This is a genomic window from Neomelitea salexigens DSM 19753 (assembly GCF_000422345.1).
GTDB classification, from domain to species: domain Bacteria; phylum Pseudomonadota; class Gammaproteobacteria; order Pseudomonadales; family Spongiibacteraceae; genus Spongiibacter; species Spongiibacter marinus_A.
In genome coordinates this window covers 57672-172355 of record NZ_AULP01000002.1, presented here as the reverse complement: position 1 = coordinate 172355, position 114684 = coordinate 57672, and the positions used below count along the sequence as shown (strand labels likewise).

Sequence of the window (114684 nt, the reverse complement as noted above, 5' to 3'; positions counted from 1 at the left end):
CACGGCCAATACGACTTCATGAACGATCCTGCACTGCGCGGCGCGACGTATGAATGGGATATCGTCGGTACGTCAGACAACTGGCGCGAGAGCCACAATTACAAGCATCACAGTTACACCAACATCAAGGGGCTTGATGATGACGTGGGCTACGGGCTGTTGCGGCTCTTCCCTGAGCAGCGTTGGCATTTTTCCTACCTGTTTCAGTCGGTATTCGCGGTATTGCTGGCGCTGTTGTTTCAGTGGGGCGTGGCAATTCAGGAGCTGCAGCTGGGTAAGGTCGCCAAGGGGCGAAAGTCCTGGCCGCAATTAAAGGATGAGCTGCGACCGCTGTGGAAGAAGACCCGGCGCCAACTACTTAAAGACTATGTGTTTTTTCCGCTGCTCGCCGGGCCGTTTTTCCTAACGGTATTCAGCGGCAACTTGGTTGCCAACCTGATCCGTAACCTCTGGACATTTATGATCATTTTTTGCGGCCACTTTACCGCCGATGCTGAGGTTTTCGAGCGTTCGGTGTTGGATAATGAAACTCGCGGACAGTGGTACTTGCGACAATTGCGCGGCTCGTCAAATCTCGGCGGTGGTAAGCTGTTTCATATTCTGTCGGGCAATTTGAGTCATCAAATTGAGCACCACATGTTCCCTACGGTTCCGGCCCACCGTTACGCAGAGATGTCGGTAGAGCTGCGGGCGATTTGTCAGAAATATGATCAGCACTACAACACCGGCTCGCTGCCGCGACAGTTTGGTCAAGTAGTGTGGCGAATCCTGCGGCATTCCTTCCCCTCTGCGGCGCCAATGCCGCGGCCGCTGGTGCAATAATTACCAAATGGAAATCTATATCAAAATATTTTGATATAGGCCTTAAGGCTGCTACACTGCGTCGCCATGGAAGCACACTCTTGCAATGTGGCGGCGGCAGATTCCCCTGAGTCTCCCCCCGCAACACCGGACGAGCCGGCTATCGGCGCAATGGTCCTCCAGCTCTGTAAGGCGGGAGCCGATAACTTGCGTCTGCAAGTGCTGCGCGTGTTAAGTTGCGATGCCTACAGCGTTCAGGAGCTGTGCCAGATTTTAGATGTTCGCCAGTCAGGCATGAGTCACCATTTAAAAATACTCGCTGCTGCGGGTTTGGTTGTTCGTCGCCGCGAGGGCAATAGCCTGTTTTACCGCCGCAATTGGCAAGCCGAACATGCCAGTGTGGCCGAGCTGCACACCGCGGTGCTCAATGCTGCCGAGCAGTTGGTATTGGATGCGGGGCAGCAGCGGCAGCTAGAAAAAGTGGTCGCCGAACGGGCGGAACGCTCGCGAGCGTTTTTTGCTGAACACGCCGGTGAGTTTGGCGAGCAGCAAGAGCAAATGGTGGCCTACAGCGTATACGGCCCAAGTTGCGCCGAGCTGTTGCGGGCCAGTCAGCCCGAGGGAGGGCGCCTGGCGGTCGAGATCGGGCCAGGAGAGGGCGATTTTCTGGCTGAGCTGGCCGGCCGTTACACGAGAGTGATCGCGCTTGATAACAGTGAGCCAATGCTGGACAAAGCGCGCACCGCCGCTGCTGACAAAGGGCTCGACGGCATAGAGTTTGTACTGGGCGACAGCCGCAGCCGGCATTTGCCGGAGGGTGAAGCCGATTGTGTGGTGGCCAATATGGTGCTGCACCACGTGCCGTCACCGTCAGATATTTTTAACGACGTACAGCGCATGTTGAGTCCGGGCGGGGTGTTTTGCCTGGCTGAGCTCTGCCCTCACGATCAAAACTGGGCCAGAGAGGCCTGCGGTGATTTGTGGCTGGGTATCGCGCAGGAAGAATTAAGCGAGTGGGCGTTGGCCTGCGGCTTGGAAGAGGGGCCGTCAGTTTACCTGGCCCAGTTAAACGGTTTTCGCGTGCAAGTTCGGCAGTTTATAAAGCCGGGCAAGAAATAACGAGCTGGCCACAGGGCCATTACAATGAGGAAGACTATCAATGTCTGAATACAGCCTGTTCACCTCCGAATCGGTATCGGAAGGACACCCAGACAAACTCGCCGATCAAATCTCCGATGCGGTGCTCGACGCGATTATCGCGCGTGACAAGCATGCCCGGGTTGCCGTGGAGACCCTGGTTAAAACGGGTATGGCAGTCGTTGCAGGAGAAGTCACCACCTCGTGCTACGTGGATCTGGAAGATATTATTCGCGACGTGATTACCGGCATTGGCTACAACAGTTCCGATGTGGGTTTTGATGGTGCCAGTTGTGCCGTACTAAATGCCATTGGCAAGCAGTCGGTGGACATTAATCAGGGGGTGGATCGCGCCAAGCCAGAAGATCAGGGTGCGGGCGACCAAGGGTTGATGTTCGGCTACGCCACTAACGAAACCGAGCACCTGATGCCCGCCCCGCTGTTTTATTCCCACCGTTTGGTTGAGCGCCAGGCTTACCTACGCAAAAACGGTGTGCTGCCGTGGTTGCGCCCCGATGCAAAGAGCCAGGTGACCTTGCGTTACGAGAACGGCGTGCCGGTAGCCGTTGATGCGGTTGTGTTATCGACTCAGCACAATCCTGATATCAGCCAAGCTGATCTTCAGGAAGCCGTGCGTGAAGAGGTTATCAAGCATGTGCTGCCCGCCAATTTGTTGCACGCGGGTACGCAATTCCACATCAACCCCACCGGCAATTTTGTGATCGGTGGCCCAGTGGGTGACTGCGGGCTGACGGGGCGTAAAATCATTGTTGATACCTACGGCGGTATGGCGCGTCACGGCGGCGGCGCCTTCTCGGGTAAGGATCCATCCAAAGTTGACCGCAGTGCGGCCTATGCTGGTCGTTACGTGGCGAAGAATATCGTCGCCGCTGGTCTGGCTGACCGCTGCGAGATTCAGGTGAGCTATGCGATTGGTGTCGCGGAGCCAACTTCGATTTCGGTGAATACCTTCGGCACTGGCAAAGTCAGTGATGAAAAATTGGTGGCCGCAGTGCGTCAGGTATTCGATCTGCGCCCCTACGGCATTACCAATATGCTGGACTTGGCTCACCCGATGTATCAGCCCACCGCGGCCTACGGCCATTTTGGTCGGGAGCCATACGAGCACACGTATCAATGGACAGAAAACGGTGAAGCCCGCAGCGAAACCAGCACGGCCTTCAGCTGGGAAAAAACCGATCGCGCCGAGGCGCTGAAAGCGGCGGTGTAAGAAGCAAAGCCACTCGCGAAATTAATTTGAGGATAGCAATATGACTGCCACAGTAACTGCAGTAGAAAATTTCAGCGACTATAAAGTTGCCGATATTAGTCTGGCCGAATGGGGTCGCAAAGAACTGAGCATCGCAGAGGGCGAAATGCCTGCGCTGATGTCTCTGCGCGAAAAATATGGCGATAGCAAGCCCTTGGCGGGTGCCAAAATTCTCGGTTGTATTCATATGACCATTCAAACCGGGGTGTTGATCGAAACGCTGACCGCTCTCGGCGCTGAAGTGCGTTGGTCGTCGTGCAATATTTTCTCTACCCAGGATCACGCTGCAGCGGCGATCGCCGCGGCCGGCATTCCTGTTTTCGCATGGAAGGGTGAAACCGAGGAAGAGTACGAGTGGTGCATTGAGCAGACAATTTTGAAAGACGGCGAGCCCTGGGATGCCAACATGGTACTCGACGATGGTGGGGACCTGACCGGCATTCTCCACGAGAAGTACCCCGAGATGCTCGACAAGATCCACGGTATCACTGAAGAAACCACCACAGGGGTTCACCGCCTGCAAGATATGTTGAAGAAGGGCGAGCTGAAAGTACCCGCGATCAACGTCAATGACTCGGTGACCAAGTCGAAAAACGACAACAAATACGGTTGTCGTCACAGCTTAAATGATGCGATTAAGCGCGCTACCGACCATCTGTTGTCGGGCAAAAAAGCACTGGTTATTGGCTATGGTGATGTTGGTAAGGGCTCTGCTCAGTCACTGCGTCAGGAAGGCATGATCGTAAAGGTGACAGAAATCGACCCCATCTGCGCCATGCAGGCCTGTATGGACGGTTTTGAAGTGGTGTCGCCTTACGTCAATGGTGTGAACACGGGTGAGGCAAGCAGCATCAATAGCGCACTGCTGGGCACTACCGATCTGCTGGTAACGACAACTGGTAACGTCAACGTTTGTGATGCGAATATGCTGGCGGCGCTGAAGAATGGCTGCGTAGTGTGCAACATTGGTCACTTCGACAATGAAATCGACACGGCCTACATGCGTGAAAATTGGCAGTGGGACGAGATCAAACCACAGGTGCACGTTGTGTATCGCGACCGCGCTAGCAACGATCACTTGATCCTGCTTTCAGAGGGTCGCCTGGTTAACTTGGGTAACGCCACCGGTCACCCCAGTCGCATTATGGACGGTTCGTTTGCCAACCAAGTACTGGCGCAAATTTACCTGTACGAGCGCCGCTTTGCCGACCTGGAAAAAGAGCTGCGCGAAGGTGCTATCACCGTTGAAGTGCTGCCCAAGAAGCTGGACGAAGAAGTTGCTGCGCACATGGTGGCGGGCTTTGGTGGCGTGATCACCAAGCTCAAAGCGGATCAGGCCGACTACATCGGCGTGAGCGTTGATGGCCCCTTCAAGCCAGATAGCTACAAGTACTAAGCCCGAGGTAGCGGTTTCGCCGCTGCCGTTCACCCCGCGCCGTCTATTGGGCGCGGGGCGTTAATACGCGTGACAGATAATAAGCGGATGTGTGCATGGCCAATCGCTACAGTTTTGAATTTTTCCCACCCAAGACCGAAGCCGGTCGTGAAAAGCTCGTTGCCACCCGCAATGAGTTGAATAGTCTGGCACCAGACTTCTTTTCCGTCACCTATGGTGCGGGCGGGTCTACCCGAGACAACACCCGGGGCATCGTTCTCGATGCCAAGGCAGCGGGTATTGATGTTGCCCCTCACTTGTCCTTTGGTGGTGACGAGGAAGAGGAGGTTCTGGCGCTGGTTGAGCAGTATCGCCAGGCGGGTGTGCGTCGCATCGTCGCGTTGCGCGGTGATATTCCCTCTGGAATGGGGGCGACGCGCTTAGTGTATGCCCGAGAACTCGTCGAGTTTATCCGCAAGCACACCGGCGACCACTTCGAGTTAGAAGTTGCTGCCTACCCGGAGGTTCACCCCGACGCGCCGAGTTACGAGCAGGATGTGGTGTACTTAAAAGAAAAGCTGGATGCCGGCGCAAACAGTGCCATTACCCAGTACTTCTTTAATGCCGATGCGTATTTCTACTTTTTGGATGCCTGCGAAAAGGCCGGTATCGATAAGCCGATCTACCCGGGCATCATGCCGATCACCAACTATGCGAATTTGGCGCGCTTCTCACGCAATTGCGGCGCTGAAATTCCCCGTTGGCTGGCGCGCAAGCTCGATGGCTATGGTCAAGACTTAGAGAGCATTGCTGCCTTCGGTGAAGAGTATGTGACGGAAATGTGTCAAATTCTGATGGAGGGGGGCGCACCGGGTATCCATTTTTATACAATGAACCAAGTGCAGCCCGTTAAGCGCATGTTGGAAAGCGTTAAGGCCTCACACCCCTAGCGCGATACGCTACAAATACTTCAGCCAGTCGTCTGTGAATTGGTCTAGCAGTTTATAGACGTGCTCAAAGGCTTCCCGGCTCTTGCGATAAGGGTCGGGCACTTCTTGGTTTTCCGACCACTTGCCCAATAAAAACGTCTTGCCGCCAACTTGTGGGGCAATTTTGTTGATGCCGCGAATATGGCGCGATTCCATGGTGAGGATCAGGTCGGCCTGAGTCAGCATGTCGCGGTCGACTTGGCGAGCGCAGTGGCCGCTAGGGTCGATGCCGTGTTCGCTGAGTAGTGCCGCCGCGGTGTCGTCGATGCCTTTGTCCACCAGCGCGCCAAGGCCAGCCGAGTGAATAGTGATATTGGGTTTCACCTCGGCCAACTTCTGACGCAGCATGTATTCCGCGCTTGGGCTGCGGCAAATATTACCGATACAGATAACCAGAATATTGTTAAACATCGTTGCCCCTAGCCCTCGCGCTGTAGCGTTTTAACGCCGCCGGCGGTGCCAAGTAGCAGTACGTCGGCGGGCCGCAGGGCAAACAGGCCATTGGTGACAACGCCAGTGATGCCGTTGATGGTTTCTTCCGTTTTTTGTGGGGTGGCGATCATAAAGTCGTAGAGGTCGATGATCACATTGCCGTTGTCGGTGACAACGCCCTCGCGATACACCGGGTTGCCACCCATCTTGAGCAGCTCGCGAGCCACATAGCTGCGCGCCATCGGAATGACTTCGATCGGCAGCGGGAAGGCGCCCAGTTGGTCGACTAATTTACTTTCGTCAGCGATGCAGATGAATTGCTTGCTCGCTGCTGCGACGATTTTCTCTCGGGTGAGTGCGGCGCCGCCGCCTTTGATCAATTCAAGGCGCTGGTTGCTCTCATCCGCGCCGTCTACGTAAACCGCTATTTGGCCGCAGCTATTTAACTCAACCACTTCAATGCCGTGGCTGCGCAGCCGCTGTGCGGACGCTTCAGAGCTGGCGACGGTCGCTTTTATGTCATCTTTTAAGGCGGCGAGCTGGTCGATGAAGCAGTTGGCGGTTGAGCCGGTACCAATACCGATGATTTCGCCGTCGAGGATGGCGGGTTTAACGCGCTCAATGGCCGCTGCGGCCACGGCTTCTTTCAATTGCTGCTGATTCATGGTGGATTCGCTGCGCTGAGAACTGAGAGCGGCAAGTATAAAACTGCGCTGTGGCGAATGCGAGCCGCAAGGCGGTTTCCGCGTGCCTAGACATTTTGGTGATGAGCTTTTATCCTCGACGCTCGCCAACCTATTACACATCATAAAAACGGCGACTCTAGCAAGGCTATAGAAACAACAAAATCGGTCGTTAGAGTAGTACTGGCTGGCTAAGCCGGTACTTCCGGGATTCCCGGGAGAAGGGTTGCTTTAGGAGACGGCATGAGCCGAATAAGAAAAATAAAAGAAGGAGCGGTTCAAGGGTCGACAACATCAGCAGTGAGCCAACTGGGTATCCAGCGCGTCTTTGCGCCGCTGGCTATTTTGCTGGCATTTACCGTGCTGGGCTATTTGTTGTGGGTTACCTTGAGAACACCGCTGGAAACCGGGCTGCATGTGGTACGCATGGAGCAGTTAGAAGCCGTAAACACCGCAGATCGACAGCTCAACCGGGCCATCGTGCGTGCACCGTTGCAGTTAGAAAGTGAGCCGCTGGCCATGCTGGCCGCCGCGGAGCGCTTCGATGAGCAGTCGCGCCAGATTGGTTTTGGCCAGGCGGGCCTCAAGGGGCAAGCGCCACTTGTGGACCGCGCGTTAAACGACTTCCTGCGTAGCACGAAAGCCAAGTTGGATGCATTGGAACCCTACCAGGAAACGCTGCGTCGCTTGCGCCTACTATTCGCGGCAATGCGCAGCGGGGGTGTTTCGGTGCTCAGCGCACCGGCGATAGAGTCGGAGGCCGCTCTCGGACGCGACATCAAGCGGCTGATTCGCGAGGCGACGCAGTACAGTATTATTTCAACCGCAGAAAACGCCGAGCTGCTAGACCAGTTGAGCGCAAGTATTGCGATTCAGGCCAGTGCTCTGGAGGATACCGAGGCATTGGCTGCGCTATCGCAATTGCTCGATACGGTGGACGGTCTGCGCTTCACTCGAGATGAATTGAATCAGCAACTGGACGAGATCGCAGAAGCCGGCGCTGCCGGTGCACTGGCGACGCTCAAGACGCGCTATGAGAACCACTTTTCTCAGTTGCAGGCGGCGGCAGATCGCAACCGCCAAACCCTGGCTGTCTACGCGGCAGCGCTGCTGCTGGCCTTTGGTTTGATCGCCTGGCGTTTGCGGGGCTCATTCCAAGAGCTGGACCAAGTGAACATGGAGCTGCAGGATGCCAATATCAATCTTGAAGGCATCGTCGCCGAGCGCACCCGCGATTTAAGCTCCGCCTTGGAAGACTTACGCCTGCAGCAGGCGCAACTTATCCAGTCTGAAAAAATGGCCTCCTTGGGGCAAATGGTGGCGGGTGTCGCCCACGAAATTAATACGCCTCTCGGTTACGCCAACAGCAACGTATCAATTGTGCGGGAGCTGGTGTCCTCCATGGAGGATGTTATCGATGAGGAAAGCCGCGGCGAGTTCGACATGCTATTGGGTGATGCCCAATACGGCTTAGAGCAAATTGCCGAATTGGTTATGAGCCTGAAAAACTTCAGTCGGGTAGATCGCTCGCAAACCGAGCTTTTCGACCTGAACGAGGGTATCGAAACCTCCTTGAAGATTTGCCAAAACCAAATCAAAGACCTGGACATTCAGCGCGACTTTGGTGAGCTACCCAATATCAGTTGCGCTCCGTCTCAGTTGAACCAAGTATTTCTGAACTTAATTAACAATGCCGCTCAGGCTATGGATGGAAAGGGAACCCTGACACTTAGCACCGCTGTTGACGGCGACAATGCCGTGGTGCGTGTGCGCGATAGTGGCTGCGGTATGGATGCTGAAACCGCCGCGCATATCTTTGAGCCCTTCTTTACTACCAAGCCTGTTGGTGAAGGCACGGGCCTTGGCTTGTCCATTGTGTTTCGCATTATCGAAGATCACGGTGGCCGCATCTCTGTGGAATCGGAGCCGGGTGTCGGGACCGAGTTTGTAGTCAGCCTGCCGATAGCGGGCAAGGCCGTTCCAGAACAAGTCGTTGTGACCGAAGACAGCATAATTCTCAGTGACAGCGCGGTTTGAGGGGTAGGTGATGACTGAAGGCATTGAAAGTAAGGCAAAGATTTTATTCGTGGATGACGAGCCGAGAATTCTCGTTGCCCTAAAGGCTTTGTTTCGCAGCCGCTATCAAGTGTTTACCGCCAATTGTGGCGCGGACGCGGTAGCACTGTTAGAGCAAGAAGATGTCGATGTTATCGTCTCTGATCAGCGTATGCCGGAAATGACGGGTGTTGAGGTTCTGCGCACAGCGCGCGAGCTCCGGCCGAGAGCGATCCGCGTGTTGCTGACCGGCTACTCGGATTTAAGCGCCATATTGGGCGCGATAAATGACGGCGAAATTTTTCGTTTCATCAACAAACCTTGGTCGAATAACGAATTGCGCGACACCATCGCTGCGGCGGTAAAAGCCTCTGAGGTGGATGTGGCTGAGGATGTCAGCGCTGAGCTTAATCGCAGTGAGGCTGAAGAAGCCTCCGATGAGGTCCAGACAAGTGCTGCGGCCGCTGCGCCGCGCGAAGCTGCCGAGGCGCCTGAGCCGTCCGCTCCGACGGCGAAAACGGTGGTTGATATCGCCGCTGGGCCGGAGGCACTTCGCAATGAAACGGGCATCTTGGTGTTGGACGAAGACAGCACCACCCGCGACGTTTTACAGCGTGTGTTGCACAAAGACCGACCGGTATTTACCGCGGTTGACCTGGACGGCGCACTTGAAGCGCTGGAGTCAGAAAATATCGGCGTGATCATCACCGAGCTGTCTATTGGTGGCGAGAGTGTGACGCACCTGCTGACCGCTCTGCGCCAGCATCACCCTTCGCTGGTGGCGATAGTACTAACCTCGCGAGCTGATGCTGGCTTGGGCATTGAATTGATCAATCGCGGGCAAATCTACCGCTTTCTTAGCAAGCCTATTAGCGAGGGGATGCTGCGCGGCAGTGTTAATTTGGCGGTACGGCGCTTTGATATTTTGCAAAAGAATCCGGAGCAGACACTGCGTCTGGCAGCTGAAAAGGCGCCAGAGCCATCCAGTGACCGCCGTGGGGTATTCAAGCGTATTGGTCGCTTGTTTGGTTTGACCGCCTGATGCTGCAGAGATAACGACAATAATGAATACAATGATGAATAGTGACGTATCGGCCAGTAGTGCTCCAAAGAAAAGTTTGGTGCAGTCGGCGGAAATGTTTATTGCTGTGGTGCTGTTTGCCGTGTGCGCAGCGGCGGGTCTGGCAGCGTGGTTAATGAGCTTAGGGGATGGCGCTGCCGATGAGTCGGCAACCGTTGAAACGGTGCAGGTATTTGCCTCGCTGGCAGATGCTGAGCTGGCGGATGATGAGCAGGATGTGCTGCTTGCATGGGAGCAGCGCTTAGAGCAAACCTTCAACCAGCGCGAACAGGCTTTGCGACAGCAGGAGCAGAGTGCGGTACTGGAGGAGCAAGCGACGGCGCTCGCTCAGGCGCAAGCGGCAGCAGAGGCAGCCAAGGAAGCGGCAGAGGCGGCTGAGCAGCGCGCCCGGCAAGCTGAATTGGCTCGTAAAAAAGCCTTGGCGGCTCAGGTTAAGCCCGCGGCACCCGCCGCTCCGAAAGTGGCTGCGAAACCCAAGCCCAAGGCAAATGCCGAGCGCATCCCCGCGAGCGTGGATTGGAGTAGTTGCCGCAAGCCGCGTTATCCCCGTGCGTCGATCCGCTTGAAGCAGGAAGGCACGGTGACGATGGCGTTTGCCATCGATGCGCAGGGGCAAGTTGTCAGTGGAGAGGTGCAGCAGAGCAGTGGCGTAGAGCGACTGGATAATGCCGCGCTAGAGGCCATTATGAAGTGTAGCTTTACTCCGGAGACTCTCGGCGGCGAGCCGCAGGCGTCTTCGGCGCTGGTGCGGTTTGGTTGGCGCTTGGGCGGCTAACAGAAACCGAGTGAATTAAAGCCCGCTACGGCGGGCTTTTTTGTGCCTCTGAATTACTCGCAGCATGGTGGAGTACGCGGCGACGCGTTAGACTTGCCGTTTGGTATACGATCATCCCGCCAGCAGGCCGTAATTGGAGTCTCCGACAACATGCCACAGAGTTACATCAAGAAAATTCTCGATGCCCGGGTCTACGATGTTGCTATCGAATCACCTGTGGACGAGGCGCGTCTGCTGTCGAAACGGCTGAATAACACGGTGCTGCTCAAGCGCGAGGATTTGCAGCCGGTATTCTCGTTCAAGTTGCGCGGTGCCTACAACAAAATGATCCACCTCAGTGAGGCCGAGCGTCGCCAGGGCGTGGTGGCCGCGTCGGCGGGAAACCACGCTCAGGGCTTGGCCCTGTCAGCGCTAAAACTGGGGGTGAAGGCGACAATTGTGATGCCTAAAACCACGCCGCAGATCAAAGTGGATGCGGTGCGTTCGCGCGGTGGCAAGGTGGTGTTGCACGGTGACACATACGATGAGGCTTCGGCCTATGCCCAAAAGCTCGTGCAAGAAAAAGGCATGGTTTATGTCCACCCCTATGACGACCCCGATGTTATTGCCGGGCAGGGCACCGTCGGCATGGAAATCTTGCGGCAAGTTACTGGGCCACTCGACGCGGTATTTGTGCCGGTAGGTGGCGGCGGTCTCGCTGCTGGTGTGGCGGCCTACATTAAATATGTACGCCCCGATGTCCGCGTTATTGCGGTGGAGCCTGAAGATGCCGCCTGCTTGAAAGTCGCTTTGGAAAAGCAGCGTCGAGTGCGCTTGAAAGAGGTTGGGATTTTCGCCGACGGCGTTGCCGTGGCACAAATTGGCAAGGAAACCTTCCGGGTGTTGCGCAAAACCGTCGATGAGGTCGTCACGGCAAATACCGATGAAATTTGCGCAGCAATCAAGGATATCTTTGACGATACTCGCTCGATTGCCGAGCCCGCAGGGGCGCTGGCGCTCGCTGGTCTCAAGAAATATGTTGAACAGCACGGCTGTGAAGGCAAAACACTGTTGGCGATCGACAGTGGCGCGAACACCAACTTTGATCGCCTGCGCTATATCTCGGAGCGCACAGAGATTGGTGAACAGCGCGAGGCGATCTTGAGTGTCACCATTCCCGAGCAGCCCGGAAGCTTCAAAAAATTCTGTGCCGCCCTGGGTAAGCGCAATATCACTGAGTTCAACTACCGCTATGGCGACGATCGCGACGCACAAATTTTTGTCGGTGTGGCTGTTGCGGCTGGTGGCCAAGGGCGGACGGAGGTCGTTGAATCCTTGCGCAAGTTGGACTACCGAGTCGAGGACATGACCGACAACGAGATGGCCAAGCTGCATATCCGCCATATGGTGGGTGGTCATCGCCCCAACGCGGTCGCCAATGAATTACTGTATCGTTTTGAATTCCCGGAGCGCCCCGGCGCCTTGATGAATTTTCTGACGCGTTTGGGTAATCGCTGGAATATTTCGCTCTTCCACTACCGTAATCACGGTGCGGCCTACGGCCGGGTGTTGGTGGGCTTGCAAGCGGATAAGTCTGAGCGCAAAGCAGTAGAGGCTTTTCTCGGTAAGCTGGCTTACCCCTTCCATGAAGAGACCGACAACCTCGCGTACCAGCAGTTTCTCAGTTAACCCGCGGCAAAAATTTCGCGGTCGGTGGCGACCCAGTCGAGGGGGATATCCCAGTGCTGTGTTGGCAGGCGCTCCACTTCTTGCAGGTGGTGGGCCAGGCCGATCAGCAGGGGCTTACTCGCCGCATTGCGGCGCTGCTTAAAGGCCAGCGCTCGGTCGTAGTAGCCGCCTCCCATACCCAGGCGATTGCCCCGGCGATCAAAGCCAACCAGTGGCAGAAGCATCATGTCGAGGCGGATAGGGTCTATCTGTCGGCGGCGCAGGGCATTGGGTTCCGGGATGTTAAAGGCGTTGTTGTGCAGGGTTTGCCCTGGGGCGTGGCGATGAAAACGCATTTGCGCGTGTTTGGTATCTCGGTGGATCACTGGTAAGTAGCACACCTTGCCGCGTCGCTGGCAGTAGCGAAGCACGTCGGTGGTGGAGATTTCACCGTCACTGGCACTGTATAGAGCAATATGTCGAGCGCGCCGGAATTCGGGTAGTTTCCTCAGCTGTTGTAGCAGGCGCTTGGCGGCGCGCCGTTGAATGGCGGCCGGCAGGGCGCGCCGTTGTTGCCGAAGGCGTTGGCGGAGGCGTTGGCGGAGCTGGTTTTTGCTCGATGCATCCATAGTGAAGGTGGGTAGTGGTTGACGGCGCTGCCTGAAAAGGTAGGACCCAGGATACCGCCGGCCGCGTGGCCCTTGAACCCAGCGGTTCAAGGTGGAGCTTACCGCAGCATTTTTAGGCTTTCCGTCACGCGGACATGCACACAAATACTGGCTGGTTCGCTCCGGGTTTTAAAGCATCGGCTCAGGGGTCTGACGGCCTAGCGCATATCCCAGGAATTCACAGTATACCGATAGGCCCGCGCGCTTAACAGGGTGGTTAGCCGATATCGAGTTGGCGGCAGCAGTTGAGGGTGTCGTCAATTTTATCGGTAATGCGCTTGCTTACCGTGGCTTCTTGCTCTGTGCTAACGCCGCTTTTACTGGCCTCACGCAGCTCGTAGGCAATGTTTAGCGCGGCCATCACGGCGATGCGTTCCAGGCCAATAATTTTTCCGGAGTTGCGTATTTGGCGCATCTGTTGGTCGAGGTAGCGGGCCGCTTCCAGCAAGCCTGTTTGCTCGTCACTCGGGCAGGCAACCTGATATTCCTTGTCGAGAATTTTAACGATGACCGTTTCTTTACTCACCTTGTCGTCTCCATGTGGCTGGGGCGGGTCATCAGCACTCTTTTTCCAATGCGCGCAGGCGTTGGATCATCGCGTCGACTTTTGCCCGGGCCGTGTCGGTTTTTTCGATCAGCGCTTCGCGCTCAATCTTCCAGTTTTGCGTTTCGGATTTGAGAGTACGGTTCTCTGCATCCAATTGTTCGCACAGTTGGATGAGCTCATCGACTTTTCGTTCCAAAACCTGCAGCTGTCGGTCGTCCATTATTGCGTAGCTCCACGGCCGGGAATGATGTCGCCATAGTAGAGTGGGTGCCAGCGCTCGGTCAACGGTTATGCGCGGCGGTATGAACAGCGGCGGGTATTCGATTTTGCGGCGGATCAGCGCTACCATGCGCCTCCAGTCTTTGATGCCCTTGGGATGTGCAATGTCTAACGAGTTTGACCACGATGATCTCGCTAATTTATTCCTTAATTTAGGTGCTTTGCAGCCCCCGGCGGAGCTCCACGGTTATGCCGTTGGCTTTTTGTCTGTCGGCGGGCGAGTCGAGCGCCAGGCGTGGTTAAAGCATTGCACGGAGCTGCTGGATATCGATATGCCCAACCCTGACGATGCCGATGCCTTATTCGGCGTTTATAAAGGCGCGCTGGAAGCGCTGGGTAGTGAGGACTTGGCTCTGCAGTTAATGCTGCCGGGAGACGAACTTGATTTGGGGCAGCGCATTGTCAGCCTCGGTCAGTGGGTGCAGGGCTTTCTCACTGGTTTTGCGATGGCAGGCAAGCAGCGGCAGAGCGAGGGTGATGTCTTGGATGCGCTGTCTAAAGAGAGCCGTGAGGCGTTGAGCGACTTGGCGGCCATTGCGCAAATTTCTGCTGATCAGGCTGACGATGAAGATGGCGAGCAGGATTACGTGGAAATCTGCGAGTATGTGCGCGTCGTGGCGATGACCATCTTTCTTGAGTGTAACGCCGCCACCCCGGCGACGAAGAAGCCCAAGGGCGAGCGATTGCACTGACAACCGAGCAGATCAATTTCCCGTAAAAATAGCTGTGATAAGCTCCTCAAGATCATACATATCAGGGACACTATGAGCATCAGTAAGCAGGAATTTGCGCGGCGCCGTAAGAATTTAATGGCCCTGCTCGAGCCGGGTAGCATTGCCATTGTGCCGTCGGCATCGTTGCGCACGCGAAGTCGAGACTCCGACTACCCCTTTCGGCAGGACAGTGACTTCTTTTATCTGAGCGGTTTCGACGAGCCTGAGGCGGTGTTGGTGTTGTTGCCGGGGCGGCCGCAGGGTGAATACATTCTGTTTTGCCGCGAGCGTGACCCCGCCATGGAATTGTGGGACGGCTATCGCGCTGGCCCAGAGGGCGCCTGCGCGGAATATGGCGCCGATGATGCGTTCCCCATTGCGGATATCGACGATATTTTGCCCGGGCTAATCGAAGGTCGGCAGCGCGTTTACTATGCCATGGGGCGGCACGCAGAGTTTGATCAGCAGGTGATGAACTGGGTGAATGTTATTCGCTCCAAAGTGCGCAGCGGCGCCCAGCCTCCGGGCGAGTTTCTCGACCTCGATCATCTACTCCACGATATGCGCCTGTATAAGAGCGCGGCGGAATTGCGGATTATGCGTCGCGCTGGCGAGATTTCTGCAAAGGCTCACTGCCGAGCGATGCGTTACTGCCGTCCCGGTGTATATGAATACCAGCTTGAGGCGGAAATTCAGCATGAATTTGCAATGGCCGGCGCACGCTTCCCGGCCTACAGCAGTATTGTCGGTTCGGGGAAAAATGGCTGCATCTTGCATTACGTGGAAAACAACAGCGTGATCCGCGATGGCGAGTTGGTGCTGATTGATGCCGGCTGTGAGCTTGAGGGTTACGCCGCGGATGTCACGCGTACTTTTCCGGCCAATGGCCGCTTCAATGATGAACAGCGGGCCCTCTACGAGGTGGTATTGGAAGCGCAATTGGCAGCAATAGAAGCCACGCAGCCGGGCAATCACTGGAATCAGCCGCATGAAGCGACAGTGAAGGTGATTACAGAAGGCCTGCTAAGGCTCGGGCTGCTAAAGGGCGATTTATCTGAGCTGATAGAAACCGAGGCCTATAAGCCGCTTTATATGCACCGGGCTGGGCATTGGCTCGGTATGGATGTGCACGATGTTGGTGATTACAAGGTCGGCGGCGAGTGGCGGGTGCTCGAAGAAGGTATGGTGTTAACCATCGAGCCGGGTATTTATGTTGCGCCCGACAACGATGCTGTTGAGCCGCGTTGGCGCGGGATTGGCATTCGCATTGAAGACGATGTGGTGGTGAGTAAGTCCGGCTGTGAGGTGCTGACGGCGTCAGTACCTAAGTCGGTTGACGACATCGAAGCCCTGATGGCGGAGGCGGGCGATGGACGTTGACTACGATGTGCTGATTGCCGGTGGCGGCATGGTCGGCGCCAGCCTTGCCCTAGGTTTGCACAAACACAGCCAGGGCCAGTTAAAAATTGCTGTGGTTGAGAGTTTTCCCCTCCCTCCGCTCAGCGACGCTGGGCCGAGTTATCGCCCCAGTTTTGATGCCAGGTCCACCGCGCTGTCATACGGCAGCCGACAAATTTTTGAAAACCTGGAGCTTTGGTCGACGCTGGAGAGCCATGTTGCCGATATTCTGAATATCCAGGTGTCTGATCGCGGCCATTTTGGCAGCGCGCTGATGCATTGTGGCGAGCTGGAATGGCCCGCGCTGGGTTATGTTATTGAGAACGCGTGGCTGGGCAATGTCCTGCTTAACCATCTGCGGCGTCATACCAATGTGCAGTTTATCTCCCCGGCCAGTGTCGAGGCGGTAACGCCAATGGCCGCCAAGGTGCAGCTGGACTTGCAAGCCGAGGGCGGGGAAACATCCTGCAGCGCGTCTTTGCTGGTTATCGCCGATGGGGCTGATTCGGGACTGTGCCAGCGCTTAGGGATTCATCGCCGGGTGGATGAATATGCGCAAACGGCCGTGATCGCCAATATCGCCACCGAGCTGCCACATGGCGGAACCGCCTACGAGCGCTTCACGGCCGAAGGGCCTATCGCGATGTTGCCGCTACTGCCAGACGAGCAGGGTCAGTCGCGCTCCGCCCTGGTATGGACCTTTCCCGAGGATGACGCCGACGCGGCGATGAATTGGACTGATGAGGACTTTCTGGCGTGCTTGCAGCAGCAGTTTGGCCACCGTTTGGGTCGCTTACTAAAAGTGGGGCAGCGCGTGGCCTTCCCGCTTCGCCTCAGTTTTGCTGAGGAACAAGTACGGCGAAATATTGTGGTGATGGGCAACGCTGCGCATTCACTTCACCCCGTGGCAGGGCAGGGCTTTAACCTCGCCCTGCGCGACGCCGATGCGCTGGCCCAGCGTGTGGCCGCGGCGGTTGCACAGGGGCTCAGTGCGGGTGAGCTGTCCGTCTTGCAGGGCTATTTGCGCAGTCAGCATACCGACCAGCAGGTAACGACCTTGTTCTCGGACCGCTTAACCAAACTATTTAGTAATCGTCAGCCTGTGCTGAGCTTGGCGAGGAATATGGGGCTGGTCATGCTCGATGCCAGCAAGCCGATAAAGTCCCGCTTTACCGCGCGCGCTGCGGGTGTGATAAAAGGCCGAGACATGGAGCTGCCGCTGTGACAGACCGACTTGAAAAGTTTGACATTATTGTGGTCGGTGCCGGGCTGGCGGGTGCGGCCTTCGCATTGGCGATGGCGGACCAGCCGCTGGATATTGTGGTGATCGATGCCCAGCCAGAGCGAGAGGGCTGGCCGCCGCTTGATGAAACCGTAATGGACTATGACGCCAGAGTCAGTGCGCTTACTGACGCGTCGCGGCGTTTCCTGCAGCGGCTGGGAGCGTGGTCTGCTGTGGCAGAAAGGCGGGTGTGCCCCTATCAGGAGATGGTTGTTTGGGATGCTGAGGGCACCGGTGAAATTCATTTTTCGGCCGATGAGGTCGGCGAGTTGGCCCTGGGGCATATTGCCGAGAATCGCTTGGTAACCGCCGCGCTGCACAATCGCTTGCGAGACAGTCGCGTGCGCATGCTGTTTAACAGTCCTGTTGCCGCCTGGATACGAAGTGGTGATCAAGGACAGTTGCAGTTAAATGACGGGCGGCTCTTGCAGGCGCCGTTGATCGTTGCCGCAGACGGCGCCAATTCTCGTTTGCGTGACTGGGGTGGTTTTCAAACTCGCGAGTGGGATTATCAGCACCACGCGATTGTGTGTACCGTGGAGACTGAAAAGCCCCATCGCGCTACGGCGTGGCAGCGTTTTCTGCCCGAGGGGCCGCTGGCGTTTTTACCTCTGCCCGACCGCGATGGCGCGCAAAACTTCAGCTCAATCGTCTGGTCGGCAAAACCTGAGCTGGCCGATACGCTAATGGCGATGGATGACGACGCCTTTTGCCTGGCGCTGGCCCAGCATTTTGAAGGGCGGCTCGGGCGTATCAATGCGGCCAGCCGGCGCGTCCGTTTCCCGCTGCGCCAGCGCCACGCTCAGCGCTATTTTCAGCAGGGTATCGCCCTTATTGGCGATGCCGCGCACACCATCCACCCGCTGGCTGGGCAGGGAATTAATTTGGGCTTCGCCGATGCCGAGGTTCTCGCCGAGGAATGTCAGCGTGCCTTGGCGCGCGGCCTGCCACTCTCTGATGAGTTGCTGCTGTCGCGTTATCAACGGCGACGCAAGGGCGAAAACCTGGCGATGATGGCGGCGATGGAAGGCTTTCAAAATCTGTTTGCCAGCCAAGCCCTACCATTGCGCCTGCTGAGAAATGCGGGCATGAGCTGGTTAGATCGAGCGGTGCCTATCAAGCGCCAGATTGTTGCTCGCGCGATGGGGCTGGCGCGTCGCTGACCCATTTCCCCGAGAAGTAAAACTTGAGTCATTAAATGATAATTATTATCATTGATGCTGAAGATTTCTTGCCTTCTTACCGTTAAGGACCTGCCCATTATGATATTTCGCTCGGCGCTAGTGTTTAGCTTGTTACTTTCTTTGGTGGCCTGTGGCCGAAGCGAAGAGCCCTCTGGGCCTGAATTGGTTGTATACAGCTCGCGCATAGAGCAGCTGATTAAACCGATTTTCGACCAATATACCGCTGAGACCGGCGTGAATATTCGCTACGTGACCGACTCTGCCGGGCCACTGCTGGCGCGCTTGCGTGCCGAGGGAGAGAATACGCCGGCTGATATTTTGGTGACGGTTGATGTTGGCAATCTCTGGCAAGCGGCGCAGCAGGGTTTATTGGCCCCTCAGACGTCGTCGGTGCTAAAAAATAATGTGCCTGAATCTCTGCGTGACCCAGAGGGCCGTTGGACAGGGCTTTCCATTCGCGCCCGCACCATTGTGTACTCGAGTGAGCGTGTACAGCCCGAGACCTTGAGTAGTTATGAGGCGCTTGCAGAGCCGCAGTGGGCGGGGCGTCTGTGCTTGCGCACGGCAAAGAAAGTGTACAACCAGTCGCTGGTTGCCACGATGATTAGTGCCGATGGCGCTGAGAACACCGAGCGGGTATTGGCGGGTTGGGTTGATAATTTGGCGGTGCCGCCCTTCTCCAGTGATAACAAAGTTATTGAGGCCATTGCCGCTGGTCAGTGCGATGTGGGTATTGTGAATACCTACTACCTGGCGCGCATGAAGGCAGATGATCCCTCCTTGCCGGTTGACCTGTTTTGGGCGAACCAAACCGGCGAAGCGCCGTTTAATCGCGGTGTGCACGTTAATATCTCCGGCGCTGGCGTGACCGCCGCCAGTAAGCAAAAAGCATTGGCGATGTCATTGCTGGAATGGTTGTCCGAGGCGGAAGCTCAGCATGCGTTTGCAGAGTTGAATCAGGAATTTCCGGTGAATCGCAACACGCCTCCTTCATCGCTGCTTCAGCACTGGGGCGATTTTAAGGCTGACCAGGTCCCCGTTGTAGAAGCGGGTCGCTTGCAGGCGGAAGCTATCCGAATGATGGACCGCGTGGGTTACCGCTAGATGCAACTTGCCCAGCGTGCCCGCGTGGCGAATCAGCGGCGCTTGCGGCCGACGCCACTGTGGCTACTCAGGGCGGCGGGGGTGGCGCTGGTCTGCGCGGTGCTGGTGCCCGTTGTGGTATTGGCGAGCAGCTGGTTAAGCCCGGAAGTCGAGATATGGCAGCATCTGGTTGAAACGCAATTGCCCCGCCTGGTGGCAAATACCCTGTTCCTGATGCTTGGTGTCGGTGTTTTAGTCTCAGTGATCGGCGTCAGTCTGGCGTGGTTCACCGTCATGTGCCAGTTCCCTGGGCGCGCGGCATTTGAATGGTTGTTGATGTTGCCGCTGGCAGTGCCCGCCTATGTTATGGCCTTCGTTGTACTGGGAGTGTTCGACTTTGGCGGCCCATTGCAGACGCAACTGCGGGAGCTGTTAGGCGCCGGTTGGGGCATCGATGTGCGCAATCGGGCCAGTGTAATTGTCGTATTTTCCCTGGTTTTGTACCCCTACGTTTACATGCTGGCGCGCAGTGCCTTTCTGTCTCAAAGTAGCGAGACGTTGGAAGTGGCAAGGGTGTTGGGTTGCACCAGTCGCCAAGCCTTTTTTCGTGTGGCATTGCCGATGGCGCGACCGGCCATTGCAGCCGGTGTGGGTTTGGCATTAATGGAAACCCTCGCAGACTTTGGCACGGTTGCGGTGTTTAATTACGACACTTTTACCACCGCCATTTACAAATCTTGGTTTGGCTTCTTCAGTCTGCAAGCTGCTGCGCAGTTGGCATCGTTACTACTACTTTTTGTTGGCGTGACGCTGTTCGCTGAGCGGCGCTCGCGTGGACACGGGCTGTTTGTTCAGGGGGCGAAGCTCCAGCACCTAAGGCGCTTCCCGCTGCCGCCGGTGTTGGCTGGCCTGGTGAGCGCTTATTGCGCGTTGATTTTGGCCTTTGCCTTTGTCTTGCCCATGCTGCAATTGCTGGACTGGGCCGTGGGCGAAGGGGTCAGCCAGCTGACATCGCGCTTCTTTGCCCTGCTTGGTCACTCCCTTTGGTTGGCCGCCATGGCTGCTGCGCTGACCGTTACACTGGCGCTACTGCTCGCCTTTTGTCGCCGTTTCAGTCGCGGCCGCTGGGGTAGCATTTTTGCCGCGGCGCAGCTGGGCTACGCGCTGCCCGGGTCCGTGTTGGCAGTGGGAATTATGCTGTCATTCAGTTGGCTTGATCGACAGTGGCTGCTGCCGCTTCAAGCGTGGCTGGGGCTCGACCCCAAGCCCTTGTTGATGGGAACCGTGCTGACCCTGCTTGCCGCTTACTGGATTCGTTTTTTAGCGGTTGCCAGTGGCCCGCTGGACTCGGCCTTAGAACGAGTGAAACCGAGTTTGCCCGAGGTGGCCAGAACCCTGGGTGCCGGGAACTGGCGCCTGCTGTGGGAGGTTTATCTGCCGATGCTGCGCCCGGGTGTGTTGACGGCTCTGGTGCTGGTTTTTGTCGACGTGATGAAAGAAATGCCCGCCACGCTGTTGTTGCGGCCGTTTGGCTGGGACACCTTGGCGGTGCGGATATTCGAAATGACGGCTGAGGGGCAGTGGCAGTTGGCGGCATTGCCTGCCCTGACGCTGGTATTGGCGGGTTTAATACCGGTGATGTTAAGCATTCGTGCCAGTCGCGGGCGCTGAGGCCTTTGTATTTGCCGACAGCGGCGGTAAAATGCGCTGCAAATATCCCTTGTCAGCCAGGAGCGCTCCATGAGCAACACCCCCAGCGAACTGAAGTATGCCAGCAGCCATGAGTGGGCTCGCTTGGAAGAAGACGGCACTGTTACTGTGGGCATCACCCATCACGCGCAGGACTCGCTCGGCGACGTAGTCTTCGTAGAGCTGCCAGAAGTGGGCGCGGAATATGGTGCCGGTGAAGAGGCGGCGGTGGTCGAGTCAGTGAAAGCGGCTTCTGACATTTACGCACCGGTGTCGGGCGAAGTCGTTGCCGTGAACGACGCGCTTGAAGAAAGCCCCGAAACGGTAAATGAATACCCCTACAGCGACGGTTGGTTCTTCCGTTTGAAGCCCAGCGACGTTAGCGAGCTGGATAACCTGCTTAACAACGAAGATTACGACGCACAATGTGAAGGCTAATTTCGCCTTCTAAGCGATGACGGCGGCCTCGCGATAGCGTGTGCCGCCGTTTTTATTTGCTCAGCGTAAACTCACAATTGGCCAGCCGGCTTCTTCGGCGGCGGCGCGCAAGGTATCGTCGGGGTCGACAGCCACGGGGTTGTCGACGTGCTTCAGCAAGGGTAGGTCGTTGTGGGAGTCACTGTAAAAATAACTGCCTGTGAGCGTCTCGCCATTTTCGCGGAGCCAGCGCTGCAGGCGCACAACCTTGCCTGCTTGGAAGCACGGTATATCGGTGCTGTCTCCGGTGTAGCGTCCATCGCGGAGCTCAGGCTCGCTGGCTAGCATCACCTTAATGCCCATGGCGCGTGCAATGGGCTCGGTGACAAAGCGGTTAGTGGCGGTAATAATCATCAGGCGATGCCCCTGCTGACGATGCTTGTCGATCAGAGCCTGTGCTTGCGGCAGGCGCATGGGGGCAATGTAACTGGCCATAAAGTCTTGATGCAGGGCGGATAGCTCTGCCGGTGACTTCCCGGCGATGGGGGCAAGGGCGAAGCGCAGGTAGGCTTCGATGTCGAGGCCACCCTGTTGGTATTGTTGATAGAACTCATCATTGCGCCGACGGTGCTCGTCACCGTCCACAAGGCCCCGCTCGACGAGGAACTCCCCCCAGGCGTGATCACTGTCACCGGCAATCAGGGTATTGTCGAGGTCGAATATCGCCAAGGTCATCGTAAACCCTTACTTAACTAGGCCCATTGGCTGGGCGCTGCTTCAAAAACGGCAAGCATAGCTTCTCGGCGTGGCTTTTGCATTGGCTTTTGTGCTGTCTACTCTGGCATTGGCAGCGCTGCGTGAATTTGCAGCCGCTGGGGCGAATTCCCAGCTCCACGAATTTGTGGAACAATAGATCAAATTAGAAAAAAACGTTAACACAGGTGAGCATGTGATTGATTCGGATGGATTTCGTCCCAACGTTGGCATTGTTATCGCCAATGACTGCGGTCAGGTGTTGTGGGCGCGCCGTGTTGGTCAGAGCGCCTGGCAATTCCCCCAAGGTGGGATTAACGACGGTGAAACCCCAGAGCAGGCCCTGTACCGCGAGCTGTATGAAGAGGTTGGCCTGAGGGAAAGCGATGTTGAAATTCTCGCCTGCACGCGCGGTTGGTTGCGCTATCGATTGCCCAAGCGGCTGATTCGTAAAGACAATAAGCCGTTGTGTATCGGTCAGAAGCAGAAGTGGTTTTTGTTGAGAATGGTCGGTAACGAGTCCGATATCCGCTTTAATTGTGGCCGCAAGCCGGAGTTTGATTATTGGCAGTGGGTGAGTTACTGGTATCCACTCGGTCAAGTGGTGGCCTTTAAGCGTGAAGTATACCGCCGCGCGATGAAAGAGCTGGCGGGCAGGCATGTTCGTCTACTGCGAGATACCCTGGGGAGTCATTCAAGCTGATGCTGGCGGCGCTGCGAGGAATAGTTCAGGCGGTTAATGCGGCGGGTAATCTGCAGGCAGCGCTGGATATTATTGTCGAGCGCATTGCCGAGGTGATGGGCACAGACGTGTGCACGGTCTACCTTCGCAACCCCGAGAGTGGTCGCCTCATCTTTATGGCGAACCAAGGCCTCAATCCAGATTTAATCGGGAAAGCGAGCTTGGCGGCCGACGAAGGGCTGGTTGGCCAGGTGGCGCGCCGCGAGGAGCCCCTGAACCTCGATCACGCCGAGAAACATCCCAACTTTTTATTGCTACCGGGTATTGGTGAAGAGCAATACCACTCTTTCCTGGGGGCGCCCATTATCCACCAGCGCGAAGTGTTGGGGGTGTTGGTAGTGCAGCAGAAGGATAGTCGCCGCTTCGACGAAGAAGAAGAGGCGTTTTTGGTCACCATGTCCGCGCAGTTGGCAGGTGTGTTGGCCCACGCGCGAGCAACCGGCTCAATTTCAAAGACGCAGGACTCTGTGACCGCTTCTGCCTTATTCAAAGGGATAGCGGGCGCGCCGGGCGTGGCCATTGGTCGCGCGGTAGTGATTGTTCCCAGTGCTGAGTTGCACTCGGTGCCACAGCGCCGCAGCGAGGACGCCGACGCAGAGCTGCGGGCCTTTGAGGCGGCGCTCGATGCGGTGCGCGTCGATATTCGCGAACTCAGTGGCAAGCTTGTCGGGCAATTGTCTCCGGAAGAATTGGCATTGTTCGATGTCTATCTGCGAATTCTCGATGACGGCGTGTGGCTGTCTGAGGTGGAGGCAAAGATTCGCGAGGGCGAGTGGGCGCAGGGAGCGTTGGCTCAGGTTGTCAGTGGTCACATCAACACTTTTGAAATGATGGACGACCCGTATTTCAAAGATCGCGCAACCGACATTAAAGACCTTGGGCGGCGAGTGTTGAGCTACTTGCAGGCGAGTAACGAGCGCGATACCGATTATCCCGCTGACACGATCTTGGTCGGCGAAGAACTGACGGCGTCGATGCTTGGGGAAGTGCCCAGAGAAAAGCTGGTGGGCATGGTGTCGGTGAGAGGCTCCAGCAACTCCCATGTTGCGATTCTGGCGCGAGCGATGGGCATCCCCACGGTGATGGGGGCAAGCGATTTGCCCTATACCCAGATAGAGCATGCCAGCCTGGTCGTTGATGGTTACAGCGGCTATGTGCACTACAATCCAACGCCGGAAGTCTCTGAGCATTTTCGGGCCTTGCTTGAGGAAGATCAGGCCCTGAGCCAGGGGCTGGAGGCGCTCCGTGACTTGCCGAGCGAAACGCGTGATGGCCATCGCATGCCGCTGTGGGTGAACACCGGTTTGATGGCGGATGTCGCGCGCTCGCTCGATCGCGGGGCAGAGGGCGTTGGCCTGTATCGAACAGAAATTCCTTTCCTATTGCGAGAACGCTTCCCCAGTGAAGAAGAGCAGCGGATTATTTATCGCGAGCAATTACTAGCGTTTGCACCGCTACCGGTCACCATGCGCACCCTGGATATTGGTGGCGACAAGGCGCTGCCTTACTTCCCAATTGACGAGGAAAATCCTTTTCTAGGATGGCGCGGCATTCGCGTTACGTTGGACCACCCTGAAATATTTCTGGTGCAGGTCAGAGCAATGCTCAAGGCGAGCTCGGGGCTGGATAACCTTCGCATCATGTTGCCGATGATCAGCAACGTTCAAGAGGTGGATGAGGCCCTGGTGCTGGTGCGTCGCGCTTATGATGAGCTGGTCGAGGATGGCTGGGATATCAGCCTGCCCCCTATTGGCGTGATGGTGGAGGTGCCCGCGGCGGTGTATCAAGCCCGTCAGCTTGCCCGTCGTGTCGATTTTCTGTCGGTCGGATCGAATGACCTGACGCAGTACTTGCTGGCGGTGGACCGCAATAATACCCGCGTGGCTGACCTCTATCATGCCTACCACCCGGCAGTGCTGGGTAGCCTGCTCAATGTAGTGGATGCGGCGCATGCCGAAGGTAAGCCGGTGGGTATTTGTGGTGAGCTGGCAGGCGACCCCGGCGCGGTGCTGCTATTGACCGCGATGGGCTACGATATGCTCTCGATGAACGACAACAGCTTGCTGCGTGTAAAAGCGGTGGTTCGAGCGTCGACGATGAGTGACTTGAAAAACTTGCTAACAACCGCGATGACTGCCGATACGGCTGATGAAGTTCGTGCCTTGCTGCGCAGTGCGCTGGCCGAGTCTGGGATGGAAAAGTTATTGCCCCCCGGGCCCTGAGTGCTTGCCCGCGAGCCTGAGCATTACACCTGAAAGTGGCGAAGTTCGGCCGGACGCTGTTTGCTGTCGTAACCTTGTTCCCACAGCTCTGCTCCGTCTTTGCGAACAAAAACGACGCTAGTGGAACGGGTGCCGTAGACTGAACTTCGCACAAAGCGGCAGGACAACATCTGTTGTAGCTCGTCGTCACTGTCGACAGTGGGGCGGTCGTCTTGCATAAGCGTCAGCAAGGGTTTCGGGTCGTCGTGGCCAGCTGCTAACGGCTTGAAGTCGGCGAGCGCCAGATCCGTTTTTGCGCTGCGCGCCGTGTGTGGGATGTTGCCAATGCAGTGTATCCCTGCTTCCAAGTTGTTCCAGCCCGAAGAGATATTGTCGCTGTGCGCCAGGGTGCTGCCGTCAAAAGCGATAAAGTTGAAAGGGCGGTACTGGTATTTCTCTGTCTCTAATTCATCGAAAAACATTGAGCAGCTCTCGCCGCTATCGAGGAAGCGGCGAACCAGTTCGCCGCGACTTTGATCGCCGACTTCCCGATTGCGTAAGTTGGTAATGGCGGCGAAGCGCCCGTTGGTGCTTAAACCCAGCCAGCTGCCGCCGAATTGCTGATCCCGGCCAGCCAGAATGTGGGGTGCCTCTGGCCAAAAGTGCACTGGGAGGGTGGGGCGTTCAAAAAATTCGTCCCGGTTTGCGGCGATGGTCAGGGGGCGCGCTGACTGTGGCTGCCAAGACAGTAAAATTAAACACATGGCGGGTGGCACTTGAAATCAGGGCTGTCCATAATAGCAGGCTTTGTGGCGGAGAGCTGGCGTGACAGTTGTTCTTATCTATCTCGCTGTTGGTGCGCTGGCAGGCCTGTCTGCGGGGTTGTTTGGGGTGGGCGGCGGTCTGGTGATTGTGCCGGCGCTGATCTACTGCTTCGCACTGCAGGGGGTGTCATCGCTGGTTGCGGTTCAGCTGGCGGTGGGCACATCGCTGGCCAGTATTGTGTTCACTTCTGTCAGCTCTGTAAGGGCGCATCAGCGTCACGGCAACGTTGATTGGCCAACCTGGCGACTGCTGGCACCCGGTATTGCGATTGGTGTGGTGGGCGGCGTTGCCCTCGCGGCCTCTCTGCCCGGTGAACGCCTCAAATTGGTGTTTGGTATTTTTGCTCTGTTGATCGCTGCGCAAATGGCATTTGGGTTATCGCCACCAGCCGACCGGCAGTTGCCGGCTCGCCCACAAACGGCGCTGGCCGGCGGCTTTATCGGCTTCTTGTCGGCGCTGTTTGGCATTGGTGGTGGTTCACTAACCGTGCCTTTTCTCACTTGGTGCAACGTGAAGATGCAGCGCGCGGTGGCGACATCTGCTGCCTGCGGCTTACCCATTGCCATTGTCGGTGCGCTGACAAATATTGTTGCCGGTTATGGGCACCCAGAGCTGCCTGCGTGGTCTAGTGGTTTTGTGTATTGGCCGGCGTTGCTGGCGATCATCCTGTGCAGTACTCCCTGCGCTAAATTGGGCGCTAATCTGGCTCAGAAACTACCTGCTCGTCGGCTAAAGCAAGCTTTTGCATTATTTCTGCTCGCCGTTGGCAGTCACTTTATATACGGAGCTCTTTAATATGCTCAGGCATCCAGATATCGACCCCGTTGCCGTTCAGCTGGGGCCACTGGCGATACATTGGTACGGCCTGATGTACCTGGCGGGTTTTGCCGCGGCTTGGTACATCGGCAAAATGCGCTGCAGACAGCCCTGGAGTCCGCTGAAGGAGGATCAGTTGGAAGATCTGATTTTCTATGGGGCGCTGGGGGTCATTCTCGGTGGTCGGTTTGGCTATGTGGTGTTTTACAATTTCGAACAATTTCTCGCCGACCCGCTTTGGCTTTTCCGTATTTGGGAAGGGGGAATGGCATTTCACGGCGGGTTCTTGGGTGTCGTGCTTGCCATTGCGATCTATGCCAAGCGTATTGATGTGTCGATCTATGCGCTGTGGGACTTTATTGCTCCCTTGGTTCCCATTGGCTTGGGCCTTGGGCGCATTGGCAACTTCATCGGTCAGGAGCTTTGGGGGCGGCCAACCGACAGCGCGATCGGGATGCTCTTTCCGCGCGACCCCAGTCAGTTGCCGCGCCATCCGTCGCAGCTTTACCAGTTTGCGTTAGAGGGCGTGTTGCTGTTTTTGATCGTGTTCCTTTATACCCGCAAGCAGCGTCCCCGGTTGGCGCCCGGCGCACTCTTTGTGCTGTGCTACGGCATTTTCAGATTTATAGTGGAGTTTTTCCGCGAGCCCGATGGCCATATCGGCTTCGATGCGCTGGGCTGGGTGACGCGCGGGCAGTTATTGTCGCTGCCGATGATTGCGGTGGGTTTGGGTGTGTTGATCTACGCCTACCGTCGAGACAGAGTGCAAGGATAGGGTTATGCAACAGTATTTAGACTTATTGCGCGATGTGCGTGACAACGGCGTGGATAAAGGTGACCGCACCGGAGTGGGAACGCGCTCGGTATTTGGTCGCCAGCTGCGCTTTGATCTGCAGGCGGGCTTTCCGTTGTTAACCACCAAGAAGGTGCACCTTCGCAGTATTATTTACGAGTTGATTTGGTTCTTAAATGGCAGTTGTGACAACAACTGGCTACGCGAGCGCGGGGTGACGATCTGGGACGAGTGGGCGCTGGAGGATGGCGACCTGGGGCCGATCTATGGCAAACAGTGGCGAAGCTGGGCCTGCCCAGATGGGTCGACCATTGACCAGATTAGTGAAGTGGTGGATATGATCCGTCGCAAACCGGACTCACGGCGTTTGCTGGTGAATGCCTGGAACCCGGCTGACCTCCCCGATGAGTCAGTGAGCCCTCAGGACAATGTGCGTGCTGGGCGTGCCGCGCTGCCGCCGTGTCACACCTTGTTCCAGTTTTATGTCGCCAATGGCCGTTTGTCTTGTCAGCTCTACCAGCGCAGCGCCGATTTATTCCTCGGGGTGCCCTTTAATATCGCCAGCTATGCCCTGCTGACACACATGATTGCCCAGCAGTGTGATCTGGATGTTGGCGAGTTTGTGCACACCTTTGGCGACTGCCACCTCTATCAAAACCATCTCACCGATGAGATTGTCGAAGAGCAATTGCGTCGCCAGCCTCGCGCGCAGCCAACGCTGCGCATCAATCGTCGTCCGGCGTCGATCTTCGATTATGACTTTGCCGACTTCGAGTTCGAGGGCTATGACCCCTACCCAGCCATTAAGGCTCCCATTGCCATATAAAAGGACGTGTTAATGCCGATAGCTGTTGCACACATTGTCGCCTTGAATCGCCAGCGAGTCATTGGGGTGGAAAACCGCCTGCCGTGGCATCTGCCTGCCGATTTGAAGCACTTTAAAGCGCTAACTATGGGCAAGCCCATTATCATGGGGCGCAAAACCTGGGAGTCTATCGGCCGCCCTTTGCCTGGGCGTGAAAATATTGTTGTGACTCGCCAGCAAGGCTACGGTGCGACGGGAGCCAAGGTTTGCGCATCACTTGAAGACGCGCTGCATGCTGCCCGTGAAAGCGCTGAGCGCGACGGCCTTGATGAGATTTTCGTTATCGGCGGCGAGACGCTCTACCGCCAGAGCTTAACTAGCGTTGACCGCGTTTACGTCACGGAAGTGGCCGCAGAGGTTGATGGCGATGCTTTCTACCCTGAACTCGATGAGCGGGACTGGGGTGAGGTGTCTCGGCAAAACTTCGCTGCGGAAGAGGGCGCCCCAGCCTACGCCTTCGTCAATTATCAGCGTCGCGCGCTGTAAGGGTTTTGTTGGTGTTTTTAAAAGGGATGTGCTAATCACTTTCATTGCGAGAGTGTTACCTGGCGGCTCTAATCTGTTACCATAAACTACGTATCGGTAACAATTATTCCTTACGCATTTTCCCTAACTTTTATATTACGAAACATTTAGCTTTCTCGTTGATTCTTGCGAAAGCCCGTGATTAAAATAAGTCCCGCTGTATGAAAGCACGGTCTTGCGACTGGCCGTACGGCTGACAGAAGATAATAAGCTCTGCTTTCACTAAACGTCCCAAATAGGAAAAGCAATTCCCATGAAAATGCATCGATTGAAATCAATCGCGCTGGCGGTCGCCGCGACTGCAGGTGTGCTGGCTGCATCGTCTGCTTATTCAGCTGAGCAAGATGCCGCTGCTGCGCCCGCTAAGCCCGCTAAACCCCTTATTCCTGTGAGTGCTATCGTCAAAGTTGGCGAACAGCGCACCAAGTCTGCCAAGGCTTCTCAGGTTCGTATTGACCGCCTGGCTGCAGAAACTGGCGATTTGCTTCAAGACTACAAAACAGTGATGAAGCAGGTCGACGGCCTTCGCGTCTACAACGCGCGTTTGGAAAAACAGATCGCTGGTCAATTGCGTCGTATCGCAAGCCTGGAAAAAGCGGTTGACGAAGCAACGATCATTCAGCGCCAAATCGATCCACTGATTCAGCGTATGATCGACGGCCTGGAGCAATTCGTTGAGTTGGATGTTCCTTTCCACCTCGAGGAGCGCAAAGAGCGTATCGAATTCCTGCGCAACAACCTGGATCGCTCTGATATCACCATCGCTGAAAAATTCCGTCAGGTTCTTGAAGCCTACAAAATCGAGAACGAGTACGGCCGCAAAATTGACAGCTACAAAGGCGTAGCGACCGTCAACGGTGCTGAGCGCGATGTTAACTTCCTCCGTATCGGCCGCATCGGTCTGCTTTACCAAACTACCGATGGCAAAGTGTCGGGCGCTTGGGACAAGACCCAAGGCACATGGACTGAACTGGATGCTGGCGACTACCGTGGCGCTATCCAGAAAGGCTTGCGTATCGCTCGTAAGCAGGCGTCCATCGATATCATGAAACTCCCGATTCCGGCTCCGGAGGCTGCTAAATAATGAAACGTAATCTGTTGAAAGCTGCCGTACTGGCTATCGGTGGCACTATCGCTCTGGCATCAAGCCCCGTGATGGCTCAAGAAGCCAAGTCACTGGATGAACTGCTGCAAATGGTTAAGCAAGGTCGCGCAAGCGACGCGCGTGAGCAAAAAGCTCGCGAGCAGCGTTTCAAAAACGCTCGCTACGACCAGCAGAAAATGCTGAAAGAAGCTGAAAAAACCCTGGCTGATGAAGAGAAGCGCTCTTCTGAGCTGGAAAACACCTTCGAAGAAAACGAAACCGTCCTGACCGAGAAGCAGCGTCAGTTGAAAGAGCGTTTGGGTACGTTGACCGAGCTGTTTGGTCACCTGACCTCTACTGCCGGCGACCTGCGTTCTAACTTCCAGACGTCGATCATCAGCGTTCAATTCCCCAATCGTGAGCAGTTCGTTGATGACCTGATCTCGAAGATGTCCGGCGCTGAAGAGCTGCCAAGCATCGAGGAAATTGAGCGTATTTGGTTTGAGCTTCAGCGCGAAATGACTGAATCAGGCCGAGTGGTGAAATTCCAAACTGAAGTGACTACTGCTGCTGGTGAGAAAACTCAGCAAGAGGTGGTACGTGTTGGTACCTTCAACCTCGTAAACAGCGACGGCGAATACCTGCAGTACATTTCAGAAAATGGCACTGTTGCAGTGTTGGCACGTCAGCCTAAAGGCCCCTACATGGGTTGGGCTAACGAGTTGGCATCAACAACTTCAGGCGTAACGCCTTTCGGTGTTGACCCCACTGGTCCTTCGGGCGGTTCATACCTGGCTGCACTGATCGATAGCCCAACGCTGACTGAGCGCTGGCACCAAGGTGGCGTGGTTGGTTACGTAATCACTGCAGTGGGTGTATTGGCTATGCTGATCGCTATCTGGCGCCTGATTGTTCTGACCATCGAAGATATGAAGGTCAACAGCCAGCTCAAGAGCAAAACTGCTAATGACAACAACAGCCTGGGCCGTGTTCTGAAAGTACACGAAGACAATCCAAGTATGGATGCGGAAACACTCGAGCTGAAACTGTCAGAAGCTATTCTGAAAGAAACACCACGTTTGGAGCGCTCTCTGAACTTGCTGAAGATCATCGCTGCGGTAGCGCCGCTGCTGGGTCTTCTGGGTACCGTAACCGGTATGATCATCACCTTCCAAGCTATCACCATCTTTGGTGCGGGCGATCCGAAGGCAATGGCCGGTGGTATCTCTGGTGCTCTGGTAACGACCGTACTGGGTCTGGTTGTCGCCATCCCGACTGTACTGCTGCACACGTTTGTTAGCGGTCGCGCTAAGAAAATCCTGCATGTGCTTGATGAGCAATCGACTGGCATTATCGCCGAACACACAGAAGGGCGCGCGGGGTAACTAAGCGATGTACCAACTGAATGAATGGATCGAGATCATACGGCGATTTATGGAAGCCGGTGGGCCTGTACTGAACTACATTGCCCTCCTGACCTTCGTCATGTGGACTCTCGCTATTGAACGGGTTTGGTATTACAAGTTCGGGCTGTCGAAAGACGTGAATAACGCTATCAACACCTGGGAAGCGCGCAGTGAGCGCAAATCCTGGAATGCCAAGCAGATTCGCGAAAAATTGATCTCAGAGGTTTCTCTGCAGATCAATGCGAGTCTGCCAATGATTCAGACCATGGTGGCGCTTTGTCCGCTGCTGGGTCTGTTGGGCACGGTCACAGGCATGATCGAAGTCTTTAATATCATGGCAGTGACCGGTGGTGGCGATGCTAAATCGATGGCCGGCGGTGTTTCAAAAGCAACAATTCCGACAATGGCTGGAATGGTTGCCGCTCTTTCAGGCGTATTCATCAATACTTATATAAAAGGTATTGCGGAGCGCGAAAGCGAGCTTTTGGAAGACCATCTGACAACCGATCATTAAGAGAACAGTTATGAGAAAGCATAGCAAAGCAGGTGCTGAGGAAAACTCCTCCGAGATCGACCTGACGCCGATGCTCGACGTGGTCTTCATCATGTTGATCTTCTTTATCGTCACAGCGTCGTTCATCAAAGAAGCCGGTGTCGAGGTGAATCGCCCCGAGGCCTCAACGGCCAGCAAGAAAGAAAATGTGAATATTCTGATTGCTGTTACTGGTACTAATGAAATCTGGATCGACAAGCGTCGTGTCGACAAGCGAGCAGTGCGCTCGGTTGTTGAGCGTATGCATGCCGAAAACCCAAAAGGTGCTGTTGTTATTCAGGCTGATAAAGCCTCGAATACCGAAACGGTTACTGCGGTTATCGACGCCAGCCGAGCGGCCGGCGTATACGATGTTTCATTGGCCACTGAAGACAGCTGATCAATTATGAATATTCGACTCCTGATCGGTGCCGCATTGGCATTTGTGGTGACAGCAGCGCTGTTCATCATAATGCCATATCTGATCGAGTCAGCTGACAAGACGTTGGACGAGAAGCCGCGTACTAAGTTGGCCGACATTCAGATGCCGGACACCGAAATCGAAACAATGAAAGACGCAAAGCCGGATAAGCCCAAACAACCGGAAGAGCCACCGCCGGATATGGAACAGCCGGAGATGGAAGATGTGAACCCGGACATTGAGGTCGTTAATATGGCGCCTCAACAGAGCCTGCAAATGACCAACACTGCTGGTGGTTTGTCGGCGTCCGATGGTGAATATCTGCCTATCGTTAAAGTTGCGCCAATCTATCCGCGCCGCGCGCAAAGCCGAGGTGTTGAAGGCTACTGTACGGTTGAGTACACCGTAACGAAAGCCGGTACCACGCGCGATATCGCCCCCGTGGATTGTAGCCCTCCGGGTTACTTCGAGCGCTCATCAATCAAAGCTGCCCAGAAGTTTAAATATAAGCCTCGGGTGGTAGATGGCGAGCCGATCGAAGTACCGGGGATCCAGAACCGCTTCACCTTTGAGTTGGAGAAATGATGTCTGATTATCACGTGAGCACAAAAGTCGTGCGCCCGGTGCTGGTCAAGCTGGCATGTTCCCTCAGCTTGGGTGTAGCAGCGGTACTGGCTACCCCGGTTGCTAGCAATTTGGTGGCCCCCGCTCTGCAAATGGACGGCGTAAATATCGTCCACGCCGCGGAGAAAAAGGAAAAGCCGCGGCGCAGCACGCGTCGTACGCCGGCCATTCGCGCCAAGATATTTGAGAAGCTGAACGAAGCTCAGATGGCTGCTGATGAAAAGCGGTATTCTGAGGCAATCCAGATGCTCAATGCCTTGCGCGACAAAGAGGGTCGGGGTTCTTTGAACAGCTACGAGCTGGCAAACCTGTACAACATGTACGCCTTCATCTATTTCACCCAAGAGAAATACGAGCAGGCATTGAATGCCTACCGTAATGTGGTGAAGCAGCCGGATATCCCGGAAGCGATGGAGCTGAATACCAAGTACACCATTGCCCAGCTGTATTTCGTTAAAGAAGACTACAAAAACGGCGTGAAAGTGCTGCTGGAGTGGTTCAAAGCGAAGAAGGAGCTGCAGGAAGAGCCGGGTGCGGGTGCTTATGCACTGCTGGCCCAGGGCTATTACCAGCTTAAGGATTTGACTCGTGCCCTCAAGTATATTGAGGTAGCGATCAACGACTACAAATCCCGAGGCAAGGTGCCCAAGGAGCAGTGGTGGGGACTGCAACGCTACCTTTACTACGAGAAGAACAACATCAACAAGGTTGTCGATATTCTCGAAGAGACGCTGAAGCACTACCAGAAGAAGGCCTACTGGCTGCAACTTTCTGCCATGTATAACGAGCAGAAGCGTGAAATGGCGGCAACGGCCACCATGGAAGCGGCCTATGAGCAAGGCTTGCTGGAGAAGGATAAAGAGCTGATCAATATGGCTTACTTGTTCCTTTCTCAGGAAGTGCCTTACAAAGCAGCGAAGGTGTTAGATAAAGGTATTAAGTCAGGTGCGATTCCTGCTACCTCCAAAAACCTTGAGCTGCTCGGTAACTCATGGCGCCAGTCGCAAGAAGTTAAGCGTGCGATTCCGGTAATGGAAAAAGCGGCGGCCAAGTCCGACAAGGGCGAGCTGTGGTCACGCTTAGGTAGCATCTACCTGGACAACGACGAGTTCGAAAAGGCTGCGAAAGCGATAGAAAATGCCTTCAAGAAAGGTAATCTAAAGCGTCCAGATACTGCGAACCTTGTGCTTGGTATGGCCCGCTTTAACTTGCAGAACTATGAAGGTGCGCGTAAAGCTTTCAAACAAGCGTTGAAAGACGAGCGGTCAAAAGGCTATGCGTCGCAGTGGATTAAGTTTATGGATCGCGAGCTGGCTCGTCAGGCGGCGTTGAAAGACGACATCTGATATATCTGGCATGATTCGTTAAAAGGCACCGTAAGGTGCCTTTTTTTTGCCTGGACGATGCCAACAGCCGAAGCGGCCGCTATAGTCAGGGTATGGCCGCGAGGAATTCCTTTTTGAAAACAGCGTTGTATATTCTGCTTACCTTTCTGTTCTGCAGTGCTGCAGCGGTGGTGGCGGGAGAGACGTTGCCAGCCTCCTCGCCCCCGAGCTTTATCGAGCGGACAATGGAAAGTGCGGAAGCGACCAGGGACCAATGGTCCGAAAATTGGGTGGTTTTCGCTGAAAATGTCGATCGCTATCTAAGCAACGAAGATACCGCGGAAGATTACAACAACGAAAGCTATTTAAAGCTGCAATTGCGGCAAACTATCGGCGAGCGCGGCGAGCTAGAAAGCGATGTACGCCTTCGTGCGAAGGTGGACCTGCCCAATACAAAGCGAAAGACGAAGCTGTTTTTTAACAGTGATGCCGATGCAAACAACCCGCTGGAAGAGCGGGTGCGTGGCGGCTCAAGCGGCGAGCGTCCGAGTCGCGAGGAATCGGTGACCGGCCTTGAAATATCTCCTCTGTCAGAGTGGCATCATTGGAAGCGGAGTGCGCGTATTGGTATTCGTGTGCGAACCCCACTGGTGCCCTTCGCTCGTCTTCGCCTTAGACGGCCGTTCTCCGATTGGGGTGAGTGGCAGCGTGAGTTCCAGCAGGAGTTTTGGTGGTTTCGTGATAAGGGGTGGGGGGAGTCGACGGAATATACGATGAGTCGGCCGCTGGGGGAGCGTTACCGCCTACGCTACTTCACGGGACTGGAGTTTGAAGACCGAAACGATTTTTTTGAAAACGTCCAGTTGTTGTCACTGTCGTACCGCATCAATGAGCGCGAGTCGATGGAATACCGCCTCGGTGGCTTTGCGAACAATGAGCACCGCAGTCGCCTGACGGCGTACTTTGTTGGCGCTAACTACCGTAACCAAATACATGAGGACTGGGTGTATTTCACGGTCAGTCCCGAGTTGTATTTTGCACGAGATGAGGGCTGGGATGCCGAAGCTAGCTTAACATTTCGTCTGGATGTGTTTTTCTCTGAGTAGCGCGTGTCTTCGACCGCCGACACTTCTCTGAACAATACCTAACCGACGGCCAGTCGCGCTGCCATTTCTTCCTCCATGAGAAGGGACGATTGCAAACGACGCATATCTTTTCTGGAAGCTGCTCCTTGCGGTGAGTCATAGGAATGGACGATTCCCCCTGATGTGTTTATCGCTACCATTCCTCGTCACTACACAGTTTACATCTGAGATAACAAAAATAAGGATTGATAACATGGGTGCTCAGCAACAGCGGCAAGTTTTATTTCACGGCCTGATTATTCTTCTTTTAGGGCTTTTGGCCGGAATTGGATTTTCAGTTGCCGCGACGGGGCCTCAGGACGCGCCTGCCTACGGCGTGTGGCGCTTTGCGCATATGGAAGGCTTGATGAATGGCTTGCTGGTCATCGCCATTGCTGCGGCTTGGCCGGCAATATACCGCGAGGGCAGTGTGCTTAGCGTGGCGCGTTGGGGGCTAATTGTCGGCTGCTACGCAAATATCATCGGGCCGCTGATCAACGCCTTGTTTGTTACCAAGCGCTTAATCGTCCCCGAAACCGCCTTGGAGGCGTTCATTGTCTACGGTTTCTATATTCCGGGGACGATTCCGCTCCTCGCGCTACCCGTATTTATCTATGCCGTCGCGGCAAACAAGCGGAGCTGACATTTTCAGTAACGGGTGCAGTGAATCCCCTGGGGGCTCTCGATGGTTCCCACACATTCGTTGCAGTGAACGCAGCGACTCTTAAAACCGGCATCGCGCGCGCTGCGATTTGGTAATTCGGGGTCGCTCAATAGGCTGCGCCCAAGCTGAATAAAGTCAAAGCCCGCGTTCATCAGGTCGGCGAAATTATCATTCCCGGTTGCGCCGCCAATGTACACTAGCTGGCAGTTAACAGCCTCGCGAATGCGTTTTGCTTGCTCGAGAAAATAGAGATCCGTGTAGGGATAATCGCGAAACATCGACTTTCCTGCCAGCCGCAGAATAAGCCGCATCAGCAGGCTTTTCTCTGTCGCGAGCATCGTAGGCAGCATATTATCGCCACGGAACATTAGCATTGGGTTCATCGTGCTGGTGCCGCCACTGCAGACGATGGCATCAATACCGGCCCTGTCGAGCATTTGACTAATTACAACCGAGTCGTCGTAATGGATCCCGCCGCGTACGCCCTCTGACATACTGATCTTGCCGAGTATAGGAAAGGTGTCGCCAACCGCTTCGCGAACCGCAGCAAGTACCCGCAATGGCAGTCGCATGCGATTTTCCAAACTGCCGCCATATTCATCTTGGCGCTTATTGGTTTTTGGACTGATAAATTGGCAAAGGCCATAGCCGTGGCCAAAGTGGATCTCCAGCGCGTCGAAACCCACAGACTTCATAAATTGCGCAGCATCGCGGTACTGATCCACCATGTCATCGATATCTTGGGTGGACATCGCATCGGCGAAGAACATGCCGTGACTTAGGCCTAAGCCATTAATTGCGAAGCTTGGGCCCAGCGGCCGGCGGCGTTGTAGCTCGCGATTCTTGGAAAACCCGCCGCAATGCCCCATTTGCCCTGAGACTTTTGTACCGCGTTCATGCAATGACTGGATCAGCGACGTGAGGGGCTCGCGGATACCTTCGTGCATGTACATCATATTTTCATTGAGTCGGCCGTCGGCAGTCACCGCGCAATAGCCGAGTGTTGTCATGGCAATGCCGCCATCCGCCAGGCGCTGGTGAAACCCACTTAACGCCGAGCCCGGCATCCCCAAGGGGGTCATATTTTCGAAGGTGCCTGCTTTGATAAGTCGGTTTTTTAACTCGAGGCCATTGATCTTGGCGGGCGAGAAACACTTTTCCAGCGAAGTGAGGCTGTCGAGGGGGGGGTGGGTCGGATTCATGGCGGACTCGGTCAAATAATTATATGTAATAACGCTACATATCATCTTTGCAAAAAGCAAGCTACACTGTGCACCGCTATTAAGAGGGTAGAGTATTGGTTCAAAAACAGCGCCGCACGCAGGCCCAGCGACGGGAAGAGACCCAGTCAAAAGTCCTGGCCTGTGCTCGTCAACAATTCGGTGAAAAAGGCTATTCCACCACGGCGTTGGAGGATATTGCCCGGGAGGCCGGAACAACCATCCGCCCCATCTATCACTACTTTGGCAACAAGGAAGCCCTCTTCGAGGCGGTCGCCGAGTCTTACGAGGCAGAACTACTCGCCACCCTTCAGGCACCGTCGGAAAATGGCGGTGACGCTGGACTGGCAGAATCGTGGCAGCGATTTATGGCGCTCTGCGATCAGCCGGGCTTTGTTCAGGTCGTGCTGCTGGATGCGCCCCACATTCTGGGTCGCGAACGACTGCGCCGCAGTGCTGTGGTGCTGGAAGCACAGCGGCGTCTCGACGAGATGTGGCCGGAGCGCGAGCTTTCCGACAGCGATAGAGAGCTCTACGCCAGAATGCTTCTGGCAGCGTTGACCGAAGCAGCGCTAATGCGCGGGGAGCGCAGTGACTACGATAGCAGTGCGGCGCTTCAACCCCTGCTGCAAGCGTTAGACAATGTCTGATGCCCCGGTGGCTGTTATAATTTGTTCCCCTGATTGACCGTATACTGGCCTGCAGTTAATGAAGTTACCTCAAGCATTACTCTTCGCCATGCAACGGCGAGCTGAGCGTCATATGGACACGCCTCCCTCAAAGTGCATTGGTGAGCGCTACCTGACGCGCTGGCATCTGCTGCCTAAAAACCGCGTGTTCAATGTATACCTTCACCACGTCCAAGAAGATGACCCGGACAGCCGCCTTCACGATCACCCTTGGCTGTTCAATATTTCTATCGTATTACGAGGGCGTATTTCAGAGACCCAGCCCAATGCAGAGCGCGTACTTGAGCAGGGCTCTGTGACGGCACGGATGTCCAGAGCGCCACACCGTTTGGCCTTGCTCTCCGATGATAGTCTCACCTTATTTATCACCGGGCCGAAAGTTCGCCGCTGGGGCTTCTACACAGAGAAAGGTTGGGTTGACAGCCGCCGTTACCTCCAGGCTGATGGGAACGGGCGAAACGTCAATCGCGGTGCCGAAAGCCATTGAGCCTAGGTTGTTTGCTGGCTCTCGAGAAGCTCTTCAAGAGATTTGCGTGTAAATGGCTTCGCTAGCCAATCATCAAAGCCGATTGCGGACGCTGACTCCTGGGCATCAGTGGTGACGTCTGCAGAGGCGGCTATGATACGAGTATTGTTGTAGTTCGCGTTTGCACGAATTTCCCTGGCTGCTGTAAAACCATCCATGATGGGCATGTGAATATCCAATAACACCAAGTCATAGTGACGAGTGGCCATCGCGTCCAGTGCCTCCTGACCATTGTTGACGATGGTGTAATCGGCGTACCCCAATTTTTTTAGCATTGCATCAACCACAATTTGATTGGGCACGGTGTCCTCGGCGATGAGGATGCTTAGTCGTCGACTCCCCTGAGCATTGGAGCCGCTGAGTTGCGGCGCTTGATAAGGGGCTAATTTCTTCCACAGTCGTAAAGGGCTAGTGATATCCGGTAGGTGCTTGTTCAAAAGTGTCTTTATATGTCCCTCGCCGTTATCGTAGAAGATTGCAATGCCGCTATCGTCGGGTGGTAGCGTTTGCATTTGCAGTCCCTGCTGATACGCCAGCCATGAGGCGGTGCATTGCAAATGTGCGTCGTTACTAAACAGCGTGAGTGTTCCTCCGGACTTGGGAGGAGTTAGGTCTGCGGCCTCTAACTGCAGGCTGCATGTGAAGCAAGAGCCCTCGCCGACCGTGCTGGTCGCGGAAATGTCGCCGCCCATTGCTGAGCAGATTTGCTGGCAAATAGCCAACCCGAGCCCTGATCCGCCAAAACGGCGGGTGGTGGAGGGGTCGGCTTGGGTGAACGCGTTGAATAATGTCGGCAGTCTCTCTGGTGGAATACCGATGCCGGAGTCGCTCACGTTAAAGTGAAGGGTGCCCAGCGGCGATTGGCTTTGATCCCATCGAAATGACAATACGACCTTTCCAGAAGCAGTGAACTTAACGGCGTTGCTCAATAAGTTGAGAAGCAACTGCCGAATTTTGTGGCTATCACCTATTAGTGTGTGAGGAATGTAGCTGTCGCAGCTGGCGACCAAATGAATATCTTTCTCTGCTGATTTCAGCGCCACTAGGTCTAAAGCCTCCTCGCAGAGTTGGGCAAGCTGAAATTCATGGCGCTCTAATTCAATGGCTTGGCTTTCTAGCCGCGCTAGGTCAAGAACGTCGTTAATAACGGACAATAGCGCGTTGCCACCGTTGCAAATGGTGTCTAGGCAAAGTCGCTGTTCTTCATCGAGAGCTGTGGTCTCCAGTACAGAGCTCATGCCGATAATCGCGTTCAAGGGCGTGCGGATTTCGTGTGACATGTTAGCCACGAAGCGCGTGCGGGCTTCCGACAGGTCCTCTGCCTCCTGCTTGGCGCGAAGGATGGCCTGTGTTGCCTGCCAGCGTTCGTCTATATCAATAAGTGCACCAGTGAAGTCGTGCTCTTGATCAATCCGCGATAGCAGCAGTTCTACTTTTCGCCATTCGCCGTTGTAATCCTTTAGACGTAGCTCTTGTCGGGTTGTACTGCTGCCCCGTCGCGCTTCATCTCGCGCACTGAGTAATAGGGGAATATCGTCGGTATGGATGAATTCCTTTAGATTTTTGTGCTCGCCTTCCCCAAAGTAGTGCCCGGTCATGCCGCTCCAAGCGGGGTTGGCGTAGTAGAGGTCTAGATTCTCATCGGCATGAAAGATTGCTTCGCTTACTGAGTTGAGTATGGTTCTGTGGTGCCGCTCACTATCTTTGAGGCGCTTTTCATTGGCTTTGCGTTCGCTTACCTCACGCTCTATGGCAATAAAGTTAATAAGGTTGCCCGCATCATCCTTAATAGGCGTACAGTCGATAGCAAGCCAATAGGGCACGCCCTGGCGGTTATAGTTGACGACTTCGACATTGAACCCCTCGCCGTTGGCAAGTCCCTTGCGCATCTCACGGATGGTTTCTTCCTTCGTTTCTGGACCCTGAAGGAATTTTCCCGGTGATTTGCCTCTTACTTCATGAAGGTAGAAGCCGGTAATTTTTTCAAAGCTTTCATTTACCCATTCCACATGCCCCTGCGCATCGGTAATCACAACGAGGTTGTCAGTGCGGCTTGCAACGAGAGACAGTTTTCGGGCTTGCTCTCGGCTTTGCTCGAGCGCCTCCATCGTATGACGTTGTTCAGTCACATCGTATAAAGAGCCGTACCAATCGGATTCTTTTTTCTTGGCTCGCAGGTGAAAGTACCTGATATCGCCGAAGCGGCTCGTCATGACAATCTCGCAGTCGAGGTCTTCCTTTTTGTGAAGGCCTTCGCTAACGCGAAGTATTGAATCGTGATCGTCGAGATACGCCGCGAACCTATTGCCTACGCTGACGTTGACTGGCCACCCGATTTTTCTCTCCCAGGCATCATTGAGTAACTTGAATACGCCATTTTCGTCACAGCGAAAAACAATCTCTTCCAATAGATTGGTAAGGAGTTCAAAATCTCGCTGCTTGGCGGCAAGCTCTTCCACCATCTTGTTTTGCAATAGCAGTTGGAGCTCATTGTTTGACGGGCCCATGGCGTGTTCTCTAGTTCTCATTAAGCTGCTAATAGTTGTTGAGAATTAATTACTCGACCGTAAAGTGGGAATACATGCTCGCAATAAAACTCTTGTTCAAATACGGTTCGGCTCGATGTGCAGTTCTCCAATACGCCGACACCAAAACCAAGCTCAGCTGCGTGCCGTCCCGTAGAGTCTATGCAGATCGAGGTCACGGTTCCCGCGAGCAACACTTGGGTAATATTCTTTTGTCGGAGTAGCTTTTCTAGTGCCGTGTTTGAAAACGCATCGAGCCCGCGTTTACCCGCTACCTCTGTTATTAAATCTGTATACGGCGCCAGCTCTTCAATCGTTTCCGAGCCATGAGTCCCGGCTTTAAAGGCTTGAACCTCTTTAATGGTTTGCAGGATGCCGACGGGGTTTTCAAGCTCTTCATAGCTCTCGGTAAAATGAATGGGGGTAGATATGACGCATCCGAAGCGATCACCCACGTTCTCTAACAATTCTAGAGTATTCTCTAACACTCCGCTTACCCGCGATGATTCCTCTATCACGCTATGCAGAATGCCCGTTTTAGAAAAGTAGTCGTTTTGAAAGCCGATAAGTATTAATGCAGTCGAAGAAAGGTCCACCGGATTGCGCTCCTATAAAGTGTCTCAACTTGTTTCGCAATATGACGAGCAAAGGACATGCCAGGGATTTTCTGACGATAAGTCATTGTTTTAACCGGCATTCCATTCTTTTTTGCTGATTTTTAGCAATTTGCCTTGCATAAAGAAAACTATTTTGCGTTGCGTATTGCTTGGGGCGATCATCGCCGAGATTAACCGCGCTCAATGTCCTGGGAGAGCAGGTGCTGATAGGAAGGGGCTACTGACCGCGCTGCGCTCGCTGAGGTGGTTTAATTATTTAAGCCGGGGGCTCGTTGTTTCTCTTTATTAGTATTTTGTGTTTTTGCGCCTTAGTTGCTAACTCATTGAATTACTAAAGATAGTTTGTACAGAGGTGCCGTGTGCTGGGTTTGTTGGCTGCGACGTTAGCTTGTACGACTCCAGCTCTAGCCAGTAACGTCACTGTTGAGAATAAAAAGTGCTCTCCCGCGCCCGCGTCTGAGAGAGCTATATCGCAACACGTGGAACGACCGTCACTACGCCCTCATCGTGGTCCAGTCTCAAATACCCAGGCAGAAGAGCCCGTGTTGCATTGCCAAGGAGGTGCTGTAATGCGTGCTGCTTATCGGGTTGGTCTACTGGCCGTCGTTTCTTTGATTTTGTTTGCTTGTGGTGGTGGAGCGGGTGGTCGCTCTTCGGCGCCCGAAAGTGAACTCTATGGCCAGTTGGTTGACTCGCCGGTAGGCGGAGTAATGTATCGGCGATCCTCTGATGATCAGGAATCCTTGACTGACAGCAGCGGCGGGTTTTTGTATTTCAAGCAAGAGGTGATCCACTTTCGCATCGGCGGAATTTCTTTGGGCAGTGTCCGCGGGGCGCCGATAATTAGCATGCTAGCGTTGAGCGCTGGAGATGATATTTCCGCGGTGAATTTGGCGCGGTTTTTCCTCACTTTGGACGCCGATGGTATTCCCGAGAATGGTATTCACATCACACAGCAAGTGCGCGATGCGGCGAGCAGTTTTAGCGCAGACTTTGCAGCGTTCAAACACAGCGATTTCCACTCGACGCCGGTTGCTAGCTGGGCGCGGACTGCCAATGGCAACGAAGTGCGAGAGTTGGTTTCTGAAGAGTTCGCCCGGCGACATTTAGCGCTCACCGAACGGGATATAGCCGATGGCCAATACAATGGCGATGCCGGTGCTGACAGTGATGCCGATGGCATTAGTGACTATCGTGACCGCTGCCCCCGCACTGGCTCCGGTATTTCTGTTGATGAATTTGGTTGTAGCAATGAAGCGGCAAGAGTGGATCGCGACGGGGATGGTGTCCCGGATGCACGGGATAATTGCCCGTCTTTATCGAATGGTTCGCAGCAAGACAATGACGATGATGGTCATGGCGATGTGTGTGACAGCGATGACGATAATGATGGCCTAAGTGATGAAGAAGAAGCCGCTATTGGAACCCGCCCGAATGATGCTGATACTGATGGCGACGGGGTTGCTGACGGCAGTGACCCGTTTCCCTTGGATGGCACTGAGTCTGCCGACCTGGATGGTGACGGGGTCGGCGACAATAGCGATGACGACCGTGACGGCGACGGTGTTCACAATGCCGATGATGCATTTCCCAGTAATCCGCAAGAGACAAGTGATGCCGATGGCGACGGCCTCGGTGACAACACTGACCCCGATGACGACAATGACGGCATCGCCGATGAGCTAGATGCATGCCCTGCAACACCAGAAGATGACGGCGAACTCCAGCAGGGATGTTCCGAAAGCCAAAGGCCTGGGCTGAGCCTTGATGATGCTGCGGCTGATGAAAACAGTGGTGAGCTATTGCTGCCATTGCACTTGAGCCAGGCAAGCCCCGTTCCAGTGGTTGTCGAGCTGATTTTCACTGATATCACAACCTCGGACCGTGATTTTGCGCATGCCCCACAGTATGTTGAGATCCCGATGGGAGTGACCGACTACGTCGCTGCGGTGCCGGTCGTTAATGATGAGGTATTGGAAGAGCATGAGCGCTTTAGGGTAACGGTTAGTCGCGCAGAATTTGCAAAGGTCGATGTCGCTGAGGCGATAGCAACCATCTATGACGATGAATTCCTCCGCGGGCGGTTGCGCATTGGCGCCGCGAAGCAAGCTATCGATCCAGGTGTTGAACACATTGCGGGTATTGACGAACCCAGGTTGGGCGAAACTCGGCATCTGCAGAAGTTTAATCTCGGCGGCTTTGGTATTAACCCACTGCAGAATCAACCTGACCCCTTTGGTGGGTTTGGGGAAAGCCTAACAGCGCCAGCAGAGCAGCCATGCTTGCTGTCTGAACAGAGTAACTACGATCCCGAGACCTTTGACACCTCGCAATGTGTTGAGCGCAGTTGGGTGCGCGCCATGTATATCGAGCAGCCTGCAGAGGGTGAAAATGCTGCCGAGCAAGTGATGTTTATCGTTGTTGATGCAGTCGGCGCTGGGAATATCATTCAGCAGGAAATGCGCGAGGCAGTCGCACAAGCGTCTGGTATATCTCCGGACAATGTTGTATTCGGCCAGACGCATAGCCATGCGGGTGCAGATCTTCAAGGCCTGTGGGGCGGTGTGCCCAAGGACTGGATTCACAATACCTTGTACCGACAGGCGTCGCTGGCGGCACAGCAAGCCATGCAGGCCGCGACAGAAGTTGCTGTAACAGTGAAGACGGCAGAGCTTGCAGAATTTAATAATTACCGCCGTCCCAAACAGACGGATCCAGACATTGATAGCGACACCCTTGCCACCCTGCTGACGGCGATCGATGCGCGTAGCGGTGAAAATGTTGGCTATCTTATGCAGTTCAATGCCCATCCGACTGCTATCAATGAAGACCCGCGTATTCCCCACCCGGACTACCCCCTTGGCGTGACGGATTGGCTGGAGAAAGAGGGAGGCACCGCACTGTATTTCAATGGCCCGATTGCCGATGCTTCGGCGTCGGGCAGTCGTCCCGGTTGTGAGCCACAGGGCTATGGCGATGCATCGCCAGACTATGGTCGCGTTCACTGTCGAGGAGAAGGCATGGCCGCTGCGGTGCAGGGCGACGACGCTATTCGAGAAATTCGCAGTGGATTGCGCGTGCAAAGTCAGCAAGTCGTGCTGCCAGTTACTAATCCGGTTTTTGTCGCCGCAGGGGGGCTGGGCGCATTTAACCAGTATTATGATTTTACGGGTGTAAATGAGCAGCTGCCGCCAGAGCTGGGGGCGCAGGCTCAATACCTGCCACAGGCAACACCCTACGCCACTACCGATGTCACTCGAATTACCTTGGGTGATGAAGAGAGTGGTCTGGAGATCGTCACGATTCCAGGTGAAACAACCGGAACATTTGGCGAATTTATTCGTTCTTTGGCGTCGCCAAATGCGCACACGATGCTGCTCGGGCTCACGCAAAATAGCTTTGGCTATATCATCCCCGAAGAAGAGTTCAGCTATGTGGATGTCTCGGGTGACGCCGGTATGTTGGTGCCATTCACGGGCTATGAGGAATTCGTGTCCTTGGGGCCACTTACCGCTCCGTTGTTGAGAATGCAGGGCTACTTACCGCTGTTTGATAAGGCGGATCAAGCCGATGCATATTTACCGCCATATTTAGCGGCGTGTTCAACTGAAGGGGCCGACTCCGAGCGTTGTTTGTTGAGTATGGCCGGGTTTAGAGTCGACTATATTCAGCGCGAATACGCCGCGCGTTGTCGCGAGCAAGGCGGTGCTGATGCCGAACCGCTTTGCAGCCAGATAGATCCGGAGATACCTATTTATGACAGTTGTATCGATAGCGGATTAGCGCCCGGTGTATGCGCGGCTCTAGGCAGTGGAGGCAGTAATAATGATGGCCTGCCTGCTAATGATGGCCTGCCTGCTATTGGCGAACTGATTGAGGCCACCGCGCGCGGCTGTGATCTGCTCGACCCCGCCCACTGTCTGTTTCCTTTTCCAAGCGACCATTTCACAGTCCCCGCCAGCAATGGCAGCCCGCAATCCGTTTCCCGTGGCGGTAGTGGGCGCCGAGTGGACTTCAATCCTCTGGCGATGCCGAGGAATATCGCTGGAAAGCCGATTGACCCGAGGGAATGGAACCGAAACGACGGTTTCTCTCCAGGGCAAATGATCATGACATACGTGCCGAACCTGCAAAGCAATGACGATGGCACGGTACCCGGTGTGCCTCGACTAACGCATTTGTCTGAGTCACTGGAGGTCGATCAGTCTTCAGTATTAGTCATCAATGCTGATAGTGGCGAACTGCACCCTGTGTGGGCAGAGGTGGATTTGAACGCCGGCTTGCTGCTACCCAGCGAGGGTGTGGAAAATAGCAGCCCCTTGGCAGAAAAACGGGCGGCGCTGCTCATCCGGCCCGCACGGAATTTTGATGAAGGGCAGAGATATGTCGTTGTTTTGAAGCGCTTGCCAAGCCAGCGAGATGGCGATCCCTATCTCCGGGCACAAGCCGCTTTCCGGGCCTGTCGTGATAGTAACGCCGATGGCGTTCCAGTGCTGTCAGCGCGGTGTCAGCAATGGGATGAAAACGTTCGTCCCGTTTTGCTGCAAGCGGGGGTAGGTATCGATGATGAGCTGTATCTGGCGTGGGACTTTACCGTTGCCAGTGCGGAAAACAATGTGGGTAGATTACGCCATATGCGTGATGAAGCCTTTAAACAGCTCGGTCAGCTCGAAGACGCCCAGGGGAACATCACCGATTTAGGTCGAGCGCCAGATTATACGATCGACAAAGTGACGGAGAATCCCAGGGAAGGGATTGCTAGGCGTATCGAGGGCACGATCACCGTGCCGAGCTTTGTCATCCCCGCCGACCCAGCGCCACTGGACCAGCTCAGCATCTATGCCGAGCAATTGTGTGTACAGCTTCCGGAGGAAATGCGCGAAGCTTGCGATACCTTGTTTGAAGGGGTGGGTATTGCAGATGGCGGCTCAGTGCAGCCCAACCGGCTGTACTTTGACCCCCTCGATGCACCCGCCTTCGATACCGCCGGGGCGAGCTACGGGGATGGCTTGCCCGACAGCCTGGGTGAAATGACAACGCGATTTACCTGCCAAATCCCCGAGCAAGCCAGCTCGGAAAACCCGGCAAGGGGAGGGATATATGGGCATGGCTTATTGGATGGTCACCAGGCGGTGACATACGACCACGTGCCGAATTTCAGCCGTGAATACAATTTCCTGTTTTGTGGTGTCGACCTGTTCGGTTTCTCGACAGGGGATGTTCCCAATGTCTTGGCAGCGCTGGTCGATTTATCCAATTTCGCGGTGATCCCAGATGCTTCCCAGCAGGGGCTGTTGAATTTTCTATTCCTTGCCAGGGCTATGCGCCACCCGGCTGGTTTTGCGGCAGAGGCCGTCTTTCAGGATGCCAAGGGCCTGCCTGTTTTCGACCATAGAGAGATCTTTTACGACGGCAACTCCCAGGGGGGCATTACCGGAGGACCGATCGTCGCTATGTCCAAGGATGTGAAGCGCGGAGTATTTGGTGTCGTTGGTATGAACTACTCAACCCTGCTGAGGCGCAGTGTTGATTTTGACGCGGAATACGAGCCGGGAGGCTTGCCGTCCTACGCTACACCTCTCTATCTTTCCTACCAGGATGACCTGGATCGCGACTTGGGGTTTGCACTCATCCAGATGCTGTGGGATCGGTCCGAGAATAATGGTTATGCCCACCATATCGCCGACAATAGCGCCTTAAATGGGCCCGACAATCAAGTCCTGCTGCAGCCGGCTTTTGCGGACCACCAAGTGACACACTGGAGCGCCCAGGTGATGGCGCGAACCATTGGCGTTGAGGTCGCTGATATTTACCCGCGTCGCCCAGGCGACAGCGCAACCTATACCTTCGCATCTCGAGAGGCGTTCTTTGCCGAGCGCGACCCAGACGTCGACGCATTTTGGGGCTTGGCGCTCGCTGGGCGAGACGGCGAGGGTTATGACAGCGGCAGTTGCCAGGGCCCTTGCCGCAGCAGCAAGTCTGGCTTTATAGAGCTAGATGAAGGAAAAACACAAAGCCCACCTATCGGTAATGTCGCGCCCAGGGGAGATGATTTCGACCCCCATGGCTACCCTCGAGCGGCGCCGCACGCAAAATGTCAAAAATCGCACTTTCTACATAGCCAGGGACAGCTACTCGATACATGGATAGCGCGAGAAGTACGGGGACCATTGGACTGCCCGCCGTTACCTGCCCCCGTGACTATTGTCGGCGAACCAGTAGTGGTCGATGGTGAGACTCTGCCTATCGATACCCGTGCTTTCAGCGCGGCCGTTGAGCAAATGCGCGATGGCGAGTTCCAAAAGGCGGGAGATGCGGTATTAGCTGGCCTGCAAGAAAATTCAGCCAATGCGCTGCGCCAAGTGATGATGGCTGTGGGGGCTGAGTCGGGGCTTGAGCAGCCTCAGCCACAGACCAAAGAGCAACCGCAGGCTCACTCGGTTATGCCGCTGCGTGCAGGTATCGCCAAGGCGCCGATTGATATTCCAGTTGGTACTCCGCTAGGTGGCTACCTAAGGCCACCTGTTGCTGGTGACTATATTCCCGGTGCCGAAGGCTTTGCCTCAGGTGATTTTCAAACATTCTTTGATGAGCTGGTCGACTTCATTCCATACATGGCTGACGGTTGCGAGCCCGACCACCCTGAAAGCTGTCCTCCTCTGGCACCTTTGCCCGATGAGTTGCGTGCGGTTCACTCCCCCTACGCAAGTTATTCGCCGCCGAGCCGAGGTTACTACGATTCACTGGTTGCCAAAGCCATTGCCCTGCACGATGGTCGCGACTACATCGTATTGTTGAAAACCGATTTCATCGGCGCTCTTAACGAACTAGCGGAAGATGTAAAAGACGAAGTGCAACGGCAAACGGGGATCGCGCTTGGCGATGGATTGGTACTCTCTGCGACTCACAGCCACGATGGGCCTGGGGCGCTTGCCAACCACTCTGCACGCTATTTTTGGTTGGCGATGGATCTGTACCAGCACGAAGTCTACCGCAGAGTCGTTGCGCAATTGGCAGCGGTAGTGGTGACGGCATTGGACGATGACAATATGCGCTTGGCGCGCATTGGTCACGGTAGTGCTCAGGAAGCGTTGGGAATGAACGGCTTTCGTCGTGGGCGTTTACCCAGCTACGACGACGATAGGCTGCAAGCCCTTCACCGCCGCCTTGGTGTGATTCGCATCGATGCCTTGGATAACACTGAGCCTGAGCCACTGGCGGTGATTATCAATTGGGCGGCTCACGGCATTGCTTTTGACGTGGAGAACCAATACTTCTCAGGGGATGTGCTGGCGTCAGTAGAAAGAGCAACTGAGCAACTTATGGCGTTACCACTGGCGATGTTGGTGCAGAGTGCGGCTGGAGATATTAGCCCGCGTAGCAATATTCATCAGAATAAACTGCAGCGTATCGAAAGCTATGGACGTCGCCTTGCTCCGCAAATAAAAGTTATAGCCGACAGCATTGAACAGTTCCAGCTATCCCCTGATCTTCGCAGTGTGTCTAAGCGGATAATCCTCGATCGCGACCGGCTGGGTTATAGCCCTGAGGAGTTTCCCTACGCCTGGGGTGCCGGGCAGTGCGGCAACGACATTGCGGTTCCCTTTGTGGGGGCTGGCCTGAAAGACGTGCCGGGCTATGAGGGAAATGGCCTGCCCGAGCAGGTTCCGTATTGCCTGCCTTCACCACCGCCAGATGCCTACGATCTCGCCGACAATGGTGTTGCCGAAAACGCCTCGTTTTACCCGCAGGACACGATCATTGCAGCTCAAAAAATTGGCGAGCTAACGCTGTTGATGCAGCCGGGTGAACCGCTTACTGAATACGGCCTGCGTTTACTCGATGCAGCTGCCGAACTGGGAGGTGGGGAGCGCTATCGCTACGACGACACCTTTATATGGGGTTATGCCGGTGATCACATTGGCTATATCTTGCCGCCCGAAGAGGAGGATTGGGCAACATTGGGTGGGGCGGAATCAACCACAACGTTTTGGGGTTGGAAGCAGGGCGAGCGCTTTCTTGATGTAACCGTGGAGTTGCTAGAGTCGCTTCGAGACGGCAGTGCGGCACCTATGGACGAGCTAGTCGTGCGCTATGAGCACTACCGCCAGCACTATGACTCGCAAGTCAATGCGCAAGCCTTGCCCAGCATGCTCGCGGGCAGCAGTATTTCTCAACCACGAGCCATATCTCGATTTAAGCGAACCGAGTTTGCTTTTGAGGGCGGGGACCCTGTTCTCGGTACGCCCTCCGTGCTAATGCAAGTTGAGCGTAACGGCGCGTGGCAGCCGGTTACCCGCGCCAATGGCGATGCCCTCAATACCTTCTTTGAAATGCAGCTAAAGTACCGCTTGAGCAGCGGTCGACATATTTGGCTTGTCGATTTCGAAGTGCCGCTAGACTGGCCGGTTGGAAACTACCGGTTTGTTGTATCGGGTTCAGCATTGTCACCTTCGCTAGCAGAGGAAGGTTACCACCTGGTCTCTCAAGCTTTTGAGGTAAGCCCGGCCACCAACCTCGCCCTTATTGAAGAGCAGGATAGCTTAACGCTGAACTACCCTGTGTTGCCCGATACTCGCCGTGTTATCGACCCCTTTGTCCCAGAAGATGAGGCTGCGCCGATTCGTAAGATCTCGTCGATTATTGCCGTCGATAGCTTCGGCAATACCGCAGACATAACAGATCGATGGACGATCGACAGTCGTGCGGTGCCTCGCTCAAGCGTAGTTATCGAAGCGGACACCGAGCGGGTAGCGGTGGTGGATGGCTACGGGAATAGCGGCGTCTATCTACGCGACTAAGTCGCTTGCTGCTTAACTTTAGGTCTTGCGCGAGGCAGATAATAAAAAGTTTCTTGGGGTGGTTGTGCTCGGGCAAAAGACACTGAGCTTAACTTGGTAGTCCTGCTCACACAGGAATAGGGCGCTGTCTAATACGCAGCGCAATTCCAGCAGGCGTCTAAATAACATGGCGGCGAGGCCGCGCTGTTCTTGGGCAAGCTGTAGGTCTGACGCGTGGGCCAGGGCGGTATCAGCGTCGCTCATGTCTAGTGTTGCAATGCCATTGGTCGCGCATTGTTGTTCAACAAAGTAGCTAAACCCTTTTTTGGCAGCACTGTGGGGCAGAGCGCGGTAGTGATCCAGCGCTACCCCCTGTTGCTGGGCAAGTTGCCGGCTTGCAAGCCACCAGTGGTGGAGTTGTCGTCGCGCCTGCGTTTCACCGCGCCGGGCAGTGACGGTTTGTCGAACCGCCAGGCGCAAATCTTGTGTCGTGATTGTGAGGGGCGAGTTGTTGCCGGCCTTGGACAGCGGCGCGTACTGCTCAACAAACCGGTGGTAGCAGCACGGGGCGAGGGCAATCTGCTTGGCGCTCGTCGCCGCGGCAACTTTCAGCATACGTTGGTGGAGACCTCCGCAGGCGTGCAGTGCAATGATGGCGTTGGCATCGGCCACAAACGACTCCGCCTGCTCGCTCAATACATCGCAGCGCACAATGCGTTGATGGGTGTTGGCGTGCCTGCTGTTGCCACTGGCAACAAGGTCGCTATCAATTTCCAGGCCGATGACCGATAAGGGCGAATGTTGCGGGTGGAATCGCAGCGCCTGGCCGAGGTAGCCTTTTCCGGAGCACCACTCGATCACGTCTCCCGACAATGACGTTAGCCCGCCACAAAAAGCCTGTATTTGCTGCCACTTTCTACCACCAATGCCGCTGGGCGGCTCGACATGCGGTGGCTCGATGGGCGGCGGAAAGCAAGACAGAATAGCAAGAATGTCTTTGGCGTCAGCGAAGTGTGGCGACAGTCGCTCCAGGAGCATAAGGTCATCGCCCTGCAGCTGGGCAACATCCTCTGCCGAGAGTGTGCGAAGCGCACGGAACAGCGCCTCGTAGTGCGGCGCTGGCTCGGCGTTCGAGTCGGCGCGCCACAATGCTTCGTGCTGGCTGAGTAGCTGGTCGATGTTTGCGAGTAGGTCGGCGCCTTTCGCAGCTGTAAGAATGTTACTGGTCATGCCCACATTATACGTCGGCGCGACAGTTAACCCTCTATTAGCGCGCGGCTTTCGTTGGTGTTGCGTAGCAAATGCTGTTCAAAGCATGCGCATAGCTGTCGCCAGCACTGGTGGAGCTGGGGATAGAAATAGTGGATTTTTTCCCAGTCCTTATTGCTGGCGGCAAGTTCCAGTGATGAGGCCAGCTCGCGCAGTGCGTCGCCTTGCAGCTGTCCGCTACTGCCCTTAAGCGCACGGCTGATACGCGCTATTTCTGCGGTGTCTGCTGCGGTGACGGCGCTGCGTAACGCCTGCTGTTGCGCAACGCTGTACTCGTTGAACATCAACAGCATTTTATTCAGGGTGCGCTCCTGGCCCATGACCCCTTCCAGTGCTTTGTCGGCATTCCATAGCGCCTCGGCATGACTCTTGGATGAGGGGGTGGCAGGGTCGTCACTGCGCGAGGCGTGCAACCAGCTCAGCAATTTTTTGTGCAGCCGGTCGGGATCAATCGGTTTACTGAGGTAGTCATCCATACCGGCAGCGCTGCATTTCTCTCGGTCGCCACTGAGCGCGTTGGCGGTCAACGCGATAATGGGTAGCTCGCGTGCCGCTTCGCCTGCCAGACCCGCTCGGATTTGGCGAGTGCACTCGTAGCCATCCATTTCCGGCATCTGACAGTCCATTAAAATAGCGGAGTAGGGCGGCGCTTGTTTGTCCTGCTGGTACTTCAGCGCGGCGATCGCCTTGTTGCCGTTACCGGCGATGCTCACCTGTAAGCCCAACTCGTCTAGCAGGCAGCGCACTACCTCTTGGTTTACCGCATTGTCCTCAACCAGTAGCACGCGCCTGCCCTGTAATAGACTACTAGCCGGTGCATCCTGCATACGGTCGCGGCTATCGCTTTGCAGGTAGCTTCCCAGTGGCGCCAGTTTTAGTACTTCGCGCAAATTGCTGGTGGTGAGGGGTTTGGGATACCAAGCGTCGAAGCCCAGCGAGCGAAAGTGGGCGTCGGTTCCCTGGCTACTGATTTTGCTAAGCAGTACAAAAGGCTGGCTGCTCAGATGTTCTTCCTGGCGCAGGAATTGAACGAGCTCGGTGCCGTCTAAGCCATCCATGTATCGGTCGATAATAACCAGGTCGATTTTTTCCAGCGGAATGTCATGACTCTCGGCAGAGTTGAGCGCAGACTCACTGGATGTAGAGCAATAGACTTTTGCGCCCCAACGCAGCAGCTGACGCTCCAGGCTTTTGCAGCTGTTTATATTGTCCTCTATCAACCATACATGCCTGCCCGATGCATAGGCCTCATCGAATGAGGCATCGGCGGATGAATTCAGCATCACCTGGACATGGAAGGTACTTCCTTTGTTTTCCTTGCTGCTAACGGCAATGCTGCCATTCATGGCTTGGCAGATTTTCTGACTAATCGACAGGCCAAGTCCGGAGCCGCCGTAGCGGCGCGTGGTGCTGGCATCCGCCTGGGTGAATGCGCTAAACAGGCTGTCTAATTTTTCACTGGCAATGCCGATGCCGGTGTCGCGTACATAGCAGTCAAATATCCATTGGTTTTGATGCTCGGTGAGCGTGGCGTGAACAACGATCTCGCCGCTTTCGGTAAATTTTAGTGCGTTGCCAAGTAAGTTGGTCAGGACCTGGCGCAGCCTTGCGGCGTCGCCTGAGACCATGTCTACCTTGATCTCGCTGAGGTCAACAATGAGCTCCAGGCCTTTTTCCTGAGCGCGCAACGACATACTCTCGCAGACTTCTTCGATGACTTCGCGTATCGCAAAGCTGCTGTCTTCCAACTCCATTTTACCGGCGTCGATACGGGAGAAGTCGAGGACATCGTCGATAAGGGAGAGCAGCGAATGTGCGCTGCTGCGGGCAATGCTCACTCGGCGCTCCTGCTCGAAGTCGAGCTCGGAGTTTGCCAGCAAATTCAGCATGCCGAGGACGCCGTTCATCGGAGTGCGAATTTCGTGGCTCATGGTTGCCAAAAACTCACTTTTCGAGCGAGCGGCTTGCTCCGCTTCATCACGGGCGCGTATCAATGCTTCGGCAGCGCGTTTGCGGTCATCAATATCTTGGAGCGAGCCGAAAATGTGTGTGCAACGTTGCTTGTGCAGTACCGGGTGGCCCGTGAGCTGAATCCACAGTTCGCGGCCTTGTTGTGTAGTAAGCCTCACTTCTTCGCTAAATGCTTGGCCATTAACAATGGCGCGTCTGATCAAATGCTGTAGCAGGTGCCACATCTCTTCCTGAGGAAACACCTTGCGAAGCGCCTCTTCAGTTGGGGTAAAGTTTGCCGGTACACCGCAAATTTCCCTTGTCACCTCAGACCAGGTGAGCTGGCCGCTATCTACCTCCAGCTCCCAGGCGCCGATCCTTGCTTGCTGGCTCATGGAGTTAAACATTTGTTGCTGCCGGTCCATTATCTGGGCGGCGTGCTTGCGCTCACTGATGTCCTCAATCATTGACCAGATTCGAGGGGTGCCGTGGGAGTCGCTGAACAAAATGCTGTTAATTTCTATTGGCACCGTTTTGCCATCAGCGCGAACGAGGTGTTTCTCATACCGATCTAAGCGCCCCGTCTCGGTCAAAATGATCAGCGCTGCCTCATCATCAAGAATGTACTCTGGAGGGGTCAGTTCTTGATAGCATATATCTGTTAACTGATCGTGAGGGTAGCCTAAGCTTTTGCACAGAGACTGATTGGCGGCGATGAATTTGCCTGTTTCGTAGTCGTTTAATGCAATGCCAATCGGCGATAGCTCGAACAGCTGAACCAATAGTTGATTGCTTTCATAGCGCTTGGCAAGCAGCCACGAAATAATCGTTAGGAAGCAAAAAATGATTAGTGCCAGCGACGCGACAACGACCCGGAAGGGGTCAAGCAGGTTCACCTGCAGCCAGCCGTTCTCGGGAGCCGCGGCGATTTGCCAGCGCTCATCCAGCGGTAGTCGGATATCCGTGGTGACCGCGCGAGTCTGGTCGTTAAATAGCGCGGCGTTGCCAAATACGGTTTTACCTAAGTGACCCTCGGGCCCGTATTTGCGTATGGCTATCTGCAATCCCTCGCCTGCCTCACTGAGGCCACTGCTAAGCAGGAGCTGGTCTATATCAATCACGGCCGACACCGTCATAGGCTCTCCAGCACCTTGACTCTGGCCACCGGGTAGACGGGCAATAAGCGCCATTCCGCCTTGAACCAATTCGACAGGGCCCGAGAGTACGGCGCCGCCTGTTCTATGTACCTTCATCATGTCGGCGAGTTGGTCAGGCCGCGTTCTTAAGTCCAGCCCCAGCACCGGCTCATTGCCCTCGAGTGGATAGACATAGGCGCCGATGACACCGCGAAATACCGCAACGCTGCGAATGCGGCTTTCACCGGAGAGCAGGCTTTCGGAATATTTATCCAAATAATCGGGGGTGAGGTCGGGGTGCTGGCGGACGGCCGCCACCATCGCTTTGGCTGCCTGGAGGTCACCCTTGAGGTCACTCTCTACTTTAGCGCTGATGGAACCCATTTCTCGCAGAACGGCGTCGCGGTGATTCAACTCGCGGTTGTGGTTATTCAGCTGGTCGATATACATCGCGACGACGGCGATAATCATAAAACTGGCTAGGCTGGCCAGTGGGTGCAGCCAACGGCGGGAGCGACCCACAGCAGGTTGGCGTGATCCGCTGTGACGACGGAGTTTTTGGAGGAACAAGTTCATGACTGCTCCCTGAGCACCGGCCAATAACGACGCCGCGGCTGTGCGGTACCCGAACTCCCTGTCTCGTCAGTACATCAAACGCCGTGGCAATAACACCTGTAATGCTAGTGTGCACTTGCACTGTCGAACATGCGTAGTTTCCACGGCCGTTACCAGTCGATGGCTTTTCCCTGCCAATCGATGTAACTGAGCTGGCCGTCGTGGGGGAGGGCGGCGCAGAGGCTCAACAGGCGTTCGGCGACGAACTGAGGGGTGAATAACTTGCCGTCTGGGACGCGGCGCTGGAAAGGCGCTGACAGTGGTGAGTCGGTCGTGCCCGGGTGGAAGGATAGCAATTTCAGGTTCTTCGCACGGCGAGTGAATTCGATGCTGGCGGTTTTCAACAACATGTTCAACGCCGCCTTGGAGGCGCGGTAACTGTACCAACCACCCAGCTGATTATCGCCAATGCTGCCGATTCGGGCGCTGAGAACGGCTACCACGCAAGGCTGAGGGCCGCGCAGCACGGGGAGTAGCGCTTGAATGGCCAACATGGGGGTTACGGTGTTGCTGTGCAGTCGCGCCAGCAGCGTATCGGCGCTAATGTCTTCGAGGCGTTTCTCAGGTTGGCCAGCGTCGTCGTGCAGCACGCCATTGCAAATAAATACGCGAGAGATGGTGCCAGTATGCTCCGCCAAAGAGTCTGCCCACGCAGCGAGGCCGTCCGCGCTGTAGTCGCCGCAGTGCCAGTGCAGCCGCGGGTCATCGCAGTTGGCGGCGCTGGGGTGGCGACTAAAGACGTGTATGCCGCCAAAGTCTTGGTCGCCGAGTAATGTCTGAATCAGCGCCTGCGCAATAGCGCTGTTGCCGCCAACCACCAGTGCGCGCTTAGGGTTCATGGCGGCGGTGTTCAATGATGGCACAGCGCTCGGTGCAGCGTGGCTGGCCGGTAAACAGGCGGGAAAAGAAATAGCGGTGTCGAGCGAACACACGATAGCCGAGGTCGGCTAGGGGGCGAATGAGCGGCCAGCGCAGTGCGGCCATCCAGCGGTGTTTGCCTACCAGCTGCCAGGCGCGGCAGCTCACATCCAGGCCGAGTAATAACGAGCCGTTTTCATCCCAGCCGTGTAACACTCGGTTGGCCGCAACGGGGTCGATGCTGGGGTAGCGGCGAGCGAAGTCCTCGCCGTTGATGTCTTCAAAGGCCAATGCGCGGCGACCGTCCAGGGCAGCGAGTCGCGTCATTTCCGCGACACACAAGGGGCATCGGCCATCGTAAAATAGGGTCAATCGCGTCATAATTTCTTTCCACAGTAAGGTGCTCAGTGTCTGTACGAAGCGCCAGGTCAAAGCGATGCCTGACACGCTATAACGAAATGCCGGAGAAAGCCAAAATGAAAATCTGGGTTGATGCCGATGCCTGCCCGGTGGTGGTCAGAGACATCTTATTTAAAGCGGCCGAGCGCACCGGGGTCGCCTTAACCTTGGTGGCGAATCAAATGCTGCGAGTGCCGCCGCTACCTAATATTACAGCGGTTCAGGTGAGTGCCGGTTTTGATGTTGCCGATAATGAAATTGTGCGTCGCTGCGAACAGGGTGACTTAGTCATTACCAGTGACATTCCCCTCGCCGCAGAAGTGGTTGAAAAAGGGGCTGTGGCCCTTAATCCCCGGGGTGAGCGCTATACCGCTGACAATATTCGCAGTCGGCTCAATATGCGCGACTTTATGGAGACGCTGCGGTCCTCCGGTATTCAGAGCGGGGGGCAAAGCGCCTATGGCCAGCGCGAGAAACAAGCCTTCGCCAATCAGCTCGACCGGATACTCGCTCGTGCCTAGGCCCTAAGTAAAATTACGGGGAATAAATGGCGCGTTGTTATCGGCAAAATACAGCGATCGTTTAAAGGCGTTTCAATGTGAACCAATGGATGGAATTAGCAGGCGGCCTCGGCCTGTTTTTAGTCGGCATTATCCTGATGACCGACGGCCTCAAAGCACTGGCTGGCGATGCCCTGCACCGGGCGCTTTCGCGCTTTACCCGCAGCCCGACTAGTGGCGCCTTCACCGGCGCAGCAACCACGGCAATTCTGCAGTCTTCCAGCGCAACAACGGTGGCGGCAGTGGGTTTTGTTGGCGCGGGCTTATTGAGCTACCCCCAGGCTCTTGGGGTGATATTTGGTGCCAACCTCGGTACCACCATTACGGGCTGGATGGTTGCCCTGCTGGGCTTCAAGCTCGAACTGAATACGCTGTTATTGCCCTGTATTCTCGCTGGCGCCCTGGCGCAATTATTTGGTAGGGGGCGCTGGCGTGCCGCCGGGCTGGCACTTGCGGGCTTTGGTCTTATCTTTGTCGGTATCGACGCGATGCAAGCGGGCATGTCTGGCTTAGAGGGGCGTATTACCCCGGACAACTTCCCCGAGAATAATTGGCTCGGGCGTCTCCAGCTGTTGTTGCTGGGGGCGCTAATTACGCTGATTACCCAATCCTCCAGTGCGGGTGTGGCTACCGCGTTAACCGCGGTGCATAGCGGCGCTTTGGAGTTTGAACAGGCTGCCGCGATGGTAATTGGTATGGACGTTGGCACCACTGCAACGGCGCTTTTTGCCACCCTGGGCGGGTCTGCTGAAACTCGGCGGACGGGCTACTCCCATGTGGTGTACAACGTGTTCACAGGGCTTGCTGCGTTCCTCATGCTGCTGCCTTACGTTGCGCTTTGGCAATGGTGGGCCCCCGGGACGATATACGAGCAGGCTGAGGTTGCCCTGGTGGCATTTCACAGTTTGTTTAATCTGCTCGGCGTTATTTTGGTGTTGCCACTGGCGGGCCAGTTTGCGCGCTTTATGCTCTGGCTGGTGCCGGAGGCGCAGGAGCAATTCACCGGGCATTTGGACAAGCAATTGTTGAAAGATCCCGCGATTGCCCTGGAAGCTGTGCGGCGCAGTTTGCGCTCACTGGTTGAAGCGCAGCTGCAATATTGCATTGCTCTGCTGCGCGACCAGCCATCAGCCAAGCTCGAGCGCCATCGCGAGCTGGATGATGCCATAGAACGCTGCCAGCGCTATGTAGACGATATTCACCTCCGGCCAGACACTCCGGACAGCTGGCAGCGCCTGTTGGCGTGTATGCACGTCATTGATCATATGCAGCGCCTGCACCTGCGCATGGCGGATCGCGAAACGGCTCAGCGCTGGCAGAAAAAAGGGCCGCCACTGCACTCCGGTGTGGTTTTTGAAGACGGTTGCCGGCAGCTCGTAAAACGCTTAACAGACGAACCCGATAACGTGGCTGCCGCTGCATCGGCGTTTGCTGAGCGCTGTGAGGAAGAGACCGAGTCCGCCCGCGAAGCGCTGATGGCAGAAATTGCGTCGGGCAATGAGAATACCGTTAATGGCGATTTGTATCTGGATGCGCTGCGCTGGCAGCGGCGCTCATCGCGCCACTTCGCGAAAATCTTTGTCTACCTGGATCAATTGCACAAGCTCTCACCCTACGGGAGTCCCGACAGCAAGGCGGAGTAATTCATTCAGCTGCGTTTGCGCTTCGCCTCCCAGGCGCTTTTCGACGGCGGCATTCAGGTCGGCGCTCGGCCGGCCCTTATCCAGTAAGTCCGCGGCGTAAGTCAGCAACTCGGGGACGCTTAGCGGCGCCGCCACATCCACCTTAGCCTGCGGCTCGGCGCCGCTAAGCGTCTGCAGGGCCTTGCAGAAGCGCTGGAAGTCGCCGTCACCCAGGCGGTGTTGCAGACGCCGCTCAAGTTCCGTCATAACTGATACCGCATCGTCTATTAACTCAACGCCGGTTTCAGTCAGGTGAAGGCGCTGGCTGCGTCCGTCAGTGGGGTCACTATGGCGCTCGACATAGCCCAATTCATCAAGCTGGCGCGCGACGCGAGAAATGGCCTGGCTGGATACGCCATTGGCCTGTGCCAGTTTGCCAACACTGCTGCCCTCTGGGGCCAGGCAGGCGAGCACCTGGCCGTGAGTCATTTGCAAATGTGGGTGGCCGCGGGCAATGGTGCCCTGCATCAGGTGACGCTGCAGGCTTCGGTTGATCATGCCGATCAGCATCGAAAAAGGCAGATGTTCATCAATGTCAGTCCGGTTCGGTTCAAAGCCGGGCACGGCCATCTCAATGCAAACCCGCTGAGCATAGCGGCTCAAAAACGCCATCTCAGTGCTGCCGAGCTGCGCCACATAACGCTCATTGACGTCGGCCAACTGTTGGTTTGCTGCAGCAATAAGCTGATTGCCGCGCGGGCTGAGGGCAATCAGCTTTGCGCGTTTGTCGAGCGGGTCGGCTTGGCGCGCGATATACCCGGCCTCGCTCAAAGGGCGCAGGCTCTGTAGGCAAAGCTGTTTACTCATTGCCAGGCGCTGGGCTAGCTCGGTGAGCCGATGTGGGCGTTGGCCCAGTAAGCTCATCGGCGCGGCGAAGTGCATGGCTAATTTCGTGAACCCCTGTGCGGCTAAGCCCTGCATGGTGCGTTGTTCGCAGTCATTGCTTAGGGCATTCAGTTGTTTGAGCGGGTTGTTGCGAAACCGCTCGAGTGCGGTTGACGTCTGTAGCATGGCCTGGGCGCCTGTTAATTCTGTAGCGCCAATTAATGTAACACATATTTATTAAAATATATTTAGTGTATTTACCTTTTGTGTGGGGCTGTGCTAGCGTACTCATCAATAATAATGATAAGGAGTGCGCGATGACGGCGGTGGAGTTCAATCCCTATTCTCATGCGGTTCATGAAGACCCCTATCCCTACTACCAGCGCCTGCGGGCCGAAGCGCCGGTTTACTACAACGCCGAGCACGGTTTTTGGCTGCTGAGCAAATGGGAGGACTGTTTTAACGCCTTTCGCGATTTTAAAACCTTCAGCAGCATCAATGGCCCGGCCTTGGAGTCAGACCAAAGTGCGTCGGCGGGCTACCCGATGTTTATTAATATGGACCCGCCGGACCATACGCGTATTCGCAAACTGCTATCGGGTCTGATGGTGCCCCAGCGTATTGCCGCCCTTGAAGACTACACGCGGCAAAAGGCCCGTTCGCTGATCGCGCCTCATCTGCCGCGCGGGGAAATGGACCTGATTCAGGACTTCAGCGCCATTCTGCCGATGGACGTGATCTCCACCATGATTCATGTGCCCGAGGCGGATCAAGCCGCGGTGCGCACCTGGGCAGATGAGCTGATCTACCGGGAAGACGGCCAGTTCGAGATCAGCGAGGCGAACGTCAACGCCTATTTTAAATTGGCCGGGTATTTTGACGACCTGTCCCGGCAGTTGGCTGACCAGCCCTTCGATCCCGACGATATGTTTAGCTGCGTTCTGCAGGCTGAGAAAGACGGCAAAATGACTCACGACGATGTCATTGGCTTTGGCATTTTGCTGGCGGTTGCCGGCAACGAAACCACCACCAAGTTGATCGGCAATATGGGCTACCGCTTGTGGCAGCACCCGCAGCAGCGCCAGTTGTTGATCGACGACCCCAGCCGCATCGCCGATGCGGTAGAGGAGACTCTGCGCTACGACGGCTCTACGCAAATGATCGGCCGAACGGTAACCAAAGATATTGAGATTCGCGGGCAAAAAATTGCCGCTGGCGCGCGCGTGGGACTGTGCATTATTTCCGCTAGTCGTGACGAAGAGCGCTATGAAAATGCTGACGTCTACGACGTATGCCGGGGGGCGCGCGACCACATGGCCTTCGGCGTGGGCATCCACGCCTGCCTGGGTTCGGCGTTGGCGCGCTTGGAGGTCAGGGTATGCTTCGAGGAGCTGCTAAAGGCGATTCCCGATTACGAACTGGATCTCTCGCGCAGTGACCGCACTCACAACCCCAATGTGCGCGGCTTTACTACCTTGCCAATGCGTTTTCGTCCGCGACAGGCAGGTGGGCAATGAGCGCCGTGCAGTGCGGCTTTATTGGACTGGGCAACATTGGCAAACCGATGTGCGCCAATATTGCCCGCAAGGCATTGTCACAGCATCTTGCCTTGTCGGTATTCGATCTCGACCCCGCGCCACTGGCAGAAATGCAGGCGCTGGGCGCCCGCGTTGCTGAAAGTGCGGAGGAACTGGCCCGCAACTGCTCGCTGATCGCGCTGTGTGTGCGCGATGACGCGGACGTTGAGCAACTGCTCTATGGCGACGCCGGTATTTTTGCGGAGGCTGCACCCGAAACCGTCATTGCCATTCACAGCACCGTTACCCGAGACGGTGTCGTGCGCTGGGCCGCGGATGCCGCTGAGCGAGGGTTGGCGCTGGTCGATGCCCCTATCACCGGCGGTGCTGCAGGAGCGGCGGATGCCACGCTATGTATTATGGCCGGCGGCAGTGAAGCGGCAGTATCGCGCTGTCAGGCGATGTTTGCGTGTACGAGTAAAACGGTGGTTTACGCTGGCGAGGCAGGGCAGGCAACCGTGCTGAAGCTGGCAAATAATCTGATGAACTATGCCGCTTTTTCGGCGATCTCTGAAGCGGCGCAATTGGTCAAACGCGCCGGTGCCGATCTCGATGCGCTGCATCAGGTAGGGCAGGCCAATGGCGTGATTACCGCCATGATGAAGCAGTTTATCGACGGTCGTGACGGTATGCGCGCCGCCTGTAGTGATGAGGATATGCGAGCGGTGTTTGGCCCTTTCGCGGCGTTGGCGGAGAAAGACCTGGACCACGCTATCAGTTTGGCGGCGCAGCTCAATGTGGCGTTGCCGCTCACTGAAAGGGTGCGCCGAGATATCGACGATGTCTTTATGGCGATATCGCGCTCGGACGTCGAATAACAATAATAGGAGGTCACCATGGGCGTTGCTGATACCCGGCAGCCAAGTCACGGCGAGAGCCGCTTGTATATTAATGGCGAGCTGCGCCCCGCCGAGGGCGGTCGTCAGTATGAGAATATCAGCCCCTTGACCGAGACGGTGCTCGGGGTTGCCGCCGATGCCAGCTTGCGCGATGCCGATGAAGCGATTGACGCCGCGCGGCGTGCCTTTGATCACAGCGACTGGTCGACGAATCACACCGCACGCCGCGCCTGTTTGCAGCGCTTTGTAGATGGCCTAAACCGCCATCGCGATGCCCTGCGCGCAGCGGTTGCCGAGGAAACCGGCGCGACCCAGTTCTTCGTTCACGGCCCCCAGTGCGACGGACCAATTGCGATGGCGAACTGGCCTGTGGAGTATATGGCTTCCTTCCCCTGGCAGCGGGACATCGGTGAATACGAGGTGATGGGCGTTCGCAGTCGGCGCCTTGTGGTGAAGGAGGCCGCCGGCGTGGTGGCGGCTATATCACCGTGGAATTTTCCCATTCAAATCAACCTGGCTAAGTGCCTGCCGGCCCTCGCCGCGGGCTGTACTGTGGTGCTTAAGGCCGCAGCCGAAACGCCGTGGACGGCATCTCTGCTTGGCCGCATTGCCGCCGAGGCCGAGCTGCCCCCCGGCGTGTTCAATGTACTCACCGCTAGCGACCCGGCCGAAATTGGCGATGCAATGACCCGCGATCCGCGTGTCGATGTGGTGTCGTTTACTGGCTCCACGGCGGTGGGTAAGCAGGTAATGCGCAACGCCGCGGATACGGTTAAACGGGTGTTTTTGGAGCTGGGCGGCAAGTCTGCAATGGTGCTGCTCGAAGACGCCGATCTGCCAACGGCGTTGTTTGGGTCGCTGGCGATCTGCGCGCACAGCGGTCAGGGCTGCGCGATTACCACTCGTCTGTTAGTGCCGCGTAGCCGACTTGCGGAGGCCGAAGAGCTGTTGTGCGCCTATGTTGGCGGCATGTCTTACGGCAGCAGCGATACCAGCGGGGAAATGCAGGGGCCGCTGATCAGCGAGCGTCAACGTCAGCGGGTGTTGGAATATATTGAGCTGGGTAAACAGGAAGGCGCGAGGCTGATACTGGGTGGCGGCATTCCCGCGCACACGCGCGCTGGCTACTTTGTCGAGCCGACCATATTCAGCGATGTGCGCAATGATATGCGTATCGCGCAAGAGGAAATATTCGGGCCGGTATTGGTGGTCATCCCCTATGACGATGAAGTTGAGGCGCTGCGCTTGTGTAACGACTCCATCTACGGCTTATCGGGCTCGGTGTACTCGGCCAGCGAAGAGCGAGCCTTGGCGTTTGCGCGGAAAATTCGCAGTGGCACGGTCAACGTCAATGGTGGCAATTTCCTCGGCCCCGATGCGCCCTTTGGCGGCTACAAGCAAAGCGGGGTAGGGCGAGAAATGGGGCCGGAAGGCTTTGAGGAATACCTGCAAACCAAAACCATCGCCATCGCCGTGTAGGAGGGGACTATGAATGATTCTCTGAGCGGTCGGGTCGTTGCGGTAACGGGGGCCTCCTCGGGCTTTGGCCTGGCGATGGCGCGGGCGCTGATTGCCGCCGGTGCGAAGGTGGGTATGATCGCGCGCCGTGAAACCCTATTGCAGCAGCACTGTGACGAGCTGGGCGAGCGCAGCTTGGCGGTTGCTGCCGATATTACCGACAGTGAGCAAGCGCAATCGGCAATAGACACCGTTGCGCAGCATTTCGGCGGTTTGGACGTGCTGGTGAATAACGCCGGTCTGGCGCGCCCCGGTTTTGTTGAAGACTGGCAAGACGACGAGATTCATCAACAGTTGCAGCTCAATATTGCCGCAACCTTGTATTGCTGCCGTGCAGCCGCCCCCCTGTTAAAGCAGTCCGCCAACCCCCGGTTGATCAATGTGAGCAGCGCCAGTGCCCAGCACCATGACGAAATGGCCGGTCTGTCCCTGTACGCCGCCAGCAAGGCTGCTGTTGAGCGACTGAGCCGCGACCTGCGTCGCGAGCTCGCCCCGGCGGGTGTCGGCGTCAGTATTTTGCGACCGGGCGCGGCGATGACAGATTTCGCTGCAGGTTGGACGTTTGAGCGCCTGCAGGCGGCGGTGCAGCAATGGCACCGTCAGGGACCGTGGATGGATAGCGGTATGCAGGCAGAGCATGTCGCACAGGCACTGCTGTTCTGTTTGTCGATGCCGCGCGGGGTGTCGGTCGACTTACTGGAAATTCGCCCCTGCACGCCAGTTGAAAAAGTCACCCTGTAAAGGAGAGAGAAATGGTTGCTATCACCTATGTTGAGCACGACGGCACCGAACACGCGGTCGATGTCGATGAGCAGATGAGTTTGATGGAGGGAGCCACCTTGAACATGGTGCCCGGTGTCGAGGGGATGTGTGGTGGGATTTGCTCCTGTGCAACCTGCCACTGCTATATCCCCGAGGAATGGCAAAGCCAGATGCCGCCGCTCAGTGATGGCGAAAACAGCATGTTGGAGAACGCGATTGATCGCCGTGCCAACAGCCGTCTGGGCTGCCAGATTCCCGTGACGCCCGCGCTTGAAGGCATGCGTGTGGAACTACCGGAAGAACAGGCCTAGGCCCTGCATTCACAATCAAAACGAGAAAATAATAATGAGTTTTCACAACAAAGTAGTGGTGGTTACGGGGGCGGGGCAGGGAATTGGCGAAGGCTATGCCAAACGCTGCGCCGCTGAGGGCATGCGGGTTGTTGTCGCCGAGCTAAATGCCGAGCAAGGCGAGCGCGTCGTTGCCGACATTCAGCAGGGCGGCGGTGAGGCGATGTTTGTGCGCACCGACGTGGGTGATGAGGCCTCGTGTATGGCCTGTGCGGACGCCGCGAAATCTGCCTACGGCAAGATCGATTACCTCATAAACAATGCGGCGATCTTTGGCGACATGAAGATCGAAGGTTATATGAATGTCGATATGGACTACCTTGATACCTTCATGCGCGTGAATGTTCACGGCAGCCTGTTAATGGCGCGCGCCTGTGTTCCGCACATGCCGGAAGGCTCGGCGATAGTAAATCAGTCCTCCACAGCGGCGTGGATGAATATCGGCTTTTACGGCGTAGCCAAACTGGCACTCAATGGCCTGACCTGCTCGCTTGCCAACGAGCTGGGCTGGCGAAAAATTCGTATCAATGCCATCGCTCCCGGCCCCACCGAGACCCAGGGCTTGCGCAATACCGCAGGTGACTACGCCGACGAGTTGGTCAAGCAAATGCCACTGAGTCGCTTGGGCACGCCGGATGATATGGCCGATGCAGCACTGTTTTTGTTGTCCGACAAAGCCTCTTGGATCACCGGCCACATATTGAACGTGGACGGCGGTCAGTTTATGCGGGTGTAGGAGCGCTACTATGACAGAGTCAAAACGTGAACGCGGCATCGAAAAGTTTAAAGAGGTGTATTGCAATGCTCTGCCCGAGCCCCCCAAAGAAGGTGAAGACCGCTTTTTCGACTTCATGTTGGGCTCGCTGTTTGGCGACCTGTGGGACAACGAGACCCTCAGCATTCGCGACCGCAGGTTACTGCTGCTCGGAGCAATAGCCGCTCAGGGGGAAGACATGACCTTCACCATTCAGGCGCAGTCGGCGTTTACGCGCGGGGAGTTGGACGAGGCCCAATTGGAGGAGGCCGTACTGTTTCTAACGCAGTATATTGGCTACCCAAGAGCCTCGAAAATGCGCATGGCGCTGATGGGGTTAATGGCCAAAATAAAGAAACAGGAGGGCGAGTAGCGTGGCAGACACGTCGCTTAGTGAGCAGAATCGTCAGCGGGCCATCCGCTTTATTGAGTGCTTGTCGGCGGGCCACACCGAAGGGTTTTTAGCCTTTTATCACCCTGATGCGACCCTGTGGACCTCGGGTCGAACGTTGATTTCCGGCCGTTATAATCTGGAGGAAATCTCGACGTCCGCAGTGGGCGTGCTGGATGCCTTCCCGAATGGCCTTAAGTTCACGATCACCGCGACCACTGCCGAGGGTGAACGCGTTGCAGTGGAGGCCGAGAGTCGCGGTGACCACAGCTCTGGTCAGCACTATCACAACCGTTACCACTTTCTATTTCGCTTCAAAGACGGGCGCATTATCGAACTGAAGGAATATATGGATACCGAGTTGGTGAGTGACATTTTGTGCGGTGGTCAGCGCCCGGCGGCGAACGGCTAAAGCACGGCACTGCCGTTTGCCGACTTTGTTCGCGCAGAGGATTTAAGTCCGGCGAAAGCTGTGACACAGTTAGCGCTATCGATACCACGATGAGGCGTAATCGTAATGGCCATATTGGCGCTATATGTTTTTTTGGCGTTGGGCGTGTCTTTCCTCTGCTCACTGCTCGAAGCTGTGTTGTTAAGTGTTAATTCTTCCTATATCGCGGCGGGCTTGGCCAGTGGTCAGCGCACCGCGACATGGTGGCAGCGCTGTAAAGAAGATATCGACAAACCTCTGGCGGCCATTCTCAGTTTAAATACCATTGCTCACACCGTGGGCGCGGCGGGGGCGGGCGCGCAGGCCACGGCCCTGTTTGGCGAAGTGTATTTTGGGGTAATCTCCGCGGTATTAACCCTGTTGATCCTGGTCTTTTCCGAGATTATCCCCAAAACCCTGGGGGCGCGTTACTGGCGTCAGTTGGCACCCGCCTGCGCGCTTATTCTGAAATGGGTACAGCGCTTGATGTCGCCGCTGGTGTGGCTCACTCAGTGGGTAACGATCTTTCTGAGTCAGAAGGAAGAGGCCGCATCGGTTAGTCGTGCTGAGTTTGCCGCCCTTGCCGAACTGGGTGTTGAGGAAGGAGTGTTCTCGCCTCGCGAAGCGCGGGCAGTGCGCAGCTTGCTGCATTTCAGTCGCCTAAAAGTGCGCGACGTGATGAGCCCGCGGCCGGTAATTTTTAGTTTGGATGGTGACAAAACCGCCGAGCAGGTTCTGGCTGAAAACGCCAGCTTGCCGTTCTCCCGTATTCCGATTTATCGCGACCAGGCCGATAACGTATACGCCTTCGTGCGCAAAGACGAAATTCTACGCGCTGCGATCGAGGCGCCGGGCACAGTGCTGCACACCCTTCAGCGTCCGTTGTTAATTGTGCCCGACAACTTGCCGCTGCGCGGTATGATTCAAAAGATGCTGGTGCCCGGCAAGCAGATGGCATTGGCCGTGGGCGAGTACGGTGAGTTGCATGGCTTGGTAACAACCGAGGATTTGGTGGAAACCTTGCTGGGCTTTGAAATTACCGACGAAACCGATGAAGTGGTTGATATGCAGGTATTTGCGCGTCAGCGCTGGGAACAGCGCGCGCGGCAGATGGGCTTCCTACACGATGAGCTGGCGCATGGCGATAGCGACAAATCGCCGCAGTAGTGGAGTTGCTTCTACGCCTTTTGGTATAACATCAGCCGTTTATTTTTAAGGATACAAGCGCCCAATGAAGAAATGGATAGTAGGGCTGTGCGTCGGCACGGTGATGTCGGGAAGTTCACTATTGCAGGCCAATGAAAGCCCTGACCTGATTGCCGTCATGGGCGATATGCAACGCTTTGCGCACAAATTGCAGCTGTCGCTGGACGCGAGCAACCTGACGCTGGCGGATTTTTATGCCCACGAGCTGGAAGCGGCGGTAAAGCAGGTCAGCGACATTGAAAGCTACGGCGACTATCCGGTAGGGCGTTTGTCGGCCAGTACACTTAAACCGCTGGTGTTAAAGCTGGAAACGGCAATCGACAGCGGCGATGTCAGCCGCGCCAGCACGGCGTTTGATAAGTTGATTGATGGCTGCAACAGCTGTCACGAACTCACCGAGCACGGATACATTCATGTGCAGCGCAGTAGCGCGAATCCGTATATGCAGTCCTTTGCACCACGTTAGTAGCCGCGGGAATGCGCTGGCATTCCCGCGGCACGGCTTAGCGGTCAGGCAGTGTGATGTTTAACTCAAGTACCGAACAGTTGCCGGCATTGTCCAGGGCCACTTCGACCTGATCCTGGTTCACATCGACATACTTGCGTATAACTTCCAACAGCTCTTGCTGAAGTTTTGGCAAATAGTCGGGTTGGTTCCGTTGGTTGCGTTCGTGAGCAACAATGATTTGCAGCCGCTCTTTGGCGACGGCGGCAGTATCTTTTTTGTTGTTGCGGAAAAAGTCCAGGATGCTCATGCTGTCCTCCCAAACAGGCGCTTGAACAGGCCTTTCTGTTCCGCGTGAATAAAGCGTTGTTCCACCTCTTCACCGAGTAGGCGTGCTACGGCGTCGCTATAGGCTTGCCCGGCCGTACTTTGGTCGTCGTGAATAACCGGAATACCCTGGTTTGACGCTTTCAACACGGTTTCTGACTCGGGGATAACGCCCAGCAGTTTGGTCGCCAGAATTTCTTCGACATCTTCCACGGCCAGCATTTCGCCCTTGGCCACGCGCTCCGGGTTGTAGCGGGTGAGTAGCAGGTACTCCTCCACGCGCTCGCCGTTTTCGGCGCGGCGGGACTTGCTCTGCAAAATGCCGAGAATGCGATCGGAGTCTCTTACTGAGCTTACCTCGGGGTTGGCAACGACGATCGCCGTGTCAGCGAAGTACAGCGCCATAAAGGCACCGTGCTCAATGCCCGCAGGTGAGTCGCAAATGATGTATTCAAAACCGTCGTCGGCGAGTTCTTTAAGGACGCGCTCGACACCTTCTACGCTCAACGCGTCTTTGTCGCGGGTTTGCGAGGCGGGGAGAATATACAAATTGTCGACGCGCTTATCTTTAATCAGCGCCTGGCGCAGCGTTGCGTCACCGTTGATCACATTGACAAAGTCATAGACAACGCGGCGCTCGCAGTTCATCACAATGTCGAGGTTGCGCAAACCAATATCAAAATCGATAACGGCTGTTTTGTGGCCGCGTAGCGCCAAGCCACTGCTGATTGCGGCGCTGCTGGTGGTTTTACCCACGCCGCCCTTCCCGGAGGTCACGACAATAATTTTGGCCAAAGCAAGGCTCCCTTATATGTTGGCAGGGCGCGGTGCGCCCATCATTCTGTTAACTGAGTGGTTGAATCTCTAATGTTTGCTCGTCGAGACGAATCTTTGCGGCGGACTTCCAATGCTGGCCGCGAAAATCTTCATCGAGCTTAAAGGTTCCGGCGATAGATACCAGTTCGGCTTCCAAGCTCTGACAAAATATTCGTGCAGAAGTGTCGCCGCGTACACCTGCCAGAGCGCGTCCGCGTAGTGCGCCGTAAACATGAATATTGCCATCGGCGAGTACTTCCGCGCCGGCTGATACCGACGACAGCACAATTAAGTCGCCGCCGGCCGCGTAAACCTGTTGGCCGGAGCGAATCGGCGTGTCTATCACTTTGCTGGGCCGCGCGGTGGGCGCCTCGCTGGTTGGCGCGGCGGCCTCTGGCTCTGCTTTGGCCGCAGCGGTCTCGGAAGCCTCTGAGGTATCGGCAGTTTCGCGAGCGGGGCGACCAGCGGGCATGATGGCCAGGCCGCAAGCGCGCGCCTGTTCCTGTATTGCGTCATCCGGGCTGCGCAGGGCGACGGGAATCAAGCCATGCTCGCGGCACAGCGCGGCCATTTCCTGCACGGGCGGCGCCAGTGTGCCCTGGTAGGGCTCTAGGTTGAGCACGACCGGGGTGTGCTGGAAAAAGGCCGGCGCTTCAGCGGCTTTGGCGCGCAACTGCTGCTCAAAGCAGCTGTGCTCATAGTCGCTGATATCGAGTTGCGTCAGCGGGAACAAGCCCGCTTTCAAGCGAAATTGCGGCGCGCTGCCGAAGGGGAGTTCTGCGTTTTGAGGTTTTGAATCCATGCGCTCAAGTGTACCGGAGTTTGCAATGAAAATGGCGGCTTCTTATAGTTTGATGTGGTGTTGGCCGCAAGTTGAAAACCCGCTTCCAGTGAGCGCGCTGGCGCGGTCACTGCTGGTGCACTGCGCGCTGAATACATCCCGCGGCGCCCTATAAAGGGGCGTTAGAAGCGCGATTGATCGAAAAAACACCGACTTTCACTGCAATACTAATTTTTGAAAAGCTGGCATTAAAGCTGCAACGACGTTGTTATTCGCCGCTGCGATAGTGAGTTATGCAGCGGCTACTTTTGCAGCGTAAGCCAGGAGGGCACCGATGCAAGTCATCCTTTAAAGCAGTAAGGAGTGGTGTCATGGTTTATTCGTCGTCTTTTAATTCGCCTCGCAAGTGGGTCGTAGGTAGTGCACTGATGTTACTGACCGCATGTGGCGGATCGGGCAGCTCATCGGGCGCGGGGGGAGATGGAGGCGTGATCGATGACCCCACCCCACCTGTGGTTGAAACACCGGTTTTTTCTGAAAGCCGCTTTGATGGCACAGCGCCAGATGCCGACACGGAGGGCCCCTACCAGATTGCAGGCCCCATCGATTACCAATATGCCGCGGTGATGGCCACCCGCAATATTGATGATAGCGACGGCAGCAGCGTCGACCAGTTTGCCGACCCAGTGGATATTCTCGGCGTGATTCACTACCCGGTGGTAGACAGCGCCAGTGATATACCCGAAGACGGCTTTCCGCTGATTTTGTTCCAGCACGGCCGCCACTCAACGTGTTCGACTACTGGCGATGCCAGTGGCGACGAATCTTCTGGCACGGACTGCGAAGCAAACGGTTTAGTGCCTATCCGCTCGGATAAAGGCTATGACTATATCGCCGACACCATGGCCTCCCACGGCTATGTGGTGCTGTCGGTGGATGTGAATGACATCAACGCCCAGGACTCAGGTTCTAACGACCAGGGCATCACCGCCCGAGCGGAAGTGATATTGCACCACCTGGATATCTTTCGCGATATTGCCACCCAGCCCGACTCGGCCTACCACCAGGATGAGGCCGGTAATGACTTTAGCGTTTTGCTCGACAGCATTGACCTCAGCCGCATCGGCCTGATGGGGCACTCCCGGGGCGGTAATGGGGTTGCCAAAACCATCACCTACAACCAAGACCCGCAATTTCGCCGCACTAGCGATTTTGACCAGCCCCACGACATAAAGGCGGTGTTCTCCCTAGCACCTACTGATTTTGACTCCGAACTGCCGCTCAATACCGCTTGGGCTACTCTGTCACCCTACTGTGACGGCGACGTGTCGACCCTCCACGGCGTATATATGTATGACAATGTTCGCTACAACGCCGACGATGTGTCGCAGCCGCAATTCATGCTTACCGCGATGGGCGCCAACCACAATTACTACAACGACTTTTGGTTTAACGATGACGCTACCCTGAATGGCTTTGACCCCTACTGCACGGAAGCCTCGCCGGTAAGCGGCCGCTTTAGCCGCAGTGACCAGCGCCGCCACGGCGAGTTTTTGATCAGCAGCTTCCTGCGCCTTTTCGCTGGCGGCGAAGAGCAATTCGCCGGGTATTGGAGCGCCTTGGATAGCGCGCCCGCCAGCGCCTGCCCAGAGGGGGTTGATACCTGCGACGAGCGACTGCATTTGTCCTTTCATCAGTCGTCAGAAAACCTGATCGTCGTCGACAAAACGCTCAGCGAGGATTCGTTGCTAATGAACGAGTTTGGCGCCAATACGTATGACGGCTTTACCTTTACTGGCTGGTGCGCGCCAAATGGCGGTAGCTTGGAAGACTTGCTGGGCATGAATGAAGACCGTTGCCCGTCGCCGTCAACTATCTCCAAAGCGCCGCAAGTGTTTGCCAACTATCTGGGAACGGGCGCCAGTATTGAATTTGCCCTGCCAGCCGAGGGCCTGGACGCCAGCGCGGCAGACTTCCTGACGCTGCGTATGGGGGTGAGTGTTACGCCGGAAAATGCCACTGGCCAGGATCTGCATCTCACGCTCAGTGATGTGTCTGGCAACGCCGTGACCTTGCTCGCCAGCGACTACAGCGATGCGCTGTATTTTCCGCCGGGGCTGACGGTATCGGCGCGCGATACCGGAGCCAAGACGGTCATTAATATGCTGCCGTTCCGGCTGGATGCCAAAGTGATTCACGATGCCGGCGTCGACCTCAGTGCGCTGTCGTCAATTAAATTAGCCTTTGACCAAAAGCCCGCGGGCACCTTTCAGTTGACCGATGTGCTGTTTCAGACCGTCCCCTACCGCTAACACTTTTAGTGCGTGACCACTCTCCCGGGTGGTCGTTTCACAGCTTGCGCCCGCCCTCGGGCGCTTTTTTGTTTCTGGCCGATAAATCCGGGCTTTTCTTGTTTTTCGTATCACTGACGAAAGAGGAGAAGATTTATGGCGACAACAGGCATTGCGCAACGCAGCTATCTGCTGGCAGGTGCGCTGGGTACGATACCGTTTATAGCGGCGCTGTGGGCGGTGTATGCCGGCGGCAGTTGGGCCGGCCTGACCGGCCAGGTGGCGTTGCATAGTTACGGCGTGGCCATCACCGCTTTTATGGCGGGAACACTTTGGGGAGGGACCTTTTCAGCACCGCGCTTCAACGATGCCTTGCTGGGAATGGCGGCGGCGATCGCGGTGGCATTTACGGTGTGGATGCCAATGGCGCAAGCCTACCTTACATTGGCCATCCTACTCGGCATTCTTTGGTGTTATGACTTGTTTCGCTATTACCGCTATGGCCTGCCCAGCTGGTATATCAGTTTGCGCTGCTGCCTTAGCAGTGTCGCGATCGCCTGTTTACTCGCCGGGCTGTTCATTGTTCGCCTGGCTTAATTGCGCAGGCGCCTGCGAACTTGAGCAAAGCGGTAGGCGCCCCAAATGCCGATGGCCGCGCCGGCGGCGACTAAGCTCCACGCCAAAGTGACCAGCAGCGCTTGTTGAGCGTAGAAATGGAGGATGGCAGCGCCAGCAGCGGCGAAGGCGAGGGCGCTGCGCAAATAGGCAAGCAGCGTGCGTTCATTGGCGAGAAGGGTGCGCTCTAAGGCGAGCTGGTCGCGTACTTGGCTGTCTTCCATGTGGCGCTCCTGCGTATAGGTGCAAACACTATAGCGTGTCGATATTCTCCAAGCACCAGTCGGCGCGTTGCAACACGGCTTGTTGCTTGTCATCAGCCATCTTATCCCAGCTTTTGTAGACCATGCCCACCCTCGGGTTGCGCGCAAAATTCTCGCGGTGGCGCAGCATAAAATGCCAGTACAGGCTATTTAAAGGGCAGCTTCGCTCGCCGGTTTTTTCTTTCACTTTGTAGTGGCAGTCGCCGCAGTAGTCGCTCATTTTGTTCATATAGTTACCGCTCGCGGCGTAGGCTTTACTGGCTACCAAGCCGCCATCGGCGTACTGGCTCATGCCGCGAGTATTGGGCATTTCCACCCACTCCAGGGCATCGATATAAATACCCAGATACCAGCTGTCGACCGCATCCGGGTGAATGCCCGCCAGCAGCGCAAAGTTGCCGGTGACCATTAGGCGTTGAATATGATGGGCGTAGGCGTGCTCCAGCGACTGGTCTATTGCCTGCTTCAGGCAGTGCATTTGTGTCTCGCCGTTCCAATACCAACGTGGCAGAGGTCGCTGGGCGTTCAGGGCATTGCGCTCGCCGTAGTTGGGCATATTTGCCCAATAAACGCCGCGCACAAACTCTCGCCAGCCTAAAATTTGGCGGATAAAGCCCTCGATTTGCGCAATATCTATCGCGCCATCGCTTCGCTCAAAGGCATTCAGAGACGTATCAATCACCTGCTTTGGCGACAACAGCTTGCTGTTCATCGCAAAGGCGAGGCGCGAATGGTAAAGGCTCCACCGGTGCTCGCTACGTGCAGTCATAGCGTCTTGAAAGCGCCCGAAATTCGGTAGCAGCTGCTCACAAAAATACGTGAGTAGCTGCAGGGCCTGCTGGCGGGTAATCGGCCAGGGAAGCTCGTCGCCGCCCTGACCGATGCAGGAGATGTTGTGGCGGGCAATGCGCTCGCGAATCGGCCCAACGGGATTGGCAAAACACAGCGCCTCGGGGATGCCGTCGAGGTCCTCAGCACTGAGCTTGTTGCGGTTGTCAGTATCGTAATTCCACCGTCCGCCACGGGGCTCATCGCCGTTTTCCCCGTCCATTAACACATGAAAGCGTTTGCGCATTTTGCGATAGAAAAATTCCATTTTCTGCGCTTTGCCTGCCGTAAAGTACTGGTCCAGCTCGGCAAAGGGCAGCATGAAGTGCTCGCTGTCTACGCAGTGATGCTGCACGCCATCTGGCAGTGTCAGCGCTTGCAACTGTTGGTGCACCCGGTACTCGTCAGGTTGCTGATACTCCAGCTGTGAAACCGCGTATTGGCGGCATAAGCGCTGCAGCAGGGCGTTGAGGTCGGCATCTTCTGCAGTGTCATCCAAGCTCAGGTGCAGGACATGGTGGCCCGCTTTTTTTAGCGCGTTGGCAAACTGCTCCATGGCGGCGAAAAAGCCGCACAGTTTCTGAATGTGGTGTCGGCAGTAGCTGGCTTCTTGATGCAGCTCCGCAATAACGTAAAGGGTTTGATCGTCGTGCTCTCGGTACCAGCTGTGGCTGGCGTTCAGTTGGTCACCGAGAATCAATCGCAGGCGTTGATACTGGCGCATTATCCGGCTCGCTTTGTCAGGGTGTTGTGGGGTTTGGGGCGCACATGCGTGGCCAGGATGCGTTGGGCCTCTTGCTTAACATCGGGGCGGGCGCGCCACTGCCAGAATACGCTTCGTGCTGTTTTCCCGCTGACGCTAATATCGACGATGGGTAGCGGGTAATCCTTGCCCGGTGTGAAGTGATACATGGCCGCCTCCAGTGGTGGAATGTGCCACGGTTGATGGATGACGGGGCTGGGCAGGTTTGCCAGCTCTGGCAACCACTGGCGAATAAAGGTTCCCTCGGGGTCGTGCTCCTGGGATTGTTTAACTGGGTTGTAGATACGCAGCGTATTGATCCCGGTAACGCCGGCTTGCATTTGCATTTGCATTTGTGGGTAGTGAATGCCGGGCTCAAAATCCAGAAATAGTGATGCCAGGTGCTGGCTACCTCGCGTCCAATTGATCCGTAGGTGGTGGCAGAGAAAGCTCACTAACATGGCGCGCATCCGAAAGTTGATGTAACCGGTGGCCTGCAGGCATCCACTAAAGGATAGCTGGTTTTACCCGATTGCCAGGCGATCAGGTCGCGCTCCGCGTCTTCCCCCTCCCGCCACGGAAACGCCTCATAGGCGCGATTGATTGGCCGCGTTTCCATTTCACATTCGCTTTCAAATTTCTGCATAAAGTGGCAGTGCCAGTGAAGCCGCGAGGAAAATGCGACATGGCTGCGAGACCAACCCGGCGTGCGCCAGCGCGCGAGTAAATATTGATAGACCTCGCGCAGGCTAATGCAGCCCCACGCCAAGTATGGCGACAGACGGGAACAGGCGGCGCGACTCAGCTCAGGACTGGACAGTGAGCGGTAGTAGTCCTTGCCACGTTGCGCAAAGAAGCTGTGCAGGGTTTGCCAGGCGGCATCAGCGCCGCCCTGCTGAAAGGCGGCGTTTGGACTTGTCCAGCTTGCCGGTGGCTGCATGTCAAAGTCGTTTAGCTGCAGTGGTTCTGCAAATGTGGCGCTATCCAGTGACGGCGTGGCCGGTGATGCGCGCATGACTTTCTGCCACCGACTGTCCCAACCGCGCCGATGCGTTGCGCCGCGCTGAACGGCGCCGCTAAGGCTTTCCTGCCAGTGTATGTTTGATGCGGTGAAGAACGCGGCAAGTCGGCGGTCGCGAGCAAACGTGGAGGCCAGCCCGATTTCCTGGTGGCTGAAAACGGTGTCGATGGTAAGGCGCTGCTGCAGAGCGGAAAAAATCGCCAGTGGCTCGCCGTGCAATACCTGCACTTGCCCGCCAAAGGGTTTCAGCGCAGTTTGCATGGCTTCCAGGGCCTGCCACACAAAGCGCCAGTGGCGTTCATCGTAGTGGGGGTCGGCCAGTAATTCCGGTTCGAAAATGTAAAGAAGTCGTACCGGCCCGCCCGCTGCACAAGCGTTGGCAAGGGGCGCGTGGTCGCTGAGACGAAGGTCGCGCTTTAGCCACACCAGTTGAACGGCGCGGCTCATTGCCCCTCTCTCAGGATGGGCCAGTCAACGATATCGATATGGTCGAGCTCGACGGCGGTGGTGTCCTCGCCGAGCCAGTGACGGCGGAAATCCCCATCGGGGTCGAACTGTTCGGTTTGCTTATTCAGATCAAAGTGTCGGTGTCCGCGCGGGTCGGCGCCAACACCCGCCAGATACTGCCAATTTCCCCAATTGCTGGCGACGTCGTAATCGATAAGCTGGCGCTGAAAATAGGCCGCGCCGTAGCGCCAATCCAGCCCCATCTCATGGACGAAGCAACTCGCGACGATCTGTCGCCCTCGGTTGCTCATATAGCCGCTGGCATTTAGCTCGCGCATACAAGCGTTAACGATGGGATAGGGCGTTGTGCCCTCGCACCACTGGCGAAAGCGCTGGGGATAAAAGCTCGTTAGCGGTTTTTGGTGTTTAATGCCTGAAAATGAAAACAGGTCTGCGCCGTGGCGCAGGGCATAGAACTGGAAGTACTCCCGCCAAAGCAACTCAACGTAAATCCACCCGGTGGAGCCATTGCGCTGCACGCTTTGCTCGTAATCGATCAGCGTATCGAGCAGTCGCCTTGGCGACAGGCAGCCGTTTGCCAGCCAGGCAGAAAACTTGGTCGAGGTCTCCCACCCCCACAGTGCGTTGCGTGTTGCTTTGTACTGGGTGGGCAGCGCTGTTGAAAAATAATTTTTCAAGTGAGCGATGGCGGCGGTTTCACCACCGATAAAACGTTGCTCGCCAGCGGCGCTGTAACCTGCGTGGCTCTCGGTGCGCCAACCGGCAGGTGGCGGCGGAAGCGAAGCGGGTGCGGCGAGCGCGGGGCTGGGGAGCTGGTCGCCGAGTTTGCGGCGAAATTTTGAAAAACTATCGGGCAGGCCGCTCAGCGAAAACGGCAGCTCGTCAACGTCAAACAAGCAGTGATTATTGGCCTCGATAAAACGGCAGTCGGGGAGCTGTTGTTGCAGGGCTTGCCACTGTCGGCGCTCATCCAGCCCGATGGCCTGCGCCTGCGCGATGACTGTAACGTCGTAGCGCTCGACCAGAGCCGGAATCGTGCGTCCTGCCGACGCCTCGACAATGGTAAGTCGCTGGCCCATTGAGGCCAGTTGCGCCTGTAGGTCGCGCAGACTCTCCTGGATAAATTTCAGGCGGTGGCTGCCCAGAGCCGGGGTTTGACAGAACCGAGGCCGGAATAACTCCGGGTCCAGGCAATACACCAGCAGCAACTCGTCTACTTGACTGGCAATGCGCCGCAGCGCCGCATTTTCGTGCAGACGAAGGTCGTTGCTGAATAAAAATAGTCCTCGGCGCATGCCTAACCCCAGTAGTGATCTCTAGAACTTATAGGGTGTTGGGGAGGCTTTGGATTTGCGAGGAAGTGGCGGGAAAAACAAGGCCCCCACCCCGGGGGAGTGGGGCGAGAGCCTAAAAGGGAGCTGGCTTACTTCGCCGCGAGGCGGCGCAGGATATAAAGTGCCAGCAGAGTGCTAAGCGCACCGGAGAGCAGATAGCCGGACACGGCGGTCAAACCAAAGTGTACAGACAGGCCCAGGGCGATCAGCGGGGCAAAAGCGGCACCGAATAACCAAGCGAAGTCGGAAGTCAGTGCCGCACCAGCGTAGCGGAAGCGTGGGGCAAAGTTGTCGGTAACGGTTCCCGACGATTGGCCGTATGACAAACCGAGCAGCGCGAAGCCGATCAAGATGAAGGCGTTTTGCGCACCCGCCGAGCCGCCAAGTAGTGCGGGGGCAAAGGCGGCGAAGGCAGCGATGAGTACCGCCATTACGGCAACCAGTGCACGCTTACCGAGACGGCTGGCAATCAGGCCGGAGGCGAGGGTTGCAACAACACCGATCACTCCACCGAAGATTTGCACAGTTAGCACATTGGTGATGACCTGGGAGTTCTGCAGCGAGATCCACGACAGCGGGAAGATCGTCACAATGTGGAACAGGGCATAGCTGGCCAGTGCCGCAAAGGCGCCGAGGAAGATTGTTGGGCCCTCTTCATCGAGCATTTTCTTGGTGCTAACGGGCTCCAGTTCCTGTTCCTCCATGGCCAGGGTGTACTCTTCGGTGAGCACCAGGCGCAGGCGGGCGAACAGGGCGACAACGTTAATTGCAAAGGCCACGAAGAAGGGATAGCGCCACGCCCAGTTTTGGAAATCTTCCTGGCTTACGCTGAGTGTTAGGTATAAAAACAACGCATTGGCAAGCAGGAAACCGATAGGCGCACCCAGCTGGCCGAACATGGTATACCAGTTGCGCTTAGCCGGGGGCGCATTCAGCGCGAGCAGCGATGGTAGGCCGTCCCATGAGCCGCCTAACGCAAAGCCCTGCAAGATTCGAAACACGGCAAGCAGGAAGATGGCGCTGCCACCCAGGCTGGCGTAGCTTGGCAAAAAGGCGATGCCAGCCGTCGCGGTTCCCAACAGGAAGAGCGATACGGTTAGCTTAACGCTTCGGCCCCAGCGGCGCTGAATGGCCATAAACAGTGCGGTGCCGAAGGGGCGAGCAACGAAGGCCATAGCAAAAATGGCAAAGCCGTAGAGCATGCCATTTAGCGAATCAGTAAAAGGAAAGAAGACATGCGGGAAAACCAGCACGCAGGCGATACCGAACACGAAGAAGTCAAAATGCTCGGAAGCTCTGCCAATAATGACGCCCACTGCAATCTCGCTGGGGGCTACTGGAGAGTGTCCCGCTGGGGTTTTCATGTCCTCAGCTGTTGAGGTGTTTGCTGTTAAATTTGCCATAGTCAGAAGGTGTTTTCCGCCCGTAGTACTCTGAGTGACACGAAGCCTAACGGCTTTATTCGAAAGCGAACATAGGACAAATTGTCCAATTCTCACTCCTTATCGGTTCACGTACAGTCCACAACCCAATGCAATAACTGGACAAGCGTGTAGCGATGACAGTGTTCAAAACCCTTATCAAATCATTAGCTGCGACGGCGGGCGTCGCAATGATCAGTGGCTGCGACTGGGTTGTTATGTCGCCCTCGGGCGATATCGCCGCTCAGCAGGCTGACCTGATTATTTGGGCAACGGTACTTATGTTAATTATCGTTGTGCCCGTCATTGCGCTGACACTGCTATTTGCTTGGCGCTATCGTGCGTCGAACAAAAAAGCAACATACCAGCCCGACTGGGATCACTCAACGCATTTGGAGTTAGTGATCTGGGCGGCGCCGCTGGCAATCATCATTGCCCTTGGCGCGATGACCTGGGTGAGTACTCACCAACTTGACCCTTACCGTCCGCTAGACCGCGTAGACGAAGGCAAGCCGGTTCCGGCCGGTGTGGAGCCTCTGGTCGTGGAAGTGGTCGCGATGGATTGGAAGTGGTTGTTCTTCTACCCCGAGTACGATGTGGCGGCGGTTAACGAGCTGGCGGCACCCTTGGATCGCCCGATCAAATTTAAAATCACCGCAACAACGATGATGAACTCGTTCTTCATCCCAGCTCTGGCGGGCCAGATCTACGCAATGGGCGGCATGGAAACGCAGTTGCACGCGGTTATTAACGAGGAAGGCGTCTACGACGGTTTCTCCGCTAACTACTCCGGTGCCGGCTTTAACGGTATGCGCTTTAAGTTCCACGGCAAGACCGACGAAGGCTTTGCTCAATGGCTGGACACGGTTAAAAGCCAGGGCACTGAGTTGAGCCGTACCGCGTATAAAGAGCTGGAGAAACCCAGTCAGTACGACCCTGTCCGCTACTTCAATACTGTGATGCCTGGCCTCTACGACGCCATTCTTAACCGCTGCGTTGATCCCGGCACGTTGTGCATGAAGGACATGATGGGCGGGCACAGCGGTCATCAGGATCACAGTCAACACGAGGCAGATCACTATGCGCATTGATGCCTCACATTTTGAGCGGGTTGCAGCGCAACCCTTCCATTCACCCGAACAGCGCCTGGGGCGCCGGTAATTCCCATGTCTGACACGTTCGACCTAGGTAAAATGATTTTTGGCCGACTCAGTCTGGAGGCCATTCCTTACCACGACCCAATTATTGTGGCGACCTTTGCCATGGTAGCGATTGGTGGTGTTGCCCTGCTGGTTGCGATCACTCGCGCCAAGCTGTGGGGCTACTTGTGGACCGAATGGTTTACCAGTATCGATCATAAACGCATCGGTGTGATGTATATGATCCTGGGTATTGTGATGATGCTGCGCGGCTTTGCCGACGCGATCATGATGCGTATCCAGCAGGCCATCGCGTTTGGTGATTCCATGGGCTATCTGCCGCCGGATCACTACGACCAGATCTTCACCGCCCACGGCGTGATTATGATCTTCTTCGTGGCCATGCCCTTTGTGGTCGGCATTATGAACTACATCGTGCCGCTGCAAATCGGTGCCCGCGATGTCGCCTTTCCCTTCCTTAACAACTTCAGTTTCTGGATGACGGCCTCGGGCGCGATTCTGGTGATGATGTCATTGTTCGTGGGTGAGTTCGCGAAATCGGGCTGGCTGGCCTACCCGCCATTGACCGGGATACTGCAAAGTCCGGGCGTGGGGGTGGACTACTATATTTGGGCCCTGCAGATTGCCGGGGTCGGTACACTGCTGTCCGGCGTCAACTTCGTGGTGACTATCGTGAAGATGCGCGCACCGGGCATGTCGATGATGAAAATGCCGGTATTCACCTGGACAGCACTGTGTACTAACGTCCTGATCGTGGCGGCTTTCCCCGTGCTGACTGCGGTGCTGGCGATGCTGTCTATGGATCGCTACCTCGACACTAACTTCTTCACCAACGACCTTGGCGGTAACGCCATGATGTACGTGAACCTGATCTGGATTTGGGGTCACCCCGAAGTGTATATCCTGATCCTGCCGCTGTTTGGTGTGTTCTCAGAAATTGTGGCGACCTACAGCGGCAAGCGCCTGTTCGGTTACTCGTCGATGGTCTACGCGACGGTGGTCATTACCATCCTGTCCTACCTGGTATGGCTGCACCACTTCTTCACCATGGGAAGCGGGGCGACGGTGAATAGCTTCTTCGGCATCACCACCATGATCATCTCGATCCCGACCGGTGCCAAGGTGTTCAACTGGCTGTTTACCATGTACCGCGGTCGCATCAAGTTCGACGTGCCCATGCTGTGGACGGTCGGCTTTATGGTGACCTTTGTGATCGGTGGTATGACGGGCGTACTGTTGGCCGTGCCTTCCGCTGACTTTGTACTGCACAACAGCCTGTTCCTGATTGCTCACTTCCACAATGTGATTATCGGTGGTGTGGTCTTCGGTGTGTTCGCTGCTATCGCCTACTGGTACCCGAAAGTAACGGGCTACAAGCTGGACCCTTTCTGGGGCAAGATGACCTTCTGGTTCTGGATTATCGGTTTCTATCTGGCCTTTATGCCGCTGTACGTATTGGGCCTGATGGGCGTGACGCGTCGCATGAGCCACTTCGACGATCCGTCGCTGCAGATCTGGTTCCAGATCGCGCTGGTCGGCGCAGTATTGATAGGTATTGGGATCATCTGCTTCCTGCTGCAGTTCTATTTCAGCTACCGCAAGCGCGACCAACTGCGCGATGAAACCGGTGACCCGTGGGATGGCCGTACTCTGGAGTGGTCGACCACGTCGCCCCCGCCTCAGTACAACTTTGCCTTTACCCCGCGTGTGCATGACAACGACGCCTGGTGGCAAATGAAGGCCAACGGTGTGAAGCGCCCTCAAGACGGCTTCTTACCGATCCATATGCCGAAAAATACGGCGGCAGGGGTGGTGATTGCCGGTATCAGCACGGTGCTGGGCTTTACCCTGATCTGGCACATGTGGCTGCCCGCGGCGCTGTCGCTGGTGGCGCTGATTCTGGCGACCATCGTGCATACCTTTAACTACGACCGCGACTACCACATCCCCGCTGATGAGGTGGCGCGCATCGAAACGCAAGCAAGTGAGGTGAAAGCCTAATGTCACATCCCACTGCCACGGCTGCGACGAAAAACGGCGACTTGGAGTTTTTCGTGCGCGGCGATCACCACGCTCCTAACGGTACGCTGCTGGGTTTCTGGTTGTACCTGATGAGCGACTGCCTCATCTTTGCGGCGCTGTTTGCAACCTATGGGGTACTGAGCCAAAGCTTTGCCGGTGGCCCCACCGGTGCCGACTTGTTCGACCTACCGCTGGTGGCGATCAACACCGCCTTTTTGTTGTTGTCGTCGATCACCTACGGCTTTGCGCTGCTGCAAATGCAGCAGAACAAACTGCAGGGCACGCTGCTCTGGCTGGCACTCACCGGCTTGTTGGGCACGGCGTTTTTAAGCGTTGAACTGTATGAGTTCTATCACCTGATTCATCAGGGAGCGGGCCCACAGCGCAGTGCGTTTCTAACTGCCTTCTTTGCATTGGTCGGTACCCACGGCTTGCACGTAACCATTGGTGTGATTTGGTTGGTAACGCTGCTGCTGCAATTGTCTAAGCACGGCCTGACCTTAACGAATCGCCGCCGGGTATTTTGTCTGTCGATGTTCTGGCACTTCCTTGATGTCATCTGGATTGGTGTCTTTACCTTTGTCTATCTGATGGGGTCTATGTCATGAGCGATCATCACGATCACGAACACCACGAAGAGCTGCCGCACGCCTCCTTTAGCGGCTATATGATTGGCTTTTTGGCGTCGGTGTTTCTCACGGCCATTCCGTTCTGGCTGGTCATGGGCAATGTCTTCGACTCCAATAGCACGACTGCGATGGTGATCCTCGGGTTCGCTGTTGTGCAGATTCTGGTGCACATGGTGTACTTCCTGCACATGAATTTTCAGTCCGAAGGCGGCTGGAATATGCTGTCGCTACTATTTACGGCGGTGTTGCTGTTCATCACTTTGTTCGGCTCATTGTGGGTCATGTACAACATGAACGTCCGCATGATGCCGGGGATGATGTAAGGCGCTTATGGCTGCCTCGCCCAAGTCGCGCCGCCATCGGTTCTTTCTTGCTGTTGCCATGCTGGTCGCATTGGCAACGGCGGCGGGCTTGGTGGCCTTGGGTAACTGGCAACTGGAACGGCGGGTATGGAAGCTCGGGCTGATTGAGCGCGTCACTGCTCGCGTGGACGCCGCTGCGCAAGCGGCGCCAAGCATTTCCGATTGGTCCAGCATCAATCGAGACCGCGATGAATACCGCCACATTCGCCTTCGCGGTGAATACCTTAGCGATGCGACACTGCTCGCCAAAGCCGTAACCGAATTGGGCAGTGGCTACTGGGTAATGACGCCGCTGCGCACTGAGCACGCCGGCACGGTGATGGTGAATCGCGGTTATATCGACCAAGGCGTGAGCGCACCTTTACCGCCGGAAGGGCCTCAGAAAGTGACGGGCTTGCTCAGGCTCACTGAGCCGGAGGGCGCATTTCTGCGCGATAACCTCCCCGAACAACAGCGCTGGTATTCGCGGGATGTCGAGGCAATGGCAAAGGCGTTGGACGTGCCGCTGGCGCCATACTTCGTCGATGCAAAAACGGCGGAATCCGGCGCCAATGCCCCGGTCAGTGGGCTGACTGTTGTCACCTTTCACAACTCTCACATGGTGTACGCCTTGACCTGGTATGCGCTAGCCGCCATGGTTTTGGCTGCGGCTGCTATGCTGTATCGAGAGGCGAAGCGCCGCCGCTAAGCAGGCCGACGCGCTCTAAAGCTGGATGGCCGCCTCTTACGTATAATAATGACCGCTATCACCGCGTGGGAGAAACCCTAGATGTCACACCCCCGGGCCAGGGCAGGCGCTCTGTTGGCCGCCATGTCGCTGCTCAGCTATCGCAACAATGAAACCCTCAGCAAACATATGCGCCAACTGGTGCAGCTGCGCTGGTTGGCGGTGCTCGGGCAGCTGTTTACCATATTGGTCACCCATTTTAGTTTGGGGGTCGATCTGCCGCTGGCAAAAATGTGTGGGGTACTGGCGGGTTTGGCGGCCTACAACTTGGTGTACGAAATCAGTTTGCGCCTCGGTCGCGAGCTCTACGCCGGCGAGTTATTTGTCGGCCTGCTGGTCGATATGTTCACCCTCACGGCTCAGCTCTACCTGAGCGGCGGCGTCAGCAACCCCTTTGCCTTCCTTTATGTACTGCAAGTGGGCCTGGCGGCAGTGCTGATGGTGGCACCACTGGCCTGGACACTGGCGGGCGTCGCCGCCGTGTGTTTTTTGTGGCTGGCGGAAGTCGGCCACCCGCTGGCCGGTTTGCCGCTGGACTACCACCTCGGTGTCGACAGTGTTTACGTGCAGGGCATGTTTATCTGTGTGGTACTGACGGCGGCCTTGCTGGTGATCTTTGTTAACCGTATTACTCGTACTCATAGAGAACACGACGCTCGCCTGGCCGACTTGCGGCAGCGGGCCGCCGAGGAAGAGCATATTTTGCGAATGGGCTTGCTCGCCTCCGGCGCGGCCCATGAGTTGGGAACGCCGCTGGCGACCATCGACGTTATTTTGGGCGACTGGCGCCACATGCCGGTGTTCCGCGATTCCGCCGACCTGGGGGACGACATCGGCGAAATGCAAACCCAGGTTAAGCGCTGCAAGGAGATTGTTAGCGGAATACTCATGTCGGCGGGCGAAACCCGCGGTGAAGTCTCGGTAGAAACGACCGTTTGTGAGTTTTTTGATGAGCTGGTCGATGAATGGCGCAGCACACGCAATAGCCGAGAGTTGCGCTTCGACAACCAGTTTGGCGAGGATGTCGACATCGCCTCGGACTCGGTGCTGAAGCAAACCGTGTGTAATCTGCTGGATAACGCTTTAGAAGCGTCGCCGCAATGGATTGCGCTGACCGTGCAGCGCGACGCCGACACCTTAATTATTGCGGTGTGCGACCACGGCCCCGGTTTTGCTGCGGAAGTTTACCAGCGCCTCGGCCAGCCCTATCAATCCACCAAAGGGCGGCCAGGTAGCGGGTTGGGGCTGTTTCTGGTGTTTAACGTAGCGAGGATGTTGGGCGGTGTATTTGCGGCGCGCAACCTTGACGAGGGCGGTGCGGAGGTTATGCTTCGCCTCCCCCTCGATGCGCTGGTGTTAAAAGAGGACTAATGCAATGGCTGAGGCCGAGCACGATCAGAAAACCTTGTTGCTCGTCGAAGACGACGAGGCGTTTGCGCGCACGCTCCGCCGTTCATTTGAGCGCCGCGGCTATAAGGTTCATCACGCCACCCGACTGGAACAGGTGGAAGCGCTGCTGGCAGAGGTCTCACCCGGTTACGCTGTGGTGGATTTAAAGCTCGACGGCGAGGCCTCGGGTCTTGCCTGTGTGCAGGCCCTGCACAAACACGACAGCGATATGCTCATTGTGGTGCTCACCGGCTACGCAAGCATTGCCACGGCGGTTGAGGCAGTGAAGCTCGGCGCCTGCCACTACTTGGCCAAGCCCTCAAATACCGATGACATTGAAGCGGCTTTCAACAATGCCGAAGGCAACGCCGATATAAAAGTGACGGGGCGTGCGACCTCCATCAAAACCCTGGAGTGGGAACGCATCCACCAAACGCTGGCTGAAACCGACTTTAACATCTCTGAGACCGCACGCCGCCTCGGTATGCATCGCCGCACACTGGCGAGAAAACTGGCTAAGCAGCAAGTTAAATAAGCGGCGCTTGCCGACCCTATTCCACTATTCGAATTTTCCTTCCTACTACGCCGGAAGGGCGGCGGTGTGGTGCCGTTACTGCTACTCCTGCGCAGGCGCAAGAAAATGCGCGCCCCAATAGCAAATGAAAATCGTTCTCGTTATAATGCGCTGCAGCGCCAAATCGCGCCTGCGCGGCACAGTCATCGCGCTGACAAATTAGGGATGAAAAAGCAGAGAGACGGGAGTGATGGCGGGGACGCGCACTGAAAAGATCTGGCGGTTTGTGTTGGCTGGGCCGCTGGTACTACTTGCCACGCTCATTATTATGGCTGGCAGTTCTCTCTGGCTGCCTGCGGGGCAAGCACAGGTTAACAACTTCGTTATTCCGGTAGTGCTGCTGCCCGCGATCTGGGCAGTGCTGTTCTTCTATAGCGTATTGGATCGGCTGGGCCGCGCGTCGGTAGTGATCATCATATTGACTGCCGTGCACGCGGCGTTGATTGCGCAGCACCTACTGCAAGCGCAGCAATAAACGGCGAGACATCGATGCTAAAGCTACAGCAAAAAACGACTCAAACGATGCTGGCGCTTCACGGCTGGGGCGCGGTGATTTTCGGCCTGCTGCTCTACTGGGTGATCTTAACCGGCACGATCGCGGTATTCGCCGACGACATAAATGACTGGGCCTCGCCGCTGCCGGCCGCTATACCGGAAACCTTGCCACTGGGCACTGATGCTATGTTGAGAAAGGCCGCTGCCGATGTGGCGCCTGAGTACCTCGACGAGCTCACTGTCTTTGCAACCGCAGGCGGTCGCATCCGTGCTTTTTTCCACACTCATGCTGAGGCTGTAGATGGAGAACACCCGGAAGAGGAGGGGGTGTTATTCGTATTTGACCCGGCCAGCGGAGACATACTGCAACGCTTTGAGGGAACCCAGAGCGAGATCGAAGCGCAAAGCCACTACGGCAAGCTCGGGCACTTTCTGGTCGAATGGCATGTGCAACTGCATGTGCCCTCGCCCTGGGGGCTGATGTTAACCGGTATCCTTGGCATGAGCTTATTAGTCGCCTGCGTCAGCGGTTTTGCCATGCACCGCCACCTTATTAAAGACGCGTTTTTACGTCGCCGGCGCGGTGGGGATGTGCTCAGTCACAAAGACGCCCATGTGATGGCGAGTACCTGGAACCTGCCGTTTGCGTTTATTTTGGCGTTTACCGGCAGCTTCTATAGCCTGGCCGGTGCCTTTGCCATTCCCGCCATTGCCATGGTGGCGTTCGGCGGAGACCAGGTAAAACTAATCGAAACCGTTCAGGGTTTACCACCGGCCGAGGACCGGCGCCCTGCCGAAATGGCGAATATCGACACCATGTTAGAAGACGTTCGGGCGGCGGGGCATCGCACGCGGTTTTTGACCGTCGACCACTGGGGAAGGCAAGACGCACGCATTAGCGTATTTCCCTGGCAAGCAGAGGGCGAGCTGCTACCCAAAGGCTACGCCTTCGACGCCCAGACGGGTGAAAACCTTGGTGAAAAACCGGCGCTGGGGCAATCGCCCTCGCTGGGCAGTGACCTGGTTGCGTTGATGGGGCCGCTGCATTTTGGAAATTTTGCCGGCTGGCTGTCGAAAACGGTGTGGTTCGCTCTGGGGTTTGCCGGAGCCTATGTCTGTATTAGCGGCCTGGCCCTATGGGTTAAGCGCAGAGAGCAGCAGAAGACATGGCAGTATTTGCTGCGGGCAACACTATGGAGTGCTTGGGGGCTTCCCCTTGCATTGGTCGCCGCGGCGGCGGCCTATTTGCTGCAGCAGGCTGGTGTGCTGGCTGGGGCAGTTGAGCCGCTGATGTTCAAGGCCTTCGGTCTTTGCCTGGCGCTAAGCGGCATTCTTGCCGGCATCGTTCGCCGTGTTACCGGCGTGCGGCGGATACTCGTCATCAGCTTGGGGCTAGGACTTTGCGCCTTGGTAGCGCTGCGTTTGTTGCTAGGCGGCCCGGGCTGGGTAAGCGCGGCCACAGGTGGTTTAACGGCTGTTGTGGTTTTGGATGTTGCTCTACTGCTTGGCGGGGCCTGGCTGCTTCGCCGTGAATGGCGTCAAACCCAGGCTTTGCCTGAGGGGTCCCTCATTGATACCGGCGACATGGAGGTGAACACTCCATGATGTTGCTGCTCAGCATTGCCGTCAGCGCGCTTAGCGTAACAGCGCTCGCCCTGCGCGACCCAAAGCGATTGCGTTGGCGTCAAAAATTAGCCCGCTATGGCGCAACCCCCGCCAAAGGCTTTTCGCCACTTCCGCGACGTCGTCGTAGATGGCTACTCACCGCAATGCTTGTGCCCGGTGTGCTGCTCGCGCTGACGGGAATGTGGGCCAGCCTGATGTTATGGCTGGGTGCCAGCCTAACGTATGGCTGGCTGCTTTCCGAAGTTCTTGCAGCCCGCCGTTAAACGACCACATAACCATGCATGCCATACGCGTTTGCTATCGCGGGCATACGAGCGTTTTGTGCAGTGCAAAATGTGCTGAGTTGAGTAACAGAATAATGGGAAAAATAGTGGTGCCCAGAGGCGGAATCGAACCACCGACACGAGGATTTTCAATACTACGCTCAAGTCTCTTGATCGTGCTCCATTTCTAGGGTTCATGTTGGTTTAAAAGTTCACGTAGACGGATCACGTAGCCTTTTAAGGCTTCAATAGCAATTGCGAAAATATACTTCCGTCTATGCTTCAGACTCAGTCGTAGAAGTGATCCCTGTCGATTTCGATGATCCTATTCTTTGTGAAAGGGAATCCACTCATAGTTACCACGTAGCGCCCCCCATTGGCTAGCAAGTGTATTTGCTCCAAGCATTTTCTGGCGCAGCTATAGTTTTCGATTCTGCGATAATCATACTCGGTTTTATGAGTAGCATACAGTGCGATTCGCTTACACGTATCGCTGTAATCGTATTTGGTACAGGTGTAGTGCTCAATTTCAGCGTATGTCGATGCCCTCTTGGAGCCTATGCTTTCAATCCAGAAAAATAATCCTGACCAGTCGGCAAATACATAAAGGGAAAATAAGGAAAGAAGCCATAACCTGCGACGGTCACGCCTCTGCTGTCGTTGAGCTTCTAATTCAAAGTCTGGCATATGATGTGGTCATCCCTATTCTTTTCTATCAGTCCATTCGCCGAGTTTTTTCATCGAAAGCACTCGCTTTGTTTCAGAGCCTAGCAGGTAAGTGACGTTTGTAAGTTCTAAGATGATTTTCTCGCAGCTCTCACCCAGTGAGCCCTCTACCTTTTCACATACAACGAGATTGTAAGTGTGAGGCGCAGTTTCTGATTGAATCTTGTAGGTGTAACGCTCTTTGATACTGCTGTCTCCCGCGTAGTTGGAGTCTATGCACCCTCGCATTGAATTTCGGTTCAGGTAAATTGCGGCAATAAAGTTGTCCCCATTCAGCTCTGTCATCATACGGCCAATGCAGGCTGGGGGAATTGGGCCTTCTGAGGTTGCAAACTGGGCGTTGTCTATTCGGTAATCAACAGATTCTGCTGTAGCAGCGAGGGTTGTACTGAGCAAACATGCAAGTGCAAGTGGTGCTGCAGTTTTCATTCGTCCTCCTTGACTTTGTGAAGCTAAAATCTTGAGTGTAAGTCGCAACTTGTATGTTGCTATAGGTAGAGTCCGGAGTGGCTGTCAGAAAAAGTGTGGGGGTAGGGAGGCTGCCTGTTGTACTTCTAGCGCCTCGAAATTATCTCGCAAAAATTATCCGTATAAAGGCTAGTCAAGGTTTCCGATGATGCCGCTGCACGCAGCCATCGGTGCTGACAATGGTGAGTGATCTGTTTTGTTGACGACTGCTCTCACCACGATGCCGTCTTCAAATGTTACGGAAATGTCGCATTTTCCTCCCACAAGTTGCCATTCTGAGTGGCTGTCAGATCGATAGCTCCAAATTTTTTGTGACCCTGATATGTCAACTGAGTTTGTTGGGGCGCCTAATTTGAAGGCGACTTCGTCAATCGGCATTCCTATAAGTCGCTGCTCTACAGAGCTGGTGGTGCGGTAGCCCCCTTGGTTAGTGCTGCATGCGGCGAGAAGGCATAAGGCGAGTAATGATGCGGTTCGAACTAGGTTGGCGGTCTCTTCCATGTTTATACAATCCCGTTTATTTAGACTAGAGGTTCAGCATGCAACCGTATAGCCAGTTTATTGCAGGGGGCCTGATATTCCTAGGCTTTAGCTGGCCTATAGAATGGTTTGGCGGATGTCATGCTTAGTTCGCTCAATAGCCAGAGCTGTCATCAAGCTTGTCGGTCAACCCAACTGCGTGAGAGGCTGATAGCACTCCATATCGCTGAGGTGACTGGGTTAGTTTGAAGTATTGTTTCAGGTTGTGTGGTTTGATGGTGGATTTGTAAAACCGAAGCGTTTCGGGCTTTAGTTCACCCTGTCGCTGCTCCAGCATACAGTCGAGAGCGGTTTTGATGGTCACTCTCTGGGAGACTGCCTCGCTTTGCTTGGCTTTCTCTGTTGCAGTGACATCCTCTCCGCTGCGTAGTCGTGCGACGATGACTCTGGCCTTATCTTTGGCCTCGCCAAGGAGTTCGGGTTCTGCTGGGCCAATAGTGACCCTTCTGGCTTTGCCTTGGCCGCGTACCTTGGCTTCCACTATGAAGGATGCTTTGCCGCTCTCTTTGAACCTGCGGACTCCGAAGCCATCAGGTGCTCTGAGATACTGGTCTTTCTCGGGTGCGGGGCCTGATAGAAACTTCTTGAGTTTGGTGGTGGTAATTGCTTCCCGTGCTGCCATCGGTCGTCCTCGCTACGGTAAGTTGAACACGTAGACTCTGGCGTAGACTTTGAATCCTTGATTCGGTCTATTCTGATGGTTGTCGAAAGCCTTGGAATATAGGGGAAAGCCACTAGGAGTGGTGCCCAGAGGCGGAATCGAACCACCGACACGAGGATTTTCAATCCACTGCTCTACCGACTGAGCTATCTGGGCATAGGCGAGGTCGCTGATGTACTTCGCAAGAGGCGCGTATTAAACCTGTTCCGATTCGATGAGTCAAGCCCTTGAAAACAGGAACTTACTCGCTGGGAGGAACGTAGCCTTCGGCTTGTTCAAAGTCTTCGCCGGCAAAGAATTTTTCCATTTCTGCCTGGAGGAATTTTCGCGAGCTGGGGTCCATCATGCTCAGCTGTTTCTCGTTGATGAGCATGGTTTGGTGGGCCTGCCACTCTTCCCAGGCTTTTTTGGAAACGGTTTCGTAAATTTCCTGACCTTTCGCGCCGGGGTAGGGCGGCTTTGTCAGGCCTTCGAGTTCTTGTTGGTATTTCTTGCAGAAAACGGTGCGTGTCATGGCTGAGGTTCCGTAAATAAGTCGTTTTGCAGCAGGCTGTCGAGCAATTTTTTGACGGGCGCCGCGAGGCCGAGCTGTTGTTGCCCACCCTTATACCAAAGCTGGCGAGTACCTTCCATGATCCGCGCCGGCTCTCGCTGCAGGCGGATGTGCTGCGGTTGAATGTCCAAGTGGTAGTGACTAAAGGTGTGGCGCATGGGGCTCAGCGCTTCGGCAACGGCACTGTGGCCAACGGTCGCGTCGAGGTAGTCGTCGATATCACCGTCGCTGTCCAGCTCCGGTAGGCTCCACAGGCCGCCCCAAATGCCGCTGCTGGGGCGTTTTTCCAGCAGGATCTCCCCTTGAGGGTTTTCAATCAGCAGCATATGGGTGGTTTTTACCGGCAGGGCTTTGCGTGGCTTTTTGCCGGGGTAGTCACTCTGGCGGCCCATGGCCTTGGCCTTGCAATTGTCACTGACGGGGCAGCGATCGCACTCGGGTTTGCTGCGCCGGCAAAGGGTTGCGCCGAGGTCCATGATGGCCTGGGTGTAGTCGGCGGCCCGTTCTTGTGGGGTGTAAGCCTCGGCGAGCTGCCAAAGCTGTTGTTCAATCTCGCGCTTGCCCGGCCAGCCATCGATGGCGCTGTGGCGACTGAGTACGCGTTTGACGTTGCCATCGAGAATGGCGGCGCTGCCACCGCAGGCAATGCTGAATATTGCTGCAGCCGTGGAGCGGCCAATACCCGGCAGTGACGCGATAGTCTCCGGTGTTTGCGGGAACTCGCCGCTGTGCTCAGTCACAATGGTTTGCGCCGCTTTGTGCAGGTTTCGCGCTCGGGCGTAGTAGCCCAGCCCTGTCCAAAGGGCGAGAACATCGTCGATATCAGCCTGCGCCAGCGCCTCTGCACTGGGGAAGCGGGCCATAAAGCGCTGGTAGTAGGGAATGACCGTGGTGACCTGGGTTTGCTGGAGCATAATTTCAGACACCCACACCCGATAGGGGTTGATGTCTTGCTGCCAGGGCAGGTCTTTGCGGCCGTGCTGGTCGAACCAGTTCAGCAGGCGGCGGCTGAAGTCGCTGTCACTCACCGCTGGGGCGCTGCCACTGCCACGTCGATCCTTGATTTTGAAAACCCAGCTCGGTCAGCAGCGGGCTGAGTTCTGGCGCGCTGGCGATGTCGGCCGACATGCTGCGCAGGTCCTCAGGTAATGCTTTCATCGCCTGGATCAATAGCTGGCGCGCTGCACCGCGTCGGCGGGTGATATCGCGAACGGTGAGCCTGGCCAACTGGTAGTCGCCATTGTGGATCGGCGTTAAGGTCATCGCGGCGATCAGGCGGTCATTAAAGCGCCCGCCAATCAGCAATAGCTGCTCACTCTGCGCGGCGCTGATGAGTTTTTCGGCGTCGTCGGCATAGAGACGTTCTAGGTCTACACGGTCCTCTGGGGCAGGATCGCGAATGTATTCTGAATATACGGGCATTTATCCGCACTCTGCTGGCTGTAATACGGGTCGGGATTTTTTATAATGGCGTATTGTACGCAATCTTCAGTAGAGACGTCGATGACAGAGCGCAAGGCGAGTATCAGCCGCAACACCCTGGAAACCCAAATCACGGTCAGCGTTAACTTGGATGGCACCGGCCAATCGAGTTTCGAGACCGGGGTCCCCTTTCTCGATCACATGATGGATCAGATTGCCCGCCACGGCATGATTGACCTGGCTGTGCAGGCCAAGGGGGATTTGCATATCGATGACCACCACACCGTGGAAGATATTGGTATTACCATGGGCCAGGCCTTTGCCGAGGCGGTGGGCGATAAAAAAGGCATCACCCGTTACGGCCACGCGTATGTGCCGCTGGATGAGGCCCTGTCGCGGGTCGTTATCGATTTCTCTGGGCGTCCCGGGTTGGAATACCACGTGCCCTATACCCGCGCCAGCGTGGGTGGTTTTGATGTGGACCTGTTCTCGGAGTTCTTCCACGGCTTTATCAACCACGCCAAGGTCACCCTGCATATCGATAATTTGCGCGGTACCAATACTCACCACCAGGCCGAAACGGTGTTTAAAGCCTTCGGTCGTGCCCTGCGCATGGCCTTGTCGGTGGATGAGCGTATGGCGGGCATTACCCCGTCGACTAAAGGGTGCCTCTAGGATTTCTGCGATATGACTAAATCAACCGTTGCCGTTATCGACTACGGCATGGGTAATTTGCACTCGGTGGCCAGTGCACTGCACAAGGTTGGTGGCGACGATGTTGAGGTGCAGGTTACCGATTGCCCGGATACCATCTTTGCCGCCGACCGGGTGATTTTTCCCGGTGTGGGCGCGATTCGCGACTGCATGGCCGAGCTGAAAAACCGCGGCCTGGATGAAATTGTTCAGGAAGTGGCGGCCACTAAACCCCTGCTGGGTATTTGCGTGGGTATGCAGGCGCTGATGGAAAGCAGTGAGGAGAACGGCGGCGTCGAGTGCCTGGACGTATTGCCGGGCCAAGTAAAGTTTTTCGGTAAAGACCTGCGCGAGACAACCGGCGAGCGCCTGAAAGTGCCGCACATGGGGTGGAACACGGTGAGCCAAACCGTCGACCACCCGCTGTGGGAAGGCATTGCCGACAATAGCCGTTTCTACTTTGTGCACAGCTACTATATCGACGCGCCTGAATTTGTGGCCGCCACGGCTCACTACGGGGTAGAGATACATGCCGCAATGAGTTGTGAGAATGTGTTTGCCGTGCAGTTTCACCCGGAAAAGAGCGGCGAGACCGGTCTGCGTCTGCTCAGTAATTTTCTGCGCTGGGATGGCGGGCAACCGACCTTCCGGCCCGTATCCTAAGCGTTATCAGGTTTTGTAATTATGTTAATGATTCCCGCAATTGATTTGAAAGACGGCCAGTGCGTGCGCCTTCGCCAAGGTGAAATGGGCGACGCCACCGTTTATGGCAGCGATCCGGTAGAAATGGCTGCGCGCTGGGTAGAGCAAGGCGCTCGCCGCCTGCATTTGGTTGACCTGAATGGCGCGTTTGACGGCAAGCCTGTAAATGGCGACGCGGTGATGGCGATCGCCAAGGCCTACCCTGATCTGCCAATACAAATTGGCGGAGGCATCCGCTCGCTCGATACCATTGAGCAGTACCTGAACGCCGGTGTGAACTACGTGATTATTGGCACTAAGGCGGTGAAAGAGCCCGCCTTCGTTACCGAGGCCTGCAAAGCCTTCCCCGATGCGGTAATTGTTGGTCTGGATGCGAAAAATGGCCTGGTGGCCACCGACGGCTGGGCGGAAGTGTCTGATATTCAAGCCACCGAGCTGGCCAAGCGCTACGAGCAAGATGGTGTGTCGTCCATCGTTTACACCGATATTGCCCGCGACGGCATGATGCAGGGCGTGAATATCGATGCCACGGTTGCCATGGCCCAGGCCTCGGGCCTGAAAGTTATTGCCTCTGGCGGGGTGACGAATATGGATGATATTCGCGCGCTGAAGGCCGTGGCCGATGCCGGGATTCTCGGTGCGATTACCGGTCGCGCGATTTATGAAGGCGAGCTGGATCTGGCAGAAGCGCAGCGCTACTGCGACGGCGAATAAGCCCCTTAACAACAAGGTAAGCACAGCAATGGCTCTGGCAAAACGCATTATTCCCTGTTTGGACGTTGATAAAGGCCGTGTGGTAAAAGGCGTGAACTTTGTCGGTATTCGCGACGCGGGCGACCCGGTTGAAGTCGCCAAGCGCTACAACGAACAGGGCGCCGACGAAATCACCTTTCTCGACATCACGGCCACCCACGAGGGGCGTGAGACGACCGTGCACACGGTTGAGCAGATTGCTGCCGAGGTGTTTATTCCCCTCACCGTGGGCGGCGGTATTCGCGAGATCAAAGACATTCGCACCATGCTAAATGCGGGGGCGGATAAGGTGGCGATCAACTCTGCGGCTATTCATAACCCCGACTTTGTGCGTGACGCCGCCGAGCGTTTTGGCTCGCAGTGTATTGTGGTGGCGATCGATGCCAAGCGTGTCGAAGATGAGGCCGATGGCAGCCCGCGCTGGGAGATATTTACCCACGGTGGCCGCAAGCCTACCGGCATCAATGCGGTGGAGTGGGCGGCAAAAATGGTTGAGCTGGGCGCCGGTGAAATTTTGCTGACCAGTATGGACGGCGATGGCACCAAGGCCGGTTACGACCTGGCGCTCACCAGCGCAGTGGCCGACGCGGTTTCGGTGCCTGTTATTGCCTCGGGTGGTGTCGGTACACTGGACCACCTGGTCGAAGGCGTAACCGCCGGTAAAGCCGACGCAGTGTTGGCGGCCAGTATCTTCCACTTTGGCGAGCACACGGTACCCGAAGCCAAGGCTTATATGGCCGACAAAGGTGTTGAGGTTCGGCTGTAAGGCATTGCCAATGCCCCGGGCCTTTGTTTCACGGTCTTGCCGAGTGCAATGAGCGCCGTTTAGCCAAAGGAAACCGTGTCGAAATGCGGGTTCTGTACGCCCGCTTTCATGCTCGCCAGTTTATCCAGTACCACCAAGCATTCGGCGCCATCTACATGGATGGCGATACACTCCTCGCCCTGCGCATCGCGCCTGGTGTCTACCGCCACACCGTCAAGCACCTCCCCAGTTCGCATGGTTAAGCGCACGGGGTAGCGAAAGGTGCAGGCAATTTCTATGTAATCGTGCAGCTCGCAGCGAATCATTGTTCTATGCATCCGAGGTTCTAAGCATCCGAGAAGGAAAGTTGCAGCATAGCGCACCCATGCGGGTAAATGCGCCTGAGCTGGGAGAGTGCTGCCGTTAGTTTGCGCCCCCCGGCGCTTTGGCCACTTCTCAACTTCGGGTATTGCGCTATTATCTGCGGCAATGTGCGCGCCATCCGGCGGGTGCGAGCTTTGAGGAATCCAACATGCTGCGGGCGATACTCACTATTTCTACAGTGCTGCTGGCCGCCTGTGCTAATCAGCCTTTGATCCACAACTATCAGGGTGACGTGCAGATACGTAGCCTGACGGTAGACTTTGAGTCGCTCAGCGCATTGACGGAGCCGGAGGGCAAGGACCAGCGCCGTATCAACTCTTGGCAGCGCGTTTTTCAAGCCGTGGAGCGCGCTCTCGACCCGGCCGCCAGTGCTCAGCTGGATGCGCAGTTGCGCCGCTTCGAGCGCCTGATTGTTGACGGCGTACGCGAGGTGTCAGGTGTGCCCGTGGTGCAGGCCGGGGAGTCGGAAATGGTAATGGTGTACGGTGATCACAATGAGCTGTCGGCCATTCGCTTTGAGTACCCCGTGGATGCCGGCAGGGCCTATATGAATCTGCGTGGCTATTTGTCCTATCCCTACAGCGATATTACCCGTGCCGGCATCGGGATTGTGGAAGGGCTGGTGGTGAGAGTGTCGCCGAAGCTGTCGCTGGAAGTCGAGGGAGTGAATGGTCAGGGAGCGCGCTTCTGGCACACTTCTGTTAACTATACTGCGCTGCGTGAGTACATCGTGAGTGAGCGCTATGTATTAGGGGTGTCGGTGGATGGTGTCAGTGATGGCGATATTTTTCTGCTGCCTCTCGGCCAGGGCGTGATTAAAGCCCTGGCCGAGTCCCTGCGCGTTGAAGGGGAAAGCGCTTATTGAGCGTTTGGCGCCTCCAGTTTTTGCTTGGCCAAACGCTGACTATTGGCCGACATAATATGCAGGCCTTTTAGCAGGTTGAGTGCCTCGTAAAGCTGGTTATCGGTGGCAGCAAGTTCGTTGGCCGCGCTGTCGACAATGCGGTTGCTGCCGTTGTTTTCTTTTCCGCTCTCGTTGCCCAGGTGCCCAGCCAGGTCAGCTTCGGTAACCGTTTTTTCTGCGCCCAGTGATTCAATGCGAGCACGCTCGACAATAATGTCCGGCACGATGCCCTGCGCTTGTATCGAGCGGCCGCTGGGGGTGTAGTAGCGGGCGGTCGTCAGTTTTATGGCGCTGTCCTCAGCCAGTGGCAGCACGGTTTGGACCGAGCCTTTACCGAAGCTTTGGGTGCCCAGAATAATGGCCCGGCGGTGGTCTTGCAGTGCACCGGCTACAATTTCTGAGGCGGAGGCCGAGCCGCCGTTTATCAGCACCACAAGAGGGGTGTCGTCGGCATTATTGGTGTCGCTGGCCATGTAGCGACTAAAGGCGTTGGGTAGGCGTCCCTCGGTGTAGACAATAAGACCCTCGTTTAAAAAGGTGTCGACCACTTGTACGGAAGCCTGAAGCAGGCCGCCGGGGTTGTTGCGAAGGTCCAGTACCACTCCGCGCAAGCCGCTGCGGTTGGCTTTAAGTTTTGCCAACTCGCTGCGCAGGTCTTCGCCGGTGCGGCTTTGGAACTGCGAAATGCGCAGATAACCGTAGCCGGGCTGGAGCATGCGGCCGCGCACACTGGCGACGGTGATGATGTCGCGCTTCAGTTCCAATTCTATCGGCGCTTTCACTCCCTCGCGCAAAATAGTGAGGGTGATGGGGCTGCCTTTGGGGCCGCGCATTAGTTCGATGGCCTCTTGCAGGCTGAGGCCTTTGATGGGCTGTTGGTCGATCTGGATAATCAGATCGCCGGGCTGAATACCTGCCCGTTGCGCCGGCGTGTTATCGATGGGGCTGACAACTTTGACAAAGCCATTTTCCATACCCACTTCGATTCCCAAACCGCCGAACTCGCCGGTGGTGTGAGTTTGAAGGTTGTCGAAGGAATCGGAGTCCAGGTAGTCGGAGTGTGGGTCAAGGCCGCTGAGCATGCCGCGAATGGCGTTTTCCAATAGTGTTTCGTCGTCCACCTCTTCGACATAGCTGCGGCGAATTTGGTTGAAAACGTCGGCAAAATTTCGCAGCGCCTGAAGGGGCAGATCGCCTTGCGCGCTGTGTGGCGAGGCGGGCGCCTCGGCCAGACAAAAAGGAGAGAGCAGAGCAAGGTTGAGCACGGCGGCTCGACTAAAATGACGCAGCATTATCAGCTTCCCGATACAACATGCGGCGGGGCGTCCTGCGCCCGCCGACAGAAACAAAGCACCCATTGTAGCCAGCTTTGTCGGGATTTGTCGCTATCTCTAAATGCAGGGGGCCGCGTTCAGCGGCACCAGCGGGCGGGGTCGGTAGGGCGGCCTTTGTGGCGAATTTCAAAATACAGTCCGCTGCGCCGCTGACCGCCACTGTTGCCCAGTGTGGCAATCGCCTCGCCACCGCGCACCCAGTCGCCTTCCTGACGGAGCAGACTCTGGTTGTGAGCGTAAAGGCTCATATAGTCATTGCCGTGGTCGACAATAATAAGCAGGCCGGCCCCACGCAGCCAGTCGGCGTAGACAACACGGCCATTGTGGATAGTGCGCACCGGGCTGCCCTCTTCACCGGCAATTTGCACTCCCTGCCACCGCACCGCGCTGCCTTGGCGCGGCGCACCGTAGCGGTTCAGCCGCTTACCGGCAACAGGCCAGGGCATGGCACCGCGCATTTGCTTGAAGGGCCGGTAGCTCGACGGAATGGCAATGTCGGTAATTTCGCGCTCAATAGCCGAGAGGATGCTCTCCAGGCTCTTGCGTTGCTTGTCCAGTGAGCCAATGCTGCTCTGTTGCTGTTTCAGCTCGCGGTCGAGTTTCGCGACACTGCGCTGGCGGCGTTGCTGCTGAACCTCCAGTTGCTGGCGCTGCTGGGCCAGCTGGCGTTCTGTGGCGCTAAGCGCCTCGGTTTGTGCGCTGATTTCGGGGATCAGTGCATTGAGGGCAGTGAGTGTTTCGCGGTAGCTGTCGAGCTGTTGGCTGCGGGCGGCATTAAAATAGTCGTAGTAGGTGATCAGCCGGCTGAGTGACTGAGGGTCTTCCTGATTAAGCAGCATCTTGACCTGCCGCTCTTGCCCCAAGGTGTATGCACTGCGAATTTGCTCTGCAATCAGTGCTTTTTGCTGACTTTGGCGCTGGCGCAGGGTTTGTTGTTCGTCTTGAAGGGCAGTCAATTTGCTCTGGCGGCGGTCGCGTTCTGCGCGGGTGCTGTGCAGTTTGGCCGCGATTTTGCCGATCTCGACCTCGACCTCGCGAAGCTCCCGCGCGGCACGACTGCGTTCTTTCTGGGTACTGCCAAGCTGTTTTTTCAGCGAATGAAGCTGCTGGCTGAGGTCTTTCAGCTGTTGGCGGGTCGCGGCTTCGTCCTCGGCAAGGCTGACGCTGGCCAGAAGGCCAGCGAACAGTAGGACGATGAACGGCATACCTAGATGTGCCAGTTTGCTGCTAATTCGCAATTCCTCAGTGGCTGATCAGGTTCTTGCCGGTCATTTCTTCCGGCTGAGCAATGCCCAGCAACGCGACCATCGTCGGTGCGATATCAGCGAGGCGCCCACCTTCAGCTGTCAGGGTTGCGGTGTCGTCGCCCACATATACCAGTGGCACTAACTCGGTGGTGTGTTGAGTGTGTGGTTGTTCGGCGTCGTAGTCGAGCATTTGCTCACAGTTGCCGTGGTCAGCGGTAATCAGGCAGTGGCCGCCGACCTCACGAACGGCATCGGTCACCTGTTTAATGCAGTCGTCCAGCGCTTCCACGGCTTTTACGGCGGCATCGAAAACACCGGTATGGCCCACCATATCGCCGTTGGCATAGTTGCAGATAATCGCATCGTAGCTGCCGCTGCGTATGGCCGCGACCAGCTCTTCGGTCACTTCCGGGGCGCTCATCTCCGGCTTTAAGTCGTAGGTGGCCACATCGGGGGAGTTGATCAGCTTGCGCTCTTCACCCTGATAGAGTGCTTCGCGGCCGCCACTGAAGAAAAACGTAACGTGGGCATATTTTTCAGTTTCGGCGATACGCAGCTGTGTCTTGCCGTGTTTCTCTAGCAGTTCGCCGAGGCTGTTTTGAATGTTCTCCGGCGGGTAGGCCACGGGCGCGTCGATGCTGTCGGCGTATTCGGTGGTCATGACAAAGCCGGCAAGCTCAGGGCGAACACGGCGCTCAAAGCCATCGAAATCGCTTTCCACAAACGCGCGAGTAATTTCGCGCGCGCGGTCGGCGCGGAAGTTCATAAAGATGACGGTATCGCCATCGGCAATGGCGGCGCTGTCCTGGCCCTCGGCTTGAATAACGCTGGCGGCGACAAATTCATCGTTTTCGTCGCGAGCGTAGGCGGCGCTCAGGGCGTCTTGGCTAGTGTTATAGCGGTGCTCGGCCTCTGCTTCGGTCAGCAGGCGATAGGCTTTTTCAACGCGGTCCCAGCGGTTGTCGCGATCCATGGCGTAGTAGCGGCCGATCATTGACGCCAGTCGGCCACAGCCGAGTTCGGCAAATTTGGCGTCGACTTTTTCAAGCGAGGCCTGGGCGCTGCGTGGCGGTGTGTCGCGGCCGTCGAGAAAGGCGTGTACATACACTTTTTTGGCGCCGCGCTGAGCGGCCATATCGATCATTGCCAGCACATGGTTTTCGTGGCTGTGGACGCCGCCCGGGGAGAGCAGCCCGAAAATGTGCACGGCTTTATCAGCGGCGACTGCTTTGTCGATATTGGCCTTGTAAACGTCATTGTCGAAGAAGCTGCCATCGGCAATTTCTTTATCAATGCGGGTAATGTTTTGGTAGATGATGCGGCCTGCACCCAGGCTCATGTGGCCGACCTCTGAATTGCCCATTTGGCCGTCTGGCAAACCCACATCCAGCCCGGAGCCGGAGATCAGGGTGTGCGGCTGGTTTTTCCACAGTGCGTCCCAATTGGGCGTATTGGCGTGGTAAATGGCGTTGTCCTGCGGTGCTTCCCGGTAGCCGAAGCCATCTAGAATAATCAGAACGACGGGTTGTTTTACCTGTGGGTCAGCCATGTGTAGAAAATCCATTCTTAAGTCGTTGAGGTCTCATCGCCGCTCGCGTGTAGCGCGGTGAAAACGAAATAAGGCATTGTAACTTTTCCTTTGGGAGGCGGCCACGCTTGGCGTGGTGAGAATTCCCGTTTAGCGGTGTATACTCTGGCCTTTTCGCGCGCCGGCCTACGGCTTTTTTGACGATGTTCACACGAGTGATTCGAGAGAATTCATGGAAAAACTGATTTTATTTATCGCTGAACAGTGGCTGCTGGTAGCGGCGTTGCTGTCGTGCCTTATGCTGTTGAGCTTTCACGAGTCACGCCGAGCAGGTCGCGCGTTGACGCCACAGCAGGTGGTGAACCTCGTCAATCAAGAGAAGGCCTTGATGATCGACCTGCGCGACAAGGCAGAGTACAACAAGGGCCACATCTTAGATGCGGTGCACCTGCCCTTTGCCAAGTTGGACAAGGAAATTGACCGCGTCGCGGGTGATAAGGAGCAGCCGTTGGTGTTGATCTGCAAATTGGGTCAGCACTCCAGTGCGGCAGGTAAAAAGCTGGCGGCGCTGGGCTACAGCAATGTGCATCGCTTGAAAGGTGGTGTTAGCGAATGGCAGGCACTGCAGATGCCGCTAGTGAAAGGCTAAGGGCTTATGGCGAAGGTCACTATTTATACCACTCGCTTTTGCCCTTTCTGTGTGCGTGCCAAGCACTTGCTTGAGCACAAACAGGTTGCCTACGACGAAGTGCCGGTAGACGGTCGCAGCGACTTGCGCCAAGAATTGTTGTCCCGTACGGGGCAGCGCACAGTGCCGCAGATATGGGTGGGTGAAACCCATGTTGGCGGTTGTGACGAGCTGTTTGCGCTGGAGCGTGGCGGCAAGCTGGATCGCCTGTTGGCAGCCAGTTAAATATCGAAAAATTTACCTATCAGGAGTCGAGACCCGACAATGGCTGAACAAGATAACGCCCAAGCACAAGACAATACGCCCAAGTTCGCATTGCAGCGCATTTACATAAAAGATGCTTCCTTTGAGTCGCCGTCTAGCCCTGTGGTGTTCACCAAAAGCTGGAAGCCAAAAATGCACGTGGATCTCAACACGCGCAGCCAGCCCGTGGGTGAAAACAGCTATGAAGTGACGCTGACGGTGACAGTGACTGCCAAGCTGGAAGAAGACGAGACCGCGTTTTTGGTTGAAGTGCAGCAGGCCGGCCTGTTTGTCGCAGAGGGCATTGAAGGTGAGGCACTGCGCCAGCTGCTGGGTATTGCCTGTCCGAATATGCTGTTCCCCTATGTGCGTGAGTCTGTTGACGCACTGGCAGTAAAAGGCGGTTTCCCGGCGCTGGCACTGCAGCCGGTGAATTTTGAGGCGCTTTACCGCCAGGCCAAAGCGCAGGCGGATGAAAAAGCTGCCGCGGAAGAGACCACTCACTAAACTCTCTGCATATCAGCTGCGCTCCCTGCGCGGCGAGGCCGGGATGTCTGTCTCGGCCTGTTTCATTCCTGCTGCTGTGGTGAATGCGCCATGTTCCATATTGCTTTGCACGAACCCAAGATCGCGCCGAATACCGGCAATATCATTCGCTTGGTGGCGAACAACGGCTGCCATCTGCATTTGATCGAGCCCATGGGCTTTGACTTGGAAGAGAAAAAACTGCGGCGTGCGGGATTGGATTATAGCGACATGGCGCGGGTTAGCCGCCACGCCGACTATGCCGCGTTTTGCGAGGCGGTGGCGGGGCAGCGCATTTTTGCGCTGACGACCAAGGGGCAGCGCAACTATGCCGAGGTGGCATTCCAGCCCGGCGATGTGTTGCTGTTCGGCTCTGAAACAGCGGGCTTGCCCGCTGAGGTTCGCGATGAACTCGGTCCGGATCACTGCCTGCGGGTGCCTATGATGGAGGGCGCGCGCAGCCTAAATCTGTCAAATACGGTGGCTCTGGTCAGCTATGAAGCATGGCGCCAGCAGGGGTTTGCCGGCGCGCTTCGGTAGCGGTATTGCGCTAGTCAGGGCTACTCGTCTTCATCGCCACCCATATCCAGTTCTTTGATTTTACGAGTGAGGGTGTTGCGCCCCCAGCCGAGTAAGTTGGCGGCATCGCGACGTCTGCCGTGGGTGTGTTTGAGCGCCGTTTCGATCATGATCCGCTCAAACTCCGGTACCGCGCGATCCAGCAGTTTATCTCTGCCCAGTAGTAATTCTTGGTCGGCCCAGCGGCGTAAATTCTCCTGCCAGTTTGCGGCGGGCGCCGCTTCGCTGTCGCTGTGCTCCAGTAGTTCGGGGGGCAGGTCATTGAGGTGAATCTCCCGTCCAGATGCCATCACCGTTAGCCAGCGGCAGGTATTCTCCAATTGCCGAACGTTGCCGGGCCAATCCAGTTGGCTGAGGTATTCCTCGGTGTCGGGCAGCAGGCGCTTGGGCTCCACATTGAGTTCATTGCCGGCAATGGTAAAGAAGTGCTGCATCAGCTTGGGAATGTCTTCCCGGCGCTCGGCAAGTTTGGGGAGGTGGATGCGGATAACGTTTAGGCGATGAAATAAATCCTCGCGGAAGCTGTTGTCTTGCACCAGCTTTTCAAGGTTTTGGTGGGTGGCTGCGATAATGCGAACATCGACTTTCACCGGGGTATGCCCCCCCACGCGATAGAACTCACTGTCGGCGAGTACCCGCAACAGGCGGGTTTGGGTTTCAGCGGGCATATCGCCTATTTCGTCCAGAAAAAGCGTACCGCCATCGGCCTGCTCAAAGCGTCCGCGACGCTGGGCAGTGGCACCGGTGAAGGCGCCTTTTTCGTGGCCAAAGAGTTCCGACTCCATCAGGTCCTTGGGGATCGCCGCCATATTCAGCGCGATAAAGGGTTTGCTGGCCCTCGGGCTGTGGCGGTGGAGGGCCTGGGCGACAAGCTCTTTACCGGTACCGGATTCGCCGTTAATCAGTACCGTGATATTGGACTGGGACAGGCGGCCAATGGCGCGAAACACCTCCTGCATCGCGGGTGCTTCGCCGATAATTTCGGTGCTCTCCAGCGGCACTTCCTCGGGCAGTACCGGGCGGTTTTTATTGGCGTGTTGCAGGGCGCGCTGGGTTGTTGCCAATACCTCGTCGACGTCGAAGGGTTTGGGCAGATATTCAAAGGCGCCACCTTGATAGGAGGCAACGGCGCTATCCAAATCTGAATGGGCGGTGGTAATAATCACCGGCAATCCGGGGTGGATATCGCTGATGCGCGACAGCAGTTTCAGGCCGTCGATACCCGGCATGCGGATGTCGCTGATCACCGCGTCGGGCACTCCCGATTCCAGCTGAGCAAGCAGGGCATCGCCATTTTCGAAGCTGCGGGTTTCAATGCCGGCCTGGTTGAGGGCTTTTTCGAGTACCCAGCGAATCGATTTGTCGTCGTCGGCAATCCATACGGTGTTGCTATAGCTCATCGGTTTTGCTCCACGGGTATAAACAGCGAAAACTCCGTGCGACCGGGTTCACTGTGGCATTCAATAAGGCCTTGGTGATGGTTGAGAATGGACTGTGAGATCGACAGTCCAAGCCCAGAGCCGTCGGCGCGGCCGCTGATCATTGGCAGGAATATCGACGGTGCCAGGTCTTCAGGTATGCCCGGGCCGTTATCGATAATGTCCACGCGGCACACCAGTCGGTGGCGGTGAGAGCCAATGGTAAATTGGCGCAGTGTTCTACTGCGCAGGGTAATTTGTGCGCCGCCTTCAGGAGGGGATTGCTTCAGTGCCTGAAGGGCGTTGCGGACGATGTTGAGTACCGCCTGAATTAATTGCTCGCGATCGCCAATGATGTCCGGGATGCTCGGGTCGTAATCGCGGATGATGCTTAGCTCCTCGCCCCCCTCAACTTCCACTAGCTGGCGCACGCGCTCCAGCACCTCATGGATATTGGTGGGCAGCTGGTTGGGCATCTTATTGGGCCCCAGCATATTGTCGACCAGGTTTCGCAGGCGGTCGGCCTCTTCGATAATGATGTTGGTGTAATCGTGCAGGCGCGGGTCGTCGAGCTCGCGTGCCAGCAGCTGCGCTGCACCGCGCAAGCCGCCGAGCGGGTTTTTTACTTCGTGGGCAATGCCGCGCAGCAGCGCTTTGCTGTTTTGCTGGGAAGATAGCAGGCCTTCTTCACGACTGATGCGAAGCAGTCGATCGAGCGGCTGCAGCTCGATGATAAGAGACGTTCGCGGGTGTTCCACGATGGGGGTTACCGCGTAGTCCACCGTGATTTCGTCGCCGGAGCGCAGGGTTAACACGGTTTCCCGTTTGGTGAACGCCTCGCGGTTGTTGATGGCGTCCAACAGTTTCACAACGGTGTCTTCGTCTTCGTGAAAAAGGTGGGTGATGGCCTCGCCGTGGATGCGCTGGTCAGACACCGCCAGCAGTGACTCTGCCGCCGGGTTGATATAACTCACGGTAAGGTTGGGCTCGACCAGTAGGATTGCCGTTTTCAGGTTGTCGAGAATGTGGTGGTGCAAATTCGCTGGGGGCATGGGTTCGCCACTGTCTTCATTATGGTTCATTGCAAAGCAATAATTAGGCCAGTGCCCCGGAATGGGGGCGTTGTTATTGAGTAAGCGCCAATTGGGCGTTGTATATGGCGTGGCGCGGTGGTGCGTCGCTGGGGCTGGCCCCGCGATGGCGCGCAAAGCCGCCGCTATTGTTTTAGTGTGCACCAAAATGGTGCTTGGTGTATAGCTTGGCTGGAGGGTCAGTTGTTTGGCCAGTGGGCCACAACTGAAACGGTGTCTCGGCTCAGCTTTTCGCCGTTTGGGCCGAGCACTTCTGCGCTGATTTGGTGCCGGCCGCGGTTCAGGCGCTCAATGCGTGCAGACGTGGCGCTTCCCCGGCTCAGGGTTTTGCCATTGACGGCGATGCGCAGGCTTTCGTCGCCGCGCAGAGGGCGCTCCAGCTTTACATTAACGGTGGTGGGAATGCGGCCGTTGGGGAATACCTGGCCGTCGCGCGGCTGGATGATTTGTACCTTGATTGAGGCCGGTACGGGGGTGGCATGGCGGTCTAGCCTGGCCGGGGGTGGCGGCGACACAGCTGGCGTGGTGTTTACCGGAGGAAGGTCGACCGGGCTGCCGCCGTCGCGGGGAGAGTCGCTGTAAACGGTGCGGCCCTGTTCGTCGGTATGACGATAGATTTCTGCATGCAGTGGGCTGCAGAGCACGCTCGCTACGCAAATAAGGCTCAGCAGACGATACATAAAAAGCCCTCGCTATCACTTTTCTGTAGTGTGCGACGAGTTGATAGGCGCGGCAAGGTTTAAAAAATGACAGGCAAAAAAAAGCCCGCCGAAGCGGGCTTTTCGTACAAGGCGTATTAAACGCTGTAGTACATGTCGAACTCAACAGGGTGAGTTGTCATGTTCAGGCGCTCGATTTCCTCAGACTTCAGCTCGATGTAAGCATCGATCATGTCGTCGTCGAATACGCCGCCAGCGGTCAAGAAGGCGCGGTCTGCATCCAGTGCTTGCAGCGCTTGCTCCAGGCTAGACGCAACAGTCGGGATTTCAGCCGCTTCTTCTGCAGGCAGGTCGTACAGATCTTTGTCTGCCGCATCGCCAGGGTGGATCTTGTTCTGGATACCGTCAAGGCCAGCCATCAGCAGGGCCGCGAATGCCAGGTAGGGGTTCGCAGAGGGATCTGGGAAGCGAACTTCTACGCGGCGTGCTTTCGGGTTAGTGATGAATGGAATACGGATAGACGCTGAGCGGTTACGTGCTGAGTAAGCCAGCATAACAGGTGCTTCAAAGCCGGGAACTAGGCGCTTGTACGAGTTAGTAGAAGCGTTGGCAAAGGCGTTGATCGCGCGAGCGTGCTTGATGATACCGCCAATGTAGTACAGTGCTGTTTCAGACAGGCCGCCGTAAGCGTCGCCAGTAAACAGGTTTTGGCCGTCTTTGCTCAGTGACATGTGCACGTGCATACCGCTACCGTTGTCGCCGACAACAGGCTTGGGCATGAAAGTAGCGGTCTTGCCGTAGGCGTGAGCGACGTTGTGTACGCAGTACTTAAGGATCTGTACTTCGTCAGCTTTCTTCACGGCAGAGTTAGGGCCAACACCGATTTCACACTGGCCGGCAGTACCCACTTCGTGGTGGTGTACTTCAATTTCCAGGCCCATGTCTTCCATGGCGTTACACATTGCGCCACGCAGATCGTGCAGGCTGTCGACGGGTGGTACGGGGAAGTAACCGCCTTTAACGCCAGGGCGGTGACCGGTGTTGCCTTCTTCGAAGCTGTTGCCAGAAACCCAGGCGGCTTCGTCAGAAGAAATCGCGTAGCTCGCGCCTTCCATTGCCACTTTCCACTTCACGTCGTCAAACACGAAGAACTCGGGCTCGGGGCCAAACAGGGCGCTGTCGGCGATGCCGGCAGAGCGCATGTAGTCTTCGGCGCGCTGAGCGATAGAACGTGGGTCACGGTTGTAGCCCTGCATAGTAGAAGGCTCAACGATGCCACAGCGAATGATGACAGTAGGCTCGTCGGTGAAGGGGTCGAGAACAGAGGCCTCGTCGTCTGGCATGAGAATCATGTCTGACTCGTTAATGCCTTTCCAGCCGGAGATTGATGAGCCGTCGAACATTTTGCCTTCTTCAAAGAAGCCTGCGTCGATTTCGCTCACCGGCATGGTGACGTGCTGTTCTTTACCTTTAGTGTCGGTGAAGCGCAGGTCCGCCCACTTCACGTCGTTATCGGCGATTAACTTCAGAGTGTTCTCTGACATTCTTAACATCCTCCAACATAGAGTCTTGTAGTCGATTCGGCAGGGCCGAAAGCAGTGGCGATTATAGGTTCATTGCAAGGCGCCGCATAGCGACATCTACAGAGAACCGAAAGTAAACACGCATATGCGCTGCGGGCCGTTGGCGCCGCTGTTTCTGTTCGAGATTTATGGAGCAATATGTGTGCCATATTTTTGTGCTGGTTTTTTGTTCAAAATCCGAGCGAAAAACCCACTTTGCCTGAAAACTGTGCGTTTTGCCAAAAAGTGCGCACCAATATAGTGCTCTAGTGTCTCATTTTGGTGCGGTATCGGGGTTTCTGCGGAGCTGAAGCGTTTTAAGTGAACCGCTATAATGCCCGCCCAGCTATCTCCGTGGTGCCACAATGAAGTTCATCGTAAAGCTCTTCCCTGAAATTATCATCAAGAGCAAACCTGTTCGCAAAAAGTTCATCAAACAGTTGCGCGATAATTTGCGCAAGCTGCTGATTCCGATTGATCCTGAATTGAATATTGTCCGCGAATGGGATCGCATCACTATTGAAACCCAGTGTCGTACCGACGCCGATATTGCAGCGATATTGGCGGTGCTGAGTAATACCCCGGGCATTGCTCATGTCATAGAAGTGGCGGAGTACCCCTTGGTAGATGTGCACGATATCTATGAAAAGGTCCGGGATGCCGTTGGCGATAGCTTGCGTGGCAAGACCTTTGCGGTGCGCTGTAAGCGCACGGGTGATCACGACTTCAACTCCAATGAGGTGGAGCGCTACGTCGGTGGCGGCCTGAACCAGTATTCAGAAACCGGGGGGGTAAAGCTTAAGAACCCGGACGAAGTTGTGCGGATCGAGGTGCGCAAGAATCAGTTCTTTGTCGTTAAGCAGCGACACGAAGGGCTGGGTGGCTACCCCATTGGCACTGTCGACTCTGTCGTCAGCCTGATTTCTGGTGGCTTTGATTCCACGGTCTCCAGTTACATGACGATGAAGCGGGGCATGCGCACGCATTTTTGCTTTTTCAATCTCGGTGGCCGCGAGCACGAGGTGGGGGTGAAAGAAGTCGCGCTGTATCTCTGGCAGAAATTTGGTGCTTCGCATCGCGTGAAATTTATCAGTGTGCCGTTTGAAGATGTTGTCGCCGAAATTTTGAAGAATGTTGAGAATTCGCAGATGGGGGTGATTCTCAAGCGCATGATGTTGCGCGCTGCGGAACAGGTGGCGGCCGAGCTGGAGGCACCAGCGCTGGTGACCGGTGAGGCGGTGTCTCAGGTGAGTAGTCAGACGCTAACCAATCTCTCTGTGATCGATCAGGTGACTGATACCCTGGTGTTGCGCCCGCTGATCACCAGCGACAAGCTGGACATTATCAATACCGCATCCAGAATTGGCACCGAGCAATTTGCCGCGAATATGCCTGAATACTGCGGTGTGATTTCTGTGAAACCCACCACACGTGCGCGCCCGGAGCGGATTGCTGCGGAGGAAGAGAAGTTCGACTTCTCAGTGCTTGAGCGCGCGGTTGCCAGTGCCAAATATATCAACATCGACAAATTGGCAGATGAAGAGGTCAGCCATACCGAGGTGGAAGTGCTGCCGATTCCCTTGGCTGACGCCGTGGTGCTGGATGTGCGCCACCCTGATGAAGTTGACCGCAAGCCGCTCAAGTTGGAGCGCAACCGTGTGGCGTGCATGCCCTTTTACGAATTGCATAAGCGCTGCGTTGAGCTCGATCGTGACACGGTCTACCAACTGTATTGCGACAAGGGGGTGATGAGTCGTTTACATGCTGCACACCTGCTTGAGCAGGGTTATGAAAACATTAAGGTGTATCGCCCCTCATGACTATCCACACGCAACCGCCGTTATTTGATGTCGAGATAGCGCCTCGCTGGGCCGATCAAGACAGCCTGGGGCATATCAATCACGTGCAGTACTTCTCTTATCTTGAGGAGGCGCGAGTGCACTGGCTGCGCTCCGAGGAAATGCTAGCCCTGGGCGGCTTTCGGCTTGTGATTGCGGCCATCGCGTTGAATTACCGGCAGGAGTGGCGACACGGCCGATCGCTGCGGGCGCGCGCCTGGGTTACGCGCGTGGGGAACAGTAGCTTTAGTTTGCGGCAAGCGCTATTTAGTGACGATGGTGAGCAGCTGGTGGCAGAGGGCGATGCCACCCTGGTACATGTGAATGAGGATCACCGGCCGGAGGCCATTTCTGCTGCTGCCAGGGCCGTACTGGCGCGGTCGCTGATCGAAAGCTAGCGCTTTTTCCGCTTCAGGGCGTAGCCAAATTGAAGTTATACAATTTGAAGCGTTGATCTTGCAGGGTCAGCGTTGCGGTCATGATCGCGCTGCCGTTTTCGAAATAAAGCTTGCTGCTGTAACTGAGTCGCGGCGAGTCTGCAAAGAGTGATAGGGCGCCACTCAGGCGAGAAAAGCGCAGTTCGTCCATGCGCTGATATTGCCCTAAATGCTGGTATTGCGCGCTGAGTGCAGCCAGTTGCTTATCATTGACTTGCGCCAGTGTTTCGCGACTGAGCTGGGCGCGCAGCGCCGCGGGCTGCCAGCTCGAAATACTGCTAAGTGCAGCGTCTAAATAACTGCGCGCGGGCTCGCCGTACTGCTCTTCTACTTGGCTGCTGTAGTAATACAGGCCACCAAAGACAATGAGGCCAACCAGAATAAAACTGCGGAGCAGGGTGCTGTTCACAAGTGATCCTAAATTGAGGTGCTAACGGTATCAGTGGCGCATAAGCCAGCCGAGTAGGCCCAGGCTGTGCAGGAACACCGCGATAATGCCCAGTGGCGCGATGTAGCGCAATAAAAAGCGCCAGGCTTTGAAGACCTTGGCGTGCAATATGCCGGTTTCGTCGAACACCCGGTCGCTCGGCATCAGCCAGCCGACAAATACCGCGATTAACAGGCCGCCAAGCGGCAGCATAACGTTGGCCGTCAGGTAATCCAGGGCGTTGAATACGGACTCGTAATGAATGCTCGCGATGCCGCCCAGCCAGGCGATGCCGGCCAAGCCGAAAGTGGATACCGGCCGCTTGATGCCGTGCTTTTCCAGCCACGCGACGCCCGGCTCAATCAGGGAGATCGACGAACTGAGTGCGGCGATGCTCACCAGAGTGAAAAACAGAGTGCCGAAAAAGATGCCTCCGCTCATGTTGGAGAACGCGATTGGCAGTGTCACAAACATCAGTCCAGGCCCTTGGCCCGGTGTTAGGTCGTTAGCGAAGACCAGCGGGAACATCGCCATGCCGGCCAGTAGGGCAATAATGGTATCCAGTGCGGCGATAGTCATGACGGTTTTGCCGATGGACGAATGCCCGGGAAAGTATGCGCCGTAGGCCATGATGGCGCCCATGCCAAGGCTCAAGGTAAAGAAGGCATGTCCCATCGCTACCAGTATTGCCTCGCCGTTTAGGCGGCTAAAATCCGTGTCGAACATAAAGTGCAGTCCGGCTTCGAAATCACCGTTTACCGCGCTGTAGCCCACCAGCAGTAACAGGAAGAAAAACAGCATGGGCATCAAAATGTCGACGGCCTTGCCGATGCCCTGCGTGACCCCCGCTGCTACAACGCCGGCGGTGAGCACGCAGAATACGCTGTGCCAGAGCAGCTGCTGGCTGTTGCTGGCGAGTAAACCGCTGAAGTTGCTCTCGATTTGCGCGGGGTCTAAATTGCTGTATGCGCCGCCGATACTCTGTGATACGTATTCCAGCGCCCAGCCAGCGACAACGCTGTAAAACATCATGATAAGCAAGCCGGCGAGCATGCCGACACCACCGATCACGCCCCAGTAACGACTGCGCCCGCTTTCTTTTGCCAGTTTGGCCATGGAGTCGGCGGGGTCGCTGCGCCCGGCGCGGCCGAGCATAACTTCGGCGATCATGACGGGAATGCCGATCATCAATATGCAGGCGAGGTAGACCAGTACAAATGCACCGCCGCCATATTCACCGGTGATATAGGGAAATTTCCAGATGTTGCCAAGGCCAACGGCTGAGCCTGTGGCGGCAAGTATAAATGTCCAGCGCGATTTCCATGTCACGCCCTCGGGGGCCGAAAGGGCTTTACTCATATTATTTTTCCGTCGCGGGAAGGCTTTTTTGGGAATTGTAGCGGTAAATGGTACTTCGGCCCAAGGTTTGGTCAGTGCAGTGGCCGAGTAAACACTGGCAATATGTCGTAGATGCTGGTGAATTGTGCTTATCTGGACCGTGCTGGTGTATACTGCGCGCCCAAATTTATCCGACGACGACCTCACTCATGATTGATAAGCTGCGCAATATTGCCATCATCGCCCACGTTGACCACGGTAAAACGACCCTGGTTGATAAACTGCTGAGTCAGTCGGGTACGCTCGACCGCCGCAACCAAGACACCGAGCGTGTTATGGACTCCAATGACCAGGAGAAAGAGCGCGGCATTACCATCCTTGCTAAGAACACCGCGATCCGCTGGAACGACTACCGCATTAACATTGTGGACACCCCAGGGCACGCCGACTTTGGCGGTGAAGTTGAGCGGGTGTTGTCGATGGTTGATTGTGTACTGCTGCTGGTAGACGCCGTAGACGGCCCTATGCCGCAGACACGCTTCGTTACCCAAAAAGCGTTCGAGCGCGGTCTAAAACCCATTGTTGTCGTCAATAAAGTCGACCGTCCGGGCTCTCGCCCCGACTGGGTAATTGACCAGGTCTTTGACCTGTTCGACCGCCTGGGCGCGACCGACGAACAGCTTGATTTCCCCATCATTTACGCATCTGCCTTGAACGGTATTGCCGGCCCAGAGGCCGACGAGCTGGCGGAGGATATGACGCCGCTGTTTGAGATGATCGTGGATAAAGTACCTTCTCCGGATGTCGACGTTGACGGCCCGCTGCAAATGCAAATTTCAGCGCTGGACTACAACAGCTATGTTGGCGTTATCGGTGTTGGTCGCATCACCCGCGGTACCATGAAGCCCAATGAGCAGGTTGTGGTTGTTGGCGCCGATGGTAAGCAGCGCAAAGGACGTGTGCTCACGGTGATGGGCTACCACGGTTTGGAGCGTGTTGAAGTCGAGCAAGCACAAGCTGGCGATATTGTATGTATCACCGGTATCGAAGGCTTAAATATTTCCGATACCATCTGTTCGCCCAGTCAGCCGGAAGCGTTGCCAGCGCTGACCGTTGACGAGCCCACAGTAAGTATGACCTTCCAGGTTAATGACTCACCGTTTGCCGGTTTGGAAGGCAAGTTTGTTACCTCGCGTAATATCAACGACCGCCTCCAGCAAGAGCTGATTCACAATGTGGCGCTCCGTGTTGAGCAGGGCGACAGTCCCGACAAGTTCAAAGTGTCCGGTCGCGGTGAGCTGCACTTGTCTGTATTGATTGAAACCATGCGTCGCGAGGGTTTTGAGCTGGGTGTATCCCGCCCTGAAGTTGTTCAGCGAGAAATTGACGGTGTTCTGCAAGAGCCCTTCGAACAGGTCGTTATCGACGTTGAAGAGCAGCACCAAGGTGCGGTCATGGAAGAGCTGGGACTGCGCAAGGCAGAGCTGACCAACATGGAGCCCGACGGCAAAGGTCGCGTTAAACTTGAGTTTATTGCGCCTGCACGTGGCCTGATCGGCTTCCGTGGTCAATTCCTGACGCTGACCTCGGGCAGCGGCATTATGACCACAGTCTTCGACCACTACGGTGAAGTGAAAGGCGGTGAGATGGCGAAACGCCAAAACGGCGTATTGGTCTCGATGGTGAAGGGTAAAACTCTCGCCTACGGTCTGTTTAACCTGCAGGATCGCGGTCGCCTGTTCCTTGGCCACGCTGAGGAAATTTACGAAGGGCAGATTATCGGTTTGCACAGCCGCAGCAACGACCTGGTGGTAAATGCGACCAAGGCCAAGCAGCTGACCAACGTTCGCGCTTCTGGCACCGATGATGCGCTGACGCTGACGCCACCGGTACGTCATACCCTTGAGCAAGCACTCGAGTTTATTGAAGACGACGAGTTGGTGGAAGTGACGCCGAAGAGCATTCGCCTGCGTAAAAAGCTGCTAACGGAAAACGAGCGCAAACGCGCGGCAAAATAATTTGCCTCGGGCGAGGGCGGGCAAGCCGTCCCTCGCTGCGCTACACTGAAGGTCTCCGCTGTTAATCGACCTCAGGTGCGCTGAATGTTGGCACTTTATCCCGATATCAAACCTTATCAACGTCATCGTCTGGCTGTTCAAGCCCCCCATGTCCTCTATGTAGAAGAGTCTGGTAACCCAGATGGTATCCCCGTGCTATTCGTGCACGGCGGCCCCGGTGCGGGTTGCAGCCCCAAGGCGCGCTGCTTTTTCGACCCAGAGGTCTACCGCATTATTTTGTTTGACCAGCGCGGCTGTGGCCAATCCGAGCCCCATGCCTGTTTGGACAACAATACGACGCAAGCGCTGATCGAAGACATGGAGGCGATTCGAGAGCACTTGGGCGTTCATCACTGGGTGCTGTTTGGTGGCTCCTGGGGATCCACGCTCAGTATTGCCTATGCACAACGTCACCCGAGCCGCGTGCTGGCGATGATATTGCGCGGTATATTTTTGTGCCGCCCTCAGGAGCTTCAGTGGTTTTACGAGGAGGGAGGTGCGAGCCGCGTCTTTCCCGATTACTGGCAGGAGTTTGACGAGGCTGCCCATCGCCAGCCTGGCGAGAGCTGGATCGATGCTTATCACCGGCAGTTGCACGGCAGTAATGAACTGGCGCGCATGTCGGCCGCAAAGGCTTGGTGCCACTGGGAGGGGCGCTGCTCAACGCTGCGCCCTAACCACGATGTTGAGGCGCATTTGCTGGACGCTCATACCGCCGTGGCGATGGCGCATATCGAGAACCACTTTTTTCGCAGTGACCCGTTCCTGTTGAATCAGGAAATCCTGGATAATATGTCGGCGCTGGAAGATATCCCCGGGGTTATTGTCCATGGTCGTTACGATATGATCTGCCCGCTAGACAATGCGATGACACTTTCGC

109 protein-coding genes, 1 tRNA gene, 1 other RNA gene and 1 pseudogene (2 of these 112 running past the window's edge) are annotated in these 114684 nt (G+C 56.1%); 70 read left to right on the top strand and 42 right to left on the bottom strand.

Translation table 11 applies throughout. From position 1 onward, the window contains the following. From H573_RS0104120 to metF, 5 genes are all read left to right on the top strand, one after another. Positions 1–822 carry the 3' portion of a fatty acid desaturase family protein gene (locus tag H573_RS0104120; protein WP_027873154.1) on the top strand. The gene continues 270 nt to the left of window position 1, outside the view, so 822 of the gene's 1092 nt are visible here — the last part of the coding sequence; its start codon lies off the left edge, out of view; the stop codon is at positions 820–822. A 66-nt stretch (positions 823–888) separates the two neighbouring features. Continuing rightward, positions 889–1920 carry an ArsR/SmtB family transcription factor gene (locus H573_RS16980; RefSeq protein WP_084497915.1) on the top strand — a complete coding sequence of 344 codons (1032 nt, stop codon included), beginning with the start codon at positions 889–891 and terminating at the stop codon, positions 1918–1920. A gap of 40 nt (positions 1921–1960) precedes the next feature. Next, positions 1961–3169, top strand: coding sequence for a methionine adenosyltransferase (metK, locus tag H573_RS0104110; protein WP_027873153.1), 1209 nt, complete (start codon positions 1961–1963; stop codon positions 3167–3169). Between the two features lie 40 nt (positions 3170–3209). Next, the gene (gene ahcY / locus H573_RS0104105; protein ID WP_027873152.1) at positions 3210–4604 is read left to right on the top strand and encodes an adenosylhomocysteinase; all 1395 of its coding nucleotides are present in this window, start codon (positions 3210–3212) and stop codon (positions 4602–4604) included. Positions 4605–4699: 95 nt separating this feature from the next. Next, on the top strand, positions 4700–5533 hold the full coding sequence (metF, locus tag H573_RS0104100) for a methylenetetrahydrofolate reductase [NAD(P)H] (protein ID WP_027873151.1): 834 nt from the start codon (positions 4700–4702) through the stop codon (positions 5531–5533). 9 nt (positions 5534–5542) lie between these two features. Here the strand turns inward: metF and H573_RS0104095 are convergent, their stop codons facing one another. Both H573_RS0104095 and rpiA read right to left on the bottom strand, forming a co-directional pair. Continuing rightward, complete coding sequence (locus H573_RS0104095; protein WP_027873150.1) at positions 5543–5983, bottom strand: low molecular weight protein-tyrosine-phosphatase; 441 nt, start codon at positions 5981–5983, stop codon at positions 5543–5545. Between the two features lie 8 nt (positions 5984–5991). Continuing rightward, positions 5992–6669: a ribose-5-phosphate isomerase RpiA gene (rpiA, locus tag H573_RS0104090; RefSeq protein ID WP_027873149.1), complete on the bottom strand. Its 678-nt coding sequence runs from the start codon at positions 6667–6669 to the stop codon at positions 5992–5994. A 261-nt stretch (positions 6670–6930) separates the two neighbouring features. Between rpiA and H573_RS18820 the strand changes: the two genes are divergently transcribed. The 4 genes from H573_RS18820 to ilvA all read left to right on the top strand — a co-directional run bounded on the left by H573_RS18820 (position 6931) and on the right by ilvA (position 12266). Further along, complete coding sequence (locus H573_RS18820) at positions 6931–8724, top strand: sensor histidine kinase (RefSeq protein WP_084497914.1); 1794 nt, start codon at positions 6931–6933, stop codon at positions 8722–8724. 10 nt (positions 8725–8734) lie between these two features. Next, entirely contained in the window at positions 8735–9784 is a 1050-nt protein-coding gene (locus H573_RS18815; RefSeq protein WP_051170999.1) for a response regulator, read from the top strand. A gap of 34 nt (positions 9785–9818) precedes the next feature. Then, on the top strand, positions 9819–10598 hold the full coding sequence (locus H573_RS18810; RefSeq protein ID WP_205618895.1) for an energy transducer TonB: 780 nt from the start codon (positions 9819–9821) through the stop codon (positions 10596–10598). A gap of 132 nt (positions 10599–10730) precedes the next feature. After that, a complete protein-coding gene (gene ilvA, locus H573_RS0104070; RefSeq protein WP_267878899.1) occupies positions 10731–12266 on the top strand; it encodes a threonine ammonia-lyase, biosynthetic in 1536 nt (511 codons plus the stop codon). Here ilvA and H573_RS0104065 read toward each other — a convergent pair. From H573_RS0104065 to H573_RS19720, 4 genes are all read right to left on the bottom strand, one after another. After that, positions 12263–12874, bottom strand: coding sequence for a 5-formyltetrahydrofolate cyclo-ligase (locus H573_RS0104065; RefSeq protein WP_027873147.1), 612 nt, complete (start codon positions 12872–12874; stop codon positions 12263–12265). The genes ilvA and H573_RS0104065 overlap by 4 nt on opposite strands. 39 nt (positions 12875–12913) lie before the next feature. Continuing rightward, positions 12914–13093: non-coding RNA, 6S RNA (gene ssrS / locus H573_RS19260), on the bottom strand. A 37-nt stretch (positions 13094–13130) separates the two neighbouring features. Next, a complete protein-coding gene (locus H573_RS0104060) occupies positions 13131–13439 on the bottom strand; it encodes a cell division protein ZapA (protein ID WP_027873146.1) in 309 nt (102 codons plus the stop codon). A gap of 31 nt (positions 13440–13470) precedes the next feature. Beyond that, on the bottom strand, positions 13471–13809 hold the full coding sequence (locus H573_RS19720; RefSeq protein ID WP_234701836.1) for a TIGR02449 family protein: 339 nt from the start codon (positions 13807–13809) through the stop codon (positions 13471–13473). Positions 13810–13843: 34 nt separating this feature from the next. Between H573_RS19720 and H573_RS16960 the strand changes: the two genes are divergently transcribed. From H573_RS16960 to gcvH, 7 genes are all read left to right on the top strand, one after another. Further along, positions 13844–14431, top strand: coding sequence for a UPF0149 family protein (locus H573_RS16960; protein ID WP_036255828.1), 588 nt, complete (start codon positions 13844–13846; stop codon positions 14429–14431). Between the two features lie 72 nt (positions 14432–14503). Beyond that, entirely contained in the window at positions 14504–15832 is a 1329-nt protein-coding gene (gene pepP / locus H573_RS0104045) for a Xaa-Pro aminopeptidase (protein ID WP_027873144.1), read from the top strand. Continuing rightward, a complete protein-coding gene (gene ubiH / locus H573_RS0104040; protein ID WP_027873143.1) occupies positions 15822–17075 on the top strand; it encodes a 2-octaprenyl-6-methoxyphenyl hydroxylase in 1254 nt (417 codons plus the stop codon). Before pepP ends, ubiH begins: the two co-directional genes overlap by 11 nt. Next, positions 17072–18295 carry an FAD-dependent monooxygenase gene (locus tag H573_RS0104035; protein ID WP_027873142.1) on the top strand — a complete coding sequence of 408 codons (1224 nt, stop codon included), beginning with the start codon at positions 17072–17074 and terminating at the stop codon, positions 18293–18295. Before ubiH ends, H573_RS0104035 begins: the two co-directional genes overlap by 4 nt. Positions 18296–18394: 99 nt before the next feature. Continuing rightward, on the top strand, positions 18395–19420 hold the full coding sequence (locus H573_RS0104030) for an extracellular solute-binding protein (protein ID WP_027873141.1): 1026 nt from the start codon (positions 18395–18397) through the stop codon (positions 19418–19420). Next, the gene (locus H573_RS0104025; RefSeq protein ID WP_084497912.1) at positions 19421–21070 is read left to right on the top strand and encodes an ABC transporter permease; all 1650 of its coding nucleotides are present in this window, start codon (positions 19421–19423) and stop codon (positions 21068–21070) included. Positions 21071–21139: 69 nt separating this feature from the next. Further along, positions 21140–21526 (top strand): glycine cleavage system protein GcvH, encoded by a 387-nt coding sequence (gene gcvH, locus H573_RS0104020; protein WP_027873139.1) that lies wholly within the window; start codon positions 21140–21142, stop codon positions 21524–21526. Between the two features lie 60 nt (positions 21527–21586). On the opposite strand, the gene H573_RS0104015 is transcribed toward gcvH, so the two are convergent. Further along, positions 21587–22240: a histidinol-phosphatase gene (locus H573_RS0104015; RefSeq protein ID WP_027873138.1), complete on the bottom strand. Its 654-nt coding sequence runs from the start codon at positions 22238–22240 to the stop codon at positions 21587–21589. A 214-nt stretch (positions 22241–22454) separates the two neighbouring features. Between H573_RS0104015 and rppH the strand changes: the two genes are divergently transcribed. After that, a complete protein-coding gene (gene rppH, locus H573_RS0104010) occupies positions 22455–22961 on the top strand; it encodes an RNA pyrophosphohydrolase (RefSeq protein ID WP_027873137.1) in 507 nt (168 codons plus the stop codon). After that, positions 22961–25222: a phosphoenolpyruvate--protein phosphotransferase gene (ptsP, locus tag H573_RS0104005; protein WP_027873136.1), complete on the top strand. Its 2262-nt coding sequence runs from the start codon at positions 22961–22963 to the stop codon at positions 25220–25222. The genes rppH and ptsP overlap by 1 nt, the downstream gene beginning before the upstream one ends. Positions 25223–25245: 23 nt before the next feature. Here ptsP and H573_RS16955 read toward each other — a convergent pair whose 3' ends face one another. Further along, entirely contained in the window at positions 25246–25965 is a 720-nt protein-coding gene (locus H573_RS16955; protein ID WP_051170993.1) for an NRDE family protein, read from the bottom strand. Between the two features lie 61 nt (positions 25966–26026). Here H573_RS16955 and H573_RS0103995 point away from each other — a divergent pair, with 61 nt between their 5' ends. The 11 genes from H573_RS0103995 to H573_RS0103945 all read left to right on the top strand — a co-directional run bounded on the left by H573_RS0103995 (position 26027) and on the right by H573_RS0103945 (position 35523). Further along, positions 26027–26821: a sulfite exporter TauE/SafE family protein gene (locus tag H573_RS0103995; RefSeq protein ID WP_036255730.1), complete on the top strand. Its 795-nt coding sequence runs from the start codon at positions 26027–26029 to the stop codon at positions 26819–26821. 1 nt (position 26822) lies between these two features. Then, positions 26823–27617 carry a prolipoprotein diacylglyceryl transferase gene (gene lgt / locus H573_RS0103990; RefSeq protein ID WP_027873134.1) on the top strand — a complete coding sequence of 265 codons (795 nt, stop codon included), beginning with the start codon at positions 26823–26825 and terminating at the stop codon, positions 27615–27617. 4 nt (positions 27618–27621) lie between these two features. Beyond that, complete coding sequence (locus tag H573_RS0103985) at positions 27622–28461, top strand: thymidylate synthase (RefSeq protein WP_027873133.1); 840 nt, start codon at positions 27622–27624, stop codon at positions 28459–28461. Positions 28462–28473: 12 nt separating this feature from the next. Beyond that, a complete protein-coding gene (locus tag H573_RS0103980; RefSeq protein WP_036255728.1) occupies positions 28474–28986 on the top strand; it encodes a dihydrofolate reductase in 513 nt (170 codons plus the stop codon). A 292-nt stretch (positions 28987–29278) separates the two neighbouring features. Further along, on the top strand, positions 29279–30109 hold the full coding sequence (locus tag H573_RS0103975; protein WP_027873131.1) for a DUF3450 domain-containing protein: 831 nt from the start codon (positions 29279–29281) through the stop codon (positions 30107–30109). Continuing rightward, positions 30109–31494 carry a MotA/TolQ/ExbB proton channel family protein gene (locus H573_RS0103970; RefSeq protein WP_027873130.1) on the top strand — a complete coding sequence of 462 codons (1386 nt, stop codon included), beginning with the start codon at positions 30109–30111 and terminating at the stop codon, positions 31492–31494. Before H573_RS0103975 ends, H573_RS0103970 begins: the two co-directional genes overlap by 1 nt. Positions 31495–31501: 7 nt before the next feature. Then, positions 31502–32029, top strand: coding sequence for a MotA/TolQ/ExbB proton channel family protein (locus tag H573_RS0103965; protein WP_027873129.1), 528 nt, complete (start codon positions 31502–31504; stop codon positions 32027–32029). Between the two features lie 10 nt (positions 32030–32039). Next, complete coding sequence (locus tag H573_RS0103960; RefSeq protein WP_027873128.1) at positions 32040–32447, top strand: ExbD/TolR family protein; 408 nt, start codon at positions 32040–32042, stop codon at positions 32445–32447. A gap of 6 nt (positions 32448–32453) precedes the next feature. Continuing rightward, positions 32454–33053, top strand: a complete 600-nt coding sequence (locus H573_RS0103955) for an energy transducer TonB (protein ID WP_027873127.1) — start codon at positions 32454–32456, stop codon at positions 33051–33053. Further along, a complete protein-coding gene (locus tag H573_RS0103950) occupies positions 33053–34438 on the top strand; it encodes a tetratricopeptide repeat protein (protein WP_027873126.1) in 1386 nt (461 codons plus the stop codon). Before H573_RS0103955 ends, H573_RS0103950 begins: the two co-directional genes overlap by 1 nt. 113 nt (positions 34439–34551) lie before the next feature. After that, positions 34552–35523 (top strand): hypothetical protein, encoded by a 972-nt coding sequence (locus tag H573_RS0103945; protein WP_154653832.1) that lies wholly within the window; start codon positions 34552–34554, stop codon positions 35521–35523. On the opposite strand, the gene H573_RS19255 is transcribed toward H573_RS0103945, so the two are convergent. Further along, positions 35483–35662 (bottom strand): DUF2256 domain-containing protein, encoded by a 180-nt coding sequence (locus H573_RS19255; RefSeq protein ID WP_084497911.1) that lies wholly within the window; start codon positions 35660–35662, stop codon positions 35483–35485. The genes H573_RS0103945 and H573_RS19255 overlap by 41 nt on opposite strands. Positions 35663–35755: 93 nt before the next feature. Between H573_RS19255 and H573_RS18805 the strand changes: the two genes are divergently transcribed. Next, entirely contained in the window at positions 35756–36184 is a 429-nt protein-coding gene (locus H573_RS18805; RefSeq protein ID WP_051170991.1) for a styrene oxide isomerase, read from the top strand. A 5-nt stretch (positions 36185–36189) separates the two neighbouring features. Here H573_RS18805 and H573_RS0103935 read toward each other — a convergent pair whose 3' ends face one another. Next, positions 36190–37407 carry an NADH:flavin oxidoreductase gene (locus H573_RS0103935; protein ID WP_051170989.1) on the bottom strand — a complete coding sequence of 406 codons (1218 nt, stop codon included), beginning with the start codon at positions 37405–37407 and terminating at the stop codon, positions 36190–36192. Positions 37408–37502: 95 nt separating this feature from the next. Here H573_RS0103935 and H573_RS0103930 point away from each other — a divergent pair, with 95 nt between their 5' ends. Beyond that, positions 37503–38075: a TetR/AcrR family transcriptional regulator gene (locus H573_RS0103930; RefSeq protein WP_027873123.1), complete on the top strand. Its 573-nt coding sequence runs from the start codon at positions 37503–37505 to the stop codon at positions 38073–38075. Positions 38076–38133: 58 nt separating this feature from the next. Beyond that, positions 38134–38601: a hypothetical protein gene (locus H573_RS16945; protein WP_154653831.1), complete on the top strand. Its 468-nt coding sequence runs from the start codon at positions 38134–38136 to the stop codon at positions 38599–38601. A 2-nt stretch (positions 38602–38603) separates the two neighbouring features. On the opposite strand, the gene H573_RS0103920 is transcribed toward H573_RS16945, so the two are convergent. Next, a complete protein-coding gene (locus H573_RS0103920) occupies positions 38604–41147 on the bottom strand; it encodes a PAS domain S-box protein (protein WP_027873122.1) in 2544 nt (847 codons plus the stop codon). A 20-nt stretch (positions 41148–41167) separates the two neighbouring features. Next, positions 41168–41761, bottom strand: a complete 594-nt coding sequence (locus tag H573_RS0103915; protein WP_027873121.1) for a cysteine hydrolase family protein — start codon at positions 41759–41761, stop codon at positions 41168–41170. A 590-nt stretch (positions 41762–42351) separates the two neighbouring features. Here H573_RS0103915 and H573_RS0103905 point away from each other — a divergent pair. After that, positions 42352–50583, top strand: a complete 8232-nt coding sequence (locus H573_RS0103905) for a thrombospondin type 3 repeat-containing protein (RefSeq protein ID WP_027873120.1) — start codon at positions 42352–42354, stop codon at positions 50581–50583. Positions 50584–50601: 18 nt separating this feature from the next. Here the strand turns inward: H573_RS0103905 and H573_RS0103900 are convergent, their stop codons facing one another. The 4 genes from H573_RS0103900 to H573_RS0103885 all read right to left on the bottom strand — a co-directional run bounded on the left by H573_RS0103900 (position 50602) and on the right by H573_RS0103885 (position 56771). Beyond that, on the bottom strand, positions 50602–51792 hold the full coding sequence (locus H573_RS0103900; protein ID WP_027873119.1) for a methyltransferase: 1191 nt from the start codon (positions 51790–51792) through the stop codon (positions 50602–50604). Between the two features lie 26 nt (positions 51793–51818). Further along, positions 51819–55493: a response regulator gene (locus H573_RS18800; RefSeq protein ID WP_084497909.1), complete on the bottom strand. Its 3675-nt coding sequence runs from the start codon at positions 55491–55493 to the stop codon at positions 51819–51821. 149 nt (positions 55494–55642) lie between these two features. Further along, positions 55643–56371, bottom strand: coding sequence for an SDR family NAD(P)-dependent oxidoreductase (locus tag H573_RS0103890; RefSeq protein WP_027873118.1), 729 nt, complete (start codon positions 56369–56371; stop codon positions 55643–55645). Beyond that, entirely contained in the window at positions 56361–56771 is a 411-nt protein-coding gene (locus tag H573_RS0103885; RefSeq protein WP_027873117.1) for a thiol-disulfide oxidoreductase DCC family protein, read from the bottom strand. The genes H573_RS0103890 and H573_RS0103885 overlap by 11 nt, the downstream gene beginning before the upstream one ends. Positions 56772–56866: 95 nt before the next feature. Here H573_RS0103885 and H573_RS0103880 point away from each other — a divergent pair, with 95 nt between their 5' ends. Further along, positions 56867–57310 carry a YaiI/YqxD family protein gene (locus H573_RS0103880; protein WP_027873116.1) on the top strand — a complete coding sequence of 148 codons (444 nt, stop codon included), beginning with the start codon at positions 56867–56869 and terminating at the stop codon, positions 57308–57310. A gap of 77 nt (positions 57311–57387) precedes the next feature. Continuing rightward, the gene (locus H573_RS16935; RefSeq protein ID WP_205618894.1) at positions 57388–58992 is read left to right on the top strand and encodes a Na/Pi cotransporter family protein; all 1605 of its coding nucleotides are present in this window, start codon (positions 57388–57390) and stop codon (positions 58990–58992) included. Here H573_RS16935 and H573_RS0103870 read toward each other — a convergent pair. Then, complete coding sequence (locus H573_RS0103870) at positions 58957–60042, bottom strand: MarR family winged helix-turn-helix transcriptional regulator (RefSeq protein WP_027873115.1); 1086 nt, start codon at positions 60040–60042, stop codon at positions 58957–58959. The genes H573_RS16935 and H573_RS0103870 overlap by 36 nt on opposite strands. Before the next feature lie 131 nt (positions 60043–60173). Between H573_RS0103870 and H573_RS0103865 the strand changes: the two genes are divergently transcribed. The 10 genes from H573_RS0103865 (at position 60174) to H573_RS0103820 (ending at position 68149) form a co-directional block, all read left to right on the top strand. Further along, positions 60174–61373, top strand: a complete 1200-nt coding sequence (locus tag H573_RS0103865; RefSeq protein ID WP_027873114.1) for a cytochrome P450 — start codon at positions 60174–60176, stop codon at positions 61371–61373. Beyond that, positions 61370–62251 (top strand): NAD(P)-dependent oxidoreductase, encoded by an 882-nt coding sequence (locus tag H573_RS0103860; RefSeq protein WP_027873113.1) that lies wholly within the window; start codon positions 61370–61372, stop codon positions 62249–62251. Before H573_RS0103865 ends, H573_RS0103860 begins: the two co-directional genes overlap by 4 nt. An 18-nt stretch (positions 62252–62269) precedes the next feature. Beyond that, a complete protein-coding gene (locus H573_RS0103855) occupies positions 62270–63751 on the top strand; it encodes an aldehyde dehydrogenase family protein (protein WP_027873112.1) in 1482 nt (493 codons plus the stop codon). A 9-nt stretch (positions 63752–63760) separates the two neighbouring features. Further along, positions 63761–64531, top strand: a complete 771-nt coding sequence (locus H573_RS16930) for an SDR family oxidoreductase (protein WP_051170982.1) — start codon at positions 63761–63763, stop codon at positions 64529–64531. Between the two features lie 11 nt (positions 64532–64542). Then, positions 64543–64863: a 2Fe-2S iron-sulfur cluster-binding protein gene (locus tag H573_RS0103845; RefSeq protein WP_027873111.1), complete on the top strand. Its 321-nt coding sequence runs from the start codon at positions 64543–64545 to the stop codon at positions 64861–64863. 34 nt (positions 64864–64897) lie between these two features. Next, a complete protein-coding gene (locus tag H573_RS0103840; protein WP_027873110.1) occupies positions 64898–65638 on the top strand; it encodes an SDR family oxidoreductase in 741 nt (246 codons plus the stop codon). A 10-nt stretch (positions 65639–65648) separates the two neighbouring features. Then, positions 65649–66029, top strand: a complete 381-nt coding sequence (locus H573_RS0103835; RefSeq protein ID WP_027873109.1) for a carboxymuconolactone decarboxylase family protein — start codon at positions 65649–65651, stop codon at positions 66027–66029. Position 66030: 1 nt separating this feature from the next. Continuing rightward, positions 66031–66459 (top strand): nuclear transport factor 2 family protein, encoded by a 429-nt coding sequence (locus tag H573_RS16925; protein ID WP_051170981.1) that lies wholly within the window; start codon positions 66031–66033, stop codon positions 66457–66459. 105 nt (positions 66460–66564) lie between these two features. Continuing rightward, the gene (locus tag H573_RS16920) at positions 66565–67644 is read left to right on the top strand and encodes a CNNM domain-containing protein (protein WP_036255726.1); all 1080 of its coding nucleotides are present in this window, start codon (positions 66565–66567) and stop codon (positions 67642–67644) included. 64 nt (positions 67645–67708) lie between these two features. Beyond that, positions 67709–68149 carry a hypothetical protein gene (locus tag H573_RS0103820; protein WP_154653830.1) on the top strand — a complete coding sequence of 147 codons (441 nt, stop codon included), beginning with the start codon at positions 67709–67711 and terminating at the stop codon, positions 68147–68149. Positions 68150–68186: 37 nt separating this feature from the next. Here the strand turns inward: H573_RS0103820 and minE are convergent, their stop codons facing one another. The 3 genes from minE to minC are packed head-to-tail and all read right to left on the bottom strand — an operon-like array spanning position 68187 to position 70073. Beyond that, positions 68187–68438 carry a cell division topological specificity factor MinE gene (gene minE, locus H573_RS0103815; RefSeq protein WP_027873106.1) on the bottom strand — a complete coding sequence of 84 codons (252 nt, stop codon included), beginning with the start codon at positions 68436–68438 and terminating at the stop codon, positions 68187–68189. Continuing rightward, complete coding sequence (minD, locus tag H573_RS0103810; protein WP_027873105.1) at positions 68435–69250, bottom strand: septum site-determining protein MinD; 816 nt, start codon at positions 69248–69250, stop codon at positions 68435–68437. The genes minE and minD overlap by 4 nt, the downstream gene beginning before the upstream one ends. 49 nt (positions 69251–69299) lie before the next feature. Then, positions 69300–70073, bottom strand: coding sequence for a septum site-determining protein MinC (gene minC / locus H573_RS0103805; protein ID WP_051170979.1), 774 nt, complete (start codon positions 70071–70073; stop codon positions 69300–69302). A gap of 350 nt (positions 70074–70423) precedes the next feature. Between minC and H573_RS16915 the strand changes: the two genes are divergently transcribed. Together H573_RS16915 and H573_RS0103790 are read left to right on the top strand one after the other, a co-directional pair. Next, complete coding sequence (locus H573_RS16915) at positions 70424–72364, top strand: alpha/beta hydrolase (protein ID WP_205618893.1); 1941 nt, start codon at positions 70424–70426, stop codon at positions 72362–72364. Between the two features lie 135 nt (positions 72365–72499). Next, positions 72500–72940 carry a DUF3429 domain-containing protein gene (locus tag H573_RS0103790; RefSeq protein ID WP_027873103.1) on the top strand — a complete coding sequence of 147 codons (441 nt, stop codon included), beginning with the start codon at positions 72500–72502 and terminating at the stop codon, positions 72938–72940. Here H573_RS0103790 and H573_RS0103785 read toward each other — a convergent pair. The 5 genes and pseudogenes from H573_RS0103785 to H573_RS0103765 all read right to left on the bottom strand — a co-directional run bounded on the left by H573_RS0103785 (position 72937) and on the right by H573_RS0103765 (position 78978). Then, complete coding sequence (locus H573_RS0103785; RefSeq protein WP_027873102.1) at positions 72937–73182, bottom strand: DUF202 domain-containing protein; 246 nt, start codon at positions 73180–73182, stop codon at positions 72937–72939. The two genes, H573_RS0103790 and H573_RS0103785, sit on opposite strands and share 4 nt — an antisense overlap. Positions 73183–73210: 28 nt before the next feature. Continuing rightward, complete coding sequence (locus tag H573_RS0103780) at positions 73211–74773, bottom strand: cryptochrome/photolyase family protein (RefSeq protein WP_027873101.1); 1563 nt, start codon at positions 74771–74773, stop codon at positions 73211–73213. Beyond that, positions 74773–76259 (bottom strand): annotated as a pseudogene (locus H573_RS16910) (FAD-binding domain-containing protein). Before H573_RS16910 ends, H573_RS0103780 begins: the two are co-directional and overlap by 1 nt. After that, complete coding sequence (locus H573_RS0103770; protein ID WP_027873100.1) at positions 76256–77575, bottom strand: DASH family cryptochrome; 1320 nt, start codon at positions 77573–77575, stop codon at positions 76256–76258. Before H573_RS0103770 ends, H573_RS16910 begins: the two are co-directional and overlap by 4 nt. A 128-nt stretch (positions 77576–77703) precedes the next feature. Next, positions 77704–78978 (bottom strand): MFS transporter, encoded by a 1275-nt coding sequence (locus tag H573_RS0103765; RefSeq protein ID WP_234701835.1) that lies wholly within the window; start codon positions 78976–78978, stop codon positions 77704–77706. 194 nt (positions 78979–79172) lie between these two features. Between H573_RS0103765 and cyoA the strand changes: the two genes are divergently transcribed. The 10 genes from cyoA to H573_RS0103715 all read left to right on the top strand — a co-directional run bounded on the left by cyoA (position 79173) and on the right by H573_RS0103715 (position 88282). Then, on the top strand, positions 79173–80126 hold the full coding sequence (gene cyoA / locus H573_RS16905; RefSeq protein ID WP_051170975.1) for a ubiquinol oxidase subunit II: 954 nt from the start codon (positions 79173–79175) through the stop codon (positions 80124–80126). A 75-nt stretch (positions 80127–80201) separates the two neighbouring features. Next, positions 80202–82196, top strand: coding sequence for a cytochrome o ubiquinol oxidase subunit I (gene cyoB, locus H573_RS0103755; protein ID WP_027873098.1), 1995 nt, complete (start codon positions 80202–80204; stop codon positions 82194–82196). Continuing rightward, positions 82196–82825 carry a cytochrome o ubiquinol oxidase subunit III gene (gene cyoC, locus H573_RS0103750; RefSeq protein ID WP_027873097.1) on the top strand — a complete coding sequence of 210 codons (630 nt, stop codon included), beginning with the start codon at positions 82196–82198 and terminating at the stop codon, positions 82823–82825. The genes cyoB and cyoC overlap by 1 nt, the downstream gene beginning before the upstream one ends. Beyond that, the gene (gene cyoD / locus H573_RS0103745) at positions 82822–83169 is read left to right on the top strand and encodes a cytochrome o ubiquinol oxidase subunit IV (RefSeq protein ID WP_027873096.1); all 348 of its coding nucleotides are present in this window, start codon (positions 82822–82824) and stop codon (positions 83167–83169) included. Before cyoC ends, cyoD begins: the two co-directional genes overlap by 4 nt. 7 nt (positions 83170–83176) lie before the next feature. Further along, positions 83177–83896 carry an SURF1 family protein gene (locus H573_RS0103740; RefSeq protein ID WP_027873095.1) on the top strand — a complete coding sequence of 240 codons (720 nt, stop codon included), beginning with the start codon at positions 83177–83179 and terminating at the stop codon, positions 83894–83896. Between the two features lie 81 nt (positions 83897–83977). After that, positions 83978–85306, top strand: coding sequence for an ATP-binding protein (locus H573_RS0103735; RefSeq protein ID WP_027873094.1), 1329 nt, complete (start codon positions 83978–83980; stop codon positions 85304–85306). 4 nt (positions 85307–85310) lie between these two features. Next, positions 85311–85859 carry a response regulator transcription factor gene (locus tag H573_RS0103730; RefSeq protein ID WP_027873093.1) on the top strand — a complete coding sequence of 183 codons (549 nt, stop codon included), beginning with the start codon at positions 85311–85313 and terminating at the stop codon, positions 85857–85859. A 229-nt stretch (positions 85860–86088) separates the two neighbouring features. Next, entirely contained in the window at positions 86089–86373 is a 285-nt protein-coding gene (locus tag H573_RS0103725) for a hypothetical protein (RefSeq protein ID WP_051170974.1), read from the top strand. Positions 86374–86387: 14 nt separating this feature from the next. Continuing rightward, positions 86388–87998 (top strand): PepSY-associated TM helix domain-containing protein, encoded by a 1611-nt coding sequence (locus H573_RS0103720; protein ID WP_027873091.1) that lies wholly within the window; start codon positions 86388–86390, stop codon positions 87996–87998. Beyond that, positions 87995–88282, top strand: coding sequence for a hypothetical protein (locus H573_RS0103715; RefSeq protein ID WP_027873090.1), 288 nt, complete (start codon positions 87995–87997; stop codon positions 88280–88282). Before H573_RS0103720 ends, H573_RS0103715 begins: the two co-directional genes overlap by 4 nt. Positions 88283–88984: 702 nt before the next feature. Here H573_RS0103715 and H573_RS16900 read toward each other — a convergent pair. The 7 genes from H573_RS16900 to H573_RS18795 all read right to left on the bottom strand — a co-directional run bounded on the left by H573_RS16900 (position 88985) and on the right by H573_RS18795 (position 92652). After that, entirely contained in the window at positions 88985–89437 is a 453-nt protein-coding gene (locus H573_RS16900; RefSeq protein WP_051170973.1) for a hypothetical protein, read from the bottom strand. Positions 89438–89605: 168 nt separating this feature from the next. Beyond that, entirely contained in the window at positions 89606–89977 is a 372-nt protein-coding gene (locus tag H573_RS19495) for a hypothetical protein (protein WP_154653828.1), read from the bottom strand. 133 nt (positions 89978–90110) lie between these two features. Continuing rightward, positions 90111–90638, bottom strand: a complete 528-nt coding sequence (locus H573_RS0103700) for an integrase arm-type DNA-binding domain-containing protein (RefSeq protein ID WP_027873088.1) — start codon at positions 90636–90638, stop codon at positions 90111–90113. Positions 90639–90757: 119 nt separating this feature from the next. Further along, positions 90758–90833, bottom strand: a tRNA-Phe gene (locus tag H573_RS0103695). Positions 90834–90918: 85 nt separating this feature from the next. Beyond that, positions 90919–91191, bottom strand: a complete 273-nt coding sequence (locus H573_RS0103690) for an oxidative damage protection protein (RefSeq protein ID WP_027873087.1) — start codon at positions 91189–91191, stop codon at positions 90919–90921. Then, positions 91188–92258, bottom strand: a complete 1071-nt coding sequence (gene mutY / locus H573_RS16895; protein ID WP_036255725.1) for an A/G-specific adenine glycosylase — start codon at positions 92256–92258, stop codon at positions 91188–91190. Before mutY ends, H573_RS0103690 begins: the two co-directional genes overlap by 4 nt. Beyond that, positions 92251–92652 (bottom strand): acetyl-CoA sensor PanZ family protein, encoded by a 402-nt coding sequence (locus H573_RS18795; RefSeq protein WP_051170971.1) that lies wholly within the window; start codon positions 92650–92652, stop codon positions 92251–92253. The genes mutY and H573_RS18795 overlap by 8 nt, the downstream gene beginning before the upstream one ends. A gap of 81 nt (positions 92653–92733) precedes the next feature. On the opposite strand from H573_RS18795, the gene hisB reads away from it, so the two are divergent. The 4 genes from hisB to hisF are packed head-to-tail and all read left to right on the top strand — an operon-like array spanning position 92734 to position 95566. Continuing rightward, positions 92734–93327, top strand: coding sequence for an imidazoleglycerol-phosphate dehydratase HisB (hisB, locus tag H573_RS0103675; protein WP_027873086.1), 594 nt, complete (start codon positions 92734–92736; stop codon positions 93325–93327). A 12-nt stretch (positions 93328–93339) separates the two neighbouring features. Continuing rightward, positions 93340–94008 (top strand): imidazole glycerol phosphate synthase subunit HisH, encoded by a 669-nt coding sequence (gene hisH, locus H573_RS0103670; protein ID WP_027873085.1) that lies wholly within the window; start codon positions 93340–93342, stop codon positions 94006–94008. 21 nt (positions 94009–94029) lie between these two features. Further along, a complete protein-coding gene (gene hisA, locus H573_RS0103665; protein WP_027873084.1) occupies positions 94030–94761 on the top strand; it encodes a 1-(5-phosphoribosyl)-5-[(5-phosphoribosylamino)methylideneamino]imidazole-4-carboxamide isomerase in 732 nt (243 codons plus the stop codon). A gap of 28 nt (positions 94762–94789) precedes the next feature. Continuing rightward, positions 94790–95566, top strand: a complete 777-nt coding sequence (gene hisF / locus H573_RS0103660) for an imidazole glycerol phosphate synthase subunit HisF (RefSeq protein ID WP_027873083.1) — start codon at positions 94790–94792, stop codon at positions 95564–95566. 59 nt (positions 95567–95625) lie between these two features. On the opposite strand, the gene H573_RS0103655 is transcribed toward hisF, so the two are convergent. Next, positions 95626–95883, bottom strand: a complete 258-nt coding sequence (locus H573_RS0103655) for a Rho-binding antiterminator (protein ID WP_205618892.1) — start codon at positions 95881–95883, stop codon at positions 95626–95628. A gap of 194 nt (positions 95884–96077) precedes the next feature. Here H573_RS0103655 and H573_RS0103650 point away from each other — a divergent pair, with 194 nt between their 5' ends. Further along, on the top strand, positions 96078–96794 hold the full coding sequence (locus tag H573_RS0103650) for a hypothetical protein (protein ID WP_027873081.1): 717 nt from the start codon (positions 96078–96080) through the stop codon (positions 96792–96794). Here the strand turns inward: H573_RS0103650 and H573_RS16885 are convergent. The 3 genes from H573_RS16885 to gpmM all read right to left on the bottom strand — a co-directional run bounded on the left by H573_RS16885 (position 96788) and on the right by gpmM (position 100963). Beyond that, on the bottom strand, positions 96788–98125 hold the full coding sequence (locus H573_RS16885) for a S41 family peptidase (RefSeq protein WP_036255723.1): 1338 nt from the start codon (positions 98123–98125) through the stop codon (positions 96788–96790). The two genes, H573_RS0103650 and H573_RS16885, sit on opposite strands and share 7 nt — an antisense overlap. 119 nt (positions 98126–98244) lie before the next feature. Then, positions 98245–99372, bottom strand: a complete 1128-nt coding sequence (locus H573_RS0103640) for a murein hydrolase activator EnvC family protein (protein WP_036255721.1) — start codon at positions 99370–99372, stop codon at positions 98245–98247. Positions 99373–99409: 37 nt separating this feature from the next. After that, positions 99410–100963, bottom strand: a complete 1554-nt coding sequence (gene gpmM, locus H573_RS0103635) for a 2,3-bisphosphoglycerate-independent phosphoglycerate mutase (protein ID WP_027873079.1) — start codon at positions 100961–100963, stop codon at positions 99410–99412. A gap of 211 nt (positions 100964–101174) precedes the next feature. Between gpmM and H573_RS0103630 the strand changes: the two genes are divergently transcribed. The 4 genes from H573_RS0103630 (at position 101175) to H573_RS0103615 (ending at position 102938) form a co-directional block, all read left to right on the top strand. Continuing rightward, positions 101175–101591: a rhodanese-like domain-containing protein gene (locus tag H573_RS0103630; protein WP_027873078.1), complete on the top strand. Its 417-nt coding sequence runs from the start codon at positions 101175–101177 to the stop codon at positions 101589–101591. Between the two features lie 6 nt (positions 101592–101597). After that, positions 101598–101855, top strand: a complete 258-nt coding sequence (gene grxC / locus H573_RS0103625) for a glutaredoxin 3 (RefSeq protein ID WP_027873077.1) — start codon at positions 101598–101600, stop codon at positions 101853–101855. A gap of 39 nt (positions 101856–101894) precedes the next feature. Then, positions 101895–102380 carry a protein-export chaperone SecB gene (gene secB / locus H573_RS0103620; protein ID WP_027873076.1) on the top strand — a complete coding sequence of 162 codons (486 nt, stop codon included), beginning with the start codon at positions 101895–101897 and terminating at the stop codon, positions 102378–102380. 90 nt (positions 102381–102470) lie between these two features. Continuing rightward, positions 102471–102938: a tRNA (cytidine(34)-2'-O)-methyltransferase gene (locus tag H573_RS0103615; RefSeq protein WP_027873075.1), complete on the top strand. Its 468-nt coding sequence runs from the start codon at positions 102471–102473 to the stop codon at positions 102936–102938. Between the two features lie 20 nt (positions 102939–102958). On the opposite strand, the gene ntrC is transcribed toward H573_RS0103615, so the two are convergent. The 4 genes from ntrC to glnA all read right to left on the bottom strand — a co-directional run bounded on the left by ntrC (position 102959) and on the right by glnA (position 107689). Then, a complete protein-coding gene (ntrC, locus tag H573_RS0103610) occupies positions 102959–104377 on the bottom strand; it encodes a nitrogen regulation protein NR(I) (RefSeq protein ID WP_027873074.1) in 1419 nt (472 codons plus the stop codon). Further along, positions 104374–105447: a nitrogen regulation protein NR(II) gene (glnL, locus tag H573_RS0103605; protein ID WP_027873073.1), complete on the bottom strand. Its 1074-nt coding sequence runs from the start codon at positions 105445–105447 to the stop codon at positions 104374–104376. Before glnL ends, ntrC begins: the two co-directional genes overlap by 4 nt. A 218-nt stretch (positions 105448–105665) precedes the next feature. Further along, the gene (locus H573_RS0103595; RefSeq protein ID WP_027873072.1) at positions 105666–106166 is read right to left on the bottom strand and encodes a DUF4124 domain-containing protein; all 501 of its coding nucleotides are present in this window, start codon (positions 106164–106166) and stop codon (positions 105666–105668) included. A gap of 116 nt (positions 106167–106282) precedes the next feature. Further along, on the bottom strand, positions 106283–107689 hold the full coding sequence (gene glnA / locus H573_RS0103590) for a glutamate--ammonia ligase (protein WP_027873071.1): 1407 nt from the start codon (positions 107687–107689) through the stop codon (positions 106283–106285). A 383-nt stretch (positions 107690–108072) separates the two neighbouring features. On the opposite strand from glnA, the gene thiI reads away from it, so the two are divergent. Together thiI and H573_RS0103580 are read left to right on the top strand one after the other, a co-directional pair. After that, positions 108073–109527, top strand: coding sequence for a tRNA uracil 4-sulfurtransferase ThiI (gene thiI, locus H573_RS0103585; RefSeq protein ID WP_027873070.1), 1455 nt, complete (start codon positions 108073–108075; stop codon positions 109525–109527). Next, positions 109524–109943, top strand: a complete 420-nt coding sequence (locus H573_RS0103580; protein WP_027873069.1) for an acyl-CoA thioesterase — start codon at positions 109524–109526, stop codon at positions 109941–109943. Before thiI ends, H573_RS0103580 begins: the two co-directional genes overlap by 4 nt. Positions 109944–109956: 13 nt before the next feature. On the opposite strand, the gene H573_RS0103575 is transcribed toward H573_RS0103580, so the two are convergent. Both H573_RS0103575 and H573_RS0103570 read right to left on the bottom strand, forming a co-directional pair. Then, entirely contained in the window at positions 109957–110391 is a 435-nt protein-coding gene (locus H573_RS0103575) for a hypothetical protein (protein ID WP_027873068.1), read from the bottom strand. 30 nt (positions 110392–110421) lie between these two features. Beyond that, positions 110422–111768, bottom strand: coding sequence for a sodium-dependent transporter (locus tag H573_RS0103570; protein WP_027873067.1), 1347 nt, complete (start codon positions 111766–111768; stop codon positions 110422–110424). A gap of 188 nt (positions 111769–111956) precedes the next feature. Here H573_RS0103570 and typA point away from each other — a divergent pair, with 188 nt between their 5' ends. Beyond that, on the top strand, positions 111957–113765 hold the full coding sequence (gene typA, locus H573_RS0103565; RefSeq protein ID WP_027873066.1) for a translational GTPase TypA: 1809 nt from the start codon (positions 111957–111959) through the stop codon (positions 113763–113765). 84 nt (positions 113766–113849) lie between these two features. Beyond that, positions 113850–114684, top strand: partial view of a prolyl aminopeptidase gene (pip, locus tag H573_RS0103560; RefSeq protein WP_027873065.1) — the 5' portion only. 143 nt of this gene lie beyond the right edge of the window; 835 of the gene's 978 nt are visible here — the first part of the coding sequence; the start codon lies at positions 113850–113852; the stop codon falls past the right edge of the window.

Bases quoted from the DNA above. Each gene is read 5' to 3' on its own strand.
- secB (WP_027873076.1), top strand. From the start codon at position 101,895: ATGGCTGAACAAGATAACGCCCAAGCACAAGACAATACGCCCAAGTTC.
- H573_RS0103785 (WP_027873102.1), bottom strand. From the start codon at position 73,182: ATGGAAGACAGCCAAGTACGCGACCAGCTCGCCTTAGAGCGCACCCTT.
- rpiA (WP_027873149.1), bottom strand. From the start codon at position 6,669: ATGAATCAGCAGCAATTGAAAGAAGCCGTGGCCGCAGCGGCCATTGAG.
- H573_RS0103985 (WP_027873133.1), top strand. From the start codon at position 27,622: ATGCAACAGTATTTAGACTTATTGCGCGATGTGCGTGACAACGGCGTG.
- H573_RS0103860 (WP_027873113.1), top strand. From the start codon at position 61,370: ATGAGCGCCGTGCAGTGCGGCTTTATTGGACTGGGCAACATTGGCAAA.
- H573_RS16930 (WP_051170982.1), top strand. From the start codon at position 63,761: ATGAATGATTCTCTGAGCGGTCGGGTCGTTGCGGTAACGGGGGCCTCC.
- H573_RS0103690 (WP_027873087.1), bottom strand. From the start codon at position 91,191: ATGACACGCACCGTTTTCTGCAAGAAATACCAACAAGAACTCGAAGGC.
- hisA (WP_027873084.1), top strand. From the start codon at position 94,030: ATGTTAATGATTCCCGCAATTGATTTGAAAGACGGCCAGTGCGTGCGC.
- H573_RS0103700 (WP_027873088.1), bottom strand. From the start codon at position 90,638: ATGGCAGCACGGGAAGCAATTACCACCACCAAACTCAAGAAGTTTCTA.
- H573_RS0103890 (WP_027873118.1), bottom strand. From the start codon at position 56,371: ATGAACCCTAAGCGCGCACTGGTGGTTGGCGGCAACAGCGCTATTGCG.
- H573_RS0103960 (WP_027873128.1), top strand. From the start codon at position 32,040: ATGAGAAAGCATAGCAAAGCAGGTGCTGAGGAAAACTCCTCCGAGATC.
- minE (WP_027873106.1), bottom strand. From the start codon at position 68,438: ATGAGCATCCTGGACTTTTTCCGCAACAACAAAAAAGATACTGCCGCC.
- H573_RS0103780 (WP_027873101.1), bottom strand. From the start codon at position 74,773: ATGCGCCAGTATCAACGCCTGCGATTGATTCTCGGTGACCAACTGAAC.
- H573_RS0103615 (WP_027873075.1), top strand. From the start codon at position 102,471: ATGTTCCATATTGCTTTGCACGAACCCAAGATCGCGCCGAATACCGGC.
- H573_RS0103730 (WP_027873093.1), top strand. From the start codon at position 85,311: ATGGCTGAGGCCGAGCACGATCAGAAAACCTTGTTGCTCGTCGAAGAC.
- H573_RS0103735 (WP_027873094.1), top strand. From the start codon at position 83,978: ATGTCACACCCCCGGGCCAGGGCAGGCGCTCTGTTGGCCGCCATGTCG.
- H573_RS0103595 (WP_027873072.1), bottom strand. From the start codon at position 106,166: ATGTATCGTCTGCTGAGCCTTATTTGCGTAGCGAGCGTGCTCTGCAGC.
- glnL (WP_027873073.1), bottom strand. From the start codon at position 105,447: ATGCCCCCAGCGAATTTGCACCACCACATTCTCGACAACCTGAAAACG.
- minC (WP_051170979.1), bottom strand. From the start codon at position 70,073: ATGGATTCAAAACCTCAAAACGCAGAACTCCCCTTCGGCAGCGCGCCG.
- H573_RS0103845 (WP_027873111.1), top strand. From the start codon at position 64,543: ATGGTTGCTATCACCTATGTTGAGCACGACGGCACCGAACACGCGGTC.
- cyoD (WP_027873096.1), top strand. From the start codon at position 82,822: ATGAGCGATCATCACGATCACGAACACCACGAAGAGCTGCCGCACGCC.
- H573_RS0103820 (WP_154653830.1), top strand. From the start codon at position 67,709: ATGAAGAAATGGATAGTAGGGCTGTGCGTCGGCACGGTGATGTCGGGA.
- H573_RS16960 (WP_036255828.1), top strand. From the start codon at position 13,844: ATGTCTAACGAGTTTGACCACGATGATCTCGCTAATTTATTCCTTAAT.
- gpmM (WP_027873079.1), bottom strand. From the start codon at position 100,963: ATGGCTGACCCACAGGTAAAACAACCCGTCGTTCTGATTATTCTAGAT.
- hisF (WP_027873083.1), top strand. From the start codon at position 94,790: ATGGCTCTGGCAAAACGCATTATTCCCTGTTTGGACGTTGATAAAGGC.
- H573_RS0103935 (WP_051170989.1), bottom strand. From the start codon at position 37,407: ATGAATCCGACCCACCCCCCCCTCGACAGCCTCACTTCGCTGGAAAAG.
- H573_RS0104015 (WP_027873138.1), bottom strand. From the start codon at position 22,240: ATGACCTTGGCGATATTCGACCTCGACAATACCCTGATTGCCGGTGAC.
- H573_RS0103970 (WP_027873130.1), top strand. From the start codon at position 30,109: ATGAAACGTAATCTGTTGAAAGCTGCCGTACTGGCTATCGGTGGCACT.
- H573_RS0103725 (WP_051170974.1), top strand. From the start codon at position 86,089: ATGGCGGGGACGCGCACTGAAAAGATCTGGCGGTTTGTGTTGGCTGGG.
- H573_RS16945 (WP_154653831.1), top strand. From the start codon at position 38,134: ATGAAGTTACCTCAAGCATTACTCTTCGCCATGCAACGGCGAGCTGAG.
- H573_RS0103835 (WP_027873109.1), top strand. From the start codon at position 65,649: ATGACAGAGTCAAAACGTGAACGCGGCATCGAAAAGTTTAAAGAGGTG.
- H573_RS19495 (WP_154653828.1), bottom strand. From the start codon at position 89,977: ATGGAAGAGACCGCCAACCTAGTTCGAACCGCATCATTACTCGCCTTA.
- lgt (WP_027873134.1), top strand. From the start codon at position 26,823: ATGCTCAGGCATCCAGATATCGACCCCGTTGCCGTTCAGCTGGGGCCA.
- H573_RS16955 (WP_051170993.1), bottom strand. From the start codon at position 25,965: ATGTGTTTAATTTTACTGTCTTGGCAGCCACAGTCAGCGCGCCCCCTG.
- cyoA (WP_051170975.1), top strand. From the start codon at position 79,173: ATGACAGTGTTCAAAACCCTTATCAAATCATTAGCTGCGACGGCGGGC.
- grxC (WP_027873077.1), top strand. From the start codon at position 101,598: ATGGCGAAGGTCACTATTTATACCACTCGCTTTTGCCCTTTCTGTGTG.
- H573_RS0104065 (WP_027873147.1), bottom strand. From the start codon at position 12,874: ATGGATGCATCGAGCAAAAACCAGCTCCGCCAACGCCTCCGCCAACGC.
- H573_RS19720 (WP_234701836.1), bottom strand. From the start codon at position 13,809: ATGGTAGCGCTGATCCGCCGCAAAATCGAATACCCGCCGCTGTTCATA.
- ahcY (WP_027873152.1), top strand. From the start codon at position 3,210: ATGACTGCCACAGTAACTGCAGTAGAAAATTTCAGCGACTATAAAGTT.
- H573_RS0104025 (WP_084497912.1), top strand. From the start codon at position 19,421: ATGCAACTTGCCCAGCGTGCCCGCGTGGCGAATCAGCGGCGCTTGCGG.
- H573_RS0103840 (WP_027873110.1), top strand. From the start codon at position 64,898: ATGAGTTTTCACAACAAAGTAGTGGTGGTTACGGGGGCGGGGCAGGGA.
- H573_RS0103980 (WP_036255728.1), top strand. From the start codon at position 28,474: ATGCCGATAGCTGTTGCACACATTGTCGCCTTGAATCGCCAGCGAGTC.
- metF (WP_027873151.1), top strand. From the start codon at position 4,700: ATGGCCAATCGCTACAGTTTTGAATTTTTCCCACCCAAGACCGAAGCC.
- ubiH (WP_027873143.1), top strand. From the start codon at position 15,822: ATGGACGTTGACTACGATGTGCTGATTGCCGGTGGCGGCATGGTCGGC.
- H573_RS16885 (WP_036255723.1), bottom strand. From the start codon at position 98,125: ATGCTGCGTCATTTTAGTCGAGCCGCCGTGCTCAACCTTGCTCTGCTC.
- H573_RS16920 (WP_036255726.1), top strand. From the start codon at position 66,565: ATGGCCATATTGGCGCTATATGTTTTTTTGGCGTTGGGCGTGTCTTTC.
- H573_RS0103740 (WP_027873095.1), top strand. From the start codon at position 83,177: ATGGCTGCCTCGCCCAAGTCGCGCCGCCATCGGTTCTTTCTTGCTGTT.
- H573_RS0103640 (WP_036255721.1), bottom strand. From the start codon at position 99,372: ATGCCGTTCATCGTCCTACTGTTCGCTGGCCTTCTGGCCAGCGTCAGC.
- H573_RS18820 (WP_084497914.1), top strand. From the start codon at position 6,931: ATGAGCCGAATAAGAAAAATAAAAGAAGGAGCGGTTCAAGGGTCGACA.
- H573_RS19255 (WP_084497911.1), bottom strand. From the start codon at position 35,662: ATGACTCACCGCAAGGAGCAGCTTCCAGAAAAGATATGCGTCGTTTGC.
- typA (WP_027873066.1), top strand. From the start codon at position 111,957: ATGATTGATAAGCTGCGCAATATTGCCATCATCGCCCACGTTGACCAC.
- H573_RS0103765 (WP_234701835.1), bottom strand. From the start codon at position 78,978: ATGAAAACCCCAGCGGGACACTCTCCAGTAGCCCCCAGCGAGATTGCA.
- metK (WP_027873153.1), top strand. From the start codon at position 1,961: ATGTCTGAATACAGCCTGTTCACCTCCGAATCGGTATCGGAAGGACAC.
- H573_RS0103920 (WP_027873122.1), bottom strand. From the start codon at position 41,147: ATGGGCCCGTCAAACAATGAGCTCCAACTGCTATTGCAAAACAAGATG.
- H573_RS0103650 (WP_027873081.1), top strand. From the start codon at position 96,078: ATGCTGCGGGCGATACTCACTATTTCTACAGTGCTGCTGGCCGCCTGT.
- cyoC (WP_027873097.1), top strand. From the start codon at position 82,196: ATGTCACATCCCACTGCCACGGCTGCGACGAAAAACGGCGACTTGGAG.
- H573_RS0103770 (WP_027873100.1), bottom strand. From the start codon at position 77,575: ATGCGCCGAGGACTATTTTTATTCAGCAACGACCTTCGTCTGCACGAA.
- cyoB (WP_027873098.1), top strand. From the start codon at position 80,202: ATGTCTGACACGTTCGACCTAGGTAAAATGATTTTTGGCCGACTCAGT.
- H573_RS0103955 (WP_027873127.1), top strand. From the start codon at position 32,454: ATGAATATTCGACTCCTGATCGGTGCCGCATTGGCATTTGTGGTGACA.
- thiI (WP_027873070.1), top strand. From the start codon at position 108,073: ATGAAGTTCATCGTAAAGCTCTTCCCTGAAATTATCATCAAGAGCAAA.
- H573_RS16915 (WP_205618893.1), top strand. From the start codon at position 70,424: ATGGTTTATTCGTCGTCTTTTAATTCGCCTCGCAAGTGGGTCGTAGGT.
- H573_RS0103880 (WP_027873116.1), top strand. From the start codon at position 56,867: ATGAAAATCTGGGTTGATGCCGATGCCTGCCCGGTGGTGGTCAGAGAC.
- hisH (WP_027873085.1), top strand. From the start codon at position 93,340: ATGACTAAATCAACCGTTGCCGTTATCGACTACGGCATGGGTAATTTG.
- H573_RS18810 (WP_205618895.1), top strand. From the start codon at position 9,819: ATGAATAGTGACGTATCGGCCAGTAGTGCTCCAAAGAAAAGTTTGGTG.
- ptsP (WP_027873136.1), top strand. From the start codon at position 22,961: ATGCTGGCGGCGCTGCGAGGAATAGTTCAGGCGGTTAATGCGGCGGGT.
- H573_RS0103655 (WP_205618892.1), bottom strand. From the start codon at position 95,883: ATGCATAGAACAATGATTCGCTGCGAGCTGCACGATTACATAGAAATT.
- H573_RS0103580 (WP_027873069.1), top strand. From the start codon at position 109,524: ATGACTATCCACACGCAACCGCCGTTATTTGATGTCGAGATAGCGCCT.
- H573_RS16900 (WP_051170973.1), bottom strand. From the start codon at position 89,437: ATGAAAACTGCAGCACCACTTGCACTTGCATGTTTGCTCAGTACAACC.
- H573_RS18795 (WP_051170971.1), bottom strand. From the start codon at position 92,652: ATGCCCGTATATTCAGAATACATTCGCGATCCTGCCCCAGAGGACCGT.
- H573_RS0103975 (WP_027873131.1), top strand. From the start codon at position 29,279: ATGAAAATGCATCGATTGAAATCAATCGCGCTGGCGGTCGCCGCGACT.
- H573_RS0104095 (WP_027873150.1), bottom strand. From the start codon at position 5,983: ATGTTTAACAATATTCTGGTTATCTGTATCGGTAATATTTGCCGCAGC.
- H573_RS0103790 (WP_027873103.1), top strand. From the start codon at position 72,500: ATGGCGACAACAGGCATTGCGCAACGCAGCTATCTGCTGGCAGGTGCG.
- glnA (WP_027873071.1), bottom strand. From the start codon at position 107,689: ATGTCAGAGAACACTCTGAAGTTAATCGCCGATAACGACGTGAAGTGG.
- H573_RS0103905 (WP_027873120.1), top strand. From the start codon at position 42,352: ATGCGTGCTGCTTATCGGGTTGGTCTACTGGCCGTCGTTTCTTTGATT.
- H573_RS0103950 (WP_027873126.1), top strand. From the start codon at position 33,053: ATGTCTGATTATCACGTGAGCACAAAAGTCGTGCGCCCGGTGCTGGTC.
- H573_RS0103965 (WP_027873129.1), top strand. From the start codon at position 31,502: ATGTACCAACTGAATGAATGGATCGAGATCATACGGCGATTTATGGAA.
- H573_RS16980 (WP_084497915.1), top strand. From the start codon at position 889: ATGGAAGCACACTCTTGCAATGTGGCGGCGGCAGATTCCCCTGAGTCT.
- H573_RS0104030 (WP_027873141.1), top strand. From the start codon at position 18,395: ATGATATTTCGCTCGGCGCTAGTGTTTAGCTTGTTACTTTCTTTGGTG.
- H573_RS18815 (WP_051170999.1), top strand. From the start codon at position 8,735: ATGACTGAAGGCATTGAAAGTAAGGCAAAGATTTTATTCGTGGATGAC.
- ntrC (WP_027873074.1), bottom strand. From the start codon at position 104,377: ATGAGCTATAGCAACACCGTATGGATTGCCGACGACGACAAATCGATT.
- pepP (WP_027873144.1), top strand. From the start codon at position 14,504: ATGAGCATCAGTAAGCAGGAATTTGCGCGGCGCCGTAAGAATTTAATG.
- H573_RS0103885 (WP_027873117.1), bottom strand. From the start codon at position 56,771: ATGACGCGATTGACCCTATTTTACGATGGCCGATGCCCCTTGTGTGTC.
- H573_RS0103900 (WP_027873119.1), bottom strand. From the start codon at position 51,792: ATGACCAGTAACATTCTTACAGCTGCGAAAGGCGCCGACCTACTCGCA.
- H573_RS18800 (WP_084497909.1), bottom strand. From the start codon at position 55,493: ATGAACTTGTTCCTCCAAAAACTCCGTCGTCACAGCGGATCACGCCAA.
- gcvH (WP_027873139.1), top strand. From the start codon at position 21,140: ATGAGCAACACCCCCAGCGAACTGAAGTATGCCAGCAGCCATGAGTGG.
- H573_RS0103715 (WP_027873090.1), top strand. From the start codon at position 87,995: ATGATGTTGCTGCTCAGCATTGCCGTCAGCGCGCTTAGCGTAACAGCG.
- hisB (WP_027873086.1), top strand. From the start codon at position 92,734: ATGACAGAGCGCAAGGCGAGTATCAGCCGCAACACCCTGGAAACCCAA.
- H573_RS0103870 (WP_027873115.1), bottom strand. From the start codon at position 60,042: ATGCTACAGACGTCAACCGCACTCGAGCGGTTTCGCAACAACCCGCTC.
- H573_RS0103720 (WP_027873091.1), top strand. From the start codon at position 86,388: ATGCTAAAGCTACAGCAAAAAACGACTCAAACGATGCTGGCGCTTCAC.
- H573_RS0103570 (WP_027873067.1), bottom strand. From the start codon at position 111,768: ATGAGTAAAGCCCTTTCGGCCCCCGAGGGCGTGACATGGAAATCGCGC.
- H573_RS0103865 (WP_027873114.1), top strand. From the start codon at position 60,174: ATGACGGCGGTGGAGTTCAATCCCTATTCTCATGCGGTTCATGAAGAC.
- H573_RS18805 (WP_051170991.1), top strand. From the start codon at position 35,756: ATGGGTGCTCAGCAACAGCGGCAAGTTTTATTTCACGGCCTGATTATT.
- H573_RS0103855 (WP_027873112.1), top strand. From the start codon at position 62,270: ATGGGCGTTGCTGATACCCGGCAGCCAAGTCACGGCGAGAGCCGCTTG.
- H573_RS0103630 (WP_027873078.1), top strand. From the start codon at position 101,175: ATGGAAAAACTGATTTTATTTATCGCTGAACAGTGGCTGCTGGTAGCG.